General features: G+C 39.0%; 102 protein-coding genes and 6 pseudogenes (2 of these 108 cut by a window edge). 55 read left to right on the top strand and 53 right to left on the bottom strand.

The window, feature by feature from the left end:
- From PBV53_RS08055 to PBV53_RS07970, 18 genes and pseudogenes are all read right to left on the bottom strand, one after another.
- A protein-coding gene (locus PBV53_RS08055) for a universal stress protein (RefSeq protein WP_270096644.1) crosses the window boundary here: on the bottom strand, nucleotides 1-53 show its start. Its footprint begins 400 nt before the window's first position; only the first 53 of its 453 coding nucleotides appear in the window; it begins with the start codon at nucleotides 51-53; its stop codon lies beyond the left edge, outside the window.
- Between the two features lie 71 nt (nucleotides 54-124).
- The gene (locus tag PBV53_RS08050) at nucleotides 125-649 is read right to left on the bottom strand and encodes a VIT1/CCC1 transporter family protein (protein ID WP_270096643.1); all 525 of its coding nucleotides are present in this window, start codon (nucleotides 647-649) and stop codon (nucleotides 125-127) included.
- A 97-nt stretch (nucleotides 650-746) separates the two neighbouring features.
- The gene (locus PBV53_RS08045; RefSeq protein WP_270096642.1) at nucleotides 747-1,151 is read right to left on the bottom strand and encodes a response regulator; all 405 of its coding nucleotides are present in this window, start codon (nucleotides 1,149-1,151) and stop codon (nucleotides 747-749) included.
- 119 nt (nucleotides 1,152-1,270) lie between these two features.
- Nucleotides 1,271-1,744: a class II SORL domain-containing protein gene (locus PBV53_RS08040; protein ID WP_270096641.1), complete on the bottom strand. Its 474-nt coding sequence runs from the start codon at nucleotides 1,742-1,744 to the stop codon at nucleotides 1,271-1,273.
- 86 nt (nucleotides 1,745-1,830) lie between these two features.
- Nucleotides 1,831-2,079 (bottom strand): AcrB/AcrD/AcrF family protein, encoded by a 249-nt coding sequence (locus PBV53_RS08035; RefSeq protein WP_270096640.1) that lies wholly within the window; start codon nucleotides 2,077-2,079, stop codon nucleotides 1,831-1,833.
- Nucleotides 2,080-2,092: 13 nt separating this feature from the next.
- Nucleotides 2,093-2,362, bottom strand: a complete 270-nt coding sequence (locus tag PBV53_RS08030) for a monomethylamine transporter (protein ID WP_270096639.1) — start codon at nucleotides 2,360-2,362, stop codon at nucleotides 2,093-2,095.
- A 16-nt stretch (nucleotides 2,363-2,378) separates the two neighbouring features.
- Nucleotides 2,379-3,749: an APC family permease gene (locus PBV53_RS08025; protein ID WP_270096638.1), complete on the bottom strand. Its 1,371-nt coding sequence runs from the start codon at nucleotides 3,747-3,749 to the stop codon at nucleotides 2,379-2,381.
- A 254-nt stretch (nucleotides 3,750-4,003) separates the two neighbouring features.
- Nucleotides 4,004-5,380: pseudogene (locus PBV53_RS08020) on the bottom strand (monomethylamine:corrinoid methyltransferase).
- A 15-nt stretch (nucleotides 5,381-5,395) separates the two neighbouring features.
- The gene (locus PBV53_RS08015) at nucleotides 5,396-6,049 is read right to left on the bottom strand and encodes a methyltransferase cognate corrinoid protein (protein ID WP_270096637.1); all 654 of its coding nucleotides are present in this window, start codon (nucleotides 6,047-6,049) and stop codon (nucleotides 5,396-5,398) included.
- Between the two features lie 378 nt (nucleotides 6,050-6,427).
- Nucleotides 6,428-6,832, bottom strand: a complete 405-nt coding sequence (locus PBV53_RS08010; protein WP_270096636.1) for a response regulator — start codon at nucleotides 6,830-6,832, stop codon at nucleotides 6,428-6,430.
- Nucleotides 6,833-6,844: 12 nt separating this feature from the next.
- Nucleotides 6,845-9,028 (bottom strand): histidine kinase dimerization/phosphoacceptor domain -containing protein, encoded by a 2,184-nt coding sequence (locus PBV53_RS08005; protein ID WP_270096635.1) that lies wholly within the window; start codon nucleotides 9,026-9,028, stop codon nucleotides 6,845-6,847.
- A gap of 39 nt (nucleotides 9,029-9,067) precedes the next feature.
- A complete protein-coding gene (locus PBV53_RS08000) occupies nucleotides 9,068-9,841 on the bottom strand; it encodes a helix-turn-helix transcriptional regulator (protein ID WP_270096634.1) in 774 nt (257 codons plus the stop codon).
- Nucleotides 9,842-9,862: 21 nt separating this feature from the next.
- Complete coding sequence (locus PBV53_RS07995; protein ID WP_270096633.1) at nucleotides 9,863-10,648, bottom strand: helix-turn-helix transcriptional regulator; 786 nt, start codon at nucleotides 10,646-10,648, stop codon at nucleotides 9,863-9,865.
- Between the two features lie 214 nt (nucleotides 10,649-10,862).
- Entirely contained in the window at nucleotides 10,863-11,096 is a 234-nt protein-coding gene (locus PBV53_RS07990; RefSeq protein WP_270096632.1) for an AcrB/AcrD/AcrF family protein, read from the bottom strand.
- Nucleotides 11,097-11,109: 13 nt separating this feature from the next.
- Nucleotides 11,110-11,373, bottom strand: a complete 264-nt coding sequence (locus tag PBV53_RS07985; RefSeq protein ID WP_270096631.1) for a monomethylamine transporter — start codon at nucleotides 11,371-11,373, stop codon at nucleotides 11,110-11,112.
- A 13-nt stretch (nucleotides 11,374-11,386) separates the two neighbouring features.
- Nucleotides 11,387-12,763 (bottom strand): APC family permease, encoded by a 1,377-nt coding sequence (locus PBV53_RS07980; RefSeq protein ID WP_270096630.1) that lies wholly within the window; start codon nucleotides 12,761-12,763, stop codon nucleotides 11,387-11,389.
- A gap of 802 nt (nucleotides 12,764-13,565) precedes the next feature.
- Nucleotides 13,566-14,942, bottom strand: a pseudogene (locus PBV53_RS07975) (monomethylamine:corrinoid methyltransferase).
- Between the two features lie 17 nt (nucleotides 14,943-14,959).
- Nucleotides 14,960-15,613, bottom strand: coding sequence for a methyltransferase cognate corrinoid protein (locus PBV53_RS07970; protein WP_270096629.1), 654 nt, complete (start codon nucleotides 15,611-15,613; stop codon nucleotides 14,960-14,962).
- 163 nt (nucleotides 15,614-15,776) lie between these two features.
- Between PBV53_RS07970 and PBV53_RS07965 the strand changes: the two genes are divergently transcribed.
- From PBV53_RS07965 to PBV53_RS07935, 7 genes are all read left to right on the top strand, one after another.
- Nucleotides 15,777-16,187 carry a helix-turn-helix domain-containing protein gene (locus PBV53_RS07965; protein ID WP_270096628.1) on the top strand — a complete coding sequence of 137 codons (411 nt, stop codon included), beginning with the start codon at nucleotides 15,777-15,779 and terminating at the stop codon, nucleotides 16,185-16,187.
- A 352-nt stretch (nucleotides 16,188-16,539) separates the two neighbouring features.
- The gene (locus PBV53_RS07960; RefSeq protein ID WP_270096627.1) at nucleotides 16,540-17,415 is read left to right on the top strand and encodes a damage-control phosphatase ARMT1 family protein; all 876 of its coding nucleotides are present in this window, start codon (nucleotides 16,540-16,542) and stop codon (nucleotides 17,413-17,415) included.
- A 129-nt stretch (nucleotides 17,416-17,544) separates the two neighbouring features.
- Nucleotides 17,545-17,733, top strand: a complete 189-nt coding sequence (locus PBV53_RS07955; RefSeq protein ID WP_250867935.1) for a CooT family nickel-binding protein — start codon at nucleotides 17,545-17,547, stop codon at nucleotides 17,731-17,733.
- 143 nt (nucleotides 17,734-17,876) lie between these two features.
- Entirely contained in the window at nucleotides 17,877-18,884 is a 1,008-nt protein-coding gene (locus PBV53_RS07950) for a type II glyceraldehyde-3-phosphate dehydrogenase (protein ID WP_270096626.1), read from the top strand.
- A gap of 22 nt (nucleotides 18,885-18,906) precedes the next feature.
- Nucleotides 18,907-19,707: a bifunctional fructose-bisphosphatase/inositol-phosphate phosphatase gene (locus PBV53_RS07945; RefSeq protein ID WP_270096625.1), complete on the top strand. Its 801-nt coding sequence runs from the start codon at nucleotides 18,907-18,909 to the stop codon at nucleotides 19,705-19,707.
- Nucleotides 19,708-19,711: 4 nt separating this feature from the next.
- Complete coding sequence (locus PBV53_RS07940) at nucleotides 19,712-20,548, top strand: NAD(+)/NADH kinase (protein WP_270096624.1); 837 nt, start codon at nucleotides 19,712-19,714, stop codon at nucleotides 20,546-20,548.
- A gap of 72 nt (nucleotides 20,549-20,620) precedes the next feature.
- Nucleotides 20,621-21,790 carry a homocitrate synthase family protein gene (locus PBV53_RS07935; protein ID WP_270096623.1) on the top strand — a complete coding sequence of 390 codons (1,170 nt, stop codon included), beginning with the start codon at nucleotides 20,621-20,623 and terminating at the stop codon, nucleotides 21,788-21,790.
- A gap of 79 nt (nucleotides 21,791-21,869) precedes the next feature.
- Here PBV53_RS07935 and PBV53_RS07930 read toward each other — a convergent pair whose 3' ends face one another.
- From PBV53_RS07930 to PBV53_RS07920, 3 genes are all read right to left on the bottom strand, one after another.
- Nucleotides 21,870-22,421 carry a TIGR00288 family NYN domain-containing protein gene (locus tag PBV53_RS07930; protein WP_270096622.1) on the bottom strand — a complete coding sequence of 184 codons (552 nt, stop codon included), beginning with the start codon at nucleotides 22,419-22,421 and terminating at the stop codon, nucleotides 21,870-21,872.
- A 210-nt stretch (nucleotides 22,422-22,631) separates the two neighbouring features.
- Nucleotides 22,632-23,054 carry a hypothetical protein gene (locus PBV53_RS07925; RefSeq protein ID WP_270096621.1) on the bottom strand — a complete coding sequence of 141 codons (423 nt, stop codon included), beginning with the start codon at nucleotides 23,052-23,054 and terminating at the stop codon, nucleotides 22,632-22,634.
- Nucleotides 23,051-23,929: a rhomboid family intramembrane serine protease gene (locus PBV53_RS07920; protein WP_270096620.1), complete on the bottom strand. Its 879-nt coding sequence runs from the start codon at nucleotides 23,927-23,929 to the stop codon at nucleotides 23,051-23,053. Before PBV53_RS07920 ends, PBV53_RS07925 begins: the two co-directional genes overlap by 4 nt.
- Before the next feature lie 395 nt (nucleotides 23,930-24,324).
- Here PBV53_RS07920 and cdhA point away from each other — a divergent pair, with 395 nt between their 5' ends.
- The 7 genes from cdhA to PBV53_RS07885 all read left to right on the top strand — a co-directional run bounded on the left by cdhA (nucleotide 24,325) and on the right by PBV53_RS07885 (nucleotide 33,265).
- Complete coding sequence (gene cdhA / locus PBV53_RS07915) at nucleotides 24,325-26,739, top strand: CO dehydrogenase/acetyl-CoA synthase complex subunit alpha (protein ID WP_270096619.1); 2,415 nt, start codon at nucleotides 24,325-24,327, stop codon at nucleotides 26,737-26,739.
- Between the two features lie 2 nt (nucleotides 26,740-26,741).
- Nucleotides 26,742-27,257, top strand: a complete 516-nt coding sequence (cdhB, locus tag PBV53_RS07910) for a CO dehydrogenase/acetyl-CoA synthase complex subunit epsilon (RefSeq protein WP_270096618.1) — start codon at nucleotides 26,742-26,744, stop codon at nucleotides 27,255-27,257.
- A gap of 48 nt (nucleotides 27,258-27,305) precedes the next feature.
- Nucleotides 27,306-28,718 (top strand): CO dehydrogenase/CO-methylating acetyl-CoA synthase complex subunit beta, encoded by a 1,413-nt coding sequence (cdhC, locus tag PBV53_RS07905; protein WP_270096617.1) that lies wholly within the window; start codon nucleotides 27,306-27,308, stop codon nucleotides 28,716-28,718.
- A gap of 12 nt (nucleotides 28,719-28,730) precedes the next feature.
- A complete protein-coding gene (locus tag PBV53_RS07900) occupies nucleotides 28,731-29,483 on the top strand; it encodes an ATP-binding protein (protein WP_270096616.1) in 753 nt (250 codons plus the stop codon).
- A 40-nt stretch (nucleotides 29,484-29,523) separates the two neighbouring features.
- Nucleotides 29,524-30,840, top strand: a complete 1,317-nt coding sequence (gene cdhD, locus PBV53_RS07895) for a CO dehydrogenase/acetyl-CoA synthase subunit delta (RefSeq protein ID WP_270096615.1) — start codon at nucleotides 29,524-29,526, stop codon at nucleotides 30,838-30,840.
- Nucleotides 30,841-30,843: 3 nt separating this feature from the next.
- Entirely contained in the window at nucleotides 30,844-32,250 is a 1,407-nt protein-coding gene (acsC, locus tag PBV53_RS07890) for an acetyl-CoA decarbonylase/synthase complex subunit gamma (protein WP_270096614.1), read from the top strand.
- Nucleotides 32,251-32,320: 70 nt separating this feature from the next.
- Nucleotides 32,321-33,265: an alpha/beta hydrolase gene (locus PBV53_RS07885; protein WP_270096613.1), complete on the top strand. Its 945-nt coding sequence runs from the start codon at nucleotides 32,321-32,323 to the stop codon at nucleotides 33,263-33,265.
- Between the two features lie 38 nt (nucleotides 33,266-33,303).
- Here PBV53_RS07885 and cobN read toward each other — a convergent pair whose 3' ends face one another.
- A complete protein-coding gene (gene cobN / locus PBV53_RS07880) occupies nucleotides 33,304-38,499 on the bottom strand; it encodes a cobaltochelatase subunit CobN (RefSeq protein ID WP_270096612.1) in 5,196 nt (1,731 codons plus the stop codon).
- Nucleotides 38,500-38,982: 483 nt separating this feature from the next.
- Here cobN and PBV53_RS07875 point away from each other — a divergent pair, with 483 nt between their 5' ends.
- Nucleotides 38,983-39,252 (top strand): hypothetical protein, encoded by a 270-nt coding sequence (locus tag PBV53_RS07875; protein WP_270096611.1) that lies wholly within the window; start codon nucleotides 38,983-38,985, stop codon nucleotides 39,250-39,252.
- A gap of 14 nt (nucleotides 39,253-39,266) precedes the next feature.
- Here PBV53_RS07875 and PBV53_RS07870 read toward each other — a convergent pair whose 3' ends face one another.
- Together PBV53_RS07870 and PBV53_RS07865 are read right to left on the bottom strand one after the other, a co-directional pair.
- Nucleotides 39,267-39,863 (bottom strand): flavodoxin family protein, encoded by a 597-nt coding sequence (locus PBV53_RS07870; RefSeq protein WP_270096610.1) that lies wholly within the window; start codon nucleotides 39,861-39,863, stop codon nucleotides 39,267-39,269.
- Between the two features lie 136 nt (nucleotides 39,864-39,999).
- Nucleotides 40,000-40,497 (bottom strand): AraC family transcriptional regulator, encoded by a 498-nt coding sequence (locus PBV53_RS07865; protein WP_270096609.1) that lies wholly within the window; start codon nucleotides 40,495-40,497, stop codon nucleotides 40,000-40,002.
- A gap of 701 nt (nucleotides 40,498-41,198) precedes the next feature.
- Here PBV53_RS07865 and PBV53_RS09720 point away from each other — a divergent pair.
- Nucleotides 41,199-42,173 carry a reverse transcriptase N-terminal domain-containing protein gene (locus tag PBV53_RS09720; protein WP_270095498.1) on the top strand — a complete coding sequence of 325 codons (975 nt, stop codon included), beginning with the start codon at nucleotides 41,199-41,201 and terminating at the stop codon, nucleotides 42,171-42,173.
- The gene (locus PBV53_RS09715) at nucleotides 42,151-42,921 is read left to right on the top strand and encodes a group II intron maturase-specific domain-containing protein (protein ID WP_270095499.1); all 771 of its coding nucleotides are present in this window, start codon (nucleotides 42,151-42,153) and stop codon (nucleotides 42,919-42,921) included. Before PBV53_RS09720 ends, PBV53_RS09715 begins: the two co-directional genes overlap by 23 nt.
- A 314-nt stretch (nucleotides 42,922-43,235) precedes the next feature.
- Here PBV53_RS09715 and PBV53_RS07850 read toward each other — a convergent pair whose 3' ends face one another.
- The 3 genes from PBV53_RS07850 to PBV53_RS07840 form a co-directional block, all read right to left on the bottom strand.
- A complete protein-coding gene (locus PBV53_RS07850; RefSeq protein ID WP_270096608.1) occupies nucleotides 43,236-43,598 on the bottom strand; it encodes a hypothetical protein in 363 nt (120 codons plus the stop codon).
- On the bottom strand, nucleotides 43,598-44,239 hold the full coding sequence (locus PBV53_RS07845; protein WP_270096607.1) for a hypothetical protein: 642 nt from the start codon (nucleotides 44,237-44,239) through the stop codon (nucleotides 43,598-43,600). The genes PBV53_RS07850 and PBV53_RS07845 overlap by 1 nt, the downstream gene beginning before the upstream one ends.
- Nucleotides 44,240-44,490: 251 nt before the next feature.
- Nucleotides 44,491-45,351 carry a hypothetical protein gene (locus PBV53_RS07840; RefSeq protein ID WP_270096606.1) on the bottom strand — a complete coding sequence of 287 codons (861 nt, stop codon included), beginning with the start codon at nucleotides 45,349-45,351 and terminating at the stop codon, nucleotides 44,491-44,493.
- 194 nt (nucleotides 45,352-45,545) lie between these two features.
- Between PBV53_RS07840 and PBV53_RS07835 the strand changes: the two genes are divergently transcribed.
- Genes PBV53_RS07835 through PBV53_RS07825 form a run of 3 tightly spaced genes read left to right on the top strand, consistent with a single transcriptional unit; the run spans nucleotide 45,546 to nucleotide 49,086 of the window.
- Entirely contained in the window at nucleotides 45,546-46,040 is a 495-nt protein-coding gene (locus PBV53_RS07835; protein WP_270096605.1) for a hypothetical protein, read from the top strand.
- Nucleotides 46,041-46,052: 12 nt separating this feature from the next.
- Nucleotides 46,053-46,382, top strand: coding sequence for an HNH endonuclease (locus PBV53_RS07830; RefSeq protein WP_270096604.1), 330 nt, complete (start codon nucleotides 46,053-46,055; stop codon nucleotides 46,380-46,382).
- Nucleotides 46,375-49,086 (top strand): DNA polymerase domain-containing protein, encoded by a 2,712-nt coding sequence (locus tag PBV53_RS07825; RefSeq protein WP_270096603.1) that lies wholly within the window; start codon nucleotides 46,375-46,377, stop codon nucleotides 49,084-49,086. Before PBV53_RS07830 ends, PBV53_RS07825 begins: the two co-directional genes overlap by 8 nt.
- Nucleotides 49,087-50,136: 1,050 nt before the next feature.
- Here the strand turns inward: PBV53_RS07825 and PBV53_RS07820 are convergent.
- From PBV53_RS07820 to PBV53_RS07810, 3 genes and pseudogenes are all read right to left on the bottom strand, one after another.
- Complete coding sequence (locus PBV53_RS07820) at nucleotides 50,137-51,108, bottom strand: GAF domain-containing protein (protein ID WP_309738786.1); 972 nt, start codon at nucleotides 51,106-51,108, stop codon at nucleotides 50,137-50,139.
- Between the two features lie 230 nt (nucleotides 51,109-51,338).
- Nucleotides 51,339-52,145 carry a DUF1638 domain-containing protein gene (locus PBV53_RS07815; protein ID WP_270096602.1) on the bottom strand — a complete coding sequence of 269 codons (807 nt, stop codon included), beginning with the start codon at nucleotides 52,143-52,145 and terminating at the stop codon, nucleotides 51,339-51,341.
- Nucleotides 52,146-52,809: 664 nt separating this feature from the next.
- Nucleotides 52,810-53,327: pseudogene (locus PBV53_RS07810) on the bottom strand (ISH3 family transposase); the annotation flags it as partial.
- Nucleotides 53,328-53,561: 234 nt separating this feature from the next.
- Between PBV53_RS07810 and PBV53_RS09615 the strand changes: the two are divergent.
- The 16 genes and pseudogenes from PBV53_RS09615 to PBV53_RS07740 form a co-directional block, all read left to right on the top strand.
- Nucleotides 53,562-54,347 (top strand): annotated as a pseudogene (locus tag PBV53_RS09615) (PAS domain-containing protein); the annotation flags it as partial.
- Between the two features lie 57 nt (nucleotides 54,348-54,404).
- Nucleotides 54,405-55,625, top strand: a complete 1,221-nt coding sequence (locus PBV53_RS09610) for a sensor histidine kinase (RefSeq protein ID WP_333482268.1) — start codon at nucleotides 54,405-54,407, stop codon at nucleotides 55,623-55,625.
- Nucleotides 55,626-55,700: 75 nt separating this feature from the next.
- Nucleotides 55,701-56,492, top strand: a complete 792-nt coding sequence (locus tag PBV53_RS07800) for a helix-turn-helix transcriptional regulator (RefSeq protein ID WP_270096601.1) — start codon at nucleotides 55,701-55,703, stop codon at nucleotides 56,490-56,492.
- A 396-nt stretch (nucleotides 56,493-56,888) separates the two neighbouring features.
- On the top strand, nucleotides 56,889-58,796 hold the full coding sequence (locus PBV53_RS07795; protein ID WP_270096600.1) for a methyltransferase cognate corrinoid protein: 1,908 nt from the start codon (nucleotides 56,889-56,891) through the stop codon (nucleotides 58,794-58,796).
- 130 nt (nucleotides 58,797-58,926) lie between these two features.
- Entirely contained in the window at nucleotides 58,927-60,855 is a 1,929-nt protein-coding gene (locus PBV53_RS07790) for a hydantoinase/oxoprolinase family protein (protein WP_270096599.1), read from the top strand.
- A 5-nt stretch (nucleotides 60,856-60,860) separates the two neighbouring features.
- On the top strand, nucleotides 60,861-62,471 hold the full coding sequence (locus PBV53_RS07785; RefSeq protein WP_270096598.1) for a TCP-1/cpn60 chaperonin family protein: 1,611 nt from the start codon (nucleotides 60,861-60,863) through the stop codon (nucleotides 62,469-62,471).
- A gap of 207 nt (nucleotides 62,472-62,678) precedes the next feature.
- Complete coding sequence (gene mtaA, locus PBV53_RS07780) at nucleotides 62,679-63,725, top strand: methylcobamide:CoM methyltransferase MtaA (RefSeq protein ID WP_270096597.1); 1,047 nt, start codon at nucleotides 62,679-62,681, stop codon at nucleotides 63,723-63,725.
- Nucleotides 63,726-63,773: 48 nt separating this feature from the next.
- Nucleotides 63,774-64,514: a CobW family GTP-binding protein gene (locus tag PBV53_RS07775; RefSeq protein ID WP_270096596.1), complete on the top strand. Its 741-nt coding sequence runs from the start codon at nucleotides 63,774-63,776 to the stop codon at nucleotides 64,512-64,514.
- Nucleotides 64,515-64,868: 354 nt separating this feature from the next.
- Nucleotides 64,869-65,181 (top strand): annotated as a pseudogene (locus tag PBV53_RS07770) (DUF6951 family protein).
- Nucleotides 65,182-65,230: 49 nt separating this feature from the next.
- A complete protein-coding gene (locus tag PBV53_RS07765) occupies nucleotides 65,231-65,659 on the top strand; it encodes a uroporphyrinogen decarboxylase family protein (protein WP_270096595.1) in 429 nt (142 codons plus the stop codon).
- Nucleotides 65,596-66,327, top strand: coding sequence for a uroporphyrinogen decarboxylase family protein (locus PBV53_RS07760; RefSeq protein WP_270096594.1), 732 nt, complete (start codon nucleotides 65,596-65,598; stop codon nucleotides 66,325-66,327). Before PBV53_RS07765 ends, PBV53_RS07760 begins: the two co-directional genes overlap by 64 nt.
- Before the next feature lie 158 nt (nucleotides 66,328-66,485).
- Nucleotides 66,486-66,653, top strand: coding sequence for an ATP-binding protein (locus PBV53_RS07755; protein ID WP_333482264.1), 168 nt, complete (start codon nucleotides 66,486-66,488; stop codon nucleotides 66,651-66,653).
- Entirely contained in the window at nucleotides 66,654-67,475 is an 822-nt protein-coding gene (locus tag PBV53_RS07750) for a helix-turn-helix transcriptional regulator (protein WP_270096592.1), read from the top strand. It begins immediately after the preceding gene.
- 156 nt (nucleotides 67,476-67,631) lie between these two features.
- Nucleotides 67,632-68,654: a methylcobamide:CoM methyltransferase MtaA gene (gene mtaA, locus PBV53_RS07745; protein WP_270096591.1), complete on the top strand. Its 1,023-nt coding sequence runs from the start codon at nucleotides 67,632-67,634 to the stop codon at nucleotides 68,652-68,654.
- A gap of 48 nt (nucleotides 68,655-68,702) precedes the next feature.
- Complete coding sequence (locus tag PBV53_RS09710) at nucleotides 68,703-68,819, top strand: DUF6951 family protein (protein ID WP_374708512.1); 117 nt, start codon at nucleotides 68,703-68,705, stop codon at nucleotides 68,817-68,819.
- Between the two features lie 500 nt (nucleotides 68,820-69,319).
- The gene (locus PBV53_RS07740) at nucleotides 69,320-69,535 is read left to right on the top strand and encodes a hypothetical protein (protein ID WP_270096590.1); all 216 of its coding nucleotides are present in this window, start codon (nucleotides 69,320-69,322) and stop codon (nucleotides 69,533-69,535) included.
- 68 nt (nucleotides 69,536-69,603) lie between these two features.
- Here PBV53_RS07740 and PBV53_RS07735 read toward each other — a convergent pair whose 3' ends face one another.
- Complete coding sequence (locus PBV53_RS07735; protein ID WP_270096589.1) at nucleotides 69,604-70,437, bottom strand: DUF1638 domain-containing protein; 834 nt, start codon at nucleotides 70,435-70,437, stop codon at nucleotides 69,604-69,606.
- A gap of 278 nt (nucleotides 70,438-70,715) precedes the next feature.
- Nucleotides 70,716-70,922: a hypothetical protein gene (locus PBV53_RS07730; protein ID WP_270096588.1), complete on the bottom strand. Its 207-nt coding sequence runs from the start codon at nucleotides 70,920-70,922 to the stop codon at nucleotides 70,716-70,718.
- 5 nt (nucleotides 70,923-70,927) lie between these two features.
- Here PBV53_RS07730 and PBV53_RS07725 point away from each other — a divergent pair, with 5 nt between their 5' ends.
- On the top strand, nucleotides 70,928-71,092 hold the full coding sequence (locus PBV53_RS07725) for a P-II family nitrogen regulator (protein WP_270096587.1): 165 nt from the start codon (nucleotides 70,928-70,930) through the stop codon (nucleotides 71,090-71,092).
- Nucleotides 71,093-71,380: 288 nt separating this feature from the next.
- On the opposite strand, the gene PBV53_RS07720 is transcribed toward PBV53_RS07725, so the two are convergent.
- The gene (locus PBV53_RS07720; protein WP_270096586.1) at nucleotides 71,381-71,977 is read right to left on the bottom strand and encodes a GTP-binding protein; all 597 of its coding nucleotides are present in this window, start codon (nucleotides 71,975-71,977) and stop codon (nucleotides 71,381-71,383) included.
- Between the two features lie 158 nt (nucleotides 71,978-72,135).
- A complete protein-coding gene (locus tag PBV53_RS07715; protein ID WP_270096585.1) occupies nucleotides 72,136-73,761 on the bottom strand; it encodes a methylamine methyltransferase corrinoid protein reductive activase in 1,626 nt (541 codons plus the stop codon).
- Between the two features lie 646 nt (nucleotides 73,762-74,407).
- Between PBV53_RS07715 and PBV53_RS07710 the strand changes: the two genes are divergently transcribed.
- The 4 genes from PBV53_RS07710 (at nucleotide 74,408) to PBV53_RS07695 (ending at nucleotide 81,217) form a co-directional block, all read left to right on the top strand.
- Entirely contained in the window at nucleotides 74,408-75,085 is a 678-nt protein-coding gene (locus PBV53_RS07710; RefSeq protein WP_270096584.1) for a class I SAM-dependent methyltransferase, read from the top strand.
- Between the two features lie 300 nt (nucleotides 75,086-75,385).
- Nucleotides 75,386-77,296 carry a methyltransferase cognate corrinoid protein gene (locus PBV53_RS07705; protein ID WP_270096583.1) on the top strand — a complete coding sequence of 637 codons (1,911 nt, stop codon included), beginning with the start codon at nucleotides 75,386-75,388 and terminating at the stop codon, nucleotides 77,294-77,296.
- Between the two features lie 101 nt (nucleotides 77,297-77,397).
- Nucleotides 77,398-79,332, top strand: coding sequence for a hydantoinase/oxoprolinase family protein (locus PBV53_RS07700; RefSeq protein WP_270096582.1), 1,935 nt, complete (start codon nucleotides 77,398-77,400; stop codon nucleotides 79,330-79,332).
- A gap of 247 nt (nucleotides 79,333-79,579) precedes the next feature.
- Nucleotides 79,580-81,217 (top strand): ATP-binding protein, encoded by a 1,638-nt coding sequence (locus PBV53_RS07695; protein ID WP_270096581.1) that lies wholly within the window; start codon nucleotides 79,580-79,582, stop codon nucleotides 81,215-81,217.
- A 60-nt stretch (nucleotides 81,218-81,277) separates the two neighbouring features.
- On the opposite strand, the gene PBV53_RS07690 is transcribed toward PBV53_RS07695, so the two are convergent.
- The 3 genes from PBV53_RS07690 to PBV53_RS07680 all read right to left on the bottom strand — a co-directional run bounded on the left by PBV53_RS07690 (nucleotide 81,278) and on the right by PBV53_RS07680 (nucleotide 83,019).
- Complete coding sequence (locus PBV53_RS07690) at nucleotides 81,278-81,547, bottom strand: hypothetical protein (protein ID WP_270096580.1); 270 nt, start codon at nucleotides 81,545-81,547, stop codon at nucleotides 81,278-81,280.
- Nucleotides 81,548-81,960: 413 nt separating this feature from the next.
- The gene (locus PBV53_RS07685; protein WP_270096679.1) at nucleotides 81,961-82,098 is read right to left on the bottom strand and encodes a hypothetical protein; all 138 of its coding nucleotides are present in this window, start codon (nucleotides 82,096-82,098) and stop codon (nucleotides 81,961-81,963) included.
- A 30-nt stretch (nucleotides 82,099-82,128) separates the two neighbouring features.
- Nucleotides 82,129-83,019 carry a hypothetical protein gene (locus tag PBV53_RS07680; RefSeq protein ID WP_270096579.1) on the bottom strand — a complete coding sequence of 297 codons (891 nt, stop codon included), beginning with the start codon at nucleotides 83,017-83,019 and terminating at the stop codon, nucleotides 82,129-82,131.
- Nucleotides 83,020-83,174: 155 nt separating this feature from the next.
- Between PBV53_RS07680 and PBV53_RS07675 the strand changes: the two genes are divergently transcribed.
- The 7 genes from PBV53_RS07675 (at nucleotide 83,175) to PBV53_RS07645 (ending at nucleotide 89,282) form a co-directional block, all read left to right on the top strand.
- Nucleotides 83,175-83,324: a hypothetical protein gene (locus tag PBV53_RS07675; protein WP_270096578.1), complete on the top strand. Its 150-nt coding sequence runs from the start codon at nucleotides 83,175-83,177 to the stop codon at nucleotides 83,322-83,324.
- Complete coding sequence (locus PBV53_RS07670; protein WP_270096577.1) at nucleotides 83,321-83,959, top strand: hypothetical protein; 639 nt, start codon at nucleotides 83,321-83,323, stop codon at nucleotides 83,957-83,959. Before PBV53_RS07675 ends, PBV53_RS07670 begins: the two co-directional genes overlap by 4 nt.
- 16 nt (nucleotides 83,960-83,975) lie before the next feature.
- Nucleotides 83,976-84,308 carry an HNH endonuclease gene (locus PBV53_RS07665; RefSeq protein ID WP_270096576.1) on the top strand — a complete coding sequence of 111 codons (333 nt, stop codon included), beginning with the start codon at nucleotides 83,976-83,978 and terminating at the stop codon, nucleotides 84,306-84,308.
- A complete protein-coding gene (locus tag PBV53_RS07660; RefSeq protein ID WP_270096575.1) occupies nucleotides 84,301-86,973 on the top strand; it encodes a DNA polymerase in 2,673 nt (890 codons plus the stop codon). Before PBV53_RS07665 ends, PBV53_RS07660 begins: the two co-directional genes overlap by 8 nt.
- A gap of 162 nt (nucleotides 86,974-87,135) precedes the next feature.
- Entirely contained in the window at nucleotides 87,136-87,540 is a 405-nt protein-coding gene (locus tag PBV53_RS07655) for an AF_0619 family ribbon-helix-helix protein (protein ID WP_270096574.1), read from the top strand.
- Nucleotides 87,541-87,653: 113 nt separating this feature from the next.
- Nucleotides 87,654-88,304: an HNH endonuclease gene (locus PBV53_RS07650; RefSeq protein ID WP_270096573.1), complete on the top strand. Its 651-nt coding sequence runs from the start codon at nucleotides 87,654-87,656 to the stop codon at nucleotides 88,302-88,304.
- Between the two features lie 291 nt (nucleotides 88,305-88,595).
- The gene (locus tag PBV53_RS07645; protein ID WP_270096572.1) at nucleotides 88,596-89,282 is read left to right on the top strand and encodes a peroxiredoxin; all 687 of its coding nucleotides are present in this window, start codon (nucleotides 88,596-88,598) and stop codon (nucleotides 89,280-89,282) included.
- Nucleotides 89,283-89,746: 464 nt separating this feature from the next.
- Here the strand turns inward: PBV53_RS07645 and PBV53_RS07640 are convergent, their stop codons facing one another.
- Nucleotides 89,747-90,919, bottom strand: coding sequence for a FecR family protein (locus PBV53_RS07640; protein ID WP_270096571.1), 1,173 nt, complete (start codon nucleotides 90,917-90,919; stop codon nucleotides 89,747-89,749).
- Nucleotides 90,920-91,411: 492 nt separating this feature from the next.
- Between PBV53_RS07640 and PBV53_RS07635 the strand changes: the two genes are divergently transcribed.
- Nucleotides 91,412-92,023, top strand: coding sequence for a PEF-CTERM sorting domain-containing protein (locus PBV53_RS07635; protein ID WP_270096570.1), 612 nt, complete (start codon nucleotides 91,412-91,414; stop codon nucleotides 92,021-92,023).
- A 163-nt stretch (nucleotides 92,024-92,186) separates the two neighbouring features.
- On the top strand, nucleotides 92,187-93,155 hold the full coding sequence (locus tag PBV53_RS07630; RefSeq protein WP_270096569.1) for an endonuclease/exonuclease/phosphatase family protein: 969 nt from the start codon (nucleotides 92,187-92,189) through the stop codon (nucleotides 93,153-93,155).
- Nucleotides 93,156-93,262: 107 nt separating this feature from the next.
- On the opposite strand, the gene PBV53_RS07625 is transcribed toward PBV53_RS07630, so the two are convergent.
- Complete coding sequence (locus tag PBV53_RS07625) at nucleotides 93,263-97,717, bottom strand: AAA domain-containing protein (RefSeq protein WP_270096568.1); 4,455 nt, start codon at nucleotides 97,715-97,717, stop codon at nucleotides 93,263-93,265.
- Between the two features lie 786 nt (nucleotides 97,718-98,503).
- On the opposite strand from PBV53_RS07625, the pseudogene PBV53_RS07620 reads away from it, so the two are divergent.
- Nucleotides 98,504-99,448, top strand: a pseudogene (locus PBV53_RS07620) (HsdM family class I SAM-dependent methyltransferase); the annotation flags it as partial.
- A 115-nt stretch (nucleotides 99,449-99,563) separates the two neighbouring features.
- Here PBV53_RS07620 and PBV53_RS07615 read toward each other — a convergent pair.
- The 3 genes from PBV53_RS07615 to PBV53_RS07605 all read right to left on the bottom strand — a co-directional run bounded on the left by PBV53_RS07615 (nucleotide 99,564) and on the right by PBV53_RS07605 (nucleotide 101,487).
- Nucleotides 99,564-100,319 carry a hypothetical protein gene (locus PBV53_RS07615; RefSeq protein ID WP_270096567.1) on the bottom strand — a complete coding sequence of 252 codons (756 nt, stop codon included), beginning with the start codon at nucleotides 100,317-100,319 and terminating at the stop codon, nucleotides 99,564-99,566.
- A gap of 42 nt (nucleotides 100,320-100,361) precedes the next feature.
- On the bottom strand, nucleotides 100,362-100,550 hold the full coding sequence (locus PBV53_RS07610; protein WP_270096566.1) for a hypothetical protein: 189 nt from the start codon (nucleotides 100,548-100,550) through the stop codon (nucleotides 100,362-100,364).
- A 304-nt stretch (nucleotides 100,551-100,854) separates the two neighbouring features.
- The gene (locus PBV53_RS07605; RefSeq protein ID WP_270096565.1) at nucleotides 100,855-101,487 is read right to left on the bottom strand and encodes a recombinase family protein; all 633 of its coding nucleotides are present in this window, start codon (nucleotides 101,485-101,487) and stop codon (nucleotides 100,855-100,857) included.
- A gap of 188 nt (nucleotides 101,488-101,675) precedes the next feature.
- Between PBV53_RS07605 and PBV53_RS07600 the strand changes: the two genes are divergently transcribed.
- Nucleotides 101,676-101,930, top strand: a complete 255-nt coding sequence (locus PBV53_RS07600) for a hypothetical protein (protein ID WP_270096564.1) — start codon at nucleotides 101,676-101,678, stop codon at nucleotides 101,928-101,930.
- Nucleotides 101,931-102,231: 301 nt separating this feature from the next.
- Here PBV53_RS07600 and PBV53_RS07595 read toward each other — a convergent pair whose 3' ends face one another.
- Nucleotides 102,232-103,032 (bottom strand): HNH endonuclease, encoded by an 801-nt coding sequence (locus tag PBV53_RS07595; protein WP_499846649.1) that lies wholly within the window; start codon nucleotides 103,030-103,032, stop codon nucleotides 102,232-102,234.
- Nucleotides 103,033-103,157: 125 nt separating this feature from the next.
- On the bottom strand, nucleotides 103,158-103,661 hold the full coding sequence (locus PBV53_RS07590) for a hypothetical protein (RefSeq protein ID WP_270096562.1): 504 nt from the start codon (nucleotides 103,659-103,661) through the stop codon (nucleotides 103,158-103,160).
- Between the two features lie 222 nt (nucleotides 103,662-103,883).
- Between PBV53_RS07590 and PBV53_RS07585 the strand changes: the two genes are divergently transcribed.
- Nucleotides 103,884-104,402: a hypothetical protein gene (locus PBV53_RS07585; protein ID WP_270096561.1), complete on the top strand. Its 519-nt coding sequence runs from the start codon at nucleotides 103,884-103,886 to the stop codon at nucleotides 104,400-104,402.
- Between the two features lie 26 nt (nucleotides 104,403-104,428).
- Nucleotides 104,429-104,686: a hypothetical protein gene (locus PBV53_RS07580; protein WP_270096559.1), complete on the top strand. Its 258-nt coding sequence runs from the start codon at nucleotides 104,429-104,431 to the stop codon at nucleotides 104,684-104,686.
- Nucleotides 104,687-104,700: 14 nt separating this feature from the next.
- Here the strand turns inward: PBV53_RS07580 and PBV53_RS07575 are convergent, their stop codons facing one another.
- From PBV53_RS07575 to PBV53_RS07560, 4 genes are all read right to left on the bottom strand, one after another.
- Nucleotides 104,701-105,816, bottom strand: coding sequence for a hypothetical protein (locus PBV53_RS07575; protein WP_270096557.1), 1,116 nt, complete (start codon nucleotides 105,814-105,816; stop codon nucleotides 104,701-104,703).
- Nucleotides 105,817-106,373: 557 nt separating this feature from the next.
- A complete protein-coding gene (locus PBV53_RS07570; RefSeq protein WP_270096555.1) occupies nucleotides 106,374-108,044 on the bottom strand; it encodes a DUF3987 domain-containing protein in 1,671 nt (556 codons plus the stop codon).
- 122 nt (nucleotides 108,045-108,166) lie between these two features.
- Nucleotides 108,167-108,487, bottom strand: coding sequence for a hypothetical protein (locus tag PBV53_RS07565; protein WP_270096553.1), 321 nt, complete (start codon nucleotides 108,485-108,487; stop codon nucleotides 108,167-108,169).
- Between the two features lie 78 nt (nucleotides 108,488-108,565).
- Nucleotides 108,566-108,715, bottom strand: coding sequence for a hypothetical protein (locus tag PBV53_RS07560; protein ID WP_270096551.1), 150 nt, complete (start codon nucleotides 108,713-108,715; stop codon nucleotides 108,566-108,568).
- Nucleotides 108,716-109,676: 961 nt separating this feature from the next.
- Between PBV53_RS07560 and PBV53_RS07555 the strand changes: the two genes are divergently transcribed.
- The gene (locus PBV53_RS07555; protein WP_270096549.1) at nucleotides 109,677-109,955 is read left to right on the top strand and encodes a hypothetical protein; all 279 of its coding nucleotides are present in this window, start codon (nucleotides 109,677-109,679) and stop codon (nucleotides 109,953-109,955) included.
- 940 nt (nucleotides 109,956-110,895) lie between these two features.
- On the opposite strand, the gene PBV53_RS07550 is transcribed toward PBV53_RS07555, so the two are convergent.
- The 5 genes in view from PBV53_RS07550 to PBV53_RS07530 are tightly spaced (at most 13 nt apart) and all read right to left on the bottom strand, a layout consistent with a single transcriptional unit that may run on beyond the window.
- Nucleotides 110,896-111,480, bottom strand: coding sequence for a 4Fe-4S single cluster domain-containing protein (locus PBV53_RS07550; protein ID WP_270096547.1), 585 nt, complete (start codon nucleotides 111,478-111,480; stop codon nucleotides 110,896-110,898).
- Nucleotides 111,481-111,493: 13 nt separating this feature from the next.
- Nucleotides 111,494-111,964 carry a hypothetical protein gene (locus PBV53_RS07545; RefSeq protein WP_270096545.1) on the bottom strand — a complete coding sequence of 157 codons (471 nt, stop codon included), beginning with the start codon at nucleotides 111,962-111,964 and terminating at the stop codon, nucleotides 111,494-111,496.
- The gene (locus tag PBV53_RS07540; protein ID WP_270096543.1) at nucleotides 111,961-112,173 is read right to left on the bottom strand and encodes a DUF2997 domain-containing protein; all 213 of its coding nucleotides are present in this window, start codon (nucleotides 112,171-112,173) and stop codon (nucleotides 111,961-111,963) included. The genes PBV53_RS07545 and PBV53_RS07540 overlap by 4 nt, the downstream gene beginning before the upstream one ends.
- Nucleotides 112,174-112,175: 2 nt before the next feature.
- Nucleotides 112,176-114,191: a hypothetical protein gene (locus PBV53_RS07535; protein ID WP_270096541.1), complete on the bottom strand. Its 2,016-nt coding sequence runs from the start codon at nucleotides 114,189-114,191 to the stop codon at nucleotides 112,176-112,178.
- A protein-coding gene (locus tag PBV53_RS07530; protein WP_270096539.1) for a hypothetical protein crosses the window boundary here: on the bottom strand, nucleotides 114,188-115,343 show its 3' portion. 377 nt of this gene lie beyond the right edge of the window; the window shows 1,156 of its 1,533 coding nt (coding positions 378-1,533); its start codon lies beyond the right edge, outside the window — the gene reads right to left on this strand; it ends in the stop codon at nucleotides 114,188-114,190. The genes PBV53_RS07535 and PBV53_RS07530 overlap by 4 nt, the downstream gene beginning before the upstream one ends.

The following is a 115,343-nucleotide window of genomic DNA, read 5'->3' as shown; positions in this document are numbered from 1 at the left end:
AGTTGCTTTTCATCAATGGGAACAAGAATATTCTTATAAGCGATCTCTTCCATGTTCTTTCACCTTTGATATCATGTCTTTGATCATTTAAGCTATTGTCACTGATACGATTTCCATAATTCTATCATTGAAGACCTAATGAAGTCACAGCCAGAACGATCAGTATTCCCAGTCCTACCATTCTCACGGCATGTTTTATGAGACTTTGTTTAGCGATCTTACCTGAATATACTCCAAGTATTGCAAGAACAGATATGCTGAGTATGATCGCTATCTCAAGTGACAGCGTATCAAATAGTACGAAGGGCATTATTGGTATAAGGGAGCCAATTAAGCTTGATCCGCCGTGTGTAATGGAATCATTCCATATCTTTTTCTTTGTATCACGTTCTAGGGTTGTGGATTCAAGACTTCGTAGAAGGGGTTTCTCCAGTTCTGCAAGATTGCCGTACTCTACTGCACTTTCGGCAAGATATGAACCGATACCGTTAGTCAGTGCAAGGGCAACGGCACCACCAAGAGCAGCATTGATAATGATCGATGGATCATCCACAACATGTGATGTTCCTATGACAACACCAAGCACCGCCAATATTCCATCTATACTCCCTAATATGATGTATCTTCCCTGTTCGTAATCAAGTTTCATTTTCCATAACCTGTGGAGCACTTGAACCTTTTCGAGTTAAAAAATGTTATAATAATACAAACAATGTTATGCTATTACTAAAACCATTGTCCTTTGATCAATTTGCAATAGCAGCGTCTCTTGTCTGGGCAATATGCTTGTGCATAGCAGATTCAATTACATATTCTAATTCTTCATCCATAAAAGGTTTCTGTAAATAACCTACAGGGTGTGCAAAGGATGCCCTTGTAGTTGTTTCATTTGATGAATCCCCTGTTAAGAAAATGATTGGAACTGAGCATCTATCTTCTATTTCTAATGCTGTCTCGATACCATCAAGGTTTCCTTTGATATAAATATCCATTATAATAAGATCTGGATTATTTTCATTGACCATCAATAATGCTTGCTCCGATGATACTGCATGTCCTGCTACCTTGTATCCCATTTCAATAAGTTTCAGCTTGATCATCATGGCGACTATCATTTCATCTTCGACTATCAGGATGCTCTTTTCTTTCATACTACCACAGTTAAACTGACTGAAAATTGTAAATTCATTGCAAAAAAGAAAAATATCCAGAGTATCAACTCCGGGTTTAGTAGTTATGACGTACCCCCATACATCAACACTTTAAACGATCATTTATGCCAGGCACAGGCTTTTCCTTCGTCTTCATGACTTGACATGATCGTGACTTCTTTCTTTGATTCCCACAACCCATGAACGTTGCAGCTTGCCAGCGCATCTAACTTCATTACAACAGATTTGCTGCCACATTTTCCACAAACATTTACGCCACGAATGTTGCATACCTGATAGGCATGGATACCTACAATTTCTTCTGTTGGCTCAACAGTAAATGTTGCTTCAGCTTTCTCATCGGAAGGTGATAGTTCTACCCTGCCGATCTTCATATCCCCGAGCGAGAGTTCGATCCACTCTATATAGTGTTCGTCCTGCATAACGTGTGGTAATTCCCCCACTTTTACAGTAACTTCGAATGAACCTTCTGCGGTCATCACTTCATCAGCTTCGATAACAGGCACATGTTTCTGTTCTGTTTCGGTGATGTTTTCCGGGTCTTTAAGTCGGTTGATTACTTGTTCACTCATAAGATCACCCATTACTTCATTGTTATATACGATATTTGAAAATATATAAGTTGTCAGCAAAAATACTGACAACCTTTCTCACATGTTCAGAACCTGTAATTCTTGACTGAGTGGTAGAGTACCACAACGAAGAATGCAATAATTATTCCCAGCAATCCAAAATACTGTACTGGATCCCAGACGAATTGCATGGTTCCTGTTCCTTCCCAGCCCACAAGGACCGTTCCCTGAATGATCACCGGGACTACGATACAGATACCTGCCAGTATGAATATGAACAGGATATCGAATATCGTCATGAACATGCTTCTTTCTGTCTTCATTTCGCTTGGCATGTCTTTTCCTCCTTCAGTCGTAATACTTAAAGTCGTACATGTGTTCCTTGATGGACTTGTACACTCTGATACATCCGATCGTTTCTATCCCAAGCAAGAGTACTATGAATATAATGTAGAATGGGAGTATTGTAGTGATCTCAGGTACTTCTCCGGATCTCCATATTACGGAGACTATCCTATAGACGATGAACGTCTCAGAGAAATACAGCAATCCTAGGACCAGGAGAATTACTCCTGCATCCTGTTTCAGCTTGTTATTGTATAATGCTTCATCTGCCATGATATATTCCTCCTGTTCACCTCTTATGTGCAGGTTCAGGCCATCCAAGGTCTTCTCCCCAGTCGTGTTTTGCGTCTATGCTCCTGTATCTCCATGAGAAGTAGAAGTAGGCTACTATATAGAAGACAAGTCCGAAGATAAGGTTGTAGCTGTATCCCCAGTTAAGTGTAGACATGATCACGATCGCCAGGAATATTGTGAAGTATGCCAGATAAGGTTGCAGAGGTCCGACAAATGGACGTACTTTTTGTGTGTGTTCGGGGAACATCTTCCTGAAGCGTATCAGGGAGAATGGGATCATCACGTAACATACCAGTCCTGATGTGATGGAGAAAGTAATGACCTGGTCCAGAAAACCACTGTATGCAAAGGCAACAGCAATTGGCATTGTGAAAATGACTGCCCTGTATGGAGTGCTGTACTTTGTGTGTACTGCAGCGAACCAGTTGGTCAGGAAATGATCTCTTGACAGAGCAAACCAGGACCTTGATGAATCACAAACAGTACCGTTGGCACTTGCAAGACAGGTGAATAGAGTACCTATTGCAAGGAATGCAACCAGGAATTTAACACCGCTCTGATTTGCTGCTTCAAAGAGTGGGTATACTGAAACACCGAGTTCTGCAGTTGGAATGAGACCTGAACAGACGTAGAGTGTCATACCTGCTCCGAGGAGAAGGGTGATCATACCTGCCTGTTGTCCAAGAGGAATAGCTCTTGTTGGGTGTTTACATTCCTCTGCACACATTGCTGCTCCTTCGATACCAAGGTAGAACCATGGTCCAAACTGCAATGCGGCGAAAACTCCGATAAATCCGTTGGGTATAGCTCCTGAAATAAGGTATTCCGGATGCCATGTTCCGCCAATTCCACCAATATTCATAAAGAAGAATGCTATAATTGCTATCAATGCTGTGAATGTAAGAGCAAAGTTAAGATTAAGTGCTGCTACAACTCCACGATAGTTCATAAATGTCAAAGCCGCGATAACGAGCAAAGTTACCGGGAATGTTTGTATTTCCGGGAAGATCGATTGTGCAATGGATGCTACAACAATAGCGTCAGCAGCTTCCAAGGCAATATATTCCATATAAACAGCAAGACCTACAATAGCCGCCGCACCGGGTCCGACGAATAATCTTGCCCAATCGTACGGTCCACCGGCAAGTTTTGTGGATGAACCTAGTTCACTGGCACACAGTGAAACCATTACATACATGGTACCTGCAACCAGCAGTGCAAAAAGTGAACCTAGTATACCACCTTTTGCAACTGTGAAGTTCCAACCCATGTATTCGCCGACCAACACGATACCGACACCAAGTGCCCATACATGGTATGGACGCAGTGACTTTACCAGCTCGACTTCATTTGAATTTTCTGACATTTGTCCTCCTCCTGTAGCATTACTTGTTGGATACTTTGCTTGCGTCCAACAACATCCAGCCGATCAAGGCAAAACATATGAGGTAAATTACCCCGTTTATTAAAGTCCACGGATCCATTTTGAATGCCCCCTTAGCATTTTGTTTGACTTTTTATTTTGATGTTTATTTGTCTACTTAATAATAATGACAAATGGCGTTATAAAAAAAAACCAGCGATCTCTCGCTGGTAAAAACGTCATTGCTAATTTCAGGGTTAGAATGTAAGACCGAAGCCTTCGAGTTTCTTTATTGCGCCCTCATAGACCTTGACATACTCGTCTGTTGGTGTAACGGTTGCAACATCGTAGCATTCCTGGAATGTCTTACCTTCAGGAGCGTTTGCGTAGTTGCCCTCGTAGGATGCGATAAGTTTGTCGAGCACAGCGTTCACGGAATCGATGTCCATACCTGCTGTTGCGCGTGCGACTTCTCCCATCATCCTTGCTTCCATACCGGTTGTCTTGTCAGTGATGACACCCTTTGCTGCTGCGACACCTGAGAGGATCTCACGGCCGGATGATGTGTCAGTTACGGACTGTGCTGCTGCTTCGAGGAGGCACATCTCGGTACATGGACCTGCACATGGATAGTACTGGTTACCGGACATAAGGTCTGTGAACTCACTGATAGTTGCACATGCCCATCCTGCTATCTGGAGGGTTTCCCTGGTGTTGGTGGATCCCCATCTGATGTGGACAGGACCATCAAGGTGCCAGCTTGCACTGCTCATTATCATAGAGTTGAGGTGGGTTGCAATGTCTACGATGGTGGTTTCTTCAATGCCGCCAGCGTATCCGCCGAAGATAGGCATCTGTTCGTCCATGATGATGTCGCTGTTACCCTTGTAGTTTGCGATAACTGCAATTGCATCGAGATCGATCTTAAGCTCGTTGAGCTGTGATACTTCGTGACTGTCACTTGTTGTCTGGCCACCGACACACTCGGAAGCGATGTTACCCTGAGCGGACAGGGAAGTCTCAGGTCCCTAAACGGCCATACCTGGTCTGCCAGCCATTGCTGCTGCGTTCTTGATGAGCCTTGTCTCGGTCTTTGCTGCGAGGATCTCGTATGGGCTGCCTGGAATAGTTGGCCTGCCACGAACTGTGGTCATGACACCATTTACGATAGTATCTACTTCTTTCTCGAGTGCATAGCTCATGTGAACTGGCATGAACACATCTTCGGAAATTGGTGAACCGGTTGGACCGCCCTGTACTATAGGTTTCTTCTTGTCGCCTACTGTCCTCTTCCTCATCTGTACTGCATCTCTGCCGGTACCGAGCTGGAATTCTCGGTGTGGGTTGTTGATAGCGTCCCACATCTCGTCCTCTGTGTATTTGACGATCCTCTTTGTGTCGGTACAGAAGATACCACAGTCTAAGAGCATGTCGAAACCTGCCTTGAAGAGTCTCTCCATCTGGTCCTTGTCGGTTGGAACGGTCTCGGTACCAAAGTCAAGGTTGTATTTCTGCTTGAGTTCCATTGCCTTCATTGGAATGGTCATCAGATCCCAGTCATCCTGGGTACATTTCTCGCCTTTCTGTGCTCTGTCATAGAAGTCAAAGCAGGTAACTGATTTTGTAAATGTCATTTTGATCTCTCCTGCTCATGCCATAAGTTCAAGTGCTACTCTTGCTGCCTCTGCTGCATTTTCGGCTGTGCCGTCTGCGCCGCATTCATCGATCCATGCATCTGTGACTGGTGCGCCACCGAACATGATCTTAACAGAATCTCTGAGGTTCTCTTCTTCGAGTAACCTTACTACATCTTTCTGGCCAAGCATTGATGTTGTCATCAGTGCGGAACCGACAAGGAGCATTTTCTTACCCTTGTTCTTTGCAATTGCTTCGACTACATCCTCGTTTGGAATATCTGTTCCAAGGTCCATGATCTCAAAGCCATTTGCACCGAGCATTGTTGTAACAAGACGGTGACCGATATCGTGAATATCTCCTTCCTGTACGAAAGTTACTGCCATGCCTACACCCTCATCGTCGCCTTTCTCTTCTGCGAGAATTGGCTCAAGGATCTCCATTGCAGCCTTCATTGCCTTTGCAGACATCATGATCTGTGGAAGGTAGATTGTTGCTGCTTCGAAGTTGTCGCCTACGATCTTCATTCCTGGTGCAAGTGCTTCGTTGATAATGTCGAAAGCAGTAATTCCTGCATCAAGTGCTTCCTGTGTTATTACAGGGCAGCCGTTAATATCCTGGTTCACTATTGCATTTTTCAGCTTGTCGAAAATTTCTTGATTTCCCATTTCTATTTCACCTTTCTTGTATTACGCAATATTGTCTGTTCAATGCCAATTTAGGGTAGGCATCAGTGAATTAACATCAGTTCCAAAAACATATAACCTAGCCGATATCGTTTTTGTAAACTATATTAAAATATGCCCATGCCGTTTGAACTTGTAATAACTAAACAAATTGATATGGGCATATATGTTCGAACAACACTGCAAAATTTATTATTTAGCTACAATTGGTAGGATGGATAAAAAACGACAATGCCTTTAAAATCGACAATGGCATTGAAACGTTGAGTCTAAAAGATGGAGGATACCAGTAAGGCTACTAATGTACCTTAAATGAAGCGAATTAAAATGAGGAGAAATGATAAAATAGTTCTCTTTTTATCATTTTTCAGCTTTATCATTTTCCATTTCACGCCTGTGTTTATGGATGGCGATCTCAATATTGCTACTTAAGTCTCTTTCTGTAAACGGTTTTATTATGTATCCATAAGGTTCGGTAAGTTTAGCTCTTTCTAGGGTATTTTCATCGGAGTGTGCTGTAAGATATATCACGGGGATCGAAAACCTCTTACGTATCTCCTCAGCAGCTTCGATACCATCCATATCTCCTTTCAGCATAATATCCATAAGCACAAGGTCCGGAAATGTTCCTTCTACTTTATTGATGGCATCTGTTCCGGTAGCTGCGACCCCTGAGACGACATAACCAAGGTCCATCAATCTCTTTTTTATCACCATTGCTACGATCGCTTCATCTTCAACTACTAATATCCTGGTATTTTTCATAGTGACACCTTGTTATTTACCATCACGGAAAGTTATTGTAAATGTAGTCCTGTCGGTCGTATCAAGTTCCACTTCTCCTTCTATCTGGGAAACGAGATTCGTCACAAGCTGCAATCCAAGGGATTCAGTATTCTTAAAATCGATATCCTTCGGGAAATTCTTGCCTGTATTGCTAATGGTAAGTTCAAATATCTCTTCCCTTTTGAAGAAATCGATATATATCTCGCCTTTTACACCGTTTTCAAAAGCATGCTGGAGTGCGTTGGATGTAAGTTCGTTTATGATGATTCCAAGAGGTACAGCAGTATCCATTCCAAGGAACATATCATCGACATTGAGAATAAGTTCTACATCTTCTTCCTCTACTCTATAGGAGTGAAAAAGATGGTCTGTAAGGTCCTTGATGTAGTCACCAAGATCAAGGCTGACAAGGTCCTTTGACTGGTAGAGCTTCTCATGTATAAGTGCTATCGAACGTACGCGGTTCTCGCTGTCCCTGAATGCATCAATTACTTCCTGGTAACGGAAGTTAAGTGATTCCAGATACAGCATTCCAGAAACGACCTGAAGATTGTTCTTGATACGATGATGTATCTCTTTCGTTCTTATCTCATCCATTTCCTTCAGTGCTTTCTCTGCTTTGACACGCTCGGTAATATCAAGTATCGTTCCCTGGAAGTATGCGATCTTCCCTTCATCATCGCGTTGTATGAACGTATCTTCATGCACCCAACGTATTTCTCCACTTTTGGTGACTATTCGATAGTCTTTGTGGAAATGATCGTGACCTTCATCTGCACATTTATTCAGTTCGGACCAGACACTATCCAGGTCATCTTTGTGAATTATGTCGCCATACAAAAGATTTCCTGATAAGAACTCTTCCAATGAATAACCGAATTGAGCAACATTATCTGAAACGAATTCAACAGGGTATTCATGCTCGAACTTCCACCAGAATACCACAACTTTACTGCTGTTCACGGCTGATTCCATTTTTCGTATCAATTCATATGAATTTTGTAATTCTTTGGAATGGCCAGTTAAAGCATCCATTATTTCGTTCATACCTTTGGGTATGAGCTTAAAGTCGATCTCTACATCAGTATTAGCCCTGGCATCGAGGTCCCCTTTTATCGCAGCTCCTGATATCTTCTTAAAATCAATAACAATCTCGGTGATCCTGTTTGTAAATGAAACTGCTATTAAGTATGCCATGGCGCCCATGAATATGATGGAGAATGTATAGATCGTGATCAGAGTGGAGCGCAATGATTCCACTCCGGCTAACATCTCTTCGGTAGGAACAACTAGTACAATAGCGAATTTACCTGTCTCTATGGGTTCGTAGAACATTACCACTTCTTTTCCGGTCACCGGATCGATGGTATCGATGTGTCCTCCAATACCATTATTGATGTCTTTGTTAGCTTTTTCTATCATCGGGATATCAAAATCTGCCATTGATCTTAGGCCGATCCAGTCCTTTCTCGTTGGATGGGATAGTAACACTCCGGTATTGCTTACCATGAACAGATAACCGGTATCAAATGCTTTTACGCTACTTACGGTCTCATCGACATAGTTTAGCTCTACATCGACCCCGCTGATGCCTATGAACTCTCCATCTCTGACAATGGGTGCATCATAACTTACGATAAGAGCGCCCTGGTAGAGGTAGGGTTCTGTGATGATATCCTGTTCCTGTTCTTTTGTAAGCTGATAATAATCGAGGGTATCATAATCTACAAGTGGCTCTACGAACATCTCGCCGCCGATCTTGTTCCAGTAAGGAATGAAACGGCCGGTTTCGTCGTGAGTTGCATCAGCATTGACAAACTCAGAATCCCGGCCGTCAAAAGCGTTTGGTTCGAAAGCAACATATACGGCAAGAAGTTCTGGATTCTCCAGTAATAGTTCTTCCAGCATGGCATTTATTTCACCACGGTCAGCATTATCATATTTGGCCAGAAGTGCTGCAAGGGTATGTGCAACTGCCATATCCGCTTTCATATCAGCATTATAGCCATTTGCGAAACTTTTTGCGTTTTGAATGGAGTCGTGATATGCGAGTTGTTCTTCCTGTTCTGTGACTGTGGTGATGACAATAGAGGTAGAAGCGGATAATATCAGAAAGACCCCTGTTACAATATATAGTACAAGTTTTACTTTTAATGACACATCTTTCCATCTCATTATCGTTTCACTTCCGTTGTGATATTCACATAAATTTATTCAATAGGGTGTGGATAGGGCCTTATAGTGTTCGAACAACATTACCCCCCATTCTAATGCACTGGTCTCAAAGCTCATGATGTCGTGATGATCATATCTGCCTTGAATATTGAAAAGGCTCATGTAGATAAAATTATCAGTGACACTGAATGAAGGTGGTTTTATTGTATCTTCACAAACAAGAATTATGGTGTTCTTTGAACTAAGGAACGCTTCCATCTCCTTTTCGGAATCGTTCAGCATTCTTTCAAGTACGGATTCTGTAAGTATGATCTCTATATTGACTCCGGCAGTGTCCAGTTTATTGAAAAGGTCAAGGTTATTCGGATGGTAAAGAGAGAGCACGGATGATACTTTGTTTGATTTTTGCATGTTATTCAGGAAGTCATCCTGAAGTTCATACATGTGATCCAGGTCAGGTACTATTAATTGAATATTTCCAAGGCTTCCAATATTGTCAAGAAGCTCATCTGGAATTGTGGTCAGGTCTCTTTCATCCCAGTATTCACAGGCTACATCAAAGACTTTAAGCATACTTGAGAGGGGTTTCATGTTCTCTACGACCAGTCTTCCTATACTGGTCAATTCATATGATCCGTTCTCATTCTTATCTATAAATCTGATTTCCCTCAGTTTTTTTATTTGTGGAAGTATAGATGAAGAGGTGACTTCAAGGGTAGAATCTATAGTTTTGATATCAGCAGGATCATCAAGTAGCATAAGGAGAAGATTTTCTCTTTTTTCGGAGAGAAAAATAGTTTCAATAAGTTCCATGGGCATCTTGAATATTCTCCTTTATATCTCTGTTATCTCTGTTGATCGGTCACAATAATACTGGAAAAGCTCTTTTCCCCATTTCAAAGCGGTTTCATCGAAGCTCATTATATCTCTGTGATCATAGCGTCCCTGTTCATTGAAAAAGCTGACATACATGAACCAGTCAGAGACATCGATAGCTGGTGGTCTTCCTTCACCTTCATATAGATACAATCTTGTGCTTTCTGACGAAAGTAGGAACTCCAGTTCTGAAGCACAATTCTTCTCCATTCTTTTAAATACTGATCTTGAAAGTAAAAGTGTGAGGCTGTCTGCTTTTTCTGCAAGTTGGGAATAGAACTTTGGATATTCAGGGCGGAAAAATGAGATGATGGACATTATTTCTTTTGATCTCAATAGGTTCTCGGTGAATTCTTTTGGTATCTCAAAAGTATAGTTCAGATCAGGTTCAAGAAGGAGATAATTGCCAAGGTTGTGAAGTCCCCTAAAAAGATGTGGGGGAAGTATGTTAATATCATGCTGTTCCCAGTAACTCCTGTTCTCGTTTATCATTCGCAGTGTGTTGATCAAAGGGAGCATGTTTCTGACTATGAGTCTGCCAGTATTGGAAAGTCTATAAGTTTCATCTTCTTCAACGATGAGACCTTTTTCTTTCAGCTTTTTTATTTGTGGCATCATTCCACGAGATGTCACATTAAGTGAGACCTTGATCTGTTCTATGTCTCTTGGCCCTTCCATAAGTAACAAAAGCAGGTTTGTCCTTTTCTCAGAAAGCCATATATTATCTGTCAATGAAGAATTCATTATACCCCTTTACCCCAAAATACTGCAGATGATACATTTCATCTTTTATTTGTAACGGTATAATGATTGTTTGTTAGATATGAAGGTTTCTATTTTTTATTGATAATGTAACTGAAGTTCAGTTAAAACATCTTATAATAATTAAGTTCAAATGGCAGTAAAAAGATAAAAAGGAGAAGTTGTGGTAATTAAACCACAACCAATTGGAGTCAATTTAATATATATAGTTCTTAAGAGAGTGGCGCAGGATCACAGCAAAGAATACAAGGATCACTGCCAGCAATCCAAAATATTGTACTGGATTCCATTCGAACACCATGGGCCCGGTATCAGCTCCTCCTCCAAGTATAATTACAGGAGCTATTACACAAATACCTGCAACAACGAAGATGAACAGGATATCTGCGATCTGCATGACCATACTACTTTTTTCTTCAGATTTTGCCATATTTCCATCCCCTTCATTCGTAATACTTAAAGTCGTACATGTGTTCCTTTATGGATTTGTACACAGTGATGCAACCTATTGTCTCGATCCCGAGCAGGAGCATCAGGAACAAGAGGTAGACCGGAAAGATGATACGGACTTCAGGCACTGCATCCCACAGAGTTGACATTATTCTGTAAAAGACAAATGTTTCTGAGAAGAACAATAGTCCTAACACAAGAACAATAATGCCTGCGTCCTTTTTGAGGTCGTTGTGATATTTTGTCTTATTTACCATTTTACTTCCTCCATTATCTCCTGTGTGAGGGCTCAGGCCATCCGAGGTCTTCTCCCCAATCGTGATTTATCTCAATGCTCTTGTATCTCCACGAGAAGTAGAAGTATGCTATCACGTAGAACAATAGTCCGAATATAAGGTTGAAACCGTATCCCCAGTTAAGGGTAGACATGATCACAATGGCAAGGAAGATCGTAATGTATGCAAGTGTTGGCTGCAGAGGGCCCACAAACGGGCGGACCTTCTGGCTGTGCTCCGGGAATAACTTCCTGAAGCGGATCAGGGAAAATGGTATCATTACATAGCAGATCAAACCTGATATGATTGAAAAGGTGATGACCTGATCGAGGAAACCACTAAATGCAAATGCGATCGCGATAGGCATTGTGAAAATGACTGCCCTGTATGGGGTGCTGTAACGTGGATGCACGTCAGCGAACCAGTTTGTCAGAAATTTATCCCTTGAAAGGGCAAACCATGACCGTGATGCGTCGCAAACTGTACCGTTTGCGCTTGCAAGACAGGTGAAAAGTGTACCGATCCCGAGAGCTGCAATAAGGAATGTTGAACCTGTTGATGTTGCTGCTTCAAAGAGTGGGTATACTGAAGTACCGAGTTCTGCGGCTGGTATCAGACCTGAACATATGTAGAGGGTCATACCTGAACCGAGAAGAAGGGTTATCATACCTGCTTGCTGTCCAAGAGGAACTGCTCTTGTTGGATGTTTACATTCTTCTGCACACATTGCTGCTCCTTCGATACCAAGGTAGAACCAGGGTCCAAATTGCAGAGCCGCAAAAATACCGATAAAACCGTTAGGCATAGCTCCTGATATGAGATATTCTGGATGCCATGTGCCGGCAAATCCGGTAATGTTGGCGAAGAAGAAAACAATAATAGCTATCAGTGCAGTGAACGTGAGTGCAAAGTTAAGATTAAGGGCAGCCACGACTCCACGATAGTTCATAAATGTTAAGAATGCGATAATTAACAATGTAACCGGGAATGTTTGTATCTCCGGGAAGATCGAGCTTGTGATGGATGCAACGACAATAGCGTCAGCAGATTCCAGGGCAATGAATTCCATGTATACTGCAAGACCCACAAGTGCAGCTGCACCAGGTCCTACGAATAATCTTGCCCAATCATAAGGTCCGCCTGCAAGTTTAGTTGATGATCCTAGTTCACTAGCACATAAAGAAACCATTACAAACATGGTTCCTGCAACCAGCAGTGCAAAGAGTGAACCAAGTATTCCACCTTTTGCAACTGTGAAGTTCCATCCCATGTATTCGCCTACCAGAACAATACCAACTCCAAGCGCCCATACGTGATAGGGTCGGAGTGTCTTTACGACACCGGCATGTTCCGAATTTGTATTTCCAGACATTTAACTCTCCTTAAAAACCACAATTATTTTGAGACTTTACTGGCATCTAACAACATCCAACCTATCAAAACAAAACAGGTCAAATAGATGATTCCATTTATTATAGTCCATGTATCCATGTTCGTGCACCTTTTCCATAAGAGGTAAGTTACCACTTTACCTTTCAAAGGACAACTTTTAGGTATGAGTTGCCTCTTTTCAAGGGATTTTGTGCCACATATTACATTGTATTATTTATATTTTTTGGTTGGCATTGTAAGGGAAATGTCCTTCTGGTACGCTATAATATAAAATTTTCTATTAGAAAGTTGCTATTAAAATATTTTTAAAGAATATCTGCAATTTTATTTTAAAAAAATAAGGCAGGGAAGGTTCACTTAAATTTATTACATTTATAATTTATGATATGCTATTTTGAAATACTTACCCTTTAGTATCTACTCGATATACGGGACATTATTGAATGTATTAAAGAAGATATTCCTGTGTATAAGGGCCTGGGGGTCTTCACAGCATTTGAAAACTATGTTTAAGCCTTGTAGTACTTATGAGTTGTTTGTTAGCCTTTGTAGGTCATGTGTGGCTTCTGTATTGCCAGTAGGCTGTATGCAGTAGGATAGGATGCAATGTTGTCCTTGTAATAATCATAGGATGAGTGTAATTTCTGTAGGAATTGAATGTCGTATAAAATCCTTGCAGTAATATATAGGTGCTTTATGTGGTACCTATATGATAAAATAATCAAAAAAGAAAAGAATGCCAGCACATAGGCTGGCAAAAGATATTTTGTAATGTTTTGATCTTAGAATGTAAGACCGAATTCTTCGAGTTTCCTTCTTGCGCCTTCGTACACTTTGACATACTCGTCGGTTGGTGTAACGGTTGCAACGTCATAGCATTCCTGGAATGTCTTTCCTTCAGGAGCGTTTGCGTAGTTGCCTTCGTAGGAGCTGACGATGTTGTTAACAACAGCGTTCACGGAATCGATGTCCATACCTGCTGTTGCGCGTGCGACTTCTCCCATCATCCTTGCTTCCATACCGGTTGTCTTGTCAGTGATGACACCCTTTGCTGCTGCGACACCTGAGAGGATCTCACGGCCGGATGATGTGTCAGTTACGGACTGTGCTGCTGCTTCGAGGAGGCACATTTCGGTACATGGACCTGCACATGGATAGTACTGGTTACCTGTCATAAGGTCTGTGAACTCACTGAGAGTTGCACATGCCCATCCAGCGATCTGGAGGGTTTCTCTGGTGTTGGTGGATCCCCATCTGATGTGGACAGGACCATCAAGGTGCCAGCTTGCACTGCTCATTACCATGGAGTTAAGGCTGGTTGCAATGTCTACAATGGTTGTTTCCTCAATACCGCCAGCGTATCCGCCGAAGATAGGCATCTGTTCATCCATGATTATGTCGCTGTTACCCTTGTAGTGTGCGATAACTGCGATTGCATCGAGGTCGATCTTAAGCTCGTTGAGCTGTGATACTTCGTGGCTGTCACTTGTCATCTGACCACCGACACAGTCGGAAGCGATATTTCCCTGAGCTGACAGAGAAGTCTCAGGTCCCTAAACAGCCATACCAGGTCTGCCAGCCATTGATGCTGCGTTCCTGATGAGCCTTGTTTCGGACTTTGCTGCGAGGATCTCGTATGGGCTGCCTGGTATAGGTGGCTTACCACGGACTGTCATCATGACACCGTTAACAATTGTGTCTACTTCCTTCTCGAGTGCATAGCTCATGTGAATTGGCATGAACATATCTTCGGAAATTGGTGAACCGGTTGGACCGCCTTGTACTATAGGCTTTCTCTTGTCGCCTACTTCTCTCTTCTTCATCTGTACTGAGTCTCTGCCGGTACCGAGCTGGAATGCTGGCATTGGGTTGTTGATAGCGTCCCAGATCTCGTCCTCTGTGTATTTGACGATCCTCTTTGTGTCTGTGCAGTAGATACCACAGTCTAAGAGCATGTCGAAACCTGCCTTGAATAGTCTCTCCATCTGGTCCTTGTCGGTTGGAACGGTCTCGGTACCAAAGTCAAGGTTGTATTTCTGCTTGAGTTCCATTGCCTTCATTGGAATGGTCATCAGATCCCAGTCATCCTGGGTACATTTCTCGCCTTTCTGTGCTCGGTCGTAGAAGTCAAAGCAAGTAACTGATTTTGTAAATGTCATTCTCTGTTCCCCCAATATTATGCCATAAGTTCAAGTGCTACTCTTGCTGCTTCTGCTGCATTTTCGGCTGTACCGTCTGCACCGCATTCTGCGATCCATGCATCTGTGACTGGTGCGCCACCGAACATGATCTTAACAGAGTCCCTGAGGTTCTCTTCTTCGAGTAACCTTACTACATCTTTCTGGCCAAGCATTGATGTTGTCATCAGTGCGGAACCGACAAGGAGCATTTTCTTACCCTTGTTCTTTGCAATTGCTTCTACTACATCCTCGTTTGGAATATCTGTTCCAAGGTCAAGGATCTCAAAGCCGTTTGCACCGAGCATTGTTGTAACAAGGCGGTGACCGATATCGTGAATATCTCCTTCCTGTACGAAAGTTACTGCCATGCCTACACCCTCATCGTCGCCTTTCTCTTCTGCGAGAATTGGCTCAAGGATCTCCATTGCAGCCTTCATTGCCTTTGCAGACATCATGATCTGTGGAAGGTAGATAGTTGCTGCTTCGAAGTTGTCGCCTACGACCTTCATTCCTGGTGCAAGTGCTTCATTGATAATGTCGAATGCAGTAATTCCTGCATCAAGTGCTTCCTGTGTTATTACAGGGCAGCCGTTAATATCCTGATTTACTATTGCGTTTTTGAGCTTGTCAAAAATTTCTTGATTTCCCATTTTCATCACCTTTATTATATCAATCTTGCAGCCCGCTCGTATTGTTTCAACGCGACCGGTCGTTTGTCCTGCTTAATTGCAAATATTCCTTGATGATACTCGTATATAAGCATTTGCAGAACCAAACTAAACTATTTATACTTTTAAATCATTAACGGCTGCCATGGTAAAAACCGAAATGTATCCTATTCAACAAAAGTTGACTTACGAAGAACTAAATAAAAGAATTAGGTATATCGAGATCCTTATTAAAATACTTGATCGACTATATTTTGTCCGGTACCGGTATAATGGTGATTCTGTCGAAGAAGCTGCAAGGAAGGTCGGGGTGACAAAAAGAGTTGCATACATATGGCAAAAAAGATGGAACCGCGATGGATATTCTGGTCTATTACCACGTTATGCAGGTGGTCGACCTTCCAAGTTAACGGATGATCAGAAGGGTGATCTCAAATTCTATCTAAAGATGCAAGGGAACTGGACGACTGCACGTGTCAAAGAGCTTATCAAAGAGAAATTTGGTGTCGAATATTCTCTAAAACAAGTTAGAGTTATTATGAAGGGACTGGATTAAAAGGCTATTTAGTTTGGTTCGAAATGTATATTTTCGGTAATTTTGCGTACTTAATGCAATGTAATGGTTTTATTATACGAAATGCTTATCTACTAGGTAACGGAAAAGGCAAACCTCCCTATTCATCCTCATTTTTATTTTCCTTTAAGGTAAATTTTTCAATAAATTTTTAGACATTGCTTACTGTACCTTGGATATAATTTATCGAATAAATGGTGCTTTTCTACTAAAGTTGGGGCACATAGGGCACATTTCGTTAAATTTATTTATGGTGCGTCTGTTTGGTATGACAATCTGATCTCTGGTCAGTTCCAATAACCATATGTTCACTATAATTAGAAGGATCAAAACAATGAAAATGGATGCTAGATGTACATATTGCCTTCTTTCGAGAGTTCACTACGAAGCAAAACTTTCCACAAACGATGATGAACTTATTCACAAGACAATGCTTGCGGGCATCGATGTTCTCAAAGATACTTACGTCCCTGGTGTTCCGGCAGGTGTAGTCTCAACAGCTATCCACAGAAAAGCATATGAAGTGCTCAATGATGATGATCCTTATCTCGATCTTAAGATATTAAGCAATGAGATAGCTGAAAAGGTCTATCCTTATGCTCATTCTCTTGTTCACGAAGGCGAGCCTTCTGACTTGGATATGTTCAGAAGAGCAGTGCTTGCATCCGTAATCGGCAATTTCTTCGATTTCGGTATAATGGGATTCGATGTGGGGGAGGATGTCTTTGACAGGACCTTTGCAGATATATATCGTAAAGGACTTGATGTGGATAATACTCCTGAGATGTTTGATCTGCTTGACAATGTTGTCTATGTTGTCGACAACTGCGGGGAGATAATCCTCGATACACTGGTCTTAGATATTATCCGAAAGGTCGGCGGTAAGATCACTCTCGTAGTAAGGGGTGCTCCTATGCTTACAGATGTGACCATGGATGATGTAAGAAAATACGAGCTTGATAAGAAGGTCGACCGTGTCCTGACCACCGGCTGCAATGCAGTAGGTGTAAGTTTTGAGGAAGCACCACCGGAGTTCATTGAAGCCCTTGAGGATGCAAGTCTGATCATAAGCAAAGGAATGGCTAACTATGAAACAATGTCCGAAAGGTCATTTGGTCCCATAGCATACCTCCTCCGTACAAAATGTGAAGCGGTTGCTGAGGATATGGGGCTTGAAATGGGTTATTCCGTAGCAAAGCTTGTCAGATGAGCTAAATTGATGTGAAAGTAGTTATCTATCATAAGAACATAGTAAAAGTATTTAGGGCAAGTTTGGTTTAGATAGAATTCCCCTAAAGGGTATTTCATAAAACAGAATGCCATAAAAACAGGTGTATATATGTGCGAACTTAATGTGATCGTAATAAAAGGCGATGAAAAGGAACTGGTGATGGAGTCCGTCACAAAAATGTTGGTCGATGGAGATTCCATCGAACTGACTGGTATATTCGGGGAAAAGACGATAATCTTTGGTACTATAAAAGAGATCGACTTCTCAAAAGGGGAAACTATAATTATTGGAAACTGAATTAACAGGACATGCCTATCACAAGTGGTCTGCAGGATTAATTCCTGCCATTTATTTGATCGTGATTCAGCATTACAGATGTTTATAATTACAATATTTTATACAATACTTATTTGTCAAATCCAGGATGGAAGGTGCATTAAATGACAAAAGTTAAAGTTGCAATAAACGGATATGGAACTATAGGGAAAAGAGTGGCAGATGCTGTAGCACTTCAGGATGATATGGAGCTCATCGGTGTTGCAAAGACCCGTCCTAACTTTGAGACCGTAATGGCAAAGGATAAAGGGTTCAATGTCTATACCCTCGCAGACAGGGTAGGGGCTATGGAAAAGGAAGGCATCGAGGTCTCCGGCACTGTCGAGGAAATGATCGAGGCAGCGGATCTCGTAGTTGACTGTACTCCAGGGAAGGTCGGTGCTACTAACAAGGACCTTTATGAGAAGGCAGGCATCAAGGCCATCTGGCAGGGCGGCGAATCCCATGCGCTTACAGGTTGTTCATTCAATGCCGAGACCAATTATGAGGAAGCTCTTGGAAAGGACTTTGTCAGGGTAGTTTCCTGTAATACCACTGGTCTTTGCCGTGTCCTATCACCACTCGATAAGGAATTTGAGATCAAAAAAGCACGCGTGACCCTTCTTAGAAGGGCTGCTGATCCTGGGGATATTAAGACCGGTCCTATCAATGCGATCGTTCCAAACCCCATCAAGCTTCCATCCCACCATGGTCCTGATGTAAAGACCGTTATTCCGAACCTCGATATTGCAACTACTGCTGTAAAACTTCCTACAACACTCATGCACCTGCATACTGTTAACCTTGAGCTTGAAAAGGAATGCACTGCTGAAGATGTTGAGAGTGTCCTTGCAGAACAGAGCCGTATAAGGTTCGTGGGGCAGGGTATCACATCCACAGCAGAGATAATGGAGCTCGCAAAGGACCTTGGCAGGCCAAGGGGCGACATGTGGGAGAACTGCATCTGGAATGAATCCATAACGATGTATGAGGGAGAACTTTATTTCTTCCAGGCAATCCACCAGGAATCAGATGTAATTCCTGAGAATGTCGATGCAATTCGTGCAATGATGGAACTTGAATCTGATGCATCAAGGTCCATAGAGATAACAAATAAAACAATGGGCATCTGATGCCCCTAATTTTCTTTTGATCATGTCGGTCTCTCAACAAATGCTGGAATTCTGTGATCTTCTTGCGGAGTCTGCATCAAATGCAATTTCCGATCTTGTGGGCACTGAAGAAGCATTCCGGACCGTATATGTCGGAGCTGATGGAACCGACACTAAACTGATAGATGATGTTTCTGAGAAAGCCATCATTGAAATTTTAAAAGCCGATGGCCGTTCGATCCGTTTATTGAGTGAAGAGCTGGGTGAGGTTGTGTTCGGTGATGATCCGGAGTTCACCATAATACTGGACCCGCTTGACGGAACGTACAATGTTGCCAACGATATACCTGTTTATGGTATTTCCATTGCTATTGGCACTCCAGACCTATCTTCTACCTATTTCGGATATGTGAGAAATCTTGCGAACGGAGATACGTTCTATGCGGAATCCGGAGAAGGTGCATATTTCAATGGTAAAATAATCTCTCATTCCAAATGTTCTTCTTTAAATGATTTCTGTGTAAGCCTCTATGGGTATCGCAAAAATGTGGAGAGGACGGTGGATCTGTGTAAGAACGTTCGGAGGATCAGGATATTTGGCAGCGTTTCACTGGAATTATGCTATGTGGCATCCGGAAGACTGGATGCTTTTGTGGATGTCCGTGGTTCTCTTCGTCTTGTTGATGTTGCAGCTGGTAAGTTGATAATCGAAGAATCGGGTGGTATCGTCACTGATGGGGATGGAAATGCTCTCAAATTGAAAGATAGTGTGATAAACCCTGTATATATGATAGCATCGAACGGCTGTGCTCATTCAGACATATTAAAGCTTGTGAAGAGGTGAATAGATGACCATCAGGAAGATCGGGATCGTATCAAGATGTGACCACGCGGATGCACTTGATATGGTCAGCAGGATCGTTGATACTTTCAGTTCGAAAGTGGAAATCGCATTATCCCCCAATACAGCCCTCCCTTTAAAGTTTGAAGGCGTGGAGATAATACCTGTTGAGCTGATGAGGCAAAATGGTGTTGAGCTACTTATCTCCGTTGGCGGAGATGGTACTGTTCTTCGAAATATTGCTCGTATGGAGGACCCTCTTCCGATACTTGGAATTAATATGGGTACGGTGGGTTTTCTTGTGGAGGTCAATCCGTCCGAAGCAATAAGTACCATTGAGGAAGTCCTTGAAGGTTTCAAATATTCCGAACGTTCCAGGTTGGCTATTGATCTTAATGGGGAGGCCATTCCTGCTGCGACCAATGAGGTTGTGCTAACAACCGCAAGACCTGCAAAGATACTGACTTTCAGAATAACCATAGATGATCAAAAAGCAGAAGAGATGCGTGCAGATGGTGTTGTTATCGCAACTCCTACCGGCTCCACTGCTTATGCTATGAGCGCAGGTGGTCCTCTGGTAGATCCTGCAGTGAATGCGACATTGATCGTCCCGCTTGCACCATTTAAATTATCAGCAAGGCCCCGGGTAGTTCCTGCAAGCAGTATTATCAAAGTAGAGATGATCGTACCGGAGAAGAAAGCTGCACTTGTTGTTGATGGACAGTATACGCACACAATTCAGAAAAATGATGTGGTAACACTGACAATGTCAGATATGCCTGCCAGATTTGTGGAGATATCTGCAAGTGGATTTTATGAAAGGGTACAGAACAAGCTTAGATAATTGGATATATTGGAGACAAAACCTACATATTTATATAGTGTCCTTTCAAACACTCGAATAGGAATCAATATCATGGCAAATACTGATTATTCTAAAAATGAACTAATGAACTTCATTGATCAGAGTCCTCTTAATATCGAGATATGTGATGTTACATTAAGGGATGGCGAACAAACCCCTGGTGTTGCTTTTACAAGAGATGAAAAGATCGACCTTGCTCTTGAACTTGATTCGATCGGCGTTGAGGTCATTGAAGCTGGTTTTCCAGTAGTCTCGACTTCGGAGAAAGATATCGTCAAGGAGATCAGCAATTTGGGTCTTGATGCCAACATCTGCTGCCTTGCACGCTCTGTCATAGATGATGTCGATGCAGCTATCGATTGTGATGTTGATATTGTCAGCATTTTCATTGCTATGTCAGATCTTCATTTAAAGTTCAAATACCACAAAAGTTGTGCTGATGTTTTCAGTTGTGCTATGGGTGCCATCGAACATGCAAAGGACCACGGTCTCAAGGTAAGATTTGCCGCTGAAGATGCCACAAGGACGAACATTGAGACCCTCAAAAGGGCCTTTCTGGCAGCAGAAGATTATCATGTGGACTATGTGAGCATTGCTGATACCATTGGTATATTGAGCCCTGCTACAACACACTACCTTGTTAGTGAGGTCAAGAAGGTCGTTAATACGCCTATATGTATCCACTGTCACAATGATCTTGGGATGGCTACTGCAAATACGTTGGTTGCTGCTGAGGCTGGTGCAAAGCAATTGCATACAACTATTAATGGCATCGGCGAGCGTGCAGGTAATGCATCTCTTGAGGAACTGCTGGTGGCATTGAGGGTGCAGCATGGTATTGAAACGTATGATACGACCAAATTGAACAGTATTTCCAGGAAACTTGAAAAATATTCAGGTCTTCCCACAGCTGTGAATAAAGCTGTTGTTGGGAAGCATGCGTTCACGCATGAATCTGGTATCCATGTAATGGCAATTCTTGAAGAGCCAAGGACATATGAGCTTTTCACTCCTGAAATGGTCGGTGGGAAGCGCAACCTCGTTGTTGGCAAGCATACTGGCAAAAAAGCTTTGAAAGGCATTGTAAATGACCTTGGCTATGAGCTTGACCAAGATGAGCTATGCGCATTGATATCCAAGGTAAAGAACTGTACTGAGGTCAAAAAAGGTCTTTCGAAAGAAAGGCTCGAAGAAATGATCCGCAATGTGCGTTCACATTAATATTCAGGCAAGGATCTTACGATCTTAAATCATATTGATATAAAACGAGATCTGCATGTTATCATGCAGAATTTTCAGTTTATTTATGAACGTTTGAAGAAGCTTTTTGTATTCTTTTTTTTTCAGCTACTTCTTCTTCATTGTAGTTCATCTGGTTGTTCTCAAGTATGATTACATAATCTGCTGAATTTCGAAGTGCTGTTGAGAATCCGGGTTCTACCCCAAATAATATGGTCTCTTTTCCATGCTCATTGGCTTTGTTCAGAAGAGGTTTAAAATCAGCATCCCTTGTGACAAGCGCGATCGTATCGATCGTTGGGTTGTATACAAGCTCCATTCCTTCTACTGCGAGACGCACATCGACATCACTGGAGCAGATGATAGGTTCGAATCCATTATTCTCAATAGCTTCTACAAGTTTGTCTGATGCATACTGGTTCAGGAATACTCTCCCGATCTTCACGTTGCCGTATTCTTTTAGTACATCACGTATCTCTTCAAGGTTGACGTTGAATTCCTTGCGTAATACATTCGGACCATCGACCAAAAGACCAATACTCCTTCTGCCGGTTTCCTTCTTTGTACTAAGATATTTTACAATGGAACTAAATCCGGTTTTAACGTTCTGCATGTTTCCCTCGGCCATTTCTTAGAATAATTATATAGATCCACATCCAATCGTTTATATTTGTTCTTTAAATATATAAATACTAATCTAATAGGATCATTCTTAATAATTCTATATGATCGGATGTAATTAGATGGTCAACTCCCCTGAGTTACTTCCTAATGAAGAAATGAGGGTATGCTATATATATATATATATTGTTTCTGATCACTTTTAAAGGATATCTGCCATAGCGATCCTTTTAGCACGGACCGTTATCGGGGCCTCTGCAAGCAAAAAACAATTATGTATTTTCTTACCCTGTTTTTTCCGTGTGTAACGAACCTCTCCACCGTAAAGAAGGTGGTCATTCAGGATATCTTCAAATTGTATCCTCTCCTCAGGTTTTAGTTCAATAACACTGATCCCATCGAGGAACCAGTTATAGACCTTGAGGAGGAATACTTCTCTGACCCTTTTGAAATTTACAGGATCATATTCTGATGCCTTATCCAGATATATGGTCCTTTTCAGTTCAGGTGCCCATCCTGCGATCTTTTCTTCCATCTCTATGAACTGGATGGGTATCTCTTCCCCGGTTTCAGGTCGTGGACGGTAATTTGCAAGACGGGACCTTTTATCTTTCAGGCAGATCACCTTCGAAAACTGTAGTAATTTCGATTGCGCTGTTCAATCGTTTTTTTGAGCCTATAGCCCATGAAAACTCCTACCAGGACTCCACTAAGGTGGGCTGTGTGGGCTACCATATCGTTTGCATTCAACAACATAAAGTCAAGAAGTACGAACAGTACGAGTGCATATTTTATTTTCATCGGAATGAAATATACATATACTTCCATCTCAGGTGCTAGCACAGTAAGTGCTGCAAATACTCCCATGATCGCGCCGCTGGCTCCTACGATCGGGTAACCGGCTGTACTGGTCATCGAATATCCAAGTGCTGCAACGATTCCTGATATGAAGTAAACATATATGAAAAGGTCTTTTCCTATGCGTTTTTCAAGTTCCCTGCCAAAGAAGAACAAAACCAGCATATTGAAGAACAGGTGTCCGAAACTGGCATGGAGGAACATGTGTGTGATAAGTGTCCATGGTCTTGCCAGCATCAGGCCCGGAACTAACTGGAACGCCGCTGCGTAGCTCGGTATGGCTTCCAGGAAGAATGAAATGATGCAAATGAAGATAATAGCCATTGAAGGACTTGTCTTTATTGATGAACGTGTTTTGCGGGCGGCTTGTGATGCAGCTCCTTTTGCTGCGGTCTTTGCCGCTTCTTTCATCATGTTCTTCACGAGTTCATTCATATTAGTATCGGATGTTTGCCCTGAGCTTCCGTGGCCACTGCGGTGATTATTATCAGCATATTCCTTATATTGTCCACTATCCCTGTCAAGTCCTGTACATGCATGTCTTTCAGGAAGTCGGTGATCGGAACAGTATGTCTTTCCACAAAAGCGGCAGGTGAACATTGTAGATTCCTGTTTGCCACATATCCAGCATTTATTGTCCAAGTTATCCTCCCAAACACTATATTGGAGTGTATTCATTAAGTTAATATCCGCTATCTGATAAAATGATTTCCAACAATTCTTTAATGATGCTTCTATAATATGCTATACTTCTACATTCCAATATTTCTATAATTCCTATCAAGCTTATGGGTTTATATTCAACATGAAATTATTTGATGCTTCTATTTTTTTAACGGCGTAAACAAACCAAACAATTTGTATAGTATAATCATGACAAATAGCCAAAATGTTTATATATTGGTTTTGCATATTACATCCAACAGTCCAAAGACTGACATATGTTTATAACGTTTTATTCAATTCGTAACGTCTCGGAAAATAGCTTAATATTACAGTCTAACTATGAGAAGTTCGATTCAGGAGGCCATAAAAATATGAGTGAGCTAACTACAGGTAAATTTTCAATGGCTATCAGCGACCTTGAAAATGTTCAGATCACTATCAATAACATTGTAGGTGCTATTGAAAAAGAAGCAGATGAAATTGATGTTGAGATGGGGCCAACGGTCAAGCCCGGAGTTTCATCACTAAGGGATTGGGATCATAATATCCTTGAAAGGTATAATCCAGTCTACACTCCAATGTGTGACCAGTGTTGTTACTGTACCTTTGGACCATGTGACCTTAGCGGTAACAAAGAGGGTGCATGTGGTATTGACCTGGCAGGGCACAATGCACGTGAGTTCATGCTCCGTGTGATCACAGGAGCGGCAGCGCATTCTGGACACGGAAGACATCTTCTTCACCATTTGATCGGCCTTTATGGTAAGGACCATCCACTTGATGTTGGTGCTACTAATATTATAGCTCCAAATGTCCAGCTTGTCACAGGTGTCAGTCCAAAGACACTCGGGGATCTTGATTCTGTTCTCAGCTATGTCGAAGAGCAGATCACACAGCTGCTTGCAGCTGTCCATGTAGGTCAGGAAGGAGCATCAATTGACTTTGAGTCAAAGGCACTTCATGGCGGTATGATCGATCATGTTGGTATGGAGATCTCTGATATTGCACAGATATCCTGTCTCGACTTCCCTAAATCGGATGACGAGGCACCACTTGCAGACATTGGTATGGGATGTCTCGATGCTTCAAAGCCTACTTTGATAGTCATTGGGCACAACGTTGCAGCAGTTACTGATATCATTGATTATATGGAAGAAAAGGGCCTTAACGATAAGATCGAGCTTGGTGGGCTTTGTTGTACCGCCCTCGATATGACTCGTTACAAGACCGGCGACAGAACTCTTCCAAGGGCAAAGGTCGTTGGTACTCTTGCAAAAGAACTTAAGACCATCCGATCAGGTATCCCTGATGTTATCATTGTCGATGAACAGTGCATAAGGGCCGATGTCCTCAAAGAGGCAAGTAAGCTCATGATACCGGTCATTACGACCAATGATAAGGTCATGTATGGACTTAAGGATCGCTCCAATGATAGTATTGAGGACATACTCGAAGACCTTACTACCGGAAAGGAAAAAGGCGCTTTGATGTTTGATTACGTGAAGCTTGGAGAACTTGCACCTCGTCTTACCATGATGATGTCCGAGATCAGGAAGCAGAAAGGCATCAAGGCACTTCCGACAGATGAAGAGCTCAAGGAGCTTGCAGACAAGTGTGTCCACTGTCTCAAATGTGAAGTTGCATGTCCTAATAGCCTGCCTATCAGCGAAGCAATGACCGCTCTGAGCGAAGGTGACCTCTCGAATTTCGAGGTGCTGCACGATCAATGTATCGCATGTGGCCGTTGTGAATTTGCATGTCCAAAGGATATCGATATTGTCAATGTTATAGAAAAGTCCTCACAGCGTGTTATAAGCGAAGAGGTTGGAAAGGTTCGTGTCGGTAGAGGACCTATCAGTGACCCAGAGATCAGGGAAGAAGGTGTCAACCTCGTTCTCGGAACAACTCCGGGTATTGTTGCACTGGTCGGATGTTCCAACTATCCGGATGGTACGAGAGACCTTTTCACAATTGCAGATGAGATGCTCAGAAGGAGTTACATAGTTGTGGTCTCAGGTTGTTCTGCAATGGACCTTGGTATGTACAAGGGCGAAGACGGAATGACCCTTTATGAGAAGTATCCTGCAAGGTTCAAGAGTGGAGGCTTGCTTAACACAGGTTCATGTGTCTCGAATGCACATATTACAGGTGCTGTCATTAAGGTCGCATCTATCTTTGCACAGAAGAATATCTCTGGAAACTACGAAGAAATTGCAGATTACACCCTCAATCGTGTTGGTGCTGTTGGTGTTGCATGGGGTGCATATTCCCAGAAGGCAGCATCCATCGGAACAGGCTGCTCAAGGCTTGGTATTCCGGTCATTCTCGGTCCACATGGCTCTAAGTACCGCAGGGCACTTATTGCAAAGCCATACGAGGAAGATAAGTGGTCAGTTTATGATGCAAGGAATGGCAGCAAAATGCAGATCCCTGCCGCGCCTGACTATCTGCTTACAACCGCAGAGACAGTTGAGGAAATGATGCCTATGCTTGCAAAGAGCTGTATCCGTCCAAGTGACAACAACATGGGCAGGATGATCAAGCTGACGCATTACATAGAGCTCAGTCAGAAATATCTTGGTATCATGCCGGAGGACTGGTACAAGTTCGTTAGGACAGAAACCGATCTTCCTCTTGCAAAGCGTGAGAAACTGCTTAAGATACTGGAAAAGGAGCATGGTTGGGAGATCGACTGGAAGAGGAAGAAGATCCTTTCAGGACCAGCAATGAAATCCGATGTTTCAGCACAGCCAACAAACCTCAAGAGACTTTGTAAGGAGGCTTAATCATGGTTGATGTTATTAAGAATACTCAGATACACTGCACATACGGTTGCAAGAGCTCAAAGGCAGTGCAGCCAGATGTTGCCGGAAAGATGATATCAAAGGCAAAGCGTCCTTTGTTCATCGTGGGATCCCAAATACTCAAGGATGAAGAATTGTTGAAGCGTTCCATCGAGATCGCAAAGAAAGCAGATCTGCCGGTAGCTGCTACCGGTCACTCTATGAGTGGTCTTGTCGATCAGGGCATTAATGCAAAATACATAAATGTCCATGCACTGGCAACTTATCTTTGCGATCCTAACTGGACCGGTCTTGATGGTAGTGGCCAGTATGATACTATTGTCGTACTGGGGCATTTTAAATACTATATCGACCAGGTACTTTCCGGCCTGAAAAGCTTTTCAAAAATTAAGTCGATCGCGATCGAAAGAGAGTATATACAGAACGCGACTATGTCCTTTGGGAACATAACTCCTGCTGTACATATTGAAGCGCTGGATGAACTGATCGATAACTTATGATTTGATACATTATCACGAATACTTAGATTATATTACGGAGGACAAAATATGGCAGACGAATATCCTTTCGAGATCTCACCGATGTTCGAAGGGGAGAGGATTAGGAAAGACGGCATGCATGTCGAACTCTCAGGACCGAAATCTAAAGGTTATGAGCTTGTAAGAGCTACTCCAATGGACGAGATCGAGGACGGTAAGTTCACACTTATCGGCCCCGATCTTTCTGAAATGGAAGAAGGTTCAAGACATCCGTTCGCAATGATCTACAAGATCGCAGGAGAACTTGTGGAAGAGGACCTTGAGTCAATTGTAGAACGTAGGAATCACGATTTCCAGAACTACATTCAGGGCTTAATGCATTTGAACCAGCGCTATGATGTATGGATCCGTGTCAGCAAGGATGCTGTGGCAAAAGGTCTTACTTCCTTTGAGCCGATCGCCCAGGCCGTTATGATGCTGTTCAAGAACGAGCTTCCATTCATAGAGAAGGTCGAAGCTGTCTACATAACCGATCTTGCTGAGATCGAGAAAGAGATGGACAATGTAAAGGCCATCTACAAGTCAAGGGATGACAGAACACGTGACCTCCATGATGAGGATGTTGATACCTTCTACGGCTGTACCCTCTGTCAGTCATTTGCACCTTCCAACGTTTGTGTGATCACACCGGACAGGATATCACTCTGTGGTGCTATCAACTGGTTCGATGGTCGTGCAGCTGCAAAGGTGGATCCTGAAGGTCCACAGTTCGCTATTCCTAAAGGTGATACGATCGATGCAGTAGCTGGTGAGTATTCCGGTGTTAACGACCTTGCAAAATCACTTTCAAGCGGTGAATATGATCGCATCAATCTTCACTCTTTCTTTGATTACCCACACACATCATGTGGCTGTTTCGAGGTAGTAGGTTTCTACATACCGGAAGTCGATGGTATTGGATGGGTTGACAGGGATTATGCAGGCGTTGCACCGAACGGTCTTCCATTCTCTACAATGGCAGGTCAGACCGGTGGCGGAAAGCAGGTAGTTGGTTTCCTTGGTATTGGTATCAATTATTTCAGATCTCCAAAGTTCATCCAGTCCGATGGTGGCTGGGACCGTGTCGTATGGATGCCAAAGCATCTGAAAGACCGGGTATTGGCTGATATTCCAGCTGATATCGCAGAAAAGGTTGCAACCGAAGAAGATGCTGCAGATCTTGATTCCCTCAAGAACTTCCTTACTGAGAAGGATCATCCTATCGTTCAGAGATGGGAAGAGGAAGCTGAGGACGAACCAGAAGATGAAGAAGAAGTTCAGGAGACAGCAAAGTTCGCGGCACCTCCAATGATGCAGAACGCTATGCCAATGCAGGGTATGCCAATGATGATGCCATCTTCATCAGGTACCGGTGGCATTAAGATCATTCTTAAGAATGCAAAAGTAAGCATTGAGAAAGTGATCATCCAGAAAAAGGAGTAAACGAGGTTTTCTGTGACAAAAGTTATAGCATTAACAGGTAAGGGTGGAACAGGGAAGACTGCTATAACCAGTCTTCTCATTCGCCATCTTACAAAGACTAATAAGGTTGTCCTTGCAATCGATGCTGATCCGGATACAAATTTGCCGGAGACGCTTGGTTGTGAAGTGTCAAAGACAGTTGGTGACATGAAGCAGTTCATGCAGGATGAGAGAGATAATCTTCCTCCTGATGTGAATAAACAATCAATTTTCGAATCCAAGCTCTATGAAGTTCTGGAGGAAATGCCAAAATACGATCTTATTGTAATGGGTCGTCCGGAAGGTTCTGGTTGTTACTGCTATGTGAACAATCTGCTTCGTGGTATAATGGACAAGCTTGTCAAGAACTATGATGTTGTTATCATCGATACCGAAGCCGGACTTGAGCATTTTAGCCGTAAAATGATCCGGGATGTTGATGAGCTTATTGTCGTTACAGATGGTTCAAGACGCGGACTGCGTACAGCAGAACGAATAAGGGATCTAACTGAGGAACTTGACACCAATATCAAGAACATAGTCGTTGTTGCGAACAAGGTCACAGATACAAACAAGGATGAGATCAAGAGCACAGCAGAAGGACTGAACCTTGAATTGATAGGAACAGTTCCAATGGACAGTATCATTGCGGAAAGAGACCTTAAAGGGATCCCTCTTTTTGATCTTCCTGACGAATCAGTTGCAGTTCAGGAAGTTAATAAGATCGCAAAGAAACTTGGTCTTTGATCACTATCATTATTTCACATAAGTAAAATGGTGAATTCATATGTCAAACAAGATGAAATTATCAGGTCTTACTGATCTCCTTAAAGACCTCGATGTCGAATCACTCGAAGGAGTGAGTATTGAAGGTGACATCGAGCTCGATATTTCCGGAGGCGGCGGATTAAATCCTGCAATGGCCTACGCACTTGGGCACGAAGCTGCTCAGATATCAATGCATGTTGCTAATATTGCACGAATGTTAGGATACCCCGTTGACCAGCTTTTCGCAGCATCAATGGGCGGACTTCCGCAGGCACCTGTTGCAGGTGCATCAAGGATACCAGAACTCCTTCCTGCAAAGTTCGATGTCTCAAAGATGAGCGAGTGGGCAACACCTATTCAGGAAGTTACCCTTGGTGCAACATCAGCAGATGGTGGTTCCCGTAAGAACACTGTCACTCTCGGTGGAGAAAATGCACTTCCTTATTACTTCGATGCGGAAATGCCACATCGCAATTATGTTACAATGGATGTCTTCGACATGCCGATAAGCATGGCAAAGTCTGTCAAAGAGAACTATGGGGATGTTATCAACGATCCTGCCGAATGGGCAAAGAAGGCCGTACGTGATTTCAATGCAGATATGATAACAATTCACCTTATCTCAACAGATCCTCTTATCAATGATACTCCGGCAAGGGAAGCCGCAAAGGTCGTAGAAGATGTTCTTCAGGCAGTTGACGTACCTATCGTTATCGGTGGTTCAGGTAACCCGCAGAAAGACCCTGAAGTCCTCGAAAGGGCTGCTGAGGTTGCAGAAGGCGAGCGTGTTCTCCTTGCATCCGCAAGTCTTAATCTCGATTATGAAAGGGTTGCAAAAGCTGCTACTGACTATGGTCATGCAGTACTTTCCTGGACACAGCTTGAGATAAATGCACAGAAGGAACTTAACAGAAAGCTCATGAAACAGTGTAATGTCCCAAGGGACAGCATTGTCATGGATCCAACAACTGCAGCACTTGGTTATGGTCTTGACTATGCATACTCTAACATGGAACGTATTCGACTTGCGGGTCTCATGGGTGATGAAGAACTTACATTCCCAATGTCTTCCGGTACAACCAATGCATGGGGTGCCCGAGAGTCCTGGATGAAGGAATCTCCACTCAAACAGGATTCCGACTGGGGTCCACGTGAGTACAGAGGTCCTATTTGGGAGATAGTCACAGGTCTGACCCTCGCACTAGCAGGTAATGATATGTTCATGATGATGCACCCAACATCAGTTCAGGTGCTCAAGGAAATAACACAAACACTCTATGGCTCAATTGAGGCTGAAGAGATCGATATCACTAAGTGGATCGGAGCGGAGGTGTGATAAATGAAAATAAACAGCCCCCTCGAAGCATACAAGTTCCTTCCTGGAACTAACTGTGGTGAATGTGGTGAAACATCTTGTATGGCATTTGCTTCCCATCTTATCGACAGATCATTAAAAGCAACTGATTGTATACCTCTTGTCAATGAGAGCAAATACAAGAAGAAATATGATGAACTTGTGACTCTTCTTGCTCCTGAGATAAGGGAAGTTGTCATCGGTGTCGGAGATAACGCTATCAGTATCGGTGGAGATGATGTATTACACCGTCATAAGCTTACTTTCTTCAACAAGACAGCTCTTGCCTATGATGTCTGGGACACCATGGAAGAAGCTGACCTTGTCGAGAGAGTGAACAAGATACAGGACTTCAAGAAGTTCTATGTCGGTGATTACCTCACCCTTGACATGATCGCTGTCCGCAGTGTATCAAACGACCCTGAAAAGTTCGCAGCAACTGTAAAGAAGGTAGTGGAGACCACTGAATTCCCACTGGTCCTTTGCTCTTTCGAACCTGCTGTACTTAGAGCAGGGCTTGAGGTCTCAGCTGAAAAGAGGCCGCTTCTTTATGCAGCGAACAAGGATAACTGGCAGGAAGTCGCAGCTCTGGCACAGGAGTTCAATGTCCCTGTAACTGTCTTTGCACCAAATGACCTTGATCTTCTCAAGTCAATGGCAAAGACCTTCGCAGACAATGGCATTGAGGATGTTGTGCTCGATCCGGGAACATTCCCAACAGGAAAAGGCCTTAAGACGACCCTCAACAATTTCCTGAAGATCAGAAGAGCAGGCATCAATGGTGACCGTGATATCGCATTCCCGATCATGGCAGTTCCGTTCACAGCGTGGATGGCACATGATGACGAGGTAAGCGCATCATACTGGGAAACCGTTGTAGCTTCCATATTCACTATCAAGTACGGTGACATCATGATCATGCATAGCATCGAGCCTTACGCACTGATGCCACAGTTGCATATACGTGATACTATGTACACTGACCCAAGGAAGCCTGTTACGGTCGATCCTGCAGTCTATGAGATAGGTTCACCAACAGCAGATTCACCATTGCTTATAACCACCAACTTCGCACTCACATACTACACAGTTGAGAGTGACCTTTCATCTAATGGTGTGGACTGTTACCTTACAGCTATCGACACTGATGGTATCGGTGTAGAGGCTGCTGTGGCAGGAGGACAGCTTACAGCCGCAAAGATCAAGAAAGGACTTGATGATGCAGGCTTTGATATGGAAAAGCTGACCCATAAGGTCATTGTGATTCCGGGGCTTGCAGCACGTCTGCAGGGCGATGTGGAAGACGAGACCGGTGCAGGAGTAATGATCGGTCCGGCAGATTCAGGCAGGTTGCCTGGATGGATGGAACAGAACTGGCCACCACAGAAATAATTCTATTTATATCATCCGTGTCATCCGTGACACGGAAATCTTTTTTTATTTCACTACTGTTCCTTTAGCCATGGCTAAGAACAGATCGAAGAATAAGGATACTTTGAAAATGAAAAGGATCCTGAAGAACAATAACCTAGTTTTGGTCATTGGTATCCTTTTGATACTCTCAGGTCTTTACGGTATAATGTTTAACCAGGGCGATACGTGGTCAGTTACTGAAGATGGCTTGCTTTCGTATCCGGAACGTGATGATATTCAATATTCAGTTATTGATGTCGATGACTCTAATTCGAACTACACTGTCAGCACAATTGAATATAGGGGCAGGAGCAGAACCGTTCCTTCGCTTTTGACAATTCCAAGAACGACAACCGATTCGCAGATTCCGGCTATAGTTGTCCTGCCGGGCGCTGGTGTCACAAAAGAGGACGAACATGGTCTCTCGGTAATACTCGCCGATATGGGCTATGCTTCGATCATCATTGACCAGAGGGATCTTGGGGCAATTGATCTCGAATCGGATGTTGAGATGTTCAAAACTGGTGTCGAACCTACACAGTATCTCATGATCTATGATGCCCTGAAAGCTTCTGATGTACTGGGTGTCCAGCCGGAGATAGATGCATCAAAGATTGCAATGCTTGGTTCAAGCAATGGTGGCAGACCTGCTATTATCGCAACAGCAATTGATGATTCAATTTCAGGAGTTGTTGCCATAAGCACATCCGGCTACGATTCTTCTGCCATTGATCCTGCTCAGGTCAAAGATAAATTGGCTTACGAATTCTTCAGGTCCATAGACCCGGACAATTATCTTGCGGAGATATCACCACGTCCATTTGTGATGCTGAATTCGATCAATGACAGTATAATTCCTTATGATGCTGCACAGATCACATTTGAAAAAGCGGAAGATCCTAAGTCCTTTACAGCTATTGATAGCACAACTCACGGCTACACCGGTTTGATGCATTCACATCTTGAAGAAGGACTTGAACTGATATTCGAATAAAAAAGAAATTGGCATCCGTTTAGGGATGCCACTTATTTTTACAACTTTTGCTTGCGGAATCCATATGCTATGGTTCCCACTGCAAGGAAGACGATGGCAGTAGCCAGAATATCAGACCCTGAGAACCCACTTGAAGATGCCTCTTCTTCAGAGTTCGTTTCCTTTGTCATCTCATACCCTTCCACATAATTGTCATCCTTCGCAGATTTCGGTTCTGTGATAGTTCCGTAGCCTTCTGCATCATTGCTTGTGCTTGTGCTATTGACGATGCTTGCAGAAGGTGTGTTCGAACTGCTCTTATGGGAACTACTCTTTTGGGAACTTGTTTCAGGATATCGATGTGTTGCGTCCTGCATCAGTTTTTTGTACTCATCAAGGGTATCCTGGTCAACCTCGACTCCCAGAAGAGACATCTGTCCGGAAATAAACTGATCGAGTGAAGGATTTCCACAGGTATGGTGACAACAGGTAACATCGTTCTCTACTACAGATTTTATATAATCTTCTATTAGAGTCTTTAGTACCTCATCAGATGCATCCCAGTTACCTTTTCTTGCAGTCTCGATCATCCTTGCGTTCATGGACTGGTATGCATACGGATTATTCTCTTTGATCCAATCCGCATTATCATCGGTCATGTATGTATCATACACACTGTCCCATACATGACCATCGATCAGGTCAGGACATACGGCTTCCCATCCCCAGAGGTTTTCGAGGAAATTGCCCATTGCACCTGCGCCTTCGAAACCATGCTGCTGCATACCCTCGATCCAGGATGGGTTGAGGTACCTTGTGACAATCTCCCTTGAGAGATATGTTTTCAGGGTCTCTATGGTTTCAGCATCGGGGTTCTGCAGGTTCATTATGTAGGTATCCGGAGTTGTTCCGGAAGCTTCTCCTACTACAAGCATTAATCCGCCCATGTACTGGAAGAAGTCATCTGTGTCAAGAGCACCATAGGTGTTCGAACTGCGGCTGTGTAGGATCGCATTTACATCTTCAAGGTTGTCCCCAAAGACGTCCTCATTATCTATGGAACTATCAGCAACATCCCACTGGCTAACGATATCTTCAATGCTTTCTCCCCAGACATATTGTCCATAGGCATTGCTCATCCTTTCCATGTAAAGATCAGCAAGAACGGTGTTGCTATCCCAAGTGTCACTTGCAGAGATCGCATTGGCCATACCTGTTCCATAGGCACCGTCCTCAGGGCCGAAGATCCTAAGCAGGGAAATGGTCATTGAAGCAGTTTCATTCTGGAATGTTGTATTCAAGCCTTCGTAGATGTTGTTGGTATTTTCCCTCACATAGTTCGTATTCTCTGCGGGATCATATGGGATATATTCAGGCGTAGGACGTTCATCCTTTTCACCATATCCATTATTAGGGGCATTGTATGCCAGATAGACTGCCTTGTCGATCAATTCCACTTTGTGTGGGAATGTGTCTCTGTAAAGACCGGATATCTGCACAAGTACATCTATACGTGGGCGTCCCAATTCTGAAGAATCTATCAAACCCACGTCCACAACTTCGCCGTTATCCCAAACAGGTTTAACACCAAGGAGGTACAGGATCTCTGCTTCCATCACACCTTCGTGACGTGTGGATTCTCCTGCCCATAGTATAAATGCAACCTTTTTCGGATATTCTCCTTCATTTTCAGCCATGTACATATCTACGGTCTGATTCGCGAGATCCCTTCCAAGGTCCCATGCTTGTTCTGTTGGGATGAGCTGCTCATCGAAAGCATAGAAATTCCTGCCTGAAGGAAGTGCATCCGGGCGAAGTATTGGGTCTCCTCCAAAGTTTGACTCTATATACTTTCCATCCATTGCCTTGAGAACTTGCTGGATCTCATCTTCGCTCTGGCCAAGTTTATCAGCATATTCTTCAGCATCTGACAGGTAATCATCCATTGTAACTGAATTGTTACCAAAACCAAGAATCTGTTCCTGTGCAAACGTGTAATTTTGTCCCTGATTCAGTACGAGGTCAAGAAGTGTCACTGGTGTAGTCTCAGATGTATTATACAGTGCAACTTCTTCCTTGAAATTATTTCCAAGCATGGAACAAACCATTTCACTTAGTTGCTCATTCTGAGGGGAAGTGCCCAGAATGTGTAAACCGTATGGCATGGATGTTGTCCTGAGTTCCCTGAGAACATCATCAAGTTCATCCAGGAACTCTTCTCTGGTCAACTCATCCTCGGAAAGGCTCATATTGACTCTTTCATCCAGATGTAACTCAAATGTAAGGTTAACTATTTCGTTATAGCGTTCTTCCTGAATCTCTGGTTCACTGGAAAGAGCACTATACTGATTTATCTTTTCATTCAACTGAGTGTAGTTCCCATAACTTCCAGACATTACAACTGGAGGTATCAGGTGATCGATTATGATCGCATTTCCTCTGCGTTTTGCCTGCATTCCTTCTCCCATCCCATCCATTACGTATGGGTAAACTACAGGAATATCACCAGCCATAAGGGCAGGCCACTCATCTCTGAACAGACCAAATTCTTTTCCAGGCAACCATTCGACAGTACCATGTCTTCCCATATTAACCATTACATCAGCGTCAAACTCATTCTGTAGCCATAGGTAGAATGCGATGTACTGATGATGAGGTGGCAGTTCCCCGGAGTGATAGAGTGCATCATTGTCCTGCAACCAGCCCCTTGTAGGTTGTGGAGCAAGGATCACATTGTCACTAACTTTGATTTTAGGTATCACGACGAAGCTGTTACCAGAATTATCTTCGTATACCATGATCTCGCCAGGAGCTTCACCCCACATTTCAACTACTTCCTGTTTTCTTTCTTCAGGAAGTTCATCGAACCAACCTTTATAGGTTTCTTCAGGGATCAATTCCACTTTGCCTGTCTCGACAAGGTCTTCCAGTTCTCCGGGAGCCCAGGTTCCGATATTTGTACCCTGCTTCACAAAGAGATCTACAAGTTCGGTTTCGTTAGGAATGCTTGAATTGCCCACATCATACCTTGAGTTGGCCATGCCTTTCAGAAGATTATTGATACTTGGGATAACCTCTAGATATGAAGCACCGATGTTGTCCTTTCCTGCTCCATGGTTGTAGTAGATGATGACAACTTTTTTCTCAGATTCATTTTTTGAAGACAGGTCTGTCTGTGCTTCAGCTCTCTCAATAAGCCAGTCAACCTGATCATCGACCGGAACGTAGACTTCGTTACCCTGAGAATCAATTTCTTCGGAAGCTATCATGATCGGATCGATCCATCCTAATGTTTCCGGTCTGTATAGCCTCAACATATAGGTATTTGGTAGTGGATTATTTGTGTCCTGCCACTCGGTAAGGTTCATGTAACCGTTTAGTACTGTGTTCATTACCGGTACGCCCAAATCCTCGATGTCAAAATACTGGCTTCGATAAGTGGTTGAAAGTATCAGGTCAACTTTGGTTTCAGGACTGTAGTCAAAGAAAGGGTCCACATATTCGCTGCTTGAACCATAGCATGCTATAACATTCATACCTATATTTTCGAATTTTTCTATTATCTGATCATAAGTTGCCATATCATCAGGATAGTATGAACTGTAGAATGTCAGACCAACAGTTGGAGCATTTTCATCAAAAGAATGTTCTGTTGAATTCCTGCTGCTATACCACTCGAAGTATTCACTGGCATTGCCAGTAAAATATGGTGCAGGCATCTCGGGATGGTATATTGCGCTATCTGAACCTGTCGGATCTTCCACTTGTAGGTCATTGCGATTACCAAGAGTAGTTGATAAGAAGAATATCATATTGTCAAAGTTAGACTCATCTATAGCACCATATATCCAGTAATCCTGAAGATAGTTCTCGAAATCCTCTTCATTGGAGAAACCATCCGGAACTTCATAGTTTTCATTGAGATAGGTGTTATATCCCACAACGATCGTTCCATTTGCAATTGCTGAATCAATATTGTCTGATATCACTGAAGCAGTGGCAGTGAACATATTGATATAAATTATGTCTGTTTCTGAAAAGTCGATATCTTCTTCGATCGTAGATGGCAAATAGCATGAAACTGTTATGTTGTAATCAGAATTGCTGTTTATCCTTTCAACTACACTGTTTAATTTTGAAGAATAACTTTCATAACCTGTGATTATGGATATGTTAAGATGTGGACTGTTTGTAATCGACAAATCTTTTTCTTTTAAAAGTAATATATCTGAATATGGTAGTTGATCATATGGCAAACTCATTGATTTTTTAAATGTTTGCCCTGAGATTGATGATATTTCCAAAAAGTCATACCATAAATTGATTTGTGCTTCGGAAGCTCCACTTGTACTCAGGTTTAATGTCTGTTCCACAGAAGAACCATTGACAAAAATATCAGCTTCTACCTTTCTCCACTTGGTTGAATAATTCATTCCAATAAGTGTATAATTCCCATTTGGAATATCTTCGAAGCTATAGTAACCATTTTCATCACTCGTCGTATTCGCGACAAGTTTGGTACCCTGTTCATTTAAAAGTAATATATCTGAATATGGCAATTGATCATATGGCAAACTCATTGATTTTTTAAATGTTTGTCCTGAGATTGATGATCTTTCCAAAAAGTCATACCATAAATTGATTTGTGCTTCGGAAGCTCCACTTGTACTCAGGTTTAATGTCTGTCCTACAGAAGAACTATTGACAAAAATATCAGCTTCTACCTTTCTCCACTTGGTTGAATAATTCATTCCAATAAGTGTATAATTCCCATTTGGAATATTTTCGAAGCTATAGTAGCTATTTTCATCACTCGTCGTATTCGCGACAAGTTTGGTACCCTGTTCATTTAAAAGTAATATATCTGAATATGGCAATTGATCATATGGCAAACTCATTGATTTTTTAAATGTTTGTCCTGAGATTGATGATCTATCCAAAAAGTCATACCATAAATTGATTTGTGCTTCGGAAGCTCCACTTGTACTCAGGTTTAATGTCTGTTCCACAGAAGAACCATTGACAAAAAGATCAGCTTCTACCTTTCTCCACTTGATTGAATAATTCATTCCAATAAGTGTATAATTCCCATTTGGAATATCTTCGAAGCTATAGTAACCATTTGCATCACTGGTCGTGTTTGCAACAAGTTCATATGAAGAAGCTGCTGCAGGCATTGCACAAAGTAAGATCAAAAGCAGCAATGCCGGCAATACAAATTTAAATTTTTTACATATCATATCTTTATTTTTCATGACTACACCACACTATTTCGTTTTATTGTTTTGTATAAACTTTACTTGTCTTAAATTGCGAAAAAAAGAGAGACGAATTAGCAATGGTAGGTGGTCTAAAAAAGAACGAATCTGTTGTACGCATTGCTCGTTCTGCTTTTACAATTTCGTTAGTGTTATAGCGATAGAACTTCGTCTCAAGCTCCAGATAATTTGTCTCCCTACGTGCTGAAATAGGGAATTCTCTATGTTTTCTATAACTCATTTGTACCACACCAAGAAAATAGATCATAAATTATATTTTATCATCTATTTACCAATTCACAAGCTGCATCAGCTATTTGCAATACTCAATCAGTACAAAGTATATAAACATGCGTTTTAGGCTTATATATTTTATCTTAAAAGATAACATGGGATGGCATTGCGATAGTCATCTTATTCATCATTGGTTTGTTACTGTGTTTTAGACTTCATGCATGTCCAATATTCTTAAAAATATTTATGATACTCAAGGCAAGGGAGTTAAGCCATCATCTTGTTGGGAAGAGGAAAACGGTGGAGTTTAGTAAACCTGTTTATGTGGCTGAAAGGGATGATTCTGATCTGTTGAGGAAGAAGATCATTGGCATATCCTATACTGACTGGAAGAAGAGGGGGTTTTTGAAAGGTACTCTACATTACATTAAGCAGAATGCAAAGATTGAGAAGACGTTTACTCTCAATGCTCATGTAATGGAAAGGGTTGAGAAGGTATTGATGAATAAACAATAATTTCCAACATAGGTTTAACGAAGATCCATTGCCAGTTTTTTTCCAGCTTCAAATGCTTTTTTTAGTACTTCAGTATCCTTTGAGACAACTCCCCGATCGAAACAACTAGTCACTGGGAACTTTTCGATATCTTCATAACCCAAAGCTTCAAGGGGCATTTCCATAGCTTCGAGTGCAAACCCCATTTCTTTGATATCTGATTGTTCACAGATAGAAAAGACGATCGCTTTCCGACCTTGGTTCCCAAGCTTGCTTGAATACTGTCTGGGGCGATCATTTGTGAAATTATAGTAGGGGTATAACCTATCGATGAAGGATTTCATAGAAGATGTTATGTTGTAGTTGTATGTGGGAGAGCCAAGAATAAGACCTTTTGAGCCTTCGATCTCAGGATAAAGGAGTTCCATTCCATCGTGGAACTGTGTACAGGTTCCAGCTTTTCTACAGGCTTCACAACCAATGCAGGATTCAATAGAATAATTCCTCAATAAGACTTTTTTAGTCTCAGCTCCTGCTGATTCTGCCCCTTTTAAAAAATTGTCAAGCAGGATATCGGTGTTTCCGTTTTTCCGAGGACTTCCTCCAATCCCAATGATCTTTACTTTGTTCACTTCATGGCCTCATATTTTCAATTTCTTCTTTAACAAGCAATCTACTATATTACTTGTTCTGTAAACAATATTAGTATTTCTTATTCTGACTGGATGAAGGTGGGAGCCACAATTCCAAAAGCTCCCAAAATATTATTCAGTTGATCGGCATGCAGATATCAATGATATGATACTTTTCCGGATGCTCCTCGGGATCGTTCAGATAGATCTCATAGCTTACCCCCCGAGACATATCGATCTCGAGTCCGTTCTGTACCAGCCAGCCAACGATCTTTTCCCACGCCGCTGTGTACTCTTCTGCCCCGGTCAACTCCGCACGCATTAGGACAAACTTTCCTCCGGGAAGCTTCTGCTTTCTAATTTCACCTTCTACTTCCACATCGTCGCCAATGGTCATGCAAGCGTCCAGCCTAAGGTCTTCCGGAGGAGTAACAGCCGGATCATTGTAATAGGCTGACAGGAAAAGAGTTTCAGGTCCCATCAATTGCTTTGTACCTGCCCAGTTGCCCAGCTTCCCAAACAGCTCAGCAAAGACCTCGACATTTCCAACATAGTTTCCTACAAAAGAAACGTATGCTACGGTTCTTTCTTCTAATTCTGTAATCTCTGGCTCTTTTACTATCTCCAAACTCATCACCTGCCTTTAAGACCAACTTATTTTTTGTAGCTGGGACTATAAAAATTAATGCTTTATTGGGTGAAAGTAATTAGTACTCCTTACCGAGAAACTGAATTATCTAAAAATATTGAGAAAGAAGATTATTGACATGTATTATACTGAATGGAATAGTGCGACAAGAAAGTTATACCATGAATTGCGGAAACGCTGTCCCTTCCATTTGGGATAATCCTACTATGACATGCGTTGATGGTAACGTCAGGGTGTGAAGCTCATAGGACAATATGGAGAAGTTTGGGAATCTAACTTAAACAATCTGTTAGGATAAGAATACTATGAAGAAACGAAAGTTGAACCATTGTAAGAACCGTAATCAGTAACAAGCGAAAAAATAGATTGACACGCTTGAACCAAAAGGTATAGAATCAGACCATTATGGCTTTTTCCACATAATGGGAAATGGACGAATGGTTCTCGGTTTATAGATGGCTTCTAAGGTATTCACAATTATTCATGTTATAGAACTTGGTAAGCCCTATATGTTCCCTTCGGGGTAGGAATTCCGTAAGGAAGGACAATGACATAGAGAGTAAAGGAAAGGAGTAGAAAGCGAATGACAGACTGTAATGGTATGTATAGGGGTTCAGAATTTGCCCTGATTCGAAAGGATGCAGACTTACTCTATGGTATCGAAACGTAAGAATGAAGGTATAACTATGAATGTAAGTCATTCAAATACACCAAATAATGAAGCAGCAGCCCTTAGTGGTTATGCCGAATTAAATGATGAGAACCTTACAGACATGTCCAACTGGAACAACATTGATTGGAATACTGTTGAATCACATGTTAATAGAATACAAGTCAGGATTACGAAAGCGGTTATTAAAGGAAATTGGAATTTAGTTAAAAGACTAAGTTATTTGCTAACCCATTCTCACTACGCTAAACTGTTAGCTGTCAGAAAGGTAATTCAGAATAAGGGTAAAAGAACAGCAGGAATCGATGGAGAATTGTGGAATACACCTGTCTCTAAGATGAAAGCTGTACTTGGATTAACTGATAAGAAATACAAGGCAAAACCATTAAAAAGAGTATTTATTGAGAAATATGGGAAAGATAAGAAACGACCTTTAGGAATTCCAACCATGCATGACAGAGCTATGCAGTCACTTTATGCCTTGGCATTAAACCCAATTGCAGAAGAAACAGCAGACATACGTTCTTTTGGATTTAGAAAATCCAGAAGTACTCATGATGCATGTGGACAAATCTTCGGATGCACATGTCGAAATAATTCTGCTCAATGGATACTGGAAGGAGACATTAAAGGTTGTTTTGACAACATTAGTCATCAATGGTTACTTGACAACATCCTAATGGATAAATCAATTCTTAAACAATTCCTTAAAGCAGGATTCATTTATAAAAATTCTCTATTTCCAACAAAAGCAGGAACACCACAAGGAGGTATTATATCACCAATATTGGCTAACATGACCTTAGATGGAATTGAAAGTTTATTGGTTGATAAATACCATCGAGGTAAAAGTGGAAGAATGACAGCACATCAAAGCAATAAACACAAAGTAAATTTTGTGAGATATGCGGATGATTTCATTGTTACTGCAAATACAAAGGAAATAGCAGAAGAAGTTAAAGGATTGATTGAAAAATTTCCTAACAAATAAAGGTCTGGAACTGTCTGATGAAAAGACTTTAATTACTCATATTGATAATGGTTTTGACTTTTTAGGCTGGAATTTTAGAAAATACAAAGGGAAACTTCTTATAAAACCGTCTAAGAAAAACATTCAGAAAGTAACTGAGAAAATCAGTAATACTATCAAAGATGGAAAATCTTGGACACAAGAAGTTTTAATAGACACCCTTAACCCAATCATTACTGGATGGTCAAATTACCATCAAGGAGTGGTTTCCAAAGAAACATTCCACTTAATAGATTACAAATTATGGAACATACTTTGGAAATGGGCTAAGAGAAGACACCCCATGAAATCAAGAACTTGGATCGTTGACAAATATTGGCATACCAAAGGAACGAGGAAATGGGTATTTTCAACAACAAGAAACCAACTTAAATTATTATCAGACAAAAGGATAGTTAGACATACAAAATTATCTCTGGATAAAAACCCTTATACTGACAAAGAATACTTTGTTGAACGCAAGTTCAATCAAGGTGCTAGTAAATTATCTGGAATGTTTAAGAAAGTTTGGATTAATCAAAAAGGCAAATGCCACATTTGTAATCTACCAATTGACATTAGTGCTGATGCAGAAGAAAGACCTCTACATCACAAGAATGGAAATCATAAAGATTACATTGTGTCAAACTTAGCTTACGTGCATGTTCACTGTCATAGACAACATCATGCTACTAATCCAAAAACAATAACTGTTGCCTGTAAAGGTTAAGAGATGCTTGAGCTGTATGAGGTGAAAGTCTCATGTACAGTTCTTAGGCGAGAAAGAGGGAGTAATCCTTCTGACTTAGCCGACAGATGGGGTCCTCTAAGGGTACTTTGCATTACATGAAACAGAATGCTAAGAGCAACAAGCCGTTTAGCCTCAATGCTCATGTGAGGGGAAGGTTGGAGATGTGGGAAGAATGTTTAAATTGATAAATTTTCATTAAATTCTGGATATCATCAACTTATACCGAATGCAGAGGAAATGGAATAATATCCCATGCAGTATTTTTCATCAATAAAAAAAAACTAGCCATGGGGTCAATTTTCCTCATTTTTTTCAGAATCATCGATTCTCTTTCTAATTAATCCTGCAAGTTTTAATGTTAATTTATTTAGTATACTATAGGATTCTATTAAATCCTTATATTTATACGCAGACCAATAATAATCACCGCTTTTTGTCTTTTTTGAGTGTACTAGTTTATTTCGTATAGAAATTGCCTTGATAGCATCATTTATCTCATTTGGTTTTAATATCTCATCATCGTTAAAAAACAAAAATGGCACTGTTTTGGTAAGTAGTGTCACACCAAGTTTCATTCCAAATTCGTTTATAAGCCCATCAATATATTTTTCACCGAATATCTCTTTTTCAGTATCATCTCTGAGCGAATCTTTCACTATTGATACTTTTTTCTGAATTCGAAATCAAGAATTAACCAAATAGCACTTTCAAAAGCCATTGTCATTTGAATAAAGGCAGATTTCCAATCCTGTGCCCTTGCTTTGCAATTTGCTTCGAATAACAATTCATATAACAACATCTTATCTAAATATTTAGTGAGGATTTCCTGTACATCCTGTATAACTTCCTCGCTCTCCATCTGCACCCAACCGGTCCATCGATCCAATCGCTGACTCCTTGTCGGAACAGAACACAAGATTGTTTCGGCTTGTTCTGAGGATAAAGAAGAACCTTCAGGAGAAATGAGAATATGTTCTGAATATAAAAAATCATTAAATAAGTCCACAAATGGTATTTTTTCATACACCCTTCCACTAAGCATATGGGGACTTGCGCCGTTGCAGGCAACCATAAGACGATCTAATGCCGAAATTGTTACTGCATACATTTGCGTTTCTTCTATCTTTAATTGTTTCTGATTTGTTTTGACAGACTCAACTATTCTAGTAAAATCTTCGTTTTCTATCGTTGGATTCTTAAAATGAATTAGCAATTTTGACGCTAATCGATTCATATTCGAATCTTGTTGCTTAATTTCCTCAAAAAATGATTGTGGATCTGAGATGTCAGATGACACTTCATTGTATATCCATATATCAATGATATTTTTCCCGAAAGAGCAATTATACTAATAAATTTTACCAACTTCAAATCTAAACGGAAGGTAATAAATGGAAGCAAATCCAATATCATCTTTGTTCTCTGGTATGGGAGATGATTGGTTTTTCAGATTAATAATTTCCTTTGTCATCATTAATGCTCCAATAGTAGTATCTTCTTGCACTTAGGTAATATTTAAGAGAAGTATTTTTATATAATCACTTCAACTTATTGGATATTGTCTTTATTATCTATTGGTTTTCGGAAATGATACATCACATTATTAATGAGTTTAACAGCCTCAACTTTGCCTTCTTGTTTTAACTCAAGCTTGAGATCCAACAAATAGTTTAAATTTCCAACAATAACTGTAGACAAGGCATCATTCGTGTAATCACTTTCGACAGAAGTGGGTTTCTCTAAATTATAGGCATCTGTTTTAAGCTGGTTAATAACCGGTCCTTTTAGATTATAGTATCCCATTAGAGTCAAAATATTTTTTCGTAGATCTGGATATATTTCATTCTTTTCAGAAAACTTCTCTAATATTGTTTCTAAAATCTCTTTCAGCACAAAACCATGTCTTGGCTTTATTTTTTCTATAATAATACAATGCACAAACAAATCTAACATCATATCAATTGATTCATCATCGAGAGACTTGTATATTTTTCCAAAAGCTTCTACAATAGAATCTAATTCTATTTGATTCAAAGGAGCTGCTTGATGATATTCATATATCTCTTCTATGAGGTTTTTTCTGTTGGGTACTTCTTTTATTATTTTTTCAATAAGAATATCAAACATTTCACTATAATTGATTTCTTCAAACAATATTATGTAAGAAAAAAGGTCACCGGAATCCGGTATACCAAATTTCTGTTTTTTAGTACCTTTTTTTAAAATACGGATAGTTTTGTCTTCCCGCATTTGTGACAGTCTTCTATCTATAGTTCTGTCGGAATATCCACTATACTCGCTTTTTGGATGTGTCTCAATTAAGTAGTCTTTTAGATCCTGTCTCTTAACATATCTGTGCTTAATCAGATACTCTCTCACTTCTTGTTCAAAGTTTTCAGTCCCTTTCATGTCAATAGCATATCAACTTATGCCATATTTATAAGTAACTAATGCCAAAACTAATGACATTAAAAATATTAGTTTTGTATATTGTATTTGAGCCCCTCTACTCAATTGGTGATTGAAGTGCGCACGAAGTCGCTGATCAAAATTATGCTCTCTCCGTAGTTCATGAGGAGTTGGCATAGAGAAGAGGAAGAATAATGAATAAAATTGACATTAGTGAAGTTCCATGGTCTGAGTTATCGGATAAGGACAAAAAAGACAGGATATCGGCGCTTGAAATATTAAGGGCAATGCGCCAGGGTGAGTTACTTTCATCAGTAACACAGGTGCTGGGCAAAACCGAGGAGTTTGCGATAAAGCATCTAGGAAAATCGCTGATAAAATCTGATGGCAGATGGGTGGCCTCGGATACTGACAATATCCAGGCTGAGATGCAGATCTATGAATCGGACAAAGGCTATACAACAATCATCATCACCAATTCAGAAGACAGATCCCTGCTTGGGAGGTATTTTGCATATGTCCATATTGCTCTGGATTCTGGTGAACCTTCGGTACTTGATGAATTTAAAGATGTGGTTATCGTAGATGCCAAAGGTAAACAGCATAAGCTGGAAACGGACTTGGCGACTCTTTATGAGATTGACGATGCTATGGTGGAACCTGAATTCTTTGAAATCTACAAGTATTAAGGAGGTGATTGAATGGACAAAAAGACTTACAAGAACAGCATTAGGAAGCAGATCCGCGAAAGAGAGCTGAAGGTTTGCTGTTGCATTTGTGGAGAGGATGATCCTCATGTGATCGAAGATCACCACATAGAAGGAAGGGCAAACTCAGATTTAACGAAACCACTGTGCAAAAACTGTCATGCTAAAATAACCCATGAACAGAATGCCTTGAAACCAGAATATAGGTTCTGCAAAGCACCACCTAAGAATAAAGGAGGGTTTAGCATGGTTTCAATTGGAGCCCTCTTAAAAGTGGCAGGCAATATATTGATCAAAAATGCACATGAGGGATTGGATGACTAATGTAGCTGTCAGAACCTTTGCCTCGAGATCAGGAGTGAAGGCACGAAACTATCCGTTGAACATAGATTCAGTAGTCTATCCAAGGATCTTTGTATTTGATACAGAGACAACGGTTGATAGCTATCAGAATCTGAAAATCGGATACTTTCAGGTATATCAGGAGGATTTTTACCAGCAGGAGGGGCTCTTCTACGACCCCTCTATGCTAAACGAGAAGGAAACAGAATGTATTGTAGACTATGCCTCAAAACACAATATTGAGTTGTATACATCAGAAGAGTTCGTGGAAGATGTGTTTTATCCCGAAGTATATAAGCTCAAGAGCCGATGTATCGGCTATAATCTGGCATTTGATATCAGCAGACTTGCTTTTGTTTGCAATTCCTCAAGGAATTGGTCCAAAGGTGGGTTTACATTCACACTCTCCAAAAAGAAGTCAAATCCACAGTTAATTGTCCGTAAGATGGGAGATGCAAGTACATTTAGATTCAGTTCCACTTGGGAAAACAAGAAAAAGAAAAAGAAAATGAAATATTACCCAGGTGATTTCCTGGATGTGCAAAGGTTAGCAGAAGTGCTACTCGAGTCAAATCATATTTCACTTGCAAAAGCCTGTGAAAGATTAGGGACAAAAAGCAGTAAAATCGCTGACATTGAATATGGAGAAGTTACTGAATACTTGATCCAATACCTGATCACTGATGTACGTGCAACTTATGAAGTCTATCTAAAATTGATGCAAGAACTGAAGCTGTACAGCATACCTATCCCACCTACGCGGATATACAGTGCTGCTTCAATGGCAAAATATGCATTGACAAGTCTTGGTGTAAATCCATTCAGGGTGCAAAACCCTGAATTTTCTCCTGAGCTGATTGGAAACATCATGACTTCCTATTATGGTGGCAGATGTGAATGTATGCTCAGAAAACAGTCAATGGAAACGACAGTTCTCGACTTTACAAGCATGTACCCAACTCTGGCACTTGAGATGGATCTCTGGAAATACATCATTGCAGATTCAATTGAAACACAGGATGTAACTGATGAAGTTGAGCAAATGCTTTCAAACATCAACCATTCATATCTGCAGGATAGCAACAACTGGAAGGATTTTGTTGTTCTTGTGAAAATAGTCCCATGTGGAGATATCTTGCCAGTGAGAATGGATTACAAGAAAGAGGGGATACTCAATGTGGCTCAGAACTATTTATCAATAACATCTGAAATGTGGTATTCTCTACCTGATGTCATTGCTTCAGTCCTGGTGATCGGTAAAGAGCTAAAGATAAGAGAAGCTGTACGATTTGTGCCAAAGGGAGTACAAAAAGGATTGATAAAGTCATCCATACTTGGAACTGATATAGATCCAGTAAAGGATAATCCCATAAAGGTTCTTGTGGAAGAACGCCAAAGAGTTAAAGAGCGGATCAAAAAGATGGAGAAGACAAATCCTCGATACAAACAGTTAGAGGACAGGAGCCGTGCGATTAAAATTCTTGTCAATGCCATGTGTTATGGGATCTTCATAGAACTGAATCCTGATAATGAGAAGAGCAGTTTCGATGTTTATGGCCTTGAAGAGATCATCGCTTCAAATAATTATTTTGAAAAGCCGGGTAGATATTTCAATCCACTCATTGCAACAATGATCACGGCAGGTAGCAGGTTGTTTCTAACCATGGCTGAAACACATCTGAAAAAGTCAGGACACAGTCATATCTATATGGATACAGATTCAATCTTTGTACCACCAGAAACCGCTGATTCACTGATTGGTCTCTTCCAGCCCTTAAGTCCCTATGATAGCAAAATCCCATTGCTTAAGAAAGAATGGGATAATGTATTGTTTTATGGGATCAGCAGTAAAAGGTATTCCCTTTACACGCTGAATGAGGATATGATTGAACTTGCAGGAATGGGTGAAGACAGGTCATATAAACTTCATGGTCTTGGACACCTTGCCAATCCATTCCCCAATAAGAATGATGACTGGCATGCACAAATATGGTATGACATACTTGGCTTACATCACGGGAAAACAACACTTGAAGAGATAGTACAAAAGTATGGCATGCTCTATTCACTATCCAAGTTTACTGTGAGCACCCCTGAGATCCTGAACTATTTCAAAACCTTTAACAAGGGCAAGCTCTGGAAAAAACAGATTAAACCATTTAATTTTGCCTATACAGGATTCCAGACAACTCTGGAAGGGAACACACCTGTAAAGCCTCTGGTACCCTATACCAGCGATTCACAAACGGTAGTTTATGGCAAGTTTATCGATCTGTATACAGGCAAGGTCAAAGAAGGTGTGAAATACTTTAAACCTTTGAGCAAGACCATAACTCAATATGTAGACCATCCGGAGTTAAAGTTCAATCGTGTCACTGGTGTGTTGGAAAGAAAGCACATATATGCTGATGGAATCACACCCATTGGAAAAGAGACGAACAAAATAGATGAACAGATACTGGAAGGTAGACAACCACAGGTATTCCTTAGTGATGATGAAAGGGAGAAACTCATCGATAAGTTACTGGAATTCCCTCAGAGAACCGCTGAACAGATGGGTGTTAATAGGGGTACTTTGTCAAAAATCAAACGAAAGATACGTAAGAATAGATCTAAATTCAGGATGGATACTAAAGCTACTAAGAAACTGGTGCAGTATCTGTACTGGAATAATGTAAATGAGTGATATTAAGCAGGATACGTGCTAGTAAGTAGAGGAAATACTTCTAGCTACGTATTCTCTAAAAAAAGCTTTATAGCTAGCGTTTATAGCTATAGTTATATCGCTTTTAGTTAGATCCCTAACGCTTTTAGTTAGGCGCTTAACGCTTCTAGTAAAATCCTTAACGCTTATCGCTATCTACCTATCTCTTAGAGATAATTATCTATCGTATAGGGATAAGTTTCTATCTCTTAGAGATAGGTTCCTATCGTATCGAGATTTATACGTATCGTATAAGTTATTATACGATAGTATTTCGAGTTCGGATCTAAATTTAGAGATTTTGAGGCAAAAAATTTATTTTAGTCTATATCGTAGATTATAGTCTAATATCTTAGTCTAAACGCTAAATAGACTATTTTTAGTCTATTCTTCTAATATAGTATCTCATATAAATTTAAATTAATCTTCGGTATTTCTAAATCGGAAATAAATATTTCTATATTAGATATAGCCTTTAGAGTAATATTTATTATCGAATTAGTAATATATATATTTTAGAGTAATGTTTATGGCCGTCACAGTCATTTAAATTACCCCCTGTAGAAATCCTCGAAAAATAAACAATGATACAGTAATTTAGATTGATTGTATTAAAGTTCAATACGGTGTTATGTAGCTGATTTCGATAGGTTTTCTACAGAGTCAAATAAATGCAAATGATTTTTCATCTTATCTTATCGATCTGTTGCTCAAAAATTAATTCGGATCTAACAAAGTAGTACTAGTTTCTATGATGCAAAGTTATCATCTTGTTGGAAGAGTGAAAACTGTCAAACTTGGGTAGGACTATAAACTTTTGTTAGATAGCCCGTACCAGCTACTAAATTCTTTTTAGTAGCTATACATTTTCAGTATTCTTTTACAAAATTCTACCATCATAGAACTGTGAATTCTCATTCTACTGAATGTTAAATTGAGTCTGTTTATTTTTGCTGCCTGTACACAAATCTATCTATTCATCGCAAACTTGCGTACAGCCTGAAATCGATTAATATATAGAATAAACCTGCATCATTTAGTATCAGAATCAAACTTTTCCTGCCATCCGCGCTGTACCCATGCTGCTGGCCCATGAATCCTTTTAGCTGCATCTTCAACCCACTTACGTTTAATGTGTGTCCACATGCCCTGCATCAACAACGTCAATTGACGGACATCTGATTCATCATAATCCTCTTCTTTATTTCCAACCCCTGCAACAGCAACGATTCGATTACCATCAAATATGGGGACATTCATGTGGCTTTTTATTTCCACATGTTCCTCTGGATATCCTTTCTTAAGAGGACTGGAAGTGGAATAATCATTGGTTACAATGGGTTTTCTCTGTCTTACAGCTTCTCCCCAAAGACCGGTACTTTCCAGAGGATATTCTATGGGTTTATCTCTAATTTTGCAAACTTTCATCGCGACTCTGGACCAGGAATGCATTATGAGAATTTTTTCGTCGGCACTCAAAAATGCAAGATAGCCCAGCTTGCTTCGGGTAAGTCTTATCCCTTCTTCAAGGGCAAAATCCGTGATCTCCTGCAGTGGTGCTCCAGTCATCTGGCTAAGTTGCAGCAGTGCTTCCAGGCGAGACACATTGAATTCCAATGCCTCCTCTGCCTTTTTGCGTTCTGTGATGTCAAGAATAATTCCCTCATAATGGGAAATTTTGCCATCCTCATCACGCTGGATCAATGTTCTCTCACTAACCCATCTCACATCTCTAAATTTAGTCAGTATTCTATAATCTAAAGTAAAACCTTTATGCACTTTTTCTTCAAGATATTTGTCAAACTCTGCGCGAACACGTTCCAGATCATCTGGATGTATTATGTCAGCATAGGGAATGCGTCCTGATGTGAAATCTTCTGGCATATAACCAAATTGCAGGATATTATCTGTTACGTATTCCACAGGCCAGTCTTTCTCTGCCTTCCACAAAAAAACAATTATCGGACTGCTATTGATAATTTCTTCCATATCAATTTGCGTCATATTATTCCCCTTTCCCCATTTATTAGACTTCAGAAGAATCAAACTCTCTGCCAGGTGGCATCATGATAATTTTACTGTACTATTGCAGATATTAATTACCGAATATCCATTTGTGTAAATGTTTTTATTTTATGCTATATCTACTTATCTGACTTGGGCGAAAGGTAAAACAAGAATAAATTAATATAAATGTCAGGATTTTATCTAAATCACAATAAAAATAAATATTTTTAATCATTTGGTTTAATATTTTTAAACATATCTGCTTTTGCATTTTCATAACTAATTTCAAATATTTTCAAATTGCCTTTTAGATCTATCACATTGAAATTAAACAATCTGGCAAATTCGTCTACTTTTTCCTCGAAATCCTTTTCATAGGCAAGGCCAGTATCGACCTTTGCAACATGTTTGTATCCCGCATAATCGAAAACTATCTTTACCATTTCTATATCATTGGGATCAGGAGTAAGACGCGTGATCACCACCATATCTCTCCAGCGGGCTGCCTGCATTGGAGTGAGGAAATAAATTCCCTCTCCTTTTGTGTCCTTCAGGGGCTGCATATAGACTTCCCTTCCACCAAGGGCTGCGCAGATACAGTCGTCTACGATCCTGTCGTCCTCATCTTTGAGTATACTGATAGGGCATGGACAGGATTCAAAATCTTTTTCAATATTTACGAGTACGTTTCCGCATAATCCATAGAAAACAAGTATGCTGTCAGAATATTTGACCATCAGATCCACAGTTTTGTACACTTCATCCTTTAGACGTTCTCCTTGTGAATCAAGTTCGATCTCAAGTAAATATACAATAAGGGAAAATCTCTCAACGTCTTTTCTTTCGGATTTAATGGTTATTTTAGCAAGAGGCAGTACTGCATGGGAATATCCTATATCATTCAGTTTCTGATCCAATCCAACAGAATTCTCATTTTCAACTACGATCACTTCATCAAGTGTTGGATCATTTTGGATCAGATAAACAATTTCATCTTCAAACATTTCACAGCCTACAATACTCATTACAGGCATAGATATTTCTCCCCTTTTGGATTAAAGATATTTAGATTGTTTATTTTTCAGTTCATTTATGGAGACCTGAAAGTTTCCAGAGCTAATTAAATGTCAATTGAAGTCCCCATTTCTGCAGTTATCTTTTATTTTGCATTATCCCATTAATCTATTAGCTTTTTCTACATATAAATCTCTTGAACAAAATTTGCCATTTCTACATCAGTAGGAATAATTATGCATCAACGTTTCGGAATTCTGTTCGAGAACCAATTTATCGAGCCTGTAGGTACTTCTTATCGAATACATAGTATAGTATTATAATCTACCAATTGTACCAAAAATATGGTTTCAATAGATACCAAATATACCCAGATATTACCATGAAAAAAGATCCATTATAAGATACTACATATTCCCCTCTGAAACTAAAGCCGAATATGAGCTATCAATTGCAGAACTTAGAAAATGAAAAATAACGTGCTTTAATTATCCTCTATGAAATGATATGCCTAAGTTCCGTATTATTTTTCGAAAAGCGGAAATAAAGAGACTTGATTTTACTAGTTTAGAGAACTACATGCTAATTGGTCTATTCCTACATGTGTAGGAAACTCCTTTGAACACTTGAACATATGCCAGAGATTTTATTCATGCCCACGTGTATGGAAAACTCTGTTACATTTTGCTTTTTGCCTTTTTCTACAGGTAGAACCGATAGTGTAAACCGTTTATTTTTGTCAATGATGTACAGTAAGATGTATGAATAAAATGAGTTTGTTGACTTTTTTGCTTGTCTTCGTATTACATATCCCGAATTTGAAACATCTGTTTGACCATAGTAAGGATCATTGGTGTAATCGATAGCAAAGTCATATTTTGGTTAGACATTAATATTTGAAGAGGGAGCTACACAAGGATTTTGTTATTTGAGTCTATGAGTTGTCTCGCATGGATTTTTTGAAGATGATATCGAAGTGATATTTCACAAGGTATTTTGTGATAGCATTTAGAAAGAGAATGGATTGAGTTCTTTCCTGTTGTCATACCTATGACAGCATGAAATAGATTTTTACTAATAAGTGAACCATTTATTGGAATGTTAATATAGCCGATATGAGGTTGTAGTATATTTTTGGCGCATTCAGTAGGATTTAATTCAAATCGAGTAATATAAGCTTTCTTTTGTGATTGGAAATACATGCGGAGGTAATTTTACCACATATAAATATATCGCATGATTTCGTTTATATGAGTTTAAACTGAAATCTGCGAACTACTGAGATTAAATAATCGATTTAAGAGCAATAGCTAAATACCATGTAATATCAACTTTAATACAGATATTTGATTAATCAGTTTAAGTTCGCGACTTAAAATTATTATTTGGCGAAGGTTCGATCTTTCTACTACAAAAGGTACGGGAAAAGAAATACGATGGCAAAATTCGATGTAAGAACAGAACTTGATTCAGTCATTAACAACAGTCCTGTTATAGTATTTCTATGCACAGCAGAACAAGACTGGCCTGTTGAATTCGTATCAGATAATGTTGTAAAGTTGGGTTACAGCGTAGAGGATTTTGAATCAGGACGCATTCCCTATGCTGACATAATACATCCGGAAGATATGGAATATGTTCTTTCCGAGGTAGCAAGGAACTCTGGAGAAGGAAGCATAGAATACACCTAGGAATACAGAATACTGACCAAATCCGGAGATGTTAGGTGGGTTGATGATAGGACTTTTATTCGGCGTGATGAGGATGGTAGGATAACCCATTATCAGGGTATCATTCTTGACATCACTGATCGTAAGAAAGCAGAAGAAGCCTTGAAGGAAGCCTTAGAACAAACAAAAGAGTTGGAATTTGTTATAAATAGCAGTCCTGTTGTCGTATTCTTATGGAAGAATGAACCCAACTGGCCTGTAGAGGTTGTTTCGGATAACATCCTGCAATTTGGCTATACTGCAAATGAGCTAATATCGGGTCAAGTCCTCTATTCTGATATTATCCATCCTGATGATCTGGAATATGTTCGTTCAACTTTTCAAAAGAAATCGGAAGAGGCTGATAAGGGCTTAACCGTAGATTATAGGCTGGTCACCAGATCCGGAGATGTTCGATGGGTCAGTGAGAGAACTTTGATCCGGCGTGATGAGGATGGCAAAATTTCCCATTATCAGGGTATCATTCTTGACATCACAGAGCGCAAAAAAGCAGAAGAAGCTCTTCGTCTTGACGAATTCCGTCTTGAAGCACTTTTGAAACTTAACCAGATGGCTGGTGCACCTTTGCAGGAGATCACAGATTTTGCCCGTGAAGAAGCGGTCAAGCTAACTAAGAGCAAACAGGGATATCTTGCTTTCATGAGTCCTGATGAGGGTTCTCTTATCATGCATTCATGGTCAAAAGATGCAATGAAAGAATGTGCTATAAAAGACAGGCAATTCATATACCCCATCGAGACTACCGGACTCTGGGGAGAAGCGGTAAAACAGAGAAAACCAATAATAACTAACGATTACCAGGCCTCCAGCTCTCTTAAGAAAGGATATCCTCAAGGTCATGTGGAACTGACGCGCCATATGAATGTTCCGATATTTGATGGTAATCGGATCGTTGCTGTTGCCGGGGTTGGAAATAAAGAAGAAGATTACGATGAATCTGATCTGAGGCAATTGATCCTTCTTATGCAGGGAATGTGGAGACTTATCCAGCGCAAGCAAATGGAAGATGCCCTTCAGAAGTATTCGAAAGAACTATCAAAAGCAGAGGTTGAGCTCAAGTCCCTTGATAGAATGGAAGTTGAATTCATATCAAGCAAAAAGGACCTTACCCCTGTTACTGAATATGGTGAACTGATCGATGGTGAAACACTTGATATTATCGATGATCTGAAGAATAAGGCCATTGACAATGTATTACATTATTCCCAAAGACTAAGACGTTTAGTAGATTCTATTGTATACACAAGTATGGAAGATGCTGGTAAGGTCGAATACAATTTCGAGCCAGTTGATATTTCCAGGCTTCTGGAAGATTCTCTCCTCGATACCATCTTCGTGGTAGAAGAGAAAGATATACTGGTAGAAAAAATTATACCTGACTCTCTTCCTTTGATCAATGGGGATGAAGAGAAACTTACGGATATGTTTACAGTTCTGATCGATGATGCTATTAGATTTACTCCTCCAAAAGGGAAATTGACCATAAAAATTGATGCAGAAGAAGATGATCTGCATATTATGGTTAAAGATAGTGGCCCAGGCATACCAGAAAAACTGATACCTCACATGTTCCAGAGGTTCTATGAGATCGGTGCCTCAATAAAACAAAGTTATGAAGGACTTGAATCAGGTCTTTATATATGCAAAAAAATAGTTGATGCTCATAAAGGCAGTATACAAATAGAGAGCAAAATTGGTGCTGGAACAGAAGTTCATGTTTGGCTTCCTAGAATAAGCGGATCTTCAAAAAACAGAAATATTCAGAAGTGACGCAATGATATTACATGTATAGTCTAAAATCAAAATCGATTGATAGATCTTATCAAATTATATGAGTGGGAATAAATGAAATCTGAGTTATTAGGTACTCTCTTCCTTTCGGAAAAAAGAAAAGACCTTCTTCTTTTGCTGATAGAAGGGCCTAGGGATATTGATGAGATCAAAGACATACTTGATGTAACCTCAAGTGCGATAATGACCCAGATCAAGATACTTATGAGCCAAGGTCTAATTATTCATGAAAGTGGTCTATATAGATTGTCTGATATGTGCAGGGTAATTGTAAAAAAAATGCAGCCCTTATTGGATACTTTATCGGTCTATGCAGACAACAAAGATTATTGGGAAAATCATAATCTCAATGCTATTCCTTCTTATCTTCTGGATAGGATCGAAGAGATTGGTAATTGTGAGTTGGTCGAACCCGATCTTAACCGGATGTATGAACTGCCAAAGAAACTGGAAGAATCCCTTAAACAGTCGAGTTATGTGAAGGAAGTTTCTTCATATTTTAGCCCTGCATATCCAGGGGTCTATATAGATCTTGCAAAAAAAGGCATTGACGTTTCTGTGATCGTAACAGAGCCAGTTTTTGATAGGCTTCAAAGTGAATATAAAGAAGGAACAAAAGAGTTCGTGAATCTGGAAACTGGAAATCTATTTGTCTGCGAGGGTGAGGTAGAGCTTGCATCAAGTATTGTGACGGATAAATTTATGGCTATCTCACTCTTTTATAAAAAGGGAATATACCACAACCATGCAATCATGAGCTTTGAAGAAAGTGCTTTGAAGTGGGGAGATGATCTATTCATGCATTATCTTAACGTCTCAAAGCTGATCACAGATTCAGATATATAAAAAGAATATTGTCTAATCATAACTAAATAATTTCAATCTAGGTGGAAAATAGATTATTTGTTAAAGTCCACCATTAACTTGCTTATAAGATATTGTTTTTGAGGTGCAGATCTTTCTGACTTTTCATTCTTTTACTTCTTTTTTGTTAACAGCGTTAATTCGATTAAAGCCTTTGATCTGATTAAAGCCTTTAATTTTTACATAACCATGCTGAGAACTTCAGAGATTAACGCTGTTAATGCCCCCTAATAATATCAAAATGATTGATATATTACTGCAAGTTATGTTATATATTTCCGGATCTTTTCATTGAATGTAGAAGATTGAGATATGGACAACATTTGTCCAGTCACTATCTCGATAATAAATAGCAAAAAATGCTGGAGGCAACATTCTATGACAGAAGATTTCTTTAAACAACTAGCGGAAGCTGTAGTCGCAGGAAACAAGGACTTGGCAGTAGAACTGTCAAACAAAGCATTAGAGGAAGGTATCGATCCATATGAGGCTATCGTTAACGGATTAGCTAAAGGAATGGAAATAGTCAGCGACAATTATGAGAAAGGAACAGCCTTTGTTCCACATCTGTTGATCGCTTCAAATGCAATGTATGGTGGAATGGATGTTCTTTCCCCCCACATGAAGAAGGTCGAAGGGGCAGCTGAACCTTCAACTGTTGTGATCGGTACAGTACAGGGTGATGTCCATGATATCGGTAAGAACCTGGTCAAGACAATGATGACTGCAGGAGGATTAAACCTTATCGACCTCGGACATGATGTTCCTCTTGAAAAATTTGTTGAGACTGCAAAAGAGCACCATGCAGATGTTATCTCAATGAGCGCACTGATGACCACCACAATGGTTGGAATGGAGAAGGTCATCGAGATGCTTCAGGAAGAAGGTCTCAGGGACTCCATGATCGTAATGGTAGGAGGAGCACCTATCTCTGAAGAGTTTGCGGAACAGATCGGAGCAGATAAAACCGCACCTGATGCAATGCATGCTTCACATTGGGTAAAGGATGCTGTAAGTGAACTTTCACCTTCTGAGGATAGATGGAGTGATGCGAAGATCAACCTTGCCAAGGTAAAGTATAGGGATATCCTTTCAAAGAAGAAGGTCAAGAGCAAGACAGATATCGGTCTTGAGACTGCCAAACAGATCATGGAGGAGTTCGAGAGTGTTGGTGTCAAGACAAAGGAAGAGATGAGCCACGCTGAAAGAACCGTTTCAGCTATGGCTGACAAGAAAGTTGACCGTCTTCCAGTATATCCACTTGCCTGTGGTGTTCTCAGGAAATTCGCAAATGCAAGTTACAAGGAATATGCAACAGACCCTGCCAAGTTTGCTGAGAGTGCATTCCTTGGTGCAAAGTATCTGGACCTTGACATGTTCGTTGGTCTGATCGACCTTTCAGCTACTTCAGCTGACTTTGGATGTAAAATCAAGTACCCTGAAGACGACACACCATCATCAGAAGGCCACCTTGAGGACTATGAAAACCTTGAGGTTCCTGAGGTTAAGGAAGGCACCCGTGCCTATGAGCTTATCAAGGCCTCAAAGCTTGCCAAAGAGAAGCTGAACAAGGAACTCGGTACTCCATTCGTTGGTTTCCACGAAGGTCCACTTCTGACACTGACTCAACTTATGGGTGCAGACCGTGTCCTGATGGACATGAAGACCAACCCGGATGTCGTTCTTGAAGGAGTCCAGAAATGTACTGACTACATCTGCCAGGTCTCAGAGGTCTTCTTCGAAGAAGATGCCTGTGATGCCCTGTGTATTGACAACCTTTGGTCAAACAATGTCATCATGAGTGAAGAGGATTACTGGAAGTTTGATGGAAAATTCATCTTTGACCAGCACCTTCCGATCTTCAAGAAGTATGACCAACCATATATGATCCATAGTTGTGCCGATGCGGTCCATTATGATACACAGATCAAGAAGTTTGGAACTGGTCTGTTCAGCTACGCATACTATGAGAAATCAAAGGACAAGGGTTCACAGAACTATGCAGATCTCATTCCAAAGTACGGAGATACCTGCTGTATGATGGGAGAGGTAGATCCGATCAAGTTCATGGACAACTCCCCAGAAGGCATACAGAGTATCGAGAATGATACCGATGACCTGCTAAAGGGCGTCCTTGAAACCCTGAAAGAAAATGGCATGCAGTCTAAGTACGTCATGTCCACCGGTTGTGAGATCCCACCAGGAGGTCCACTGTCAGGTGTCAAGGCCATGGTTGACAAGGTCAAGGAACTTGGTCCACAGTATCAGAAAGAGATAATAGGGTGATAATTTAACCCTAATCTTTTTTTTATTTATAGACTAGCGTAGGTTTAAATTTCGCATATATCACTTTGATCTTGTAGAGCTAAAATATGTTTGGGAAATCTTTAATGATAATATAAAGGAGATGATTGAAATGTATCTTGGTCTTGGTATTGACACAGGGGGAACTTATACTGATTCGATTATTATGGATATCTCAGCTGGAACTGTGATAGATTCCAACAAATCATTGACAACACACTCCAATCTTATAAAGGGAATTAAGAATTCTATTGAAGGTCTGGATGAAAGTTATCTGAAGGATATAGAATTTGTTTCAGTTTCAACCACTCTTGCGACCAATACGACACTTGAAGGAAAAGGTCATCCTGCTGGTCTTATCCTTATAGGCCACTCGATCACTGGAGCCCTTTCAACTGACCATGTCCTTTCCATTAAAGGTGGCCATGATGCGGATGGCAATGTAATCGAAGATCTTGATGATCTTGGATTGGTTGAAGATTTTGTTATGGAGAATAAAGACAAAGTCTCCGCTTTTGCAGTTTCATCTTATTTTGGAGTCAGGAATCCCGAACATGAAATAATAGTTAAAGATCTTATCGGGGATCTGTCCGATAAACCCGTTGTATGTGGGCATGAGCTTTCAATGAGCCTGGGTGCTTATGAAAGGGCTGTCACAGCATTGCTAAATGCGCAGCTTATTCCTGTAACTGATCAATTTATACGATCCATCCTTTCGGTAATGAAAAAAAAGGGAATTGATGCAGATCTGATGATGATGAAATGTGATGGTTCCCTTGTCAGGATAGAGGATGCTCTCAAAAAACCTGTCGAATCTATCTTTTCGGGTCCTGCCGCTAGTCTTGTCGGTGCTTCTCATCTTGCTGGCATCAAAACATGTCTTACCATGGATGTGGGAGGTACAAGCACTGATGTATCAATAATATCCAATGGAATTCCTGAAACAAGTGAAAGCGGTGCCAAGGTAGGTAACTGGAAAACCATGGTGAAAGCCATAAAGATGCACACCTCTGCTCTTGGCGGTGATAGCCATGTGTGGGTCCAGAGAAGTGTGTTCATGGGGCCAAACAGGGTCATACCTCTATGCCTTGCAGCATTCAATCATCCTGAGCTGATAGACAAACTTGCTGAAACGGATAAACCGAATGTACGTCACATGAATGATATCATACAACCGGCTACTTTCTTTGTCAGAAGTGGTTTGGACCTCTATGGTATGAACAATGTTGCATTAAGTTCTAATGAGAAGGAAGTTCTCGATGTACTGGGCGATGAACCTCTCTCGCTATCCGATATTTCGATCAAGCTGAGCGAACATCCTTTGATGTTCTCCAGTATAATTGGATCACTGGTCAAGAAAAAATATGTCAATCAGATCGGTTTTACACCTACAGATGCCCTGCATGTACTGAGAGATGATACCAGATGGAATTCACAAGCATCCCACATGGGTGCTCAACTACTCGGTGATTACGTGGGCATGGGCAAAGGTAGTTTTTGCTCACATGTAAAAGAGCAAGTTGTAAAGAACATGTCCCTGAATATAGTCTCCTTCTTTCAGGATGATGTCAAAAAGTCGGACATAGAGAAGATGATCGACTTTTCGTCCCCTTTGACCTTCAAGGTAAACCAGCCGGTGGTTCTTGTGGGAGGTCCCGTGAAGGCATATTTGAACGACCTCAACAACATGATAGATGCCGATATAATAGTTCCTGAACACCATGAAGTTGGAAATGCTGTTGGTGCGCTTCTTGGAGATGTTATTCACAGAACTGATGTTCTTGTAAGAGGGGCTGGTGCCGGAAGCAATCAATATGCTGTTTTCTCTGAGACTGGAAGGGAGGTCTTTGATGAATATACAGATGCGGTGGACCATGGCCTTGAACTCAGTAAAATGCTGATAGTAGAACATATGGCCGGATATGGACTGGATATGGATAAGGTTAATTATGATCTAAGCAGACATGATATGGGAAACGGGTTCGGTGCAAATCTTGAAACCAGGCTCTTTGCAACAGGAATTGGAAATCCAAGGAGGTAATTGAGATGAGTTCAATGATAAATAATGTGGGGCAACAACAGAACAATATGGATGATATATATCATCTTGCACAGAGTGTGCGCAAAAAGATCGGACTAGAAGGAGATCTCGAGGATAAAGAACTTATTGATCATCTGGAAACTGCATCTTCTGAGATAAAAGAACTGTTGAGTTCTTCTTTTGGTCCCATGGGTCTTAATAAGCTGATCATAAATCATGTCGATGATGTCTATCTGACCAACGATGGAAAGACCATAATTGAACAAATGGATGTTTTGCATCCAATAGTTACTTCCTTGAAAGAACTTTCAAGATCAATGGACAAATCTTGTGGGGATGGTACGAAGACCGCAGTTATACTGGCATCCAGTCTGATCATAAATGCAGTGAAGCTTATCAAAATGGGTGTGCATCCGACCACCATTATAAAAGGATACAAGCTTGCCCTTAATAAAGCATATGAGCTTCTCGAGCTCAACAGTATAACTGCCAGATCATACGATGATTCCTATGCTGCGATCCTGAGTGCAACTGTTAGTAAGGGCATAGAGTTCGATCAGGCAGAGATACTTTCAACTATAGTTGTCGATGTGGTCGAACACTTGAGAGCATTATCAGATGATGGGTATCTGGACCTTGATGAAAATGTGAAGATCATGAAAAAAGTTGGAGGTCCTGAGATCGTTCACCTCAATGGTGTCATTCTTGATGAGACTCCTGCAAGGTTTGATATGCCACAATCATTAATCGAACCCAGGATTCTTATCCTGAATTATGATATAAAACTCAAGAGTGCATTTATAAATTCCAGTCATAACATCAGTATGGACAGCATTGAGACCGCTTATCTGTTCGAAGAAGAACGCAAGAGGATACTTGGAAGCTTTGCTGAGAAGATCATCAATACTGGAGCTAATGTTGTTTTCTGCGAGGGGGATGTGGACTCTCATATCGAAGAATGTCTTGTGAAGAACAACATATTGATGTTCAAGAAACTTAAAATGAAAGATCTCAAGAGCATTTCGATGGCAACCGGTGCAGAGATCATGTCCATAAGGGATGATCTGGATGAACAGCATCTTGGAAGGGCAGATAAAGTTGAAGTTAAAAAGAGATGCGGAGAGGATTTTGCTTTCATAAGCGCTAATGATCAGAAGTTCTCGACGATCTTGATATGGGAACCCGTCAAATATGCCCTTGAGAAGGTTGAAGAGGCTGCAGACGATGCATTGAACACTGCAGCATTCATCCTCAAGAACAAGATGGTAGTTACCGGCGGGGGCGGAATAGAGTTTGAGCTCTCACAGATGTTGAGGAACTATGCTTCCACAATAGGAGGAAAAGAACAGCTTGCTGTTATCGAGTATGCCAATGCACTTGAGGAGATTCCCAGGATACTGGCAAAGAACATGGGAATGAATGTTATAGATTCAATGACAAGAATGTCACATTTCTATAATAAGGGTCTGGCTGCAAGGGTTGATAGGTCCAGAAAGATCACAGAGAATGTCCCTCTTGTCTATGATTCGGCTACCATCAAGAAGCTGGCGATCATCTCTGCAACCGAAACCGCAAACAGCGTTCTGAGGATAGATAAGATAGTGCTGAAGAAATGATGCCGTAGAAGGTATTGTGTTATGGGAAATTACAAACCAATACAGATTTTTGATGATGCAGATGCATGTTGTAAATACACTTTTTCTTTTTTTGTATATTTTATGATCTGTAAAGGAATGTAAAATTCATATTATCATAATTAGTGCAATGATATCGATCAAGTAAGGTAGTAAATCAGAGATATTTTTTAAAGAGGAGGATTGATCATGAGCGATTTAAACTTTAAAGAAAGATTGGTGAATGCCTTAAAAGGCAAACCTGTCGACAAAGTTCCAGTAGTCTCCGTAACTCAAACAGGCATTGTTGAACTTATGGATGCAACAGGTGCCTCATGGCCAGAAGCACACAGTGATCCTGAGAAGATGGCAGCATTAGCCTTAGCAGGTCACGACCTCACAAGATTGGAAGCTGTAAGATATCCATACTGCGTAACAGTTCTTGCTGAAGCAATGGGCTGTAAGGTTAACATGGGTACAAAAGATATCCAACCCTCTGTAATATCTCATCCCTTTGCAGAAGGTCCCGAAAATCTACAAGTTCCAAAAAATCTTGTTGAAAAAGCAAGAATTCCTGCTGTTTTAAGAGCCACCGATTTATTGAAGGAAAAAGTGGGTGAAAATGTACCTATTATAGCAGGAATGGAAGGACCTGCAACCCTTTTCTCTCATCTTGCAGGTGTGGATAACTACCTGACATGGTTCATACAAAAACCTGATTATATCACGCAATTTTTGAGCATTGCCACAGATGCATGCATTGAGTATGCGAATACCCTACTAGAATATGGAGCTGATGTTATCTGCGTGTCAGATGGTGTTGGAGGTCCTGATTTACTAAATCCAGAAATGTTTGAATCTTTCTTAAAACCGGAGTACCAGAGATTTTGTAGAAATGTAAAAGGTATCAAAATTATGCATATGTGTGGCAATGCCAACCCAATTTTAAAATCTCTGGCAGAATGCGGGTTTGAGGGCATAAGTGTCGAAGAAAAGGTCAAAGACCTAAAGGCTGCAAAAGAAATTATTGGAAATAAATCAAGCCTTATTGGAAATGTCTCGACCTCTGTGACAATGTTGAATGGAACTTATGATCAAGTGAAAGAGGAAGCAAAAAAATGTCTGACAGATGGAGTTGATGTGCTTGCTCCAGGGTGTGGAATTGCTCCCAGAACTCCTTTTGAGAACGTAAAAGCACTTGTTCGAGCAAGAGACGAGTACTATGCCCAAAAGGATTTTAGTCCTATAAAATTGTGAAAAAACGAGTAATAACTGAAAAATGAATTAAATGTGTAGGTGAGCTTTATGAAAGTGATAATTATAGGTGGTTTTCTTGGAAGCGGAAAAACAACCACACTACTAAACCTTGGAAAGCATCTGAGGGAAAGTGGACACAGAATTGCGATAATCGTCAACGAGATAGGTGAAATCGGAGTTGATGGGGATACCCTGTCCAATTCAGGGATTGAGACAAAAGAACTGACAAACGGTTGCATCTGCTGTACTCTTAAAATCGACATGGAATACACGTTAAGAACCCTAGCTACGGAATTTAAGCCGGATGTTGTAATCATAGAACCCACAGGAATTGCATTTCCAAGACAGATAAAAGAAGATCTTGCACTTATGGATGTTCCGGATATGTCTTTTGCTCCAATCGTGAACCTTGTAGATGCAAATCGATTTAACACCGAAATTGAACAGATACCAAAATTTATTATGACTCAGCTAGAGGATGCTGAAATCTTAGGTATAAACAAAATAGATATGGCTAACAAAGACCAGATTAAAGATGTTAAAGCTTTTCTCAAGCAGATCAATCCTGAAGCTATAATTCATGAATTTTCGGCCAAGAACAACGATCAACAATTTCAAAAATTGAGATATCTTCTTGCAGGAGATAGCAGAGAGTGTCACATCTTTGAGAAAATAAACTCGATTGAAATGTCAGAGGTCTCTACGTACTCAGCTGAGTACACAGTTTTATCGCAGAATCTGGGCTCAGACATCGCTGCAACAATATCAAAAATATCCTTGAAGATATAAAGAACAGAGTTCTAAACTTAAATCCCGATTTTATAGGACATGTAAAGATCTCTATGGAATATCCGGATAAAATGATGAAAGCAAGCCTGACATCTTCTAAAGGTTCCCCGCAGATTGAGATTTTTGAAAAAAAGGAAACACCCAATCTAAACTTAAATTCCTGTCTGCAGTTACAAAAGTTCCAAAGAATATGTTAATAGAAATTGTTGAAAATTCAATCCAAGGGAATTTTACAAAAGAGAGCATAGATTTAAAAAAAATAGAGGGGCAATGCAATTCTAAACAATTTGTAGATATTAGTAATTTCAGCTTTTAATGGAATTCTATAAGCTCTATTTATAAGGAGGAAAGCAAATGACTGAAGTAACTGTACATTCAAAAGTATGTGGTTTTACCCATAAAGTACGTGGGAAAATAGAAGGGGACAAGATCATCATCGATATAGATACGCCCTGTGAAAAGGTCAAGAAGATGTCACATATGGAAGTTCCGATGATGGATCTGTTTTGATATAAAGGACAACTATGTCATGCAAAAAGCTCAGGAAGCAAAATGCAGCGTTACCTGTCTTGTCCCATGTGCTGTCCTTCATGTATGCTGTCTGGAAGCCGGGTTTCTGTCAAAGTCTTTGGTCGAAAATGTAGGTAATGTTTGTATAGAATTCTAATGATCTTGAAACGATTTAATAAATAACAAGAATCTGAGAGGGTGGTCCATTGGCAGAAGAAATGACGTCAAAAGAGAGATTTGTTAATGCTATTGAGATGAAAGATGTAGACAGGATGCCTTATGGGTATCTTTGGTTCGGGGCAGGGAATGCGGTTCTGGAACGTATGGGGGCCAGCATGAGTGATGTCTACTATTCTGCAAAGGGGATCGCCAGGGCACAGATACTTGCAAGAGAGATGTACCATCACGATAATGTGATGTCTCCCTGGGGATGTCTGCTTGTAGAGGCGGAAGCCCTTGGAACCAGACTGAACATCAAGGAGGACCGGTACCCTACGATAGCTGAGCATCCCCTTAGCTCTGCCAGGCAATATGATAAGATAGACCCCGGGATATTGAGAGGTCAGAAAGAGTGGATACTGTTGCCAGGTCCATCGGCATGCTCAAAAAAGAGCTCAAAGATGAGGTTTTCATAACCGGGAGCATGCTTTCTCCCCTGATGCTTGCTGCCCAGATCCTTGAGGCGAGCAATCTATGCATTGAGATGCTCACGGAAAAAGAAAGTGTACATTCCCTTCTTGAAAGGCTCACTCAAAGCTGTATCTTATATGCAGACCGCATGCTCGAGGAGGGAGCGGACGGTATCTTCGTTGAGAACGGGGAGAACACAGCAGATCTTTTTAGCCCCGACATGGCTGAAGATTTCATCCTGAAGTACACAAAGGAACTCTATGAACACATCCAGGCAAATGGCGGATATGTGATCTCTCACAATTGCGCAGAACATGCCTTCCATGAAATGGAATTGGCCCTGAAACCCGATGTCCTTAACTTTGCCTTTGGGGATGTTAAAGCGCTTGGGGAACAATATGAGGTTGAATGCGTGAAGATCCACAAAAAGATAGGATGTGGCCCAAGATATTGTTTTAAGGACTTTGAAAGACATGATGTCTGTCTGATGGGGAACATCAATCCCAACGTGTTCGGTGACGGGTCTTTTGCTGATATTGAGCACGAAGTGAAAAGCTGTATGGACGCAGCTCCAGAAAAAGGTTTCATCCTGTCGACAGGGTGTGAGATTCCGCTTAACACACCAATTGAAGAGATGGAAACACTCTGGCAGGCGATAAGTTCCCGCTTCTGAAAAGCCAGAATGTTTGTACAATAATTTTTATTGACCCATACAACTTTTATTAAGTGGGAAACAAAAAAACAGAGTATACCGACTTTGATGTTAAGCAATTTAAAGTGTTATTCGAAGATATGTGAAAGACCATTCACCGTAAAGAGCTGGAAGGTGACTTGAAGTTGTTCTCAAAATATTTTGAAAAAGCAAACAATGACCTGAAATCAACGTTTTATTTGTGCAAAAATATAATCGATATGCATGGTGGAGAAATCTGGGTCGAAAGCAAAGAAGGACGAAGAACAACAATTCACATAAGGTTGCCAAAATATAATAGTGCATAAATGCAAAAATCCAAATGGATAAAAATAAGAGAGTTTGCCATGACATCTGAATTACTAAATACAGTTTTTTTATCAGAAAAAAGAAAAAAGATTCTTCTTATGTTAATGAGTGGGCCAACTACAATAGACAGGATAAAAGAATCACTTGAAGGCAACACCAGCGCAATAATGGCTCAGGTAAAGATCCTTCTCGAGCAGGGGCTTATCGAACAGGAAAATAATGCTTACAAACTAACCTACATCGGACAAATTGTCCTGAAAAAAATATCCCCGTTAATTAAAACACTCGATGTGCTGGATAAGAATAATGAATACTGGAGAAGCAGAGATCTAAGCGGAGTTCCAGAGGCCTCTCGTGATAATATCGGAGACTTGGGAGAAGTGATTATTCACGACCCTGATCTTAACCATTTGTTCGAACCACCAAAACAATTGCTACAAAGTCTCAAACAAACAAAAAACGTATTAACATTTTATTCATATTTCTGTCCTTCCTGTCCCTTAAACTATGCAGAGCTGGGTAGAAAAGAAACAAACTTTACCCTCATTCTTACAAAATCAGTTTACACAAGACTAAAAGAGGAGTATGAAGAACAACACAACATAATGATGCAATCAAAAAATTCAAACTTGTATGTTTGTGAAGATGATGCAGCCAAACTGGGTGCACTTTCGGTCACAGATAATCTTCTATTGATAGCATTTTTTAACAGTGAAGGCATATTTGACCATAAGAAGTTAATTAGTTTCGAAGAAAGTGCACTTTCATGGGGAAAAGAACTTTTTGCATCTTATAAGGAAATTGCAGAAAAGGTCAAATAAACAAACTGACAGAAACAAGCATGTCATTTTACTGCATCTAATTACATTTTTTAAAAGCAGATACATAATCACGGTTGAGACAGAAACCGGCAAACAGCGTTCTGAGGATAGATAAGATAGTGCTGAAGAAATGATGCCGTAGAAGGAGTACCAAACATGGAAGATCCCAACTTCAAAGATAGGTTGCTGCATATATTTACTGGAAAACAAGTTGATAAAGTTCCGGTAGGCTCCTTCACCACCAGTCCGGTCGTGGAGCTTATGGATATGTGCGGTGCTGCAAGGCCTGAAGCAGATCATGATCCTAATAAAATGGCTCTTCTGGCAATCTCACAACATGAGATCGCTGGTTTTGAAACGATAAGGTTTCCTTTTGATTGCACAGTCCTTGGAGAAGCCATGGGCTGTGAGATCCAGGCGGGTACAAAGGAAAGAACGCCTGCGATAATAAGTGGCCCATTCAAAGACTCGATCGAAGGTCTCGAGGTTCCCGACGATCTACTGGATAGGGGAAGAATCCCCTCCATGCTGAAAGTCGTTGATATCATCAGGGATATGGTGGGTGATGAACTTCCGATAATTGCTGGATTTGAAGGACCTACAGACCTTGCAGTTTATCTTTCTGACCTCAAATCATTTCTTCTTTGGACCATAAAGGACCGTGAAAGGGTCGAGCAACTGTTGGATGTTTGCACTGATGCATGTATAGAACTGGGGAATGCATATCTTCAGCAGGGGGTTGATGTGGTCTGCATCGCGGATGCTGTAGCTTCTCCAGAGTTGGTACAGCCCTCTGATTTCGAGGAACTGATAAAACCAAGGTATTCCAGACTTGCAAGAAGTCTTAATGGTCTCAGTGTACTGCATGTCTGCGGAAAGGCCGACCCCATAATATCCCATATGACCGAGTGTGGGTTTGATGGAATTAGCATTGAAGAAAGCATTCAGGACTTGAAAACTGCTGTAGATATCGCACACAAGAACAATACGGTCATAATTGGAAATGTTTCTACCTCAGTGACGATGTTCAGTGGAACTCCTCAGCAGGTAAAGGAAGAAGCCTTCAAATCCCTGGATGCTGGTGTCGACATACTTGCTCCAGGATGTGGTTTGGCCCCCCAAACACCGATTCAAAACCTCAAAGCATTGGTAGAGGCAAGAAATGAATATTGTGCTTAAAATATTACGATTAACAAAAATATTGAAACTAAATACGGAGGAGATCAAATGACTGAAGTAACTGTACATTCAAAAGTATGTGGTTTTACCCATAAAGTACGTGGGAAAATAGAAGGGGACAAGATTATCATTGATATAGATGCGCCCTGTGAAAAGGTCAAATAAACAAACTGACAGAAACAAGCATGTCATTTTACTGCATCTAATTACATTTTTTAAAAGCAGATACATAATCACGGTTGAGACAGAAACCGGCAAACTCAAATCATTTTCCAACCGTGATTACATTCGTGTTTTTGATATTATCAACGCCATTATTTTTTTCCCTGCCTTTTTTAAAACACATCATAGTTTCTGAACATTAGGTCTTTGATAACTACAATTTGAACGGAAAATACACCTTTAGAAGGGTTTGTAACAGAATATATCTCGATTTGAATAACTGGCTTTGCAGAAATCCTAATACTATCTTAAATTTATAACTATGAATTAGCTTAAAAAGTAGTGCTCCTTTTGTTTTGTGCCCACCGAAACTACAGGAGCATTCCTACTTGTCTACTAACAAGTGCATTAAGTTTATCGCTATAAGCTTAGACACCGTAAGACATTTTAGAGTGTTACTTTGTTCTTGTAAATATTCAAAGAGAAACTATAATCAACATCATTTGATAGTTCTCATTTTATTAAAAGAATATCTTGGGACTGACTATAGAGATTTTGTTGAGATTGTTGAAGTTATGGATTCAATAAAAGAGGAAGTTGATCTGGATCAAGTTCTTCTTTTTACAACTTTAGAGAAGTTCATGACAAGAATTGATTCAGCTGCATTTACCATACTACTCAATAAAAAATTGAATCTATTTTACAGTTGGGGAGAATAAATTAACGTTAATGCAATTGAAGAATATATTAACATAGTAGATTTTATCAGTTGTCGCTTTTCTGGCACTTAGGCCATTTGTTTACTAATATACGTTAGATTCTCAAAAGACATATTGTCTTTATGTGTTAACATTTCATTTTTAAATTGCCTATAACATTTTTCGATCAGTTCCTGATTACCGTCAATTTCAATGACGTCAAAACCAAAAGTCTTTGCAAACTCATCAACTTTATTCTCGAAATCTTTCATATATGATAGACCGGTGTTTACTTTTCCAATAGTCTTGTATCCAAGGCTATCCAAGACAAATTTTGTAGTCTCAATGTCATCCGGATCTGTGGTAAATCCACCATACCTGAACATTTCTCTCCAGTTAAGTATCCACATTGGAGTCATAAGAAGTGTGCGTCTTCCATTAAAACTGGTGAGAAGATTATAATATGTATCCCTGCCTCCAAGAATTGCGCCTATGCAATCATCTACAATTTCCCCACTGTCTTCTTTCAGCATGTATACAGGGCATGATAAGGATTCAAAATCGTCTTCAAGCTTGCGGAATATATTTCCACATAGACCATAGAAAAGTAATATGCCATCTGAGTAATTTGCCATATTCTTTACATTTGTATAAACTTCCTCTTTGAGGGTTTTGGGTGCTCCATGAAAAGAGAGCTCAAGCATATTAACAATTACAGAAAACCTATTAGGATCCTCTCTCCCGGATTTAAACGGTATCTTTTCAAGAGGCAGCACTTTATGAGAACAACCAGCATCTTCCAGCTTCTGCACAATACCACAACAATCACTATTCTCAACCACAATTACTCCGTCAATATTTTGATCGTTCTCAATCACATTAACGACTTCATCCTCGAATATCCTGCATGCTGTTATATTCATTATAGCCATTCTCTGTTACTTCCTCTGGTTCTGCAATTACTTCCTCTGAGATTAAAATGCCCTTTAAGTTCACATATTTCTACGGATAAAATCCCTAAAATAAATAGAAGTTAACTGTGATAATATCAAAACGTTTGATTAAATTAAAGTCCTTAATTAAATCATACCAATTGATGGTATATTATTTTTATGGATGGAATCAATAAAATCATCAGTAAATTAATTTTGTCGAAGGGAATAACGATTATGAATGCAAAATTAGTAAAAAATAGTTTTTTTCAACAACTCCAGACCTTTGATCTATCCTCTTCAGGCACGCGAATTCCAATTGTTAGATCAATTATCTCGAAGACTATGAAAGAGATTCCAAATGCCGATATGATGCTTAATATCATGCCCACTGCCTGGATAATGAACTGGTTGACTCCTCCATAGATCAGTCCAACAACTTCTGCTACATAAACAGCATCTGAAAGTATGACCATAACAGATGTCAAAGGTCGTGGAAAACAGAAAGGAATTGTCCATCAGTGGAGAGGAAGGGAATGCTATGTTGACCTCACCCCAAAAAATAAAGATAGAGATAGTTGTCTCAGAGAACAGAGTGGAAGACCTTATCGACACAGTAGTAAAAAACGCTGCAACAGAGAGATAGGTGACGGAAAAGTCCTTCAATCATTAGAGCTGAAGAGATTTTCGCATTTATGAGCATGGGATTAATGGGATGACATAAAAGTATTAAAAACTTGATCTTGCCTATGTAAAAATCCTCTAGAATTTAATGAAATACTTATAACCAAGGATTATTAGTATCTGTGTTACCTGATAATCTTTCGTAATGTTTCGATTAGCAGGCACTCAACTGCGCAGCAGGTGAGTGTATCTGTGGTTTTTTTTAAAAATAATAAATCCTTAATTCAGAAGATCTCGACAAAGTCATTAATTAATTGCCTGCTAGCGTTTCGACGAACTTTCTAAACCCTTCATCGTTATCTCTAGCTGAAAATTCAAATATTCTCACACCCGGATTGATGGATTCAAGGGCATTCCTTATTGAAAATACCTTATCCTCATCTGTAGAATCGATCTTGTTTATTCCTATAATTTCTGATTCCTTGATCTGTGTAATGATGAATTTTGGCAATTTTTCAATTTCACTACTAAAAGTGCCTGCATCTATAAGGTATACAAGCAGGAAGGACAGGTCCTCAAAAGGCATGTGTTCAAGGCTTTCTTTAATCTGAACTGGAAAAGTAGGACCTTCAAGCTCTATGAACACAAACTCAGGGATAGATTTGTCAGCCATATCCTTTAAGGTCTTTTCGACAGCAAAACGCAAACTGCAGGGGACACAGTCAACAGATAACTCTTGTATAGATATTCCCTCAAAAGGGAGTGATTTCTCATCAAGCCTTGCATTGCCTTTACCGGTCACGATTATTGCCAGTTTCCTGTTCCTTTCACCAAGATATGTTCCGATCTTGCCTATTAAGGTAGTTTTCCCACTTCCCTGCAAACCACATAAAAGAATTGTTCTCATAGAACTCCCCATATCACCTATTGGATCTGTTAACGTATAAACGTGGCCTTCTTGCCAAATAAAAAGTAACTAAATAAATTATGGAGCTATGTGTACAGCTCCTTTTTGTACCCGGATCTTTAGGATACACTTTATTGAAATTGTCACGATATGGAGGATCAGCAAACCGGTATCATAATTTCCTCATAATTGATCGCTTTTACCGGACAGGCTTTTACACACCTTGTGCAACTTGTCCCAAGACATAGTTGGGTGCTGTAAATGACAAGGAAGCTTCCATCTCTTTCAACGTTCATTATTGCGTTTTCAGGACATTCCTGTTCGCATCTATGACAGGCGATACATCCTACAGCAGCTTCTTCAATCTTGATGCCAGGATCCATCAATATTTCTATGCATTCCTTTCCAACCTCATCGATATCCCTCTTAACACGTTTCTCAACTATTGGGTTTTTTAACATCATTGGAAGTTTGGGAATTTTATATATCTCGAAGAACTGGTCATACATTTCCATAGACATACCTTCAGTCCAGTATGCAAGCTCACACGTGTATATGTTCTTGAATGTCTCACTGGTCGCCATCATCAAATGATCGGTCTTAATGGTATGGGCAAGCCTGACAACTTCATCAAGCTTAGATTCATCCAGAACGATGTCTTTTGCAAGTGCCAGAGACGTGTTTCCAAATTGCACGATCTTCTTTGAAAAGTTTGGACACGAACCGACCTTCCTTGCTTTATCGTAGTCTACATATGCCCCTGAAGCACCGGACATATACACATTTTCAAGGTCCTCATATTTCACACCACCTTCGATGAGCAATGTCAGATGAGCAGCCCTTATAGCACCGATAGCTTTCCCTGCTTCCTTTATGTCCTGCTCACTAAGTTCTATTCCTTTTCCAAGGAACAATTTGCCGTTTGGAAGCTTTGGAGGGTTTTTCATCAGGCCTGTCTCGATTGCAATAGATATTGCAGCTATAACGCCGGTACCGGTGATTCCTCTGGCAGAGATTTGCGATTCTTCTTTAATCTCACCTGTTACCGGGTCTATGAGGTATCCGGCCTGTGCTTCCATATCATCATCAAGAATTGAAACCCTCCAGTGATCATCTTCAGGGTTCACATCACATATGGCACCCGGACTTGCAAGCATACCACAACGAATTCCCTGTCCTTCGATGGCAGGTCCTGCAGCCGCACTTCCTGTAATTATCCTGTCACCGACCTTGAGAGCCATTTCCGCATTAGTACCATAATCAGTTACAATGGACACACTTTTTTGGTTCAGGAAATCGGTCTCGACCATCATTGCAAGTGCATCTGCCCCGATCTCATGCCTTATGGCAGGAGGCACAATGATCCTGCAACTTTGCATCTTGAGATCTTCACCAAAAAGCTCCCTTGCCGGAAAGATCCTTGCATCCCTTTTTACGTTCTCGACACCCAGTTTCTTTTGCATGTTCTCGCCGGCATAAGCCAGATCCCTTATTTCCGTGTTCTGGAACAGGGAGAGTTGTATTGGATTGCCACATACCACTATTTTTTCAATCTTAGATAGGTCAACATTGAAAGTGTCGATTATTTTCTTGACCGTGTCGATAATTATCTTGTTTGCGACATCTTCGCCTACTTTAATTGCAAAATCAAGATGGTCTGCAACATTCCCACCGGGCAAAGGATGTCTCATTGTCATTACGCTTTTTATGCCTTTTTTTGTATCAAGGTCTATAAGTTGTGCTCTAAACCCACTTGTTCCCAGATCCAATGCAATTCCATACATTTTATTTCCTCCGTTATGGTGACTTGCAATCAAAACGAACTTTTAATAGATGATCTTGAATAGAGGCTCGTTGACCAGCGTTTTGACAACTGATCAGGACTCTTCTTCATCAGTGCATATTGTGTAATTTAATCTATATAACATAACTCGGGGTAATATGTCATAGAAGTAAATATTATTAAAGAGCATGATTGGATCAATGTCTTTAATTAGATTAAAGGGTCTGATGCAATCAGTGTTAACTTTATAATTTATGCGAATGCAATCTAAAATAGAAATTATACAACAAAATTTGAACATTAAATAAGAATATATGAAAGTTTGGCTATGTAGAATTCCTATTTTCTTTAATAAACTACATATGAACACAGATACATTCAATCCTTCAGAGTTGAGTGATTCTAAACCTTTTGTTTAGCAGGAACTCAACTGCACAGCAAGTGAGTGTATCTGTGGTTAACTATATTCTAATTTTATTTTAGAAATCATTTATTTAGATGATTTCTACAGAGCCTCAATTTCGATCTATATATAATTCATAAATTAGTTTTGTGTGGTAAACAATTAAGGGCTGTATCTAATATATTATGGATGTCAATTTTAAAATTGATCATCAAAAAGATTCTGGGAGGGGAGTGGTATTATTATGCAGGAAAATCCAGGGATGGATAAAGAGATCCTGGGGGAACAGCAGTGTCACTGGGAAAATGTATTTTCAAATAACAAATCGAAGTTCGGTGAAAAAAGCAGTGAACCTGCTATGAAAGCAGCTGAACTCTTTAAGGAAAAAGGAAAAACAAAGGTCCTTGAACTTGGTGCTGGTCAGGGAAGGGATTCTCTGTTTTTTGCAAGAAATGGCTTTGAAGTCTATTCTCTTGATTATTCCAAGGAAGGAATTGAATCTATAAAGCAGAAAGCCCAGGAGAATGGGTTGTCTGAATACCTAACAGCTTTGCAGCATGATGTGAGAACCCCTCTGCCATTTGAAGATGAAACCTTCGATGCATGCTATTCTCATATGCTCTACTGCATGGCACTGACAACATCTGAGCTCGAAGATATTGCGAGAGAGATAAGGAGAGTCCTTAAACCGGGCGGGTTGAGCGTATACACCACAAGGCACACAGGTGACCCTCAATATAGAACAGGAATCCATAGGGGGGAAGACATGTGGCAGATAGAGGGTGGATTTATTGTTCATTTCTTGAGCAGAGAAAAGGTGGAGCACCTTTCAGAAGGGTATGATGTCATTGATATAGAGGAATTTGAAGAGGGGCCAATTCCAAGAAAACTGTTCAGGGTAACTCTTAGGAAAAAGAATTAAAACAAGATATAGGATTGAATGGAATAGAATTGTATAATGGGGAAGGGAAAAATTACTGAAGTAACTGTACATTCAAAAATATGCGGCTTCACCCATAAAGTATGTGGAAAAATGGAAGGGGACAAGATCATCATCGATATAGACACCCCTGTGAAAAGTCATTATTGAAATTTAACGTGGTATGTCAAATATAGATGTATTGTAATACAATATAGTTACGCGTCAAGTACTTATAGAAATTCCTTCAAACCTAATATGGGATTATCACATTGGATTTCAACAATGTGGGGGTAATTATCAATGTCAAAAGAACAAATGCTAAAAGAGTTAGCTGATGCTGTAGTCGCAGGAAACAAGGATTTGGCAGTAGAACTGTCAAACAAAGCATTAGAGAAAGGTATCGATCCATATGAGGCTATCGTTAACGGATTAGCTAAAGGAATGGAAATAGTCAGCGACAATTACGAGAAAGGAACAGCCTTTGTTCCACATCTGTTGATCGCTTCAAATGCAATGTATGGTGGAATGGATGTTCTTTCCCCCCACATGAAGAAGGTCGAAGGAGCAGCTGAACCTTCAACTGTTGTGATCGGTACAGTACAGGGTGATGTCCATGATATCGGTAAGAACCTGGTCAAGACAATGATGACTGCAGGAGGATTAAACCTTATCGACCTCGGACATGACGTTCCTCTTGAAAAATTTGTTGAGACTGCAAAAGAGCACCATGCAGATGTTATCTCAATGAGCGCACTTATGACCACCACAATGGTTGGAATGGAGAAGGTCATCGAGATGCTTCAGGAAGAAGGTCTCAGAGACTCCATGATCGTAATGGTGGGAGGAGCACCTATTTCAGAAGAGTTTGCGGAACAGATCGGAGCAGATAAAACCGCACCTGATGCAATGCATGCTTCACATTGGGTAAAGGATGCTGTAAGTGAACTTTCACCTTCAGAGGATCGATGGAGTGCTGCGAAGATCAACCTTGCCAAGGTAAAGTATAGGGACATCCTTTCAAAGAAGAAGGTCAAGAGCAAGACAGATATCGGTCTTGAGACTGCCAAACAGATCATAGAGGAGTTCGAGAGTGTTGGTGTCAAGACAAAGGAAGAGATGAGCCACGCTGAAAGGACCGTTTCAGCTATGGCTGACAAGAAAGTTGACCGTCTTCCAGTATATCCACTTGCCTGTGGTGTTCTCAGGAAATTCGCAAATGCAAGTTACAAGGAATATGCAACAGACCCTGCCAAATTTGCTGAGAGTGCATTCCTTGGTGCAAAGTATCTGGACCTTGACATGTTCGTTGGTCTGATCGACCTTTCAGCTACTTCAGCTGACTTTGGATGTACCATAAAGTACCCTGAAGACGACACACCATCATCAGAAGGTCACCTTGAGGACTATGACAAACTTGAGGTTCCTGAGGTCAAGGAAGGCACCCGTGCCTATGAACTTATCAAGGCCTCAAAGCTTGCAAAGGATAAGCTGAATAAAGAACTCGGCACTCCATTCGTTGGTTTCCACGAAGGTCCACTTCTGACACTTACCCAGCTTATGGGTGCAGACCGTGTCCTGATGGACATGAAGACCAACCCGGATGCCGTTCTTGAAGGAGTCCAGAAATGTACTGACTACATCTGCCAGGTCTCAGAGGTCTTCTTCGAAGAAGATGCCTGTGATGCCCTGTGTATTGACAACCTTTGGTCAAACAATGTCATCATGAGTGAAGAGGATTACTGGAAGTTTGATGGAAAATTCATCTTTGACCAGCACCTTCCGATCTTCAAGAAGTATGACCAACCATATATGATCCATAGTTGTGCCGATGCGGTCCATTATGATACACAGATCAAGAAGTTTGGAACTGGTCTGTTCAGCTATGCATACTATGAGAAATCAAAGGACAAGGGTTCACAGAACTATGCAGATCTCATTCCAAAGTACGGAGATACCTGCTGTATGATGGGAGAGGTAGATCCGATCAAGTTCATAGACAACTCCCCAGAAGGCATACAGAGTATCGAAAATGATACCGATGACCTGCTAAAGGGCGTCCTTGAAACCCTGAAAGAAAATGGCATGCAGTCTAAGTACGTCATGTCCACCGGTTGTGAGATCCCACCAGGAGGTCCACTGTCAGGTGTCAAGGCCATGGTTGACAAGGTCAAGGAACTTGGTCCACAGTATCAGAAAGAGATAATAGGGTGATCTACACCCTACTACTTTTTAATGAGACAAACTGAAGCGAAATGGGTTTGTTATATTTCCGTTGTTCCTGTAAATACAAATTTTAGTGAGGTGGTTGCGATATGAACTTCGGTCTTGGTATTGATACGGGGGGAACTTATACTGATTCGATAATCATGGATATTTTAGATGGAACTGTGATAGATTCCAACAAATCATTGACAACACACTCCGATCTTATAAAGGGAATTAAGAATTCTATTGAAGGTCTGGATGAGAGTTATCTGAAAGATATAGAATTTGTTTCCGTTTCAACCACTCTTGCGACCAATACGACACTTGAAGGAAAAGGTCATCCTGCCGGCCTTATCCTTATAGGCCACTCGATCACTGGAGCCCTTTCAACTGACCATGTCCTTTCCATTAAAGGTGGCCATGATGCGGATGGCAATGTAATCGAAGATCTTGATGATCTTGGATTGGTTGAAGATTTTGTTATGGAGAATAAAGACAAAGTCTCCGCTTTTGCAGTTTCATCTTATTTTGGAGTCAGGAATCCCGAACATGAAATAATAGTTAAAGATCTTATTGGGGATCTGTCCGATAAACCCGTTGTATGCGGGCATGAACTTTCAATGAGCCTGGGTGCTTATGAAAGGGCTGTCACAGCATTGCTAAATGCACAGCTTATTCCTGTTACTGATCAATTCATACGATCCATCCTTTCGGTAATGAAAAAAAAGGGAATTGATGCAGATCTGATGATGATGAAATGTGATGGTTCCCTTGTCAGGATAGAGGATGCTCTCAAAAAACCTGTCGAATCTATCTTTTCGGGTCCTGCCGCTAGTCTTGTCGGTGCTTCTCATCTTGCTGGTGTCAAAACCTGTCTTACTATGGATGTGGGGGGCACAAGCACTGATGTGTCAATGATATCCAATGGAATTCCTGGGATAAGTGAAAGTGGTGCTAAGGTTGGTGGCTGGAGTACCATGGTGAAGGCCATAAAGATGCACACCTCTGCTCTTGGCGGTGATAGCCATGTGTGGGTCCAGAGTAGGGTATTCATGGGGCCGAACAGGGTCATACCTCTATGCCTTGCAGCATTTGATCATCCTGAGCTGATAGACAAACTAGCTGAAATGGATAAAACGAATGTACGTCACATGAATGATATCATACAGCCAACCACTTTCTTTGTCAGAAGTGGTTTGGACCTCTATGGTATGAACAATGTTGCACTAAGTTCTAATGAGAAGGAGGTTCTCGATGTACTGGGCGATGAACCTCTCTCGCTATCCGATATTTCGATCAAACTGGGTGAACATACTTTGATGTTCTCCAGTATGCTTGGATCACTGGTCAAGAAAAGATATGTCCATCAGATTGGTTTTACACCTACAGATGCCCTGCATGTGCTGGGGGATTATACCAGATGGGATTCAAAAGCATCACGTATGGGTGCTGAACTACTTGGTGAGTACGTAGGTATGGACAAAGACAGTTTTTGTTCACATGTAAAAGAAGAGGTTGCAACGAATCTGTCTTTAAGTCTGGTATCTTTTTTTGCAGATGATGTGAAAAAATCAGATATGAAAAAAATACTGAACAAATCAGATTTAATAGCATTCAAAATAAAGGTTCCAGTTGTTTTAATTGGAGCACCTGTTAAAGCATATCTGAATGAGCTGAACAATTTGCTTGACGCAGAGATCATAATTCCCGATCATTATGATGTGGGTAATGCGGTTGGTGCACTTATGGGTAATGTAATTCATAGAGTTGAGGTACTTGTCAGATCTTTTGATCCTGGAAGCGGCCAGTACGTTGTTTTCTCAGAGGTTGAAAGGGAAGTATTTGATGAATATGAGGCAGCATTGGATCATGCGCGTTACCTTGTCGAAAATTTAGTTTTAGAATATATGGGTAAATATGGACTGGGCATGGAAAAAATACAGTTTGACTTAAAGAGACATGATATAAAAAGCACTGGTGGAATGCCCCTTGAAACGAGGTTGGTTGGAATTGGAATAGGAACACCACACAGAGTATTATGAATACAATGGCAAAGCTGTAGCATAATCGCAAAACGACTCAGGCAAATCTATAGTTTATTGAAGTACACAATACAAGATTTTTGTGTTTCAAATATAAAAAATAGATACTAAATTTTAAGTAAATTCTGGATTAAATAGTTAGAATAGTATTGGGATTTCTACATAGTTCGAAATTCACATAAGCAATTAGGGATTAACTTTCTACATTGGAGAGGAGGGAATCGCAATTAAAAAGACCGATTATGGCATGGAGAGTTGCTCTGGGAATAAATATTGTCTCATATCTGAAGATTCGGCATTAGGGATATTTTATTTTGATAAAAACGGGATCTTTACCCATTGCAATGAAAATTTTCTTGATATCATTGGAGCGACCAAAGAGGAAGTCATCGGTTTTAATGTTATTGCCTCTATTAAAGATGAAAATATGGGGGATGCTGTTAAGGCAGCCCTTTCCGGGAAGTCTGTGCATTATGAAGGTGAGTACCGTTCTGTCATCAGCGGTAAACTTACACAAATTAAAGCTGATTACAGCCCTTATATATCAGAAGATGGTTCTCTTCTTGGTGGTATTGGTATTATTGAAGACATTGCCGAGCGCAATCGGGCAGAAGAAACGTTGCTTCTCGATGAGTCTCGTCTGGAAGCACTGCTGCAACTTAATCAGATGACAGATGCATCACTGCAGGAAATCACGGACTTTACCCGTGAAGAGGCGGTCAGGCTTACCCAGAGCAAGTTAGGATATCTTTCATTTATGGATGAGAACGAAACCGTCCTCACCATGCATTCATGGTCTAGGGATGCAATGGAAGAGTGCAAGATCGGTGACAAACCTTTAGTCTATCCTCTGGAGACCACAGGACTATGGGGAGAAGCCGTAAGGCAGAGAATACCCATCATTACAAATGATTACCAAGCGCCCAATCCCTTTAAGAAAGGATATCCAGAAGGTCATGTGGAACTGAAACGTCATATGAATGTTCCAATCTTCGATGGTGATCGTATCGTCATTGTGGCAGGAGTGGGGAATAAAGAAGAGAACTACGATGAATCAGATATCCGCCAGTTGACACTACTGATGCAAGGTATGTGGACACACATACAACACAAGTTGGCTGCGGATGAACTTAAACAATACTCGCAAGAGTTGACTAAGATCAACAAGGAGCTCTCTGAAGCAAATGAGGAATTGAAATCACTTGATAAAATGAAGGATGAATTCATCTCAAATGTAAGCCATGAACTCAAAACACCTCTTGTATCTATCATAGGCTATAGCGAACTTATATATGAAGGTACATTGGGCAATGTTAGAGATCAGCAGAAAAACGCATTGGAGACGATTTTACGTAATTCCAAGCGGCTCAGACGTTTAGTTGACTCTCTTTTGCACATGAGTCTGACACAAGCAGAGGCTATTGAATATGTATTTGAACCGGTTCAGATTGCAGAAATAATAGATGATGCAATCACAGACATGATTCCTTTGATAAATGAGAAAAACTTGACTATTAAAAAAGATGTGCCTGATAATCTGTCTGATATAAGAGGTGATGAACATAAATTGACAGATCTGTTTACCCATCTTATCGATAATGCAGTCAAGTTCACCCCTTCTGGTGAAATAACTCTAGAGACATATGAAGAGGAAGATAGTCTGCACATAAAAGTGTCAGATACAGGAATAGGTATCGCCAAAGATCTAATTCCCCACCTGTTCCAGAAATTCTATCAGGTTGACTCATCAATAAGGCGCAAATATGGGGGTACCGGACTGGGTCTGTATATATGCAAAAATATTGTTGAAGCACATAATGGAGAGATCTGGGTCGAAAGTGAGGAAGGTGTTGGAACTACGGTTCACATAAAGATACCAAAGTAATATCGTATGCCAGGCACCACATTCGCAGAAAAAATTGTCAAAGTAAAGTTTATTTCCAATTTAGTAAACTAGAAGCAAGCCCCACCACTGCACTTTATCTTTTACCGGAAACTCTCTGTTCCCACTCTCCCTCATATGAGCATTGAGAGTAAACAGCTTATCACTCTTGGCATTCTGCTTCATGTAATGCAAAGTACCCTTAGAAAACCCCATTTTCTTCCATTCAGCATAAGGCATATCAATAATCCGTTTCCTCAGAAAATCGGAATCATCCCTTTTCCCAACATAAACAGGCTTGTTAAACTCAATCGTTTTAACCGTATAGCTCATACGACTATGCCTACTATTATATTCTTGGCAAAATAATTTCTATATAGACTCTTATATTTAAATAACTATATAGGTTATAAATATTACCGATTCGGTAATTAATATTACTAATTCGGCTATAATAATAACTATATCAGTTATTAATTATCTAATATAGAAATATTTATTCTCGATTTAGAAACACCAAAAATTAATTTAAATTTATATGGAATAATATATTATTAAAGAGGAATAAACTAAAAATAGTCTATTAAGCATTTAGACTAAGATATTAGACTATAATCTACGATATAGACTAAAATAAAATTTTACTTCAATATATCTAAATTTATATCCGAACTCGAAATACGTATCGTATAGAAACTTATACGATACGTATAAATTCCGATACGATAGGTACTTATCTCTAAGAGTTAAAGATTTATCTCTAACGAGAAAATACCGAATTCCTGAGGATCTTCAGTTGGTGAGAATCTGCCATCTTTTATATGGAGTTTAGCACCATCAACGTACATATCGATTCCATGACCGTTTAGAAGTAGCATCTTCATATCTGTCACACCACGTGTGTCATAAATTCGTTATTTTTTTTGAGATTGAGGCTTTTGTGAATAGTATTTTATTCTGTTGATAAAACCAGCTGGCTTAACTTTACCATCTTTTCTCAATTCCATTTCAAAATTGAAAAGTGCCGTTATCTGTTCTTCAATTATGTTAGAATCAAAATCAAAATAATAGTCATTTTCAACAGAAGATGGATCTTCTAAATTTGTTGCATCTATTTTAATTTGTTCGATAACAGCTTCATCATTGTAGAATCCGAGCAAGCGGATAATATTCCTTCGGAGGTCGGGATGATTCTCTTGTTTTTTGGGGAATTTCTTCAATAACGATTTTAGTGTATCCAGAAGTGCTGCTACATTGTCGGGCTTTATTTTCTTATCAATGAAGCACTCGTGGAATATTGATAGCAAAACATTAATTGATTCCACGTCTAATATTTCGACTATATTTTTATCTAAGTTCTCGTGTGTTAAATTTAAAATGATTATTAGTTTATCTAATTCAAATTGATTTAATCCACGATTTTTATAATATTCGTATATTTCTTTAATGGTCAGATTTCGTTCAATAGAATTTTCCGATTCAAGAAGTTTTAAGATAGACTCATAGTGTTCTTTGAGCTTTGCTGCTTTTTTTAGCATTATGTATACTGCACGTCCGTCTGTCTCCTCAATACCAAATTCCTTTAATTTTTTATACTTTATAATTGAAATATCGTTCATTTCACTTATATGCTTATAAATTGTCGACTCGCCATAACCCAGCTTTTTGATATCTTCGATTAATTCTTTTGTCCTGACTGGACTACTTTCTTTTAAAGAGTCTCTGATAGCTTTTTCAATATCATTGTGATCTTTTTTATTTTTCGACTTTTTGCTTTTTTTGGGGCTACGCTCATTCTTTGTCATATTTCTTCTCGTGGATTTTAGTAATAAGCTCTTAATGTCACTCCATAATATTAAATTTCACTCTTAAATTTATGAATATTTGGTTTCTTAATCACTCCAAAATTTAATATCATTATTGATAAATATGATGCTAAGCACATGGTTTTTTGTGAAGAATGATGTACAAAAAAAAACAAAAAAAACTCACTATAACACTTCCTCCGTATCTAAAGGAAAAACTAGTACAGATGTCAGATAAATTCGGATGCTCTCAGGTAGAAGTTGTCAGGATTGCATTACTGAAACTCTGGGAAGCTGAGAAATGAGTCGCCCACAATTCTCCAAGGATTACAGGACTTATGGAGAATGGCTCAAAGCCATACCTCGAATATCCAGGTATGCAAAGGAGATCATCAGGAAACACCAATATTTCCCTGACAAAAGCCTGAATGATTTGAGGCATTTAAGGATTGGAATGCATGATCTCAGTAAGGTTGCATGGCAATTATTGTCATCACAAGAGAAGAGGGATAGGAATCTCTCCCTCCAAGTATTGAGAGCTATGAGAAAAGGAGCCACTCTTACTCAAGCTACTGAAAAGGTAGGAGTGGACAAACGGTTTGCTCTGAAGCATCTTGGAACCCACCTACAGAAATCAGGTGGACGATGGCATGTAGCTAGAACAGACAACTTCCAGTCTGAAATGATGTTCTATGATAGAGATGATGGATTAATCTCAATCGTTACAACAAGATCAAAGGATAGGAGTTTAATTGCTGAATATTTCAATGCTATTAATAAGGCTTTGAAAGATGGCAATCCAGATCATCTAAAAAGATTTGAAAATGCAAAGGTCATTGATGCTGAAGGTAAAGAGCATTTCTTTGTAACAGATCTTGAACGTCTTTATGAGATTCAGGATGCACAGGAAGAGCCTGAATTTTTTGAACTATATGTATAATGGAAGAGTGGATACTATGGATAAAGATGCTTACAGGAAGAATATTAGCAAGTATAAGAAAGGAAAAAAACCGCCGATGGCCTGTGTTAGTTGTGGAGAAGATGATGCAAATGTTATTGAGCTGCATCATGTTGAAGGAAGGAATAATTCAAATTGGGTAAAACCACTCTGTAAGAACTGCCATACAAAAATTACAGTAGAACAGAACAAGCTAAGTCCAAAAGCAAGATCTAAAAATGCATCATTGGAAAATCTGAAAGCTTTCAATATTATTTCCATTGGAGCTTTACTAAAAGAACTTGGACAGCGATTAATCAATCTTGGAATGGAGATGACCGTAAATGTCTAAGATTGCTGTAAGAGGATATACCCAGAAGATTAACAAATCTTCAGTTAATCCTTTTTTTAAACCAAAGGATGTTCCATTAAGGCATGATAGAGTATTAGTCTTTGATACTGAAACAACAACAGATGAATACCAGAATTTCAAGATAGGGTATTTTCAGATATACCAGGATGGGTATATTCAGCATGAAGGGTTATTCTATGACCCTTCAATGCTAACTGAAAAAGAAGAAAAGACTTTTTCAGTCCATGCAAAAAAGAATGACATCTCCCTTTACCTTCTGGAAGAGTTCATTGATGATGTATTTTATCCAGAGATATTCGGGTTGCATACCCTTTGTGTTGGCTTCAATCTTCCTTTTGATATAAGCAGGATCTCAATGAGAGTTGGAGATTCAAGAGGGAGAAATAAAGGAGGATTCACTTTTTATCTCTCTGAAAATAAGTTCAATCCTCCTATTATCATTAAAAAAATGGGAGGTGCCCATACTTTCAAATTTACAACCACCAAAGAGAACAAAGGTACTGAATATTTTTCAGGATACTTCCTTGATGCTCAAACACTTGCTGAAGTACTTCTGCAATCAAAACATATCTCTCTTGCAAAAGCCGGAGAAAAGCTCAATACTCCTATCAGGAAGATGGAGGGAATTGTGCATGGTAAAGTAACGGAAAAGTATATCGATTATCTCATTCAGGATGTTGAAACAACCTATCAGATCCATGAGAAGCTTATTGATGAGCTGGATCATTACCAGATAGATATACCAAAAACCAGAATATACAGTTCAGCATCAATCGGGAAACATTCTCTTAAACAATTGGGTATCAAACCATTTTTAGATCTTAACCCGGATTTTCCTTCAGAAATAATTGGAAACATCATGACTTCTTACTATGGAGGAAGATGTGAATGTAAGATCCGGAAAGTACCTGTTAAAGTAACAACTCTTGATTTTACAAGCATGTATCCAACCGTTACTATGGTGATGGATCTCTGGAAATTCATGATAGCTGAATCTCTTGAAACAGAAGATGTTACTGAAGAAATTAAGGATCTGTTATCAAAACTTAACCTTCCATATCTTCAAAATAAGGGCAACTGGACAGATTTTGTTGTTATGGTTAAGTTGCAACCAGAAGGCGATATATTACCAGTAAGGATGGATTATAAGGGTTCTAATACAGGTTATAACGTAGGGGTTAATTACCTAACTTCAGATAAGGATTTGTGGTATGCTCTGCCTGATGTTATAGCCTCAGTTATTTTAACTGGCAAAGTTCCAAAGATTGTTGAAGCTATCAGGTATATTCCAAAGGGTATTCAAAAAGGATTAAGGAAAAGTCAGATACTTGGAATTGATATTGATCCTGCAAAGGATAATCTTGTTCAGGTACTTGTTGAAGAAAGGCAGAATATCAAGCTTCAGATGAAGGATATTAGCAAGGAAAAGCCTGAGTATCAACAATTAAAGAGTAGGGCACAGGCTATCAAAATACTTGTTAATGCTATGAGCTATGGGATCTTCATTGAGCTTAATCCAGAGGATAAGAAAACCGATATTCAGGTTTATGGTTTGGATGATTTCAATACTTCTGAAAACAGGTATGAGAAGGCCGGAAATTATTTTCATCCTTTACTTGCTGTCATGATTACAGCAGGATCTAAACTGTTCTTGGCAATGGCTGAAGCTAAAGTAAAGGAGCTTGGTTCAGTTCATGCTTATATGGATACTGATTCTATCTTTGTTCCTCCTGAACATGCTCAGGAGATCATAGATTATTTCCAACCTCTTAATCCCTACAGCCTTGATATTGATCTGTTGAAAGCTGAGAAGGAGGATGTGTGGTTTTATGGAATCTCATCAAAAAGATATGCTCTTTACACTTATGAGAATAAAAAGATCAAGTTCATGGAAGGAGAGAGATCTTTCAAATTGCATGGCCTTGGGCATTTAACAAACCCGTTTCCAAAGGCTGTTGATGATTGGCAGGCTGAAATATGGGAAGATATTCTCAAATTGAATTATGATAATATCTCGGAATTGGATATTGAAGAGAAGTATTCAGGATTGTATGCTATCTCAAGACTTACTGTTTCAACTGCTAATGTCCTGAGAAGATTCAAGAGATTTAATGCAGGCAAGGAATGGAAAGACCAGATCAAGCCGTTCAACTTCTATCTTGTAGGATTCCAGGTATTTGAAGAAAACGGGAAGGCAGTAAAGCCTTTAATGCCTTTTTCCACAGATTATCAGAAGGCTGTTTATGAGCCATTCATTGATTATGAAACAGGGGATATAAAGGAAGGATTTCATTATTTCAAGTCTTTAAGCAGGACAATAATGCAATATGCTGAACACCTTGAGCATAAGTTCGATGGAGATAGTGGGGTTCTTGAGAGAAAGCATGTCCATGCAGACGGAGTTGTTTACATTGGCAAGGAGGCCAATAGCATTGATGAACAGGAATTGAATGTGAAGCAGGCTCAAGCGTTCCTGAATAAGAAAGAAATCATGCATAATATACTTTATTTATCTCAAAAAAAGGCTGAGGAATGGGGAGTAGATAGGAAGACATTTCAGAGAATCAAGAAGAGGATTATTGAGAATGGTGACATTAAATTGAATACTGTTGCTGTAAAAAAGCTAGCTTCATTTTTTACTTAATTCAACATAATGTTGCCTTTTTTTGGGCCACAAAAATCTTCAAAGTTATTTGTTCACTTAGAAACATTATTTGTAGCCTTGTTTTTATAGGCACAAAACATGTCCACAGATTTTACAGAAAACTTTATAATATATACAGATTATACAGTAATCTGTGATAATATGGTCAAGAATATAACCGTTGGTATTTCGGATGAACTCTCGAATAAAATGGAAGAATTTAAAGAAGTCAATTGGTCGGCAATCACTAGACTTTGCATTGAACGATACATAAATCAGAGATCTTCAGATCGACTTGAAAATGCACTAGCAGAGGTGCAATCCAAGAAGGATATTGAATTTAAGCAGGGCTTTAATTTTCTTCTTGCTAATATTAAAAAAGTCAATTTAGACAAACTTGAATACGTTGCGAATTTTGAACCCACAGATCCATATGAACAAGAAAATCTTCTCAATTATTTAAGAGAAATTGCTAGCGATATAAATCCTTCTTCAGTGGATCCTATAAATACGCAGTTCCTCTACGGTATGCAGTCTTCTGTTAAAGAAATTCTTAAAAGGTCTTGATAACTTGCAAGGATGGACTTTGATTAACAAGCATTCAAGTTTCCTTGGAAACTAAACACGATTTTAAAATCAAGTTTTGGAAACGGTTTCTAGCAATAAAAAGGGGTAATTGAATGGATGAAAGTGAGAATAAAATCTTTAGAGATGGTTTCAAAAATAATGACAATTATGAAACAGTTGCAAAAAAAATCAACGATTATCGGCAGCAAAAAGGGGCAAGAAAGTGCTTTATTGTCCAGTCTCCTGGTGGAATTCCATATAGATATTCAGAATTAGGATTAATTTCAAACGAAAAAGCAAAACAAGAACATAGTAATTTCAAAAAACAACACAATAAAATGAGAAAAAAAGAGAGAACGAATTCAAATAATAAATCATGGTACAAACAAAGAAAGTTGGCATTAGAAAGGGATCTCAATCAATGCAAGATTTGTGAATCTACTGAAAAATTGCATGTCCACCATATAACGCCCTTTAAAGAATCCAAATCACACGAAATTAATAATTTAATTACTTTGTGTGGTCAATGTCATGTGATTGTAGGCAAAAATAAACTTTGGATTTCTGCTCATTGGGTAGACTATAGTCCAAAAAAGGTTTTTCATAACATCATCTCAAAATATTTGCACATCGTTTCTGGAATGGGATACGAAGTTGCTGTTGGTAAAGGATCCTCCTCATATAATGGCCCATATTTAGTATGGAAAGTTGGGGAAAAGGGAACTTTAGACATTAAATACGATGAAACGCTTGAGAAAAAATGAAAAGGTAAATCGATTTACTCTTTTTTTACATATTTTTCTTGTTTAATTAAAGAGTGGCATTTTTACAAGTTAACTATATCCCCGTATAGAAAGTGGGGGATATAGTTAATGCTAATTTTTTGTGCGCTTGCTCAAAATGAGATTGAATTTAACATTGATTTATAATTATTATTATAGATTTTTAAAAATTGAATATACAATGCATGTTAACAGTGTTAATTATATACAAAAGTTATATATGGAAATATATCAAATTTAGCATACAAAATTGTATAATGGAGTGACTTAACAATGAGTGAAAATGAAAATGTGGAGCGTGTCACCATGCCCCTTATAGGTGATGATGCACCGTCCTTTACAGCAAAAACAACACAGGGTGAAATAAACTTCCCTGACGATTATCAGGGTAAATGGGTGATACTTTTTAGCCATCCAGCAGATTTCACCCCAGTATGTACAACTGAGTTCATGACCTTTGCAAGCATGCAGAATGAATTCAGGGAACTGAATACAGAATTGATTGGTCTTTCAATTGACAGTATATATGCTCACATTGCATGGCTTCGTACGATCAAGGAGAAGATCGAGTACAAAGGAATGAAAGATATCGAAGTTAATTTCCCTGTTATTGAAGATATTACAATGGAAGTTGCAAAGAAATTCGGCATGTTGCATCCAAATGCATCCAACACACAGGCGGTACGTGCAGTCTTTATAATGGATCCAGAAGCCAAGATACGTTGCATCCTTTACTATCCATTAGGCAATGGTCGTAATATGGATGAGATCAAACGTATTGTGCTTGCAATGCAGAAATCCGATGCAGAAAATATTGCAACACCTGCAAACTGGCAACCAGGTGAAGATGTAATTATTCCACCTCCAGGTTCATGTGGAACAGCTAAGGAAAGGGTTGAAACAGAAGAAGATGGGAAATATTGTCTTGACTGGTTCATTTGTTTCAAAAAAGAATCCTGAATGAACAGACCTGTGCATAATTTATGGCCACTATTTTTTAGTGGTTTTTTTTTAATTAAGTTATTTACTTTTACATAAGGAATTGATGGACTCCAATATGTCCAACCTCTCCCTAACATGAGTTTTGAAAGTGAATAGCTTATCATTCTTAGCTTTTTACTTCATGTAATGCAATCTCAATTAGAGGATAGAGATTGAATTGGATATGTATTGTACTGATCATGAACATTTGTATTTCGTGAAAGCTTGAAGTTCGAATTATACTACTCGCACACCAGACTGGAATATAGTTAACGTGAAAAAACCGAATTCTTCTAAAAATATCATAAAGTGAATCATTCCTTTTTATATTCACAATTTCCATATGTTGGGCATGGTGGTAGAACATCATCATCGCTATCAAGTGTTACTTTTACAATAAGGAGTATAAACAATTTAATTTTCATGATAGGGTTTCTATCCACTTATTTTGACTTGATTCTCAGGAATGCCAATGCGACCACTGCAATACATGCCAATGCGGTGAATCCGCTCACTGAAGTGTTGCTCTCCTCACTTTCAGCAGACGGATAAGTCTCACTATCCATGGAAACATCATCTTCTGGATATTCGCTATTGAAGTCTGCCATCAGTTCGTTCCATTCTCCATCCCCAAGCGTCAAGACTGCTCCTGCATAGCCGTTCTGGAGAGTGATCTTCTCACCTTCATAGAGATCAATTATCTCATTGTCTGTTGTTACCTCAACAATTCCATCCTGAACATAGATATTATCGGTTGACAGATCAGGATCGTAGAAAACTACAAACTCAGTCCCTTTAACACCCGTTACGCATGTAGGAGTAGTAACGAAAAGATCCACCCCAGCCAATTTCTGAACTTTCATCCAGACTCCACCAAAAAAGAGTTTGATAACCCTCATGTTTTCATTAGTCTCTTTTTCTTCAATTTGAGTAGAGATCTCAATGTACGATTTTTCTTCCATTCTGGCACAAGATCTTCCATCATCAAATTTGAGAGTTACCATCGCTCCCCTTAATGTCCTAATTTGATCCCCTTCATGTATCCCATTCATTTCATTGATCTTCTGCCACTGGTCAGACCACGGATGCCTTACTTCCACCCGGCCTTCCAGTTCCTCAACGATCCCGACAACCTCCGTGATACTGACTTTAGGGGCCGAGATATAGTTTTCATCAACATAAACCTTTGAATGCTGCTCAATAATGGATGCAATTCCGTAATTTGAATGGTCAACAATTGATATGACAAAATCATGGTCTTTGAAAACGATCAGCTGGAAATTTATGTTGTTAATTTTAGCATCATAAGCAATCCTGTCAAACTGCATTCCGCTTTCTGCAGCCTTTACATCCGTACCATAAAAACCTGATTCAATACCCTCGATTAATTCCTTCTGACGTAGCTGAAAAAAACTGGTTGCCTGCGCTTCTGTAAAAAGATTTGACATGGCTATCTCATAACCATATCCCGATTGCTCACCGTAAGTGAATACGACCTCTTCACCTATTAGTTCACCGTTGGCATCATGGAGGGGATAGGCTGTCTCGGAAGTGAGTTTAAAGTTATACAAAGCTTCTGGAGAATCCGCAGCATTGCATATTGGGGTAATGCACATGAAAGATAATATTATGAGAAGCAGTGTGAAGATATTTAGTATAAGAAGTTGCTTGCGGGTAAGACTCAAATTGGCATATTTTCTATTAGATGACATAATTGATTTTTGTTCCTTAAGCTAAAAGAGAATTGCGATTAAATTATGCATATTATGACTAATTCCAAAAGGTTGCTTTTTAAAAGAACTTATTTTTTAACACCCCTCTTCATCCAACCTTTCCCTCACATGAGTTTTGAGAGTAAACTGTTGATCAATCTCACAATTCAATCTAAAGTTGAAAATATAATTGGACATGTATTGTCCGGACCACAAGGATCTGTATTTTGTGAGAGTGTATAGCTAATAGATATGTTTGCTACTTTATTTTTAAAAAACTAAACCATCATAATGAGCATTCTAATACTGGTAAAACATATTCACAATGTATATATATTGGGGATAATATAATGTATACATAATAAGTATTGTGGATTTTTGTTGGTGGTGATGTATATGAAAGAGAAATATATCTTTAGATATGGTTTTGCTTTATTGCTGATCATCGGAATGACTGGTCTTGTTTCAGCAAGTGTAGGACCACAAGTCAATCTTGTAGACGGAATATATGAGCCAGATGAATGGGCATATGCAGATCCTACATTTGCTCAACCAAGTGACAAACTTGTCGTTACAGCAATAAATAGTAGCATCTGGCAAGGATACGCTGGAGGTCTTGCTCTTACACAAAGTGGTGGTGGCGGAACCATGGTGGTTGAAACCACAGAAGCTGCAAGCTGCTTGTATATCCAGTTTGCAAGTGATAAGAACGATGGAATCGGAATTGTCTACGTTGATGGTGAAAAAGTTTGGGAAGGCGACACCTGGGCAAATGTCAACATAGGACAGCCTCTATCTGAACAGAATATGAGATATTTAGAAATTTCTGATCTGAGTTTTGAAAAGCATACTATTGTAATAGAAAATAAAAACTCACCTCATGTAACTGTGTACAAGATTGGGTTTGACAGGTGCCCTCCAGAAGAGATACCAGAATTCCCAACAATTGCTCTTCCAGTAGCAGCAATAATTGGTCTCGCATTCTTCATGCAACGCAGGAAAGAGTAAACAATAACTAGTGGAGATTGAAATGTCTTCACATCTTTTTTTATTATTTTTGGCTAATACTCGAGCTTGCAATATACTGTCTCGACAGGTAGCAGCTGGATTGTGTGAAGGTTAACAGAGTTTTTCAGTAACCATTATCATACATGGACGCCACTTCTGAACCATGATTCGAAAAGTCTTATTCATATTGATCATTCTAACATCATTGACATTATCCGGTTGTGTCGAATCAACTGAAAATACACTTGAAACTGCAGATGAAGTACTTGCAGCTGTCGAGGGTACTATTGAAACTGTAGAAGACATTGCTGACCAAATCGAAGATAAGCCTGCATCCGAAGAACCAACTATTGCAGCAAGCGATTCACTTGTCATCGGTGCATTCAACGTGCAGGTCTTCGGAGTATCAAAAGCTGACAAACCAGACGTGATGAATGTACTTGCAGACATTGTACGAACATATGATGTAGTTGCAATTCAGGAGATCAGAGATAAATCACAGACTGCTCTTCCAGAGCTTGTAGATCTTGTAAACTCCGATGGATCACGGTATGACTTTGTAGTCAGTGAAAGGCTTGGCAGAACGTCAAGCAAGGAACAATATGCATACATCTACAATACCCAAAATGCAGAAGTTACTGGTACTCCAGAAACCTACCCTGAACCTGAAGACACTGATCCATTCCACAGACAACCATACATTGCAGCTATCAGTTCTACCCAGGGTAACTATGATGCAGTCTTGATGGTCATCCACACGGACCCAGACGAGGCCACAGAAGAGATTAACGCATTAGATGATGTACTTGCTTATGCTCAGTCCGTTTATCCAGAAGAGGACGACTTTGTGATCATGGGTGACTTCAATGCAGACGGTTCATATTTCGATGAAGATTCAACTTCAGATCTTGAAGATTACTTCTGGGCCATCGATGACACACATGACACGACAACGAGGTCAACGGATTATACCTATGACAGAATGGTTCTGACAGATACGTCTGACCTAGTTGGGCAAGCAAATGTGTTCAGATATGACTTGGAGTATGAGCTGACAGAAGAGGAAACTGTGGCAGTATCAGATCATTATCCGGTATATGCTGAGTTTAATGTTAGTGGTGATTTGGATTAATCAAATATGCTGCCCTTTATAAGGGTAGCAACCATTGTGCAAAGGTTACCCAGATAACAAAGGCGGTAAATCCATAGCCTACGACTTCATGTAATGGAGAGCTTCTTTCATACAATCTCTAAATGTTCTTTTATTCTTGTAATCACGTTAGTTGGTGTTTCTCTAACAGCTTTTGCTGGCACTCTTAGAACTCTAAAACCTTGGCCTTTTAAAAATTCATCACGAATATTGTCTTCTTTTATAGACTCCATTGTTTGAGTAACTGGGTATGAAGTACCTTTGATCTCAGCGAATTCTTGGACACCATGATTTTGAATGTAAACTTTTTCATTCTCAACTTCGATATATCTGTGGTTTACTTCAAATTTGATGGCATATTTTTTTCCATTAATTTCAGCAAAGTAATGCTGCTTTCCATCAACCTCAATTACCAATTTAATACCTAAAGATTTGTTAGTGAGTACAAAATCGACTTCAATTCCACCAATCTTTTCATGCACCTTTGGAGTTAGGCCCTCTATGATCAACCAGCTAAAAAGTTCTAATTCTTCCCTACTTGTATCCCTTAATAGCATAATCGTATCAATGTACTTGATAAGATTTTCTACAATTCCACCACTTTTTTTACAATATTTAAAGTCCCCAACAACAAAAAGGGCTTCACGTGCTCTTGTTAGTGATACGTTAATAAGATTTGGTGAATTTGCAAATTTGATAGCTCCTTTTGTCATTCCTCTAGCAATAACTGGACTAAAAATGATTATATCGCGTTCATCACCCTGAAATGTATGTGCGGTTCCAACTGTTATATCATTGTCCAGATTTAATTCATACAGTTTTTTTTGTATTCCTTTGACCTGTGCAGCAAATGGAGACACTACACCGATACTTAGGTGACTCAATCCATCATTATCCTGAATATTTTGTATCAATTCACATATGGATTCAATTTCTTTTGGATTAACCCAACTTTTACCTCCACTGCCTTTATCACAAGTCCCAAGAACATTTCTTCCGAAAAGACCAGATTGAGACGCTGTTGTATTTTCACGTATCAGTTCTTTTTTTAGTTTCAATCGTTTTTGATATATGTAGTGATTTGAAAAACCAATAATTAAAGGATGACTTCGATAATGTTCTATTAATGAAATTATTTCTGGCCTGCCACCCGGAAGACAATAGACACCTATTTGAAACACATTATTATTACTATGCCCAAGTAAGTCCAACCACTTTGAAACTTCATGCTTGGATGCAAGAGCCAATTCTTTCCCTACATTCACATTGGGTATTGCAGGTAATTGATCTGGATCCCCTATGATTGCAATTCTTTTAGCACGATATATGAGAGGAAGAACATTGGTAAGTGTACATTGAGATGCCTCATCAATCACAAGCAAATCAAATATTTCAGGTTCCATTGGAATTGATTGAGGAGAAAGAGCGGTCGTGGTCCAAATTGGAACTGATGATAAGGCTTTTTGGAATTTTTCAGAGGAGAAACCCTTAATCTTATTGTTGTTTCTTCTGTAATGGTTGTATAAATCTTCTGCACTCCTTAAAATATCTCCATCATTAACAACTCTTTTTACCCACCATTCTTTTGCAAGAGTGAAAGACAGAGCTTCTAATTCAGAATCAATTTTATTGATTTTACCTTTGATACGATCAGGATCCAACTCAAGAAATATTTCGTTTAATTCATCAATTGGCCAAGAATCAATTGACTGTTTAACAAGTGGTAAAGTAACAGATTTAATATGTTCTTTTCCCATATGTTCAGGAGTTTTGTTCATAGCAACCATCAGGTACTTGATCGCCCACTCATAAGCCTCTTTCATTTCTTTTTCTTTAATTTTAAGAACTGTTTCAGAGCATTCCTTCCATTCGTTCGCTATCTTTTTGCACTCTTCTAAATGATTCCATAGAAGATCATCTTTCTGAGGAAGCAATGAGTAATCTAATTTTTCAACTGTAATCATGGATGGTTTTCTATTCCACCATGTCGCAATTTTAATCTTATCCAAAGGAATTTGATTGATGATTTTGATGTAATCTTGAACTTTATTTTCAGATTCCCTTGCAGCTTTCCAGAATGAAAATAAATCTTCAAATCTAGTATCATTTAAGGTGCGTTGAGCAATAGTTACAGTTTCTAAAATCGGACGAGGTAGTAAAGACAAAACTGTTTTTGAAAACTCTGAATCATTATAGTTCATCCAAGAATCAAGTAAAGGGGTACTTATCAAAAAATGTTGGAATTCTTGTGAAGCCTGTACTAAATTGTGCTCAATCGTATCAGCTTTTTGTTTTGCTTCCCATGTATTTGCAGCCTGGAAAGCTAGCTTTTTCTTTAGTTCGATTTCATTGTTGAGTTTTAACAGAGTGCTATTATCAACAACATCTACTTTTTGAGATAAATCTAACTCAAGGGCTTTACTTTGAATTGCTATAAACTCATTTTCAATATCGTCCCATAACTCTTTTAGAGAATACCATTCTCTTTGAATCTCAAGCCAACTAATGGTTAGGTCAATTGAATCATTAAGCAACTTTCGTCCTTTCTGTTCACTTTCACTAAAATTAGTCCAAATTTCTACTGGATAATATTCTCGGATTTCTTCTTCAGTTTTCTGAATTTGTTTATTGGCTTTTTTCTTTTTGAAGATGTTAATTATACCACTTGGAATTGAAGAAAGGTAAGCATAATCTGATTTCCATTTTAGTATCTTATTTTTGTCATAATTTGTACTTTCTGACAACCCTGCAGAAATTATTTCATTTCTTTTGTTATCGTATTTGATTCTGATTTCATTTATGCTTCTATGCTGCTTAGAATAATTTGTAAATATCGTCTGGTTTTCTTTTAGCAATTTATCTGCATTATTTATCCATTCAAGAGCTTCCGTTTCCCCTTGCCATTCAAGGAATTCTTCTTTCATCTCTATTGGATCTAGATATCCAGATACTGATTGATTAATCAAAGATTGATAAGATTTAAGCCATTTTTCAAATTTTTCAGGACCATGTTCTTCAATAATCCAATCGAAATTGTTAAGGGTATTTGGATTTAAGAAAAGTCTATTTAATGATACATTTCTATCCCTTATAGAAGAGTCTAATTTATTTTGGATCTCAATTCTTTGTTGAGAATCAAGTTCAATTTGATACTCATATTGTTTAATCTCTTCCATCCACTTTTGAAATGGAATTAAAAGTGCTCCTGTGAAAAATTCAGGAGTTAAATTGTAGCCGATTGAATTTATTTTGAGAGAGAAAGGTTCTATCTCTAGCCCAAGTTCTTTCTTTCTTTCAAGAAAATCCGCATGAGATGTTAATGCTGATCTAAGTGCCTCTGTTATTTCTTGTGGAATCTTTTCGTCAAGAAACGCCTGCATATCTTCTTTTTTAGAGCTGAGTTCGTGAATATGTGTTTCAGTTTTCTTCAATTTAGAATGTATAGTGTTTGCAGAGACATTATTCAGAAGCTTCCTGAATGCCTCATCTATGTTACTTTTATACCTTGTTCCTGCACGTATTGCAATAGGGTACTCACAATCAAAATCAGAAAGCCTATCATATACTACATCGACTGCAGCATTTGTTGTACTTGAAAATAGTACACTAATATCATTTGCCCATGCATTAAGAAGTAAGGATACAACAACTTGACTTTTTCCGCATCCAGGGGGTCCACTAATGACAGTAACTGGTTTTGATTTTAAGATTTCAGAAACTGCCATTCTTTGTGAATCATTAAGAGGAACTATGGGAAGTAGCTCTGCCTTGTTTTCATTTTGGGAAGAAGTTAAAGATTCAAGTAACTTTAATCCACCTATTTCAGAGGAATTTTCTCTTAATTTTTGTTCAAGTTCGGAATAATCTCGTAGAATGTGATGTGTATATGGAGAGCTAGACGTTGGTGGAAGAAAAAATGTCCATGGGTGGTTTATGAGTTTTAATTTTTCGTTTTTAAGAGATTTTTTGGTTAATATTGTTTCAAGCTCTGGTATTTGCTTAAATAATTCATTGAGGAGATTCAGAGAAAGACTTTGTTCATTTTGATCGGAAATAGCATGGGCTTTTTCAATGACTTCATGTGTCATATCTTCAAGTGACTTTTCAGGCTCAATTTCACCTTTAGTCAAAATATCATATATCATTGGGGATATATCCCAACTTCCTTCACTAGGTATTATTCGGATAAGTCCTTCATCCAGTTCAAGTTTGACACTTATATAAAAAAGTGGATTTAGATAATCTGAGAATGAATTTTGTCCTCTTTTAGAATTTACCCAACATGGACCACCAAGATAACCTTCAATTATATTTTTGTTTGATATAGCCTCTAATAATGGTTTACTAGTAACAGATTCATACGAGATTTCCCATGGACCTGCCATATCTTCAATAAGAAAATTGTCAATCAAAGTCCATCGATGAGAGTTTAACTGTTCTTTGTTCCCCAATGGGAGTGAGAAAAAATTATCCCGGTCCATTTGAACAATTTCTTTATGAAATTGAATTACATTCAACCATGGAATTTCTCTTTTTTTGAACATTATATATTAAAAACATCATTAACATATTAATATGTTCTCAAATTATTTGGAGTATTTGAAATATAATATTCTTCACAACAGTATGTAAGCACTCAACTGTCAAATAAATTAATAGGGGTTGTTTTGTCACATTAATATCATTTTCTTCTGAAAATATGATGGCAAAGTCTTAGTCCTAATATCCTGTTCATCTGTTCCAGTCAATTTTGCAGCCACCCCACCCACCACAAATACAGTAATAATAATTACGTAATATATAAAAATAAAATGAATATATATCAAAGGGCCGACATTCAAATATATATAATTTGAAACGCTCGCTATATCCCACGAAGAGATCCAATTATGTTATATCATTAAATATGTGATTTAAGCCCCCTAAAGCTTACATCTAGTTGAGCTATCTTTTGACCTGGTTGTTTTAATCAATTATTTTTCGATTTTTTGCCTTTTTTTGATTGGTCGATATCCTAGTTTTAGATCATATCCATACTCGTTGAGTGTTAGTAGTTTGGCCATCACATTCTTTCCTCTTTTTTTTAAGGTATATCGATACTTCTCTTTACCCATTCCTTTGTATTTTGATCTACGGAGATACCCAAACGAAACATATCGTTTTAAGAGATTGCGAAGGCTGTTAATATTGTTATAATCAAGATATTCCTGAATTTTACTTGCAGTTACTTGACCGTTTCTACCATTCAGGTTATGAACTGCACAGAGTATCCTTAATTTAGCGAAGTTATGGATATGGTACTCAGTCGTTTCTTTTTGGCAGCCTATGATTTTTTGGCAGCCTATGATTTTTTGACATTGCATAACCAGATGGACCGAGAGCAGAGCCGTTTCCTGAAGAATGGTACCTTTGGTGGTAATGAAATCGTTGCTGGAACTCGAAGGCTGGCACTGATGAATATGTTCCTGCATAACATCGGGGAGATTGATGGGGAACCTTCGATATCCAATTCTGATGCGCTCATAGCCGATTCAGGAGAACGTTACGATTACATCCTCACCAATCCACCATTCGGTAAGAAGAGCAGTATGACCTTCACCAACGATGCAGGAGAGCTTGAAAAAGAGGACCTCCCCTACAACCGTCAGGATTTCTGGGTGACCACAGGTAACAAGTAGCTCAACTTTGTGCAGCACATTCACACCATCCTCAAAGCAGGCGGTCAGGCAGCAGTGGTTCTGCCGGATAATGTTCTCTTCGAAGGCGGTGCAGGGGAAGTTTTGCGCAAGAAGCTCCTTGAGACCACCGACCTTCATACGATCCTTCGCTTACCCACAGGCATCTTCTATGCGAATGGAGTCAAGGCGAACGTGCTCTTCTTTGAAGCAAAACCCGCGGCTAAAGAACCATGGACAAAAGAAGTATGGATATACGACTACCGGACCAACATACATCACACGCTTAAAAAGAACCCTTTGAAGTTCTCCGATCTGGAAGAATTTATCCAGTGCTACAATACCGAAGACCGCTTCCATCGTCAGGAAAGCTGGAGTGAAGAAACTCCAGAAGGAAGATTCCGCAAGTTCACCTATGATGAGATCGTGGAAAGGGATAAAACGAATCTGGATATATTCTGGTTGAAGGATGCAAGTCTTGCTGATCTTGATAATTTGCCCGATCCTGATATTCTTGCGAATGAGATAATCGAGAATATCGAAGAATCTCTTGAAAGCTTCAGGGAGATCATGGTAGTGATAAATGGTGACGGTGAGTGAAAATCTGGTTTAAAGAAAGAAATGGGGGTAAATGGGAATTTGTTGGAGATTTAATTGTTGGAAATCTCCACTTTTTATTTGCCACGGTGTTTTTGAGTGTATTCATATAATTTAGTCATAAATCCCTTTCATTAAACATGAAATTAAATGGTTTTTGGATAAGCTGGTCTATGGTTTTATTGATAATGTGCTTATGCTTTTGTTGAATCAAGAATACATAATCTCGAACAGAGTATCTTGAAAATTTTAGTACCCTTAAATCAGCTTCTTCTGAAAATAGATTCGCAAGTTCTCTGAATTTGTTGAGATATACCTCCTCTGGAGCCATGTTCCTGTGGTTGTAGATGATAACCGATTTGCCTTCGAGGTAGTACTTTTGAATTTCGTCTTTGAAAACGTATTTAATAGAGTCTTTGTGTGTTTTCTTAACCGATTTTGTTTGAATACCATTGTCAGGATCGACATAAACTACATCTGCTTCATTTAAAGAAGACAAGGATTGGTCAAACCAATGCTTCCTTTTGGATTTTCGATTAACGTAATTTTCACAAAGGGGTATTTCATTCGAATAGAACAAAGTGTTTGGTGGAAGTACATTATTATTTTCTATAGCTTCCAAGCACCTGTTATCGGAATCCACAATAGACTTTAACTTTGTATGAATTTCAGGAGAACACCTATAATAATGGTGATACTGTCTATTTGATGGTGACAAATAATTGGTGTATTTACCATCATTGTTCTTTTCTTCTTGTGTTACTTTGTACCAATTAAAACCAATCGTAATTTTCTCCTTTGAATTTGCATATAATTGATTAAGTAATATGTACTTACCAAAATCTCCAACATCACCTGAATATCGATCCTGCATAATTTTCACCTTCAAATATTTTAAAATTATAATTAATCGAATTTATCCAATTAATAATAAGATTACAAAGCATATTTCTGCAATCGTTATCATTAGAAGCCCTACTCCAAATACTATATAACTTAACTCCAAAAATGGAGTACTTATTCCAATTTCGGCGGCTATCGCCGCAATTATGATACCAATGATGAACGATGATATACAAAGTGAAGATAATTTGTCCCCATCCATTTTGTCTCCTCCATGTATATCTCTACCTTGAATGTTCGGACCATTTTCGCTCTAGATTACCATCGGCATAACCTTTCCGGCGCTATCAGGCGGCAGCGAAGGTCGGAGAGGGTCACAAGAAGGAATACAGAATCCGGTCAGAATCCGAAAGACAATTTATGGTTCCATTAATTTGGATTCGAAATAAATTGAAAGCATTTATACTCACTGAAAAAGAATGAATAATATCGATGAATCCTTGTGTATCATTTCAAAAAAAAGAGTAATTAGACAAGCCCTCATTCACACTTGTCCTCAAATATTTTCACTCAGATGCCTTTTCGACTCTTTCAACTCTATCCTGTTCTTCCCATATATCCCTATACTTGTACAATGTACTCGCCGGAATATTCATCACCCTCGAGATCTCAGACCAAGTCAAGCCTTTATCCCTGTACTTCATGACCTCTTTCCGATTAGGCTCTTTAGTGGGTCTTCCCCATGTTTTCTTTTCTTTCCTATGTCGCTCGATACCCACTTTGATGCGTTCCTTCATAATCCTTTTTTCATTCTCTGCAACCCATCCAAAGATAGATATCAATAGCTTTCTGTAATGAGGATCACCTGCTGTGGACCAGGCTTCACTGGGGCTCAGAGAGACCACTCTGACACCTTTATCTTCAAATTCCATAATCAAGTTAAGGGTGTCTATAAAAGTCCTCCCGAGCCTCGAGATTTCAAAGAGGTAGATCGTGTTCATATCATGTGACTCGATGTATTTCAGGAGCTTTTTGAACCCGGGTCTTTGTACAGCTGGAACACTCCCACTGACACCTTCATCAAAAAATATTTGTTCTGGAGTAATACCCTTGTTTTTTAATTGGACTATCTGAGTATTGATGTTCTGATCTTTTGTACTGGTTCTAGCATACCCTACCGATTTTTCTACAGATTCCATTAAACATGTTTTATGTAACATCTAACTTATAAAAGCAGTGGGTGTGTTTTAGGTAATTTAAAAGACTTGTATTGTGTAATGAGTCCACACCTGCAAATGTGAAACATTTTAGAATACATGTGTGAATAGCCAGAACATATATAATTGATATTTATATAAATAACAGTAAAAGTGCAGTGTGATACACTATGGCTTGGATTGTACAAAAAAGAAGATGTAACGTTAGTAGTTCAATAGAAGTAGCTGATGATTGGAAATATCATGGAGTATATTCCAAATACAAAGAAGCAAACAACATTGCAGATTCGTTAGAAGAAACTAAAATGAATATTGATGGCGAGGATTTTTGGCAAGAAACTCGAGTAATATGTCATGATCGTAGAACTAAATGGGGCAAAGATCAATTGAAAATATGGACAGAAGAAGCATATATTTATGGATAACTTTTTGGTTATTGACTATTGCTTTTCAAGCGCCAACTCATTATTATTCCATTTTTCGATATTCATATCAACACTTGGGTTGGAATTAATTACTATTATTTATGTTAATATAAATCGGCAGGCATCGCCCAACCGTAAGCAGTCGTAATCCAAATTTTAATCTTTTATTTGGGAGTGGATCTTAAATGTGGAACTCCCTATGTAACTCCCCAAAATGCCCCCCACAATTTCACGTTTAGAGGTTGAGGAGTTTTTGACGTATTTATTACTATGCTGCTTTGGAATCAGGCTGCAAAATATCTTATTTGTTTATTTGATAGGATAATTCCTCGATGCTCATCGGTGGATTTATTTTGTGAATCATATTATGACAATTTGAGCACAGTAAAGCAATATCATCAATTGTTGTTGGGGATGAAACATTTCTGCTGCCAATTGGTTCTATATGGTGTGCAATAATGTAGTTCTTGCCTATTTCCCCATAGACCTCTTCATAATTCATGCCGCAAACTTCACATCGATAATCTGAATCCTGCTTCTTCTGCTTAATGAGTTGTCGATTTCTCTTCCTGAAGATAGTTTCTGTAATGTATTGTTCGCCTTCATTTGCTTTTAAAACACCATCAACATAATCATAAAGCATATCCGATTTTGTTTCCATCTCACGAATTTTTTCGACACGTTCTGAATTGAGCTTTAGTACTGTGTGTTGATTTGCCGCAAGGTCAAGAGTAAATGGTTTAAAATTTTCATCCCAGTCAACTTCAACATAATGTTCCCATCGAACACCTTCTTGTTTTACTATTCCTGGGTGATACTTGCATTCACTTTTAATTGTTCCTTTGCCTGCAATCAATGTTCCTTCTTTAGCATAAATTATGTCGTCCGTCTTCATGTGGTAGGCTACATGTTTAACGCTACTTTGACTCGTTGTTGCATTAACTGCTTTGTCTCTCCATATTGCATCAAATTCTTCTTCACTAATTTTAGAACAGTCACCAACAACAGGTTCGCCATGATGATAGTATCCAGTAGCTGCAATTCCTTGGTCACGACATTGTTCCCATACTTCTTCACCCATACTTCCTAACCTAAAAGACATTCTCCAATAATTTGTCATTCTAATTACTCCTATTTTTGTAAAATTAATTCAGCGATCACAAATGAAATCATTTTATAATTTCATAAATTTTTTGGTAAAATTTGCACAATATTTCAACTTAATCATCATTCCCTTCTAAGATGTTCAAGTATCTGCAATGTTCTGAAAAATGGATTTCCAGTATCTTTTTTTTCTTTCTTTGCAATATCCCTTAGTTCATCAATAAGCTTTGTGTATTCTGCATTGAAGATACATTCTAAGTCATCGTTTCCAAGATATTCAAGTTCAGTTGTCATGCGACCATTAGGAACAACGGGCGACCAAAACATGAATCTTTTATTTGAAAAATTATCTAGGTACTTATCAGCATATTCTTTTTGCCTTCCGTACTTGTTTTTAATTTTGTTAATTGTAACATCATAATTTGAACCGTAATTTGGTCCGTTCAAATGGGTGGTGATCTCACACATAAAGGCAGCTTCATCAGAAAATCTCAATCCCAATACATCAAATTCACTAAGTCCTTCGATTCCACCTGATTGTGGCTTTACGTTATATCCAACAAAATCACATTTTTCTATAATTTGTAGATAAGCACCAACAATATATTCCCCGACTTGTGTACCCATGTTATCAACTCTTTACCATTATGAGAAATGTAATCTAACATAAGCATAGTGTCAACTGTAAGCCCAAAGATTATCTGTAAAAACTAGGTGCTTCAAGCCACCAATGTTTACATTTTATTTAATTTTGTAAAGGGTAATGATAATAACAATCTTCACTTCCCACAATTATTAAATACAATTGAAATAAATTATATAGTAAGCTTAATTTTGGAGATGTGTGATATGGGTGGAATTGTAGGGAATTTAGAACGTTATAGATTAATATATGAAATTATGGTCAATAGATACAAGTCAGAGTTTGAAAGGACATATCAAATTGAAAGAAAAGCAACTAATATCGTTGGTTTTGTGGGAATAATATTTAGTTTAGTTTCGATTGCAGGAATATTTCTTTTAGAACAAACATTCTTAGGTAATGTGTTTATTGATAGTATTTTATACTACCTTTTGAGTTTGATAGCTTTAATACTCTCTATTATTTTTGGACTTATGGTACTCTACGTAAAAATGAGGGCAATAGTCCCAAATCCAAATATTTTTAAGGAATATTTCATTGATAAAAATATAGGGACTTCTGATATCTTGAGAAAAATATCAAATGACCTTGTTGTTGCTGTTAATAATAATAAAAAAGCAAATGATAGAAATATCAACTTATTAATATTTTCTTATATTACATTTATAGTAGGTATAATTCTAACGGGACTATTTATACTGTCTCTTTTAATGAATGCTATTTAATTCACTCAATATCAAGGAGCAATAATATGGGAGAATCAAATGAAAATGATGAATCAAAGATATACACTACTAAAATGGATAATGATATAAATGAATTGAAGGAGGACATAAAGAATATAAAAATGAGTGTGGAGGAGTTGAATAAAAAGATGAATGAACTAATAGAAATTATGTCTTCACCTATTCCAACTACTGTAGAAGATGTTTCTTATACTCCAACTACTGTAGACATGAGTGCTTCTGTGATTGCTAAATACAATGTTGATTTCGATATTGGAAAGTAATATGTGTCATCCTCTCAATAATACAACATCTTCCTATCTCCAGTCTTCCGAGACTGGACTTCTATCCCTTGTGCCATACTCTTCACAGGAATAATCCTATACTCTTTCACTTCTTTGGCAGTAAGCTCACGTTTCACATGACCCCTAGCAGCTTCTCTCTTGAACTCTTGCTCAGAAACAATATCATAACTACCTTCAGAGAAAAGCTTCGAATTCATCAGTAATACTACCCTGTAATTCCATTCCCGAAAGAATAACGACGGTAAGGGGTCACAATAATACCTCTTAATTTTCCCATTAAACTTGATATATTTGTGAAGGAGATCTTTCCTTTTGTTAATTCGTTCCTGTTCTGTAGACTTCTTTACTTGGGCCTTTTCATCCTTTTCCTCTTGGAGATCTTTGTTGATCTTTTCTTTAGCAAGGGAAATGGTATTGGAGAGGGCAAATTTTAGTTTATGATTATTGTTTTTCAGTTCTTGTACCTGTTGTTGCAACTGTTTAATCTGACTAATCGGATTAATCGGATTAATCTGGTTAATTTCGTTAACTTTGGAGGGATCTGGGGGATATTCGTGGGAAATGGTCGGGGAAAGGACTTCAACATATTCGATTTCAGGGGTTTTGGTGTATTCTCCAGCAGCAAACCTCTCAACTCCAGCCATGAACCGCTCATCGTCTTTCAATAATCCCTGATATGCCACGATAGCTTTTTCCTGTGCTCTTCTCTGTTTATCTTTTACAGAAAAATATACATCCTTGGCATTCATTCTCCCGTATTTGGTTAATTCATATTTACGGGGGGTTTGGTGGGAAATGGGAGTAATATACCCTTTCCCAATATACTTGGAGAGCTGCACTCGGAACGAAGAATAGCTGCCTTTGTAAGCAATGGTATCATTGAGCTCCCGGCAAGTCATGGCTATATCGCTTAACTGGAGAGTCTTCAGGACTTTAGCTTTCAGACTGAACCGTTTGTATTGTTTTGAACCTTTAATCTCTCCAGTTGGTTTCTCATAGACTTTAGGAAGAGGTTTTGGGTTCTCTACATTTGCAGGAAGAATGCTCACATGATTTGCCGATGTTTTGAGAGTTTGCTTTTTGGTGGATTTATTGTTGGCGACTTTCATATCCTTGCCCCGACCATATTCTTTTTAGCCAGTAGATTTTAAATTTTAGATCCTTTGCCCGACCATGTTCATTTTCTCCAATACCTATAATGAATTATGGGTGGGTTAAAAAGTTAGGAAAACCTCTTACCAATACACATAATGGCATCAGGAGTGGTCATGTTACCTTGTTAAGTAGGTAACATAGTGTAAGAAGGCGTTTGTAATAAGGATTACTATTGGAAAATATTTGGAGTGGAGGGAGGGGGGATTTGCGATTGATTGTCCTAGGATAACTGGTAATTATTCAAAATATATTCAGACAAGAACTCAAAATTCCCCTAATTATCCAAGTTCTCCAAATTCCCTAATTCCTTCAGAAAGTAAAAAGTAGGATAATTTAGTGAATTTACTTAATATTTACATAGATGCGTGCTTACAAGATTGATTTTGTAAGATAATAGGGGAACTTGGGGAACTTAGTGAATTGGGTGAATTTACAAAAAAGTGTCATAAATCAGCTTATAATGAAAATTGCTGATTCATGACCTGATTCATCCAATCGGCTGAAAATGATCTCATTCATCCATCAGTACAAGAATCTTGTCAACACCTTTCAACTGGGATTTAGTCAATGCACCTTTTGAAATATGTCGTATGGATTCAGTAGAATCTTGCTCTGCACGAAGCTTTGAAAGAATGCTATCGTCACTATTAATTAAAAGATAACTTTTTGCCTTTGTTTTTTCGTCATCATATTCTACAATGGTCTCTGATTCAATTAACGTTGCAATACATTCTGTAAAATCTCTACTTTTGAGTTTTGTACTTCTCAAAAGGTCAGAATGACCACAGGAACCACTCTTATCTCTTAATTTTTTCAGAACCTTCTCAATTTGATTGAATTTTTCATCTTCTTCAAGCCTTTCGATTACACAAATACAGGAAGGCAAAAAGTAAGTACCGACCAAATCGATTGCGACTTCTATTGATTCTTTTGTTATAGTATAGGAAATTAGTCTTTTTCCCATTTCAATGAGCATTGCAATCTTTAGGACATAATCACTTGACCTTCCCAATGCTGAACTGTAAATATCGTTCTCAAATTTGTCAGCTTCAGTTTGCCATTCCCGTATTGTACCCTGATAAAGTACCAGTGCATCATCATCAAATCTCATTTCAATTTGACCTTGTAGATGATTGATAAATTGATATATGGCATTTCCATGCTTAATTACATCTGACTGATTGTCAACATCTTCGTCAGTTTCCATGCCAATATCCATATATGGCTTTTGATAAGTAGGTGCAGCAAACAAGGTTCTGTAACCATACCCACATTCAAAGTCGATGATATTCATGACATTACAATATCTTGTTGTTGTTGTCGCATAATACGAGTTGATGTAGGGGTTATTAACAATAAATTCGGTAGGACCATCTTTTTTTTTACCACTAGATAATGTTTTCTTGGTACCCAGTCCATCATAAAATTTACAAAATTCATCAAATATACCTTCATTGTACTTTTTATGATATTTAGCCATCAAACCAGCGGATTCATCGGAAACTAAATTTTGGTGGGAGTTTACTGATAATGATTCGATTAATCCTTCAACTGAATGTGCATCATCAATAAGCTTTGTGTCTGTGATTCTTTCATATGTCCACCTGCATTTCTTGGCAGCTGTACTCTTGCGACTTGTTGTCGATTTCCCAAGAATTTGGACAAAAATATTAGCTTTGATTTCCCCTTGCTTCGTTTTAAGAATTATTTTTCCGTCGTTCCAAGCTGCTAGAAGCCACAATGCACTGCACACATTGTATTCGTAGTAAGCATCTGTCAAACCATTTACCCATCTGGTGTAGACATTAATGAAATGGTCGGTAGGTAAGATTTTGTTTAGGTCAGGCATTCGTAGGTCGATGTCCTTCCATTTATTCCGAGCTACCCCTTCTTTGCTAAGTATGAGAGTTCCTAAGTCTTTAGGATCAATATAAATATTGAACATAAAGTAAAAGCAAGAGAACAAAAGCATTGTTTCATCATCAGAAACCACTTGTTTGTGTTCCCAATGAACCTTTTTCTTTTTGCAAGAAACAGATTTTTCCTTCGTTTTAGTGCAGGTTGACTCTGATGAGACTTTGCCACTCTCAACTGGTTCAAGGCACTCTGCCGGAATTGTAATTGGAAAAGAAGGGTGAGCTAATCCAAGAATAGCCGGCTTCTCTTTCACAGAAGATGTCATTTATATCTCCTCCCTCAGTTCATTCAGTATCATTGTGAATCAACATCCCTTTGTCTCTTGCTTTCAATTTCATCGTATGCCTCTTGTAAATCCGGGCGAGACATTTCGTAAGGAGTTAAGCCCTATTCATAGGCCATATAGGCTTCAGAAAATATCATATATACATTTTCCCTCCACGATTCTTTCAGCATTCTTTCATATTCTGAATCAAAAACCACATCATGGTGAGTGATGCCAACATTACTTACTTTTCGTAACTTGGCTTCAACTTTTTCACGCATCCAGTCCAAATCAGATTCAAAGAATTGTGGATGTCTGCAATGATCTCCAAGACAAAATCTTAAATCATCTTCGAGATAAGATATATTCAACTGGATAGTCATAATCCTTTGGCTGTGAATGTTTAGTGGAACCTTCTGGTGTTCCTTTTTAATAAATGACATATTATCACCATTTAGATCTATTTTCAATTAATTGCGATGATGTTTCAATCTAGAAACAAAATTAGTTTCTGCTTTTGCTTATTCTGCAGTTGCTGTCTCAATGACTAACTTGGCTAATCCAAAATGGAGGGTGTCCCCATGTGATTGCCAAGCGTTCAGTAGTTCGGACTCATTTTGAACAAGATATACCGAGTATTCTTTGAAGTCCATATTATCGATGTCAGTCATAACAGACCATCTCCCTTCGAAGGAGGAAAACGCATAAGTACCAATAAAAATACGTTACTATTAATAATCATTTTAGTTAACCTCCTTAGGTAGACTTGAATGGTTGTTTGTTTCCAATTTCCGGTTCTCGACCAAAAGTTTCGGAGATTGGAGACACAATCAGTTTTCCTTTTTCTATCGTTATAGCTACTTTTCCTCCGGCATTAATTCCGACATTTGCTGCCAGAGCAGGTGGGATGCATATTCGAAAGGTGCTAGTTTGAGCACCACTTACTGTTCTAATATTTTCCGGGATTTTTAATTCCTCCTTAGGGATTAATTGTCAGTTATCTGACATTAGTTCTGTTAGATTGGCGACTTAAAAAGCTTCGCTTCAATTTATTAAAAACGGCTAGCTGCCACCACTTTGCAAACATTTACGAGGTATTTGGGGGGAGCTTTGCGTTTTTAGACAACAAATATGATTCGATACTCAAAAAAACAACAAACAATTTCGGTTCATAACTTGGCAATAAAAAAGCAACCGAGTCGCAGAGCTACGTTTCTTCGTTTCAGCAAATTTATAAGAATTATTACAAAACTCTTTTTATTTCGCTAGCATGCGGCACGACCAAGGTGTATATATTCTAGCACCTACTATAATATCTACATTAACTCCTCGAAAATCTAGCACCTATTATAATGACTGCATTAACTCATAGAGTTAGTGAGCTTGTTACAACCTTTAATGAAGTGGGTTATAATTTGCAATCTTAAAGAGCGACATGATCTTTGGGTATTCTTTACTTGTAATAATATATTTGTAGACTAAGCTGTAATTTCTTATAAAACAATTTTTAGTGTTATACTTATAGTTTTAACTATTACATCACAACAGTGAGAAGGAGAAAGGGCTATAATTCATTCTCCTAATCAAAATATTTGTCCTGTTTTCAATGAATTACTTAAGTTTTATGATCAAATGACCTGCGAGGCTACACCGGTGATTGAAACTAAAGCTGTTGCGAGTAAAAAAGGCAATACAGGTGTTTCAGAATCGAATGCATACAAAAAGTGGTTATCAGCAGAAGACAAGCTGATTGTTAAAATGCGTGACTCTGGAGAACAAACTAGTGAAATAGCAGTTAGGATGAAAAGGAAGGAAGGAGAGGTCAAAAGGTGGAGCAACCTTACTAGAATCAAATCCTTTTCCCCGACCACATTACCCCATAAATCCACCAAAATCGAATATATTGAATAGCTTTTTCCCGACTATTTCCCACGAAAATCCACCGAAATCTAGAAGTCTTCTAGCCCCCAGATAGTAGCAATAAAAACAAAGGTCTCTTGTCCAATAAATCTCAAAATTAAAGCCACGGTTCGGACAAAGCTTTTGTCTATATATTTCATGCCCTCTATTATTTCAAGATACTCAACAGATCCATCAGTTCAACACCAAGAAAATGCCTTATTATTCTTACTCCTTACTGTCGTTCAAAGACTGTCGAACAGCATTCGACTCGGACGGTACGGGAGAGGGACAGCAGGGGGCGGGAAGGGTGGAGCAACCTTACTAGAGTCAAATCCTTTTCCCCGACCACATTGCCCCTTAAATCCACCAAATTCGACGAAATTAAACATATTAAATGCCTTTACCCGACCATATTACTCAGATGATCTGATAAAAACCACCAAAGTCCACCAAAATGGAATATATTGAATGCCTTTACCCGACCACATTACTCCGAAGATCTGATAAAAACCACCAAAGTCTACCAAAATGGAATATATTGAATACCTTTACCCGACCACATTACTCCGAAGATCTGATAAAAACCACCAAAGTCTACCAAAATGGAATATATTGAATACCTTTCTCCCGACCATTTCCTCCAAAAATATCCCAAAATCACCAACATTCGATGAAATCAAACATATTGAGTGCCTCTACCCAACCATATTACTCCGATAATCCGATAAAAACCACCAGAATCCACGAAAGTTAACCAAATTAGCCTGAAATTGGATTAAACAATTGCAACAAACACTACATTAACTGGAAGCCGGGCATGAGATGCCTGAAAATTGTGATTTACTTGAGGGATGGATTGTTGACCCTGAGTTATTAAGTAATCAATTATGATGGCTGAATAAAGCAATTGTGTTAACTAATCAAGAATATATAGAATTTTTATAATGCATCATAAGATTGAACAAAGATCATCATCAGGATATCCAAGAACATTAATTGTCCCGAATTCATCAATTGTTATCTCTACTTGATTTGTCCCATCATCTAGATCAAGATCATTATAAATTTCATTCTGGACAAGCAATATTTGGTTTCGCGAACCTCTCCACTTCAAATTTAAATCGCGTTCATCTTCTTTATACCTACCAGATACTAAAATATCAGCCATTTCACATATTTTAGATTTAAGATTATCGTTTTTGATCTCATCCATTTGATATCCTGTATAAAGCATTACACTTACATTCTTTTCCTGGAGAGATGTTAACAGCCAGTACAGATTATGTGCTTGTTCTAGGGGTTCACCACCAAGAACTGTTAACCCATCCAATTCAGAATAAGCTAGAATCTCATGCAAAAGTTTTTCTCTTTCAACCAAATTACATGGCTCAAAACTCCACATCGATTTATTCCAGCAGCCTGGACATGCAAGAGAACAACCCTGGAACCAGATCACAAAACGTTTCCCAGGACCGTAAATTTCACTGCCATGCTCAATGTGAGCAATATTGAAACATGTTCCATGCTCTTGCATCAAAGAACTCCTATCAGTATACTGTACGAGTAAGAACAAGCTTTACTTTATTTCCTTGCCTGCTTTCTTTAATCATATATCCCTGTCCTTTAGCACGATCAATCGTCTCATTACGTATTTTCTCAACATACTGTTTTTTTATTTCTTCCTCACGTATTCTCTCTTCTTCTGCCAACCTTTCAATCATTTGACCATAAGCATTTTTATATGCTTTTTCAACAGCATTCAAAAAGCTTGTCACCGTCTTCCATTCACGGAAATTGATAGAGGTCCATGGATAATTTGTTATTTCAGCACTTGAATCATGTTGAAAATTAAAGGCGCCATTTTTACCCAGCTCAAAGCTCTGATGACCATAGTAATCCTTCCGATCTGTGATTATTCTAGTACCCTCAACATTGTATTCAACTCCCAATTCATCCAATGCTTCTAAAAGAATATCTTGATTTGTAAATGGTGTAACTGTTTTAACAACTGCACTCATAGTTGTTTCCCACCTATTGATTGCTTTTGTTGAGAGATGATCGTATCTTTTTGGTAGAAATCATCAGTCGGTTTTAGGGCCGATGGACTTAACTCTTCATCCAGTAGCTTCTGAAGCTCATTCAGGCAAGCTTCACCTTTGAATCCAGACGTTTTTGCTGTGATCTTGCCTTCTTCATCTATTTCAATAGTAATCCTTTGTTCTGCCAAAATTAATCACCTCGCTTAGCACATATCTCAGCATTAAGAGCCGATGCATGATGCTTAGCTTCCCTTATCTGTTCAAGATTTTCGATAACAAGCCATCTTTTGTTGTCATAAGAGTATAATTCCATTCCTTCTGGTGGAAGGAATTCATCTCTCCATTTTCGAATAAAACGTCCTTCAATTTCTTTATTACCAAGAACAATACCAAGAGCTTTGCCGTCTTCAGCACTTTCATCGTTTTTATGAACAAAATGATCTCCAAGTTCTTTTCTTTGTGATTGAAGCTTCGATAATTCGATTTTTAATTTATCAAAAGATGAGATAGCTGCCTTTTCACGTTTTTTACATTTATCCAGTTCTTTTTTGATATTTTTCTTCTGCTTATTATCTTCTGCTTTGCTTAGTTTTTCTTCTGTTTCTTTAGTTTTGCTTTCAGAAACTTTAATTTCATCTTCCTGTTTTACAATCTTATTTTCTAAAGTTGAAATATCATCACTTATTTTTTTGCATTTATCTTCCCACTCTATCTCTTTACGAGTTTGATTTTTTTGCCTTTGATTATTTGAAATACGTTTTTTTATTTCAGAATCTAATTCTACTAATTCATTTGTCCACTTATTAAGATGTGAAGGAGAACTACGTCCAAGATCGACATTATTCAACTCGTTGAGTCTGCTTTTAAATTCAGAAACTTTCTGCTGCTGCGCAATCAAAGGCTGCAATAATTTCTTCTTAATTTTTTCATTCAGACCATTTTCAAATTGTTCAAGCTCATCCAGATTCTTTCTTAAAAAAACTATATTCTCTGTCCACACCTCTTGGTCAGAATTCCATTGTTGCACCAGTGGATCAATTTTTGCATTATCTGGTAAAAGTGGAGGATAAAGTCTAGCTGTGTACTCTACTAAATATGATAATCTATCTTTATCAAATTGTGTTTGATCCCTGAACAATTCTTCAAAATCAGGTTCAAGAAAAGTCTCAAAATTAGGAGCTTCAATTGCTTCTAGGTCAATAGACATTTTTTCGACAACATCATGAACTTTACTAGGACTATCGGCAAAACGTACAGAACTTTTGAGATCTCCAAGACATATATCTCGATTGAGTTCCCATTCTGCATCTCCCCATTCAGCTTTCAAAGAATCAAGTAACTTATTCTTTTGATCGCGATCTATGCGCATAGCCCAATTTACCTTTGTAGCATCAGGAATATTTGGTAAATACCACCCTCCATCTGATGTAATTAAGATATTTCTTAGTCTTTGTGTACTGAAACGAACATTCACATTGTTGTTATTGCATAGTTCCTCAATGGATGGAAGATTATTACTTTTAGACAAATGCAACAATAGATTCCCTTTTGCCTTTCCGAAAGGTAAAAAATTCCATAGCAAGTCCTTTGACCAGTAGTGAGCACTGCCAAATTCTACGACGTCAACATCTCTAGCGGTGGCTTCTGAAAATTTTTCAGGAAGGTTATATTTGTCATTTAGTTGAATTTCTCCTATAGGAGACCCATCTATATGTGAAGCAGATACATTTTGCTCCATGCACTCATGAGTTGCTTTTTTCCAAAAAAGATAACAAAATACACGGTAAATATCATCACATTGGCTTGTACTCAATTCAAGACTATGAGTTCTAAAATGGTCGGAAATTATCCAACCTTGAATGTTATTTGCCCCCATGTCCTGTAAGACTAAAACACCATTTTGAGGAACCCCACAACGTATCAGACACCTACCAGATAGTCGTTCAACTGAGTCTGAATTTATACCTAAGTCTCCTAAAAGCAAATAAACACGAACACCCTCATCTGCTTTCTTTTGGAGAAGTCTTATAAGCGACTCGTCGTCAAGCTTGTCAATAGCCATAAATAATGTTGCTTTGGGTGATATATTACTAATCACATCATCTAATCGATCAGTTACTTGATTCGAAAAAAGTGGAGTGAAAATATAAGGAAAGAGTAATTGGCTCTGATCAACGTTTATTTGGTCTTCTTTTGGTGCGATCATATAGTAACCTCTTCAATTGTTTTTAAGTGCTTAGAGATAGAAGTTGGAATATCTTCACCATCAAGAGGAGTAAAAGTAGCAGATGCCCTTACTGATACATTGTTATTTTCAAAGCTTAAAAAATCAGGAGATGTACTACATTTCCAAATTTCCCAACGATTATTACTCTTAATACACCAGTACCGATCATGATTATCCGGGTTCTTTTTTCCCATACTTATGTACTTCCAACCTTTAGGTAGACTTTCAGGTTGCTTTAAGGTAATTAGAGACACACTACTAACATTTAATCTGTGACAGATTCTCTGAATGGTAAGAATTTGATTTTCTTTACTCGCATAACGATCTATAATGCTAACTTCGTTTACAGATTGTCCAATTCCAAGTCGTGAACTTATATTACTAATAGGATCCATATCTGACTCTCGAAGTGTAAAAGCCAATGATCTTGCTTTTACGCCAGAAGGTATAAGGTCATGTAATGCTGCAATATGCCAGTATGCTTTTTTGCAAGCATTTCGATCCATAAATTCTAATAATTTTTCCCCTTCCAGAGGCTCTAAATCATAATTTTTCAAAGCAACACAATTAAGCCATTCTTTTTGATCGTCCAAAGTATCTTGAATTGAGGTGTATGATTCCGACCATTTTATTCTCATTAGATTTTGCAACCAATTTTCAGCACATCTTCTTGAGCCTGCACGTAATTTCATATCCTTAATTTTGATATTTTCAAAAGAACCTGCACTCTTAGTTTTTATCTTAGAAAGAGCGTGTTCTTTGCGCTTATATTTAATAAGTTCATCTTCAATCTCTGGAGGATAATCTTCCAACAGTGCCTCATTTGTAAAGTCCCATTCTTTACCTATTTGTTCTGCAATTTCAGGTAATAGCTTATACACTTTCTCAGGTTTCCAATCCAAATCCACGTATATATTCTCTGGTGAATTCTCATGTCCCCATTTAACTTTTGAAGTTATTTCGATCGATGAATACCCTTCGTTATTAAGTTTACAGAACAATGACCCTTGGGTCTGGTTTTGCTGTGGTAATATTGCATCAACTTCCATTAGTGAAAGATTATGCATTCCTTCTTCTTTGTAAAAATGTATAGGAATTGACTCATTTTTAGAAAATTGTTTTTCAGTCGGA

Source organism: Methanococcoides alaskense, assembly GCF_027594145.1.
Taxonomy (GTDB): Archaea; Halobacteriota; Methanosarcinia; order Methanosarcinales; family Methanosarcinaceae; genus Methanococcoides; species Methanococcoides alaskense.
Note: the sequence above shows the minus strand (reverse complement) of the source record. Positions and strands in the feature narration are given on the sequence as shown.

Coding starts and splice junctions, on each gene's coding strand:
- PBV53_RS08050 (WP_270096643.1), bottom strand. CDS start 649: ATGAAACTTGATTACGAACAGGGAAGATACATCATATTAGGGAGTATA.
- PBV53_RS08045 (WP_270096642.1), bottom strand. CDS start 1,151: ATGAAAGAAAAGAGCATCCTGATAGTCGAAGATGAAATGATAGTCGCC.
- PBV53_RS08040 (WP_270096641.1), bottom strand. CDS start 1,744: ATGAGTGAACAAGTAATCAACCGACTTAAAGACCCGGAAAACATCACC.
- PBV53_RS08035 (WP_270096640.1), bottom strand. CDS start 2,079: ATGCCAAGCGAAATGAAGACAGAAAGAAGCATGTTCATGACGATATTC.
- PBV53_RS08030 (WP_270096639.1), bottom strand. CDS start 2,362: ATGGCAGATGAAGCATTATACAATAACAAGCTGAAACAGGATGCAGGA.
- PBV53_RS08025 (WP_270096638.1), bottom strand. CDS start 3,749: ATGTCAGAAAATTCAAATGAAGTCGAGCTGGTAAAGTCACTGCGTCCA.
- PBV53_RS08015 (WP_270096637.1), bottom strand. CDS start 6,049: ATGGGAAATCAAGAAATTTTCGACAAGCTGAAAAATGCAATAGTGAAC.
- PBV53_RS08010 (WP_270096636.1), bottom strand. CDS start 6,832: ATGAAAAATACCAGGATATTAGTAGTTGAAGATGAAGCGATCGTAGCA.
- PBV53_RS08005 (WP_270096635.1), bottom strand. CDS start 9,028: ATGAGATGGAAAGATGTGTCATTAAAAGTAAAACTTGTACTATATATT.
- PBV53_RS08000 (WP_270096634.1), bottom strand. CDS start 9,841: ATGGAACTTATTGAAACTATTTTTCTCTCCGAAAAAAGAGAAAATCTT.
- PBV53_RS07995 (WP_270096633.1), bottom strand. CDS start 10,648: ATGAATTCTTCATTGACAGATAATATATGGCTTTCTGAGAAAAGGACA.
- PBV53_RS07990 (WP_270096632.1), bottom strand. CDS start 11,096: ATGGCAAAATCTGAAGAAAAAAGTAGTATGGTCATGCAGATCGCAGAT.
- PBV53_RS07985 (WP_270096631.1), bottom strand. CDS start 11,373: ATGGTAAATAAGACAAAATATCACAACGACCTCAAAAAGGACGCAGGC.
- PBV53_RS07980 (WP_270096630.1), bottom strand. CDS start 12,763: ATGTCTGGAAATACAAATTCGGAACATGCCGGTGTCGTAAAGACACTC.
- PBV53_RS07970 (WP_270096629.1), bottom strand. CDS start 15,613: ATGGGAAATCAAGAAATTTTTGACAAGCTCAAAAACGCAATAGTAAAT.
- PBV53_RS07965 (WP_270096628.1), top strand. CDS start 15,777: ATGGTAAAAACCGAAATGTATCCTATTCAACAAAAGTTGACTTACGAA.
- PBV53_RS07960 (WP_270096627.1), top strand. CDS start 16,540: ATGAAAATGGATGCTAGATGTACATATTGCCTTCTTTCGAGAGTTCAC.
- PBV53_RS07955 (WP_250867935.1), top strand. CDS start 17,545: ATGTGCGAACTTAATGTGATCGTAATAAAAGGCGATGAAAAGGAACTG.
- PBV53_RS07950 (WP_270096626.1), top strand. CDS start 17,877: ATGACAAAAGTTAAAGTTGCAATAAACGGATATGGAACTATAGGGAAA.
- PBV53_RS07945 (WP_270096625.1), top strand. CDS start 18,907: ATGTCGGTCTCTCAACAAATGCTGGAATTCTGTGATCTTCTTGCGGAG.
- PBV53_RS07940 (WP_270096624.1), top strand. CDS start 19,712: ATGACCATCAGGAAGATCGGGATCGTATCAAGATGTGACCACGCGGAT.
- PBV53_RS07935 (WP_270096623.1), top strand. CDS start 20,621: ATGGCAAATACTGATTATTCTAAAAATGAACTAATGAACTTCATTGAT.
- PBV53_RS07930 (WP_270096622.1), bottom strand. CDS start 22,421: ATGCAGAACGTTAAAACCGGATTTAGTTCCATTGTAAAATATCTTAGT.
- cdhA (WP_270096619.1), top strand. CDS start 24,325: ATGAGTGAGCTAACTACAGGTAAATTTTCAATGGCTATCAGCGACCTT.
- cdhB (WP_270096618.1), top strand. CDS start 26,742: ATGGTTGATGTTATTAAGAATACTCAGATACACTGCACATACGGTTGC.
- cdhC (WP_270096617.1), top strand. CDS start 27,306: ATGGCAGACGAATATCCTTTCGAGATCTCACCGATGTTCGAAGGGGAG.
- cdhD (WP_270096615.1), top strand. CDS start 29,524: ATGTCAAACAAGATGAAATTATCAGGTCTTACTGATCTCCTTAAAGAC.
- acsC (WP_270096614.1), top strand. CDS start 30,844: ATGAAAATAAACAGCCCCCTCGAAGCATACAAGTTCCTTCCTGGAACT.
- PBV53_RS07885 (WP_270096613.1), top strand. CDS start 32,321: ATGGCTAAGAACAGATCGAAGAATAAGGATACTTTGAAAATGAAAAGG.
- cobN (WP_270096612.1), bottom strand. CDS start 38,499: ATGAAAAATAAAGATATGATATGTAAAAAATTTAAATTTGTATTGCCG.
- PBV53_RS07875 (WP_270096611.1), top strand. CDS start 38,983: ATGATACTCAAGGCAAGGGAGTTAAGCCATCATCTTGTTGGGAAGAGG.
- PBV53_RS07865 (WP_270096609.1), bottom strand. CDS start 40,497: ATGAGTTTGGAGATAGTAAAAGAGCCAGAGATTACAGAATTAGAAGAA.
- PBV53_RS09720 (WP_270095498.1), top strand. CDS start 41,199: ATGAATGTAAGTCATTCAAATACACCAAATAATGAAGCAGCAGCCCTT.
- PBV53_RS07840 (WP_270096606.1), bottom strand. CDS start 45,351: ATGAAAGGGACTGAAAACTTTGAACAAGAAGTGAGAGAGTATCTGATT.
- PBV53_RS07835 (WP_270096605.1), top strand. CDS start 45,546: ATGAATAAAATTGACATTAGTGAAGTTCCATGGTCTGAGTTATCGGAT.
- PBV53_RS07830 (WP_270096604.1), top strand. CDS start 46,053: ATGGACAAAAAGACTTACAAGAACAGCATTAGGAAGCAGATCCGCGAA.
- PBV53_RS07825 (WP_270096603.1), top strand. CDS start 46,375: ATGACTAATGTAGCTGTCAGAACCTTTGCCTCGAGATCAGGAGTGAAG.
- PBV53_RS07820 (WP_309738786.1), bottom strand. CDS start 51,108: ATGACGCAAATTGATATGGAAGAAATTATCAATAGCAGTCCGATAATT.
- PBV53_RS07815 (WP_270096602.1), bottom strand. CDS start 52,145: ATGCCTGTAATGAGTATTGTAGGCTGTGAAATGTTTGAAGATGAAATT.
- PBV53_RS09610 (WP_333482268.1), top strand. CDS start 54,405: ATGGCTGGTGCACCTTTGCAGGAGATCACAGATTTTGCCCGTGAAGAA.
- PBV53_RS07800 (WP_270096601.1), top strand. CDS start 55,701: ATGAAATCTGAGTTATTAGGTACTCTCTTCCTTTCGGAAAAAAGAAAA.
- PBV53_RS07795 (WP_270096600.1), top strand. CDS start 56,889: ATGACAGAAGATTTCTTTAAACAACTAGCGGAAGCTGTAGTCGCAGGA.
- PBV53_RS07790 (WP_270096599.1), top strand. CDS start 58,927: ATGTATCTTGGTCTTGGTATTGACACAGGGGGAACTTATACTGATTCG.
- PBV53_RS07785 (WP_270096598.1), top strand. CDS start 60,861: ATGAGTTCAATGATAAATAATGTGGGGCAACAACAGAACAATATGGAT.
- mtaA (WP_270096597.1), top strand. CDS start 62,679: ATGAGCGATTTAAACTTTAAAGAAAGATTGGTGAATGCCTTAAAAGGC.
- PBV53_RS07775 (WP_270096596.1), top strand. CDS start 63,774: ATGAAAGTGATAATTATAGGTGGTTTTCTTGGAAGCGGAAAAACAACC.
- PBV53_RS07750 (WP_270096592.1), top strand. CDS start 66,654: ATGCAAAAATCCAAATGGATAAAAATAAGAGAGTTTGCCATGACATCT.
- mtaA (WP_270096591.1), top strand. CDS start 67,632: ATGGAAGATCCCAACTTCAAAGATAGGTTGCTGCATATATTTACTGGA.
- PBV53_RS09710 (WP_374708512.1), top strand. CDS start 68,703: ATGACTGAAGTAACTGTACATTCAAAAGTATGTGGTTTTACCCATAAA.
- PBV53_RS07735 (WP_270096589.1), bottom strand. CDS start 70,437: ATGAATATAACAGCATGCAGGATATTCGAGGATGAAGTCGTTAATGTG.
- PBV53_RS07730 (WP_270096588.1), bottom strand. CDS start 70,922: ATGGTCATACTTTCAGATGCTGTTTATGTAGCAGAAGTTGTTGGACTG.
- PBV53_RS07725 (WP_270096587.1), top strand. CDS start 70,928: ATGTCAAAGGTCGTGGAAAACAGAAAGGAATTGTCCATCAGTGGAGAG.
- PBV53_RS07720 (WP_270096586.1), bottom strand. CDS start 71,977: ATGAGAACAATTCTTTTATGTGGTTTGCAGGGAAGTGGGAAAACTACC.
- PBV53_RS07715 (WP_270096585.1), bottom strand. CDS start 73,761: ATGTATGGAATTGCATTGGATCTGGGAACAAGTGGGTTTAGAGCACAA.
- PBV53_RS07710 (WP_270096584.1), top strand. CDS start 74,408: ATGCAGGAAAATCCAGGGATGGATAAAGAGATCCTGGGGGAACAGCAG.
- PBV53_RS07705 (WP_270096583.1), top strand. CDS start 75,386: ATGTCAAAAGAACAAATGCTAAAAGAGTTAGCTGATGCTGTAGTCGCA.
- PBV53_RS07700 (WP_270096582.1), top strand. CDS start 77,398: ATGAACTTCGGTCTTGGTATTGATACGGGGGGAACTTATACTGATTCG.
- PBV53_RS07695 (WP_270096581.1), top strand. CDS start 79,580: ATGGAGAGTTGCTCTGGGAATAAATATTGTCTCATATCTGAAGATTCG.
- PBV53_RS07690 (WP_270096580.1), bottom strand. CDS start 81,547: ATGAGCTATACGGTTAAAACGATTGAGTTTAACAAGCCTGTTTATGTT.
- PBV53_RS07685 (WP_270096679.1), bottom strand. CDS start 82,098: ATGAAGATGCTACTTCTAAACGGTCATGGAATCGATATGTACGTTGAT.
- PBV53_RS07680 (WP_270096579.1), bottom strand. CDS start 83,019: ATGACAAAGAATGAGCGTAGCCCCAAAAAAAGCAAAAAGTCGAAAAAT.
- PBV53_RS07675 (WP_270096578.1), top strand. CDS start 83,175: ATGATGTACAAAAAAAAACAAAAAAAACTCACTATAACACTTCCTCCG.
- PBV53_RS07670 (WP_270096577.1), top strand. CDS start 83,321: ATGAGTCGCCCACAATTCTCCAAGGATTACAGGACTTATGGAGAATGG.
- PBV53_RS07665 (WP_270096576.1), top strand. CDS start 83,976: ATGGATAAAGATGCTTACAGGAAGAATATTAGCAAGTATAAGAAAGGA.
- PBV53_RS07660 (WP_270096575.1), top strand. CDS start 84,301: ATGTCTAAGATTGCTGTAAGAGGATATACCCAGAAGATTAACAAATCT.
- PBV53_RS07655 (WP_270096574.1), top strand. CDS start 87,136: ATGGTCAAGAATATAACCGTTGGTATTTCGGATGAACTCTCGAATAAA.
- PBV53_RS07650 (WP_270096573.1), top strand. CDS start 87,654: ATGGATGAAAGTGAGAATAAAATCTTTAGAGATGGTTTCAAAAATAAT.
- PBV53_RS07645 (WP_270096572.1), top strand. CDS start 88,596: ATGAGTGAAAATGAAAATGTGGAGCGTGTCACCATGCCCCTTATAGGT.
- PBV53_RS07640 (WP_270096571.1), bottom strand. CDS start 90,919: ATGTGCATTACCCCAATATGCAATGCTGCGGATTCTCCAGAAGCTTTG.
- PBV53_RS07635 (WP_270096570.1), top strand. CDS start 91,412: ATGAAAGAGAAATATATCTTTAGATATGGTTTTGCTTTATTGCTGATC.
- PBV53_RS07630 (WP_270096569.1), top strand. CDS start 92,187: ATGATTCGAAAAGTCTTATTCATATTGATCATTCTAACATCATTGACA.
- PBV53_RS07625 (WP_270096568.1), bottom strand. CDS start 97,717: ATGTTCAAAAAAAGAGAAATTCCATGGTTGAATGTAATTCAATTTCAT.
- PBV53_RS07615 (WP_270096567.1), bottom strand. CDS start 100,319: ATGCAGGATCGATATTCAGGTGATGTTGGAGATTTTGGTAAGTACATA.
- PBV53_RS07610 (WP_270096566.1), bottom strand. CDS start 100,550: ATGGATGGGGACAAATTATCTTCACTTTGTATATCATCGTTCATCATT.
- PBV53_RS07605 (WP_270096565.1), bottom strand. CDS start 101,487: ATGGAATCTGTAGAAAAATCGGTAGGGTATGCTAGAACCAGTACAAAA.
- PBV53_RS07600 (WP_270096564.1), top strand. CDS start 101,676: ATGGCTTGGATTGTACAAAAAAGAAGATGTAACGTTAGTAGTTCAATA.
- PBV53_RS07595 (WP_499846649.1), bottom strand. CDS start 103,032: ATGTCTTTTAGGTTAGGAAGTATGGGTGAAGAAGTATGGGAACAATGT.
- PBV53_RS07590 (WP_270096562.1), bottom strand. CDS start 103,661: ATGGGTACACAAGTCGGGGAATATATTGTTGGTGCTTATCTACAAATT.
- PBV53_RS07585 (WP_270096561.1), top strand. CDS start 103,884: ATGGGTGGAATTGTAGGGAATTTAGAACGTTATAGATTAATATATGAA.
- PBV53_RS07580 (WP_270096559.1), top strand. CDS start 104,429: ATGGGAGAATCAAATGAAAATGATGAATCAAAGATATACACTACTAAA.
- PBV53_RS07575 (WP_270096557.1), bottom strand. CDS start 105,816: ATGAAAGTCGCCAACAATAAATCCACCAAAAAGCAAACTCTCAAAACA.
- PBV53_RS07570 (WP_270096555.1), bottom strand. CDS start 108,044: ATGACATCTTCTGTGAAAGAGAAGCCGGCTATTCTTGGATTAGCTCAC.
- PBV53_RS07565 (WP_270096553.1), bottom strand. CDS start 108,487: ATGTCATTTATTAAAAAGGAACACCAGAAGGTTCCACTAAACATTCAC.
- PBV53_RS07560 (WP_270096551.1), bottom strand. CDS start 108,715: ATGACTGACATCGATAATATGGACTTCAAAGAATACTCGGTATATCTT.
- PBV53_RS07555 (WP_270096549.1), top strand. CDS start 109,677: ATGACCTGCGAGGCTACACCGGTGATTGAAACTAAAGCTGTTGCGAGT.
- PBV53_RS07550 (WP_270096547.1), bottom strand. CDS start 111,480: ATGCAAGAGCATGGAACATGTTTCAATATTGCTCACATTGAGCATGGC.
- PBV53_RS07545 (WP_270096545.1), bottom strand. CDS start 111,964: ATGAGTGCAGTTGTTAAAACAGTTACACCATTTACAAATCAAGATATT.
- PBV53_RS07535 (WP_270096541.1), bottom strand. CDS start 114,191: ATGATCGCACCAAAAGAAGACCAAATAAACGTTGATCAGAGCCAATTA.